At 70.9% G+C, this 114,539-nt stretch carries 107 protein-coding genes and 1 riboswitch; of the genes, 70 read left to right on the top strand and 37 right to left on the bottom strand.

Going from position 1 to position 114,539, the window contains the following annotated elements; genetic code table 11:
- Positions 1-212 precede the first annotated feature (212 nt).
- Complete coding sequence (locus ABZ893_RS28620; RefSeq protein ID WP_361409096.1) at positions 213-467, top strand: (2Fe-2S)-binding protein; 255 nt, start codon at positions 213-215, stop codon at positions 465-467.
- Between the two features lie 30 nt (positions 468-497).
- Here ABZ893_RS28620 and bfr read toward each other — a convergent pair whose 3' ends face one another.
- Positions 498-977 carry a bacterioferritin gene (gene bfr, locus ABZ893_RS28615; protein ID WP_361409093.1) on the bottom strand — a complete coding sequence of 160 codons (480 nt, stop codon included), beginning with the start codon at positions 975-977 and terminating at the stop codon, positions 498-500.
- Positions 978-1,142: 165 nt separating this feature from the next.
- Between bfr and ABZ893_RS28610 the strand changes: the two genes are divergently transcribed.
- Positions 1,143-1,775: a sulfite oxidase-like oxidoreductase gene (locus ABZ893_RS28610; protein WP_361409090.1), complete on the top strand. Its 633-nt coding sequence runs from the start codon at positions 1,143-1,145 to the stop codon at positions 1,773-1,775.
- A gap of 27 nt (positions 1,776-1,802) precedes the next feature.
- Here ABZ893_RS28610 and ABZ893_RS28605 read toward each other — a convergent pair whose 3' ends face one another.
- The 6 genes from ABZ893_RS28605 to thiO all read right to left on the bottom strand — a co-directional run bounded on the left by ABZ893_RS28605 (position 1,803) and on the right by thiO (position 7,550).
- Positions 1,803-2,321 (bottom strand): DUF4396 domain-containing protein, encoded by a 519-nt coding sequence (locus ABZ893_RS28605; RefSeq protein ID WP_361409087.1) that lies wholly within the window; start codon positions 2,319-2,321, stop codon positions 1,803-1,805.
- A gap of 90 nt (positions 2,322-2,411) precedes the next feature.
- The gene (locus ABZ893_RS28600) at positions 2,412-3,287 is read right to left on the bottom strand and encodes a deoxyribonuclease IV (RefSeq protein WP_361409084.1); all 876 of its coding nucleotides are present in this window, start codon (positions 3,285-3,287) and stop codon (positions 2,412-2,414) included.
- A 34-nt stretch (positions 3,288-3,321) separates the two neighbouring features.
- The gene (gene pknB / locus ABZ893_RS28595; RefSeq protein WP_361409082.1) at positions 3,322-5,268 is read right to left on the bottom strand and encodes a Stk1 family PASTA domain-containing Ser/Thr kinase; all 1,947 of its coding nucleotides are present in this window, start codon (positions 5,266-5,268) and stop codon (positions 3,322-3,324) included.
- A gap of 93 nt (positions 5,269-5,361) precedes the next feature.
- Positions 5,362-6,156, bottom strand: a complete 795-nt coding sequence (locus ABZ893_RS28590; RefSeq protein WP_361409079.1) for a thiazole synthase — start codon at positions 6,154-6,156, stop codon at positions 5,362-5,364.
- 3 nt (positions 6,157-6,159) lie between these two features.
- Positions 6,160-6,375 (bottom strand): sulfur carrier protein ThiS, encoded by a 216-nt coding sequence (gene thiS / locus ABZ893_RS28585; RefSeq protein WP_361409076.1) that lies wholly within the window; start codon positions 6,373-6,375, stop codon positions 6,160-6,162.
- Positions 6,372-7,550 (bottom strand): glycine oxidase ThiO, encoded by a 1,179-nt coding sequence (gene thiO, locus ABZ893_RS28580; protein WP_361409073.1) that lies wholly within the window; start codon positions 7,548-7,550, stop codon positions 6,372-6,374. Before thiO ends, thiS begins: the two co-directional genes overlap by 4 nt.
- A riboswitch (TPP riboswitch) is annotated at positions 7,548-7,660 on the bottom strand. It overlaps the preceding gene by 3 nt.
- A 51-nt stretch (positions 7,661-7,711) precedes the next feature.
- On the opposite strand from thiO, the gene ABZ893_RS28575 reads away from it, so the two are divergent.
- From ABZ893_RS28575 to ABZ893_RS28550, 6 genes are all read left to right on the top strand, one after another.
- A complete protein-coding gene (locus ABZ893_RS28575) occupies positions 7,712-8,056 on the top strand; it encodes a hypothetical protein (protein WP_361409070.1) in 345 nt (114 codons plus the stop codon).
- Between the two features lie 119 nt (positions 8,057-8,175).
- Complete coding sequence (locus ABZ893_RS28570; RefSeq protein ID WP_361409067.1) at positions 8,176-9,402, top strand: FAD-dependent oxidoreductase; 1,227 nt, start codon at positions 8,176-8,178, stop codon at positions 9,400-9,402.
- A gap of 54 nt (positions 9,403-9,456) precedes the next feature.
- Positions 9,457-9,822 carry an Rv2175c family DNA-binding protein gene (locus tag ABZ893_RS28565; RefSeq protein ID WP_361409064.1) on the top strand — a complete coding sequence of 122 codons (366 nt, stop codon included), beginning with the start codon at positions 9,457-9,459 and terminating at the stop codon, positions 9,820-9,822.
- A 77-nt stretch (positions 9,823-9,899) separates the two neighbouring features.
- Positions 9,900-10,547 (top strand): thiamine phosphate synthase, encoded by a 648-nt coding sequence (thiE, locus tag ABZ893_RS28560; RefSeq protein WP_361409123.1) that lies wholly within the window; start codon positions 9,900-9,902, stop codon positions 10,545-10,547.
- Between the two features lie 139 nt (positions 10,548-10,686).
- Positions 10,687-11,607, top strand: a complete 921-nt coding sequence (metF, locus tag ABZ893_RS28555; protein WP_361409060.1) for a methylenetetrahydrofolate reductase [NAD(P)H] — start codon at positions 10,687-10,689, stop codon at positions 11,605-11,607.
- Positions 11,608-11,654: 47 nt separating this feature from the next.
- Entirely contained in the window at positions 11,655-12,473 is an 819-nt protein-coding gene (locus ABZ893_RS28550) for a hypothetical protein (protein ID WP_361409057.1), read from the top strand.
- Positions 12,474-12,511: 38 nt separating this feature from the next.
- Here ABZ893_RS28550 and ABZ893_RS28545 read toward each other — a convergent pair whose 3' ends face one another.
- The 4 genes from ABZ893_RS28545 to ABZ893_RS28530 form a co-directional block, all read right to left on the bottom strand.
- Positions 12,512-14,011, bottom strand: coding sequence for an NAD(P)/FAD-dependent oxidoreductase (locus tag ABZ893_RS28545; protein ID WP_361409054.1), 1,500 nt, complete (start codon positions 14,009-14,011; stop codon positions 12,512-12,514).
- Between the two features lie 403 nt (positions 14,012-14,414).
- Positions 14,415-15,023 carry a TetR/AcrR family transcriptional regulator gene (locus ABZ893_RS28540; protein WP_361409051.1) on the bottom strand — a complete coding sequence of 203 codons (609 nt, stop codon included), beginning with the start codon at positions 15,021-15,023 and terminating at the stop codon, positions 14,415-14,417.
- A gap of 35 nt (positions 15,024-15,058) precedes the next feature.
- Positions 15,059-17,143: a YhgE/Pip domain-containing protein gene (locus ABZ893_RS28535; protein WP_361409048.1), complete on the bottom strand. Its 2,085-nt coding sequence runs from the start codon at positions 17,141-17,143 to the stop codon at positions 15,059-15,061.
- Positions 17,130-17,930, bottom strand: coding sequence for an ATP-binding cassette domain-containing protein (locus tag ABZ893_RS28530; protein ID WP_361409045.1), 801 nt, complete (start codon positions 17,928-17,930; stop codon positions 17,130-17,132). The genes ABZ893_RS28535 and ABZ893_RS28530 overlap by 14 nt, the downstream gene beginning before the upstream one ends.
- Positions 17,931-18,114: 184 nt before the next feature.
- Here ABZ893_RS28530 and ABZ893_RS28525 point away from each other — a divergent pair, with 184 nt between their 5' ends.
- The 3 genes from ABZ893_RS28525 to ABZ893_RS28515 all read left to right on the top strand — a co-directional run bounded on the left by ABZ893_RS28525 (position 18,115) and on the right by ABZ893_RS28515 (position 20,279).
- The gene (locus ABZ893_RS28525) at positions 18,115-18,678 is read left to right on the top strand and encodes an SAV_6107 family HEPN domain-containing protein (protein WP_361409042.1); all 564 of its coding nucleotides are present in this window, start codon (positions 18,115-18,117) and stop codon (positions 18,676-18,678) included.
- 127 nt (positions 18,679-18,805) lie between these two features.
- Complete coding sequence (locus ABZ893_RS28520) at positions 18,806-19,561, top strand: methyltransferase (protein ID WP_361409039.1); 756 nt, start codon at positions 18,806-18,808, stop codon at positions 19,559-19,561.
- Between the two features lie 298 nt (positions 19,562-19,859).
- Entirely contained in the window at positions 19,860-20,279 is a 420-nt protein-coding gene (locus ABZ893_RS28515) for a DUF3040 domain-containing protein (protein WP_361409036.1), read from the top strand.
- 230 nt (positions 20,280-20,509) lie between these two features.
- Here the strand turns inward: ABZ893_RS28515 and ABZ893_RS28510 are convergent, their stop codons facing one another.
- From ABZ893_RS28510 to ABZ893_RS28495, 4 genes are all read right to left on the bottom strand, one after another.
- Positions 20,510-22,900, bottom strand: coding sequence for a DUF3488 and transglutaminase-like domain-containing protein (locus tag ABZ893_RS28510; RefSeq protein ID WP_361409033.1), 2,391 nt, complete (start codon positions 22,898-22,900; stop codon positions 20,510-20,512).
- A gap of 190 nt (positions 22,901-23,090) precedes the next feature.
- Positions 23,091-24,521, bottom strand: a complete 1,431-nt coding sequence (locus ABZ893_RS28505; RefSeq protein ID WP_361409030.1) for a DUF58 domain-containing protein — start codon at positions 24,519-24,521, stop codon at positions 23,091-23,093.
- Entirely contained in the window at positions 24,521-25,576 is a 1,056-nt protein-coding gene (locus tag ABZ893_RS28500; RefSeq protein WP_361409027.1) for a MoxR family ATPase, read from the bottom strand. Before ABZ893_RS28500 ends, ABZ893_RS28505 begins: the two co-directional genes overlap by 1 nt.
- Before the next feature lie 246 nt (positions 25,577-25,822).
- Positions 25,823-26,392 (bottom strand): carbonic anhydrase, encoded by a 570-nt coding sequence (locus tag ABZ893_RS28495; RefSeq protein WP_361409025.1) that lies wholly within the window; start codon positions 26,390-26,392, stop codon positions 25,823-25,825.
- Between the two features lie 331 nt (positions 26,393-26,723).
- On the opposite strand from ABZ893_RS28495, the gene rsmH reads away from it, so the two are divergent.
- The 16 genes from rsmH (at position 26,724) to ABZ893_RS28415 (ending at position 44,619) form a co-directional block, all read left to right on the top strand.
- Complete coding sequence (gene rsmH, locus ABZ893_RS28490) at positions 26,724-27,683, top strand: 16S rRNA (cytosine(1402)-N(4))-methyltransferase RsmH (protein WP_361409022.1); 960 nt, start codon at positions 26,724-26,726, stop codon at positions 27,681-27,683.
- A gap of 25 nt (positions 27,684-27,708) precedes the next feature.
- Complete coding sequence (locus ABZ893_RS28485) at positions 27,709-28,299, top strand: septum formation initiator (protein WP_361409019.1); 591 nt, start codon at positions 27,709-27,711, stop codon at positions 28,297-28,299.
- A gap of 4 nt (positions 28,300-28,303) precedes the next feature.
- Positions 28,304-30,304, top strand: coding sequence for a penicillin-binding protein 2 (locus tag ABZ893_RS28480; RefSeq protein WP_361409016.1), 2,001 nt, complete (start codon positions 28,304-28,306; stop codon positions 30,302-30,304).
- 30 nt (positions 30,305-30,334) lie between these two features.
- Entirely contained in the window at positions 30,335-31,999 is a 1,665-nt protein-coding gene (locus ABZ893_RS28475; protein WP_361409013.1) for a UDP-N-acetylmuramoyl-L-alanyl-D-glutamate--2,6-diaminopimelate ligase, read from the top strand.
- 4 nt (positions 32,000-32,003) lie between these two features.
- A complete protein-coding gene (gene murF / locus ABZ893_RS28470) occupies positions 32,004-33,419 on the top strand; it encodes a UDP-N-acetylmuramoyl-tripeptide--D-alanyl-D-alanine ligase (protein ID WP_361409010.1) in 1,416 nt (471 codons plus the stop codon).
- Positions 33,416-34,489: a phospho-N-acetylmuramoyl-pentapeptide-transferase gene (gene mraY, locus ABZ893_RS28465; protein WP_361409007.1), complete on the top strand. Its 1,074-nt coding sequence runs from the start codon at positions 33,416-33,418 to the stop codon at positions 34,487-34,489. Before murF ends, mraY begins: the two co-directional genes overlap by 4 nt.
- Positions 34,471-35,910, top strand: a complete 1,440-nt coding sequence (murD, locus tag ABZ893_RS28460) for a UDP-N-acetylmuramoyl-L-alanine--D-glutamate ligase (RefSeq protein WP_361409004.1) — start codon at positions 34,471-34,473, stop codon at positions 35,908-35,910. Before mraY ends, murD begins: the two co-directional genes overlap by 19 nt.
- 86 nt (positions 35,911-35,996) lie before the next feature.
- On the top strand, positions 35,997-37,265 hold the full coding sequence (gene ftsW, locus ABZ893_RS28455; protein WP_361409001.1) for a putative lipid II flippase FtsW: 1,269 nt from the start codon (positions 35,997-35,999) through the stop codon (positions 37,263-37,265).
- A 6-nt stretch (positions 37,266-37,271) separates the two neighbouring features.
- A complete protein-coding gene (gene murG / locus ABZ893_RS28450; RefSeq protein ID WP_361408998.1) occupies positions 37,272-38,360 on the top strand; it encodes an undecaprenyldiphospho-muramoylpentapeptide beta-N-acetylglucosaminyltransferase in 1,089 nt (362 codons plus the stop codon).
- A gap of 43 nt (positions 38,361-38,403) precedes the next feature.
- A complete protein-coding gene (locus tag ABZ893_RS28445; protein ID WP_361408995.1) occupies positions 38,404-39,267 on the top strand; it encodes an FtsQ-type POTRA domain-containing protein in 864 nt (287 codons plus the stop codon).
- Positions 39,268-39,552: 285 nt separating this feature from the next.
- Positions 39,553-40,776: a cell division protein FtsZ gene (gene ftsZ, locus ABZ893_RS28440; protein ID WP_361408992.1), complete on the top strand. Its 1,224-nt coding sequence runs from the start codon at positions 39,553-39,555 to the stop codon at positions 40,774-40,776.
- 38 nt (positions 40,777-40,814) lie between these two features.
- Complete coding sequence (gene pgeF, locus ABZ893_RS28435; RefSeq protein WP_361408989.1) at positions 40,815-41,546, top strand: peptidoglycan editing factor PgeF; 732 nt, start codon at positions 40,815-40,817, stop codon at positions 41,544-41,546.
- Between the two features lie 6 nt (positions 41,547-41,552).
- Positions 41,553-42,272: a YggS family pyridoxal phosphate-dependent enzyme gene (locus tag ABZ893_RS28430; protein ID WP_361408986.1), complete on the top strand. Its 720-nt coding sequence runs from the start codon at positions 41,553-41,555 to the stop codon at positions 42,270-42,272.
- A gap of 127 nt (positions 42,273-42,399) precedes the next feature.
- Positions 42,400-43,038 carry a cell division protein SepF gene (gene sepF, locus ABZ893_RS28425; protein ID WP_361408983.1) on the top strand — a complete coding sequence of 213 codons (639 nt, stop codon included), beginning with the start codon at positions 42,400-42,402 and terminating at the stop codon, positions 43,036-43,038.
- Between the two features lie 74 nt (positions 43,039-43,112).
- On the top strand, positions 43,113-43,397 hold the full coding sequence (locus tag ABZ893_RS28420; RefSeq protein WP_361408979.1) for a YggT family protein: 285 nt from the start codon (positions 43,113-43,115) through the stop codon (positions 43,395-43,397).
- Between the two features lie 46 nt (positions 43,398-43,443).
- Entirely contained in the window at positions 43,444-44,619 is a 1,176-nt protein-coding gene (locus ABZ893_RS28415; protein ID WP_361408976.1) for a DivIVA domain-containing protein, read from the top strand.
- A gap of 241 nt (positions 44,620-44,860) precedes the next feature.
- Here ABZ893_RS28415 and ileS read toward each other — a convergent pair whose 3' ends face one another.
- Together ileS and ABZ893_RS28405 are read right to left on the bottom strand one after the other, a co-directional pair.
- Positions 44,861-47,995, bottom strand: coding sequence for an isoleucine--tRNA ligase (gene ileS, locus ABZ893_RS28410; RefSeq protein ID WP_361408973.1), 3,135 nt, complete (start codon positions 47,993-47,995; stop codon positions 44,861-44,863).
- A gap of 395 nt (positions 47,996-48,390) precedes the next feature.
- Complete coding sequence (locus tag ABZ893_RS28405) at positions 48,391-48,582, bottom strand: DUF1059 domain-containing protein (RefSeq protein WP_361408970.1); 192 nt, start codon at positions 48,580-48,582, stop codon at positions 48,391-48,393.
- A 321-nt stretch (positions 48,583-48,903) separates the two neighbouring features.
- Between ABZ893_RS28405 and ABZ893_RS28400 the strand changes: the two genes are divergently transcribed.
- From ABZ893_RS28400 to ABZ893_RS28370, 7 genes are all read left to right on the top strand, one after another.
- A complete protein-coding gene (locus ABZ893_RS28400) occupies positions 48,904-50,040 on the top strand; it encodes a TraR/DksA family transcriptional regulator (protein ID WP_361408967.1) in 1,137 nt (378 codons plus the stop codon).
- Positions 50,041-50,256: 216 nt separating this feature from the next.
- A complete protein-coding gene (gene lspA / locus ABZ893_RS28395) occupies positions 50,257-50,847 on the top strand; it encodes a signal peptidase II (RefSeq protein WP_361408964.1) in 591 nt (196 codons plus the stop codon).
- Positions 50,848-50,888: 41 nt separating this feature from the next.
- On the top strand, positions 50,889-51,830 hold the full coding sequence (locus ABZ893_RS28390; RefSeq protein WP_361408961.1) for an RluA family pseudouridine synthase: 942 nt from the start codon (positions 50,889-50,891) through the stop codon (positions 51,828-51,830).
- The gene (locus tag ABZ893_RS28385; protein WP_361408958.1) at positions 51,827-52,324 is read left to right on the top strand and encodes a GNAT family N-acetyltransferase; all 498 of its coding nucleotides are present in this window, start codon (positions 51,827-51,829) and stop codon (positions 52,322-52,324) included. Before ABZ893_RS28390 ends, ABZ893_RS28385 begins: the two co-directional genes overlap by 4 nt.
- A 186-nt stretch (positions 52,325-52,510) precedes the next feature.
- Positions 52,511-53,284 (top strand): heparin lyase I family protein, encoded by a 774-nt coding sequence (locus tag ABZ893_RS28380; RefSeq protein ID WP_361408955.1) that lies wholly within the window; start codon positions 52,511-52,513, stop codon positions 53,282-53,284.
- Between the two features lie 127 nt (positions 53,285-53,411).
- Entirely contained in the window at positions 53,412-55,001 is a 1,590-nt protein-coding gene (locus tag ABZ893_RS28375; RefSeq protein ID WP_361408952.1) for a Na+/H+ antiporter, read from the top strand.
- A 34-nt stretch (positions 55,002-55,035) separates the two neighbouring features.
- A complete protein-coding gene (locus ABZ893_RS28370) occupies positions 55,036-55,611 on the top strand; it encodes a dienelactone hydrolase family protein (protein ID WP_361408949.1) in 576 nt (191 codons plus the stop codon).
- On the opposite strand, the gene ABZ893_RS28365 is transcribed toward ABZ893_RS28370, so the two are convergent.
- The 4 genes from ABZ893_RS28365 to ABZ893_RS28350 form a co-directional block, all read right to left on the bottom strand.
- Positions 55,608-56,618 (bottom strand): zinc metalloprotease, encoded by a 1,011-nt coding sequence (locus tag ABZ893_RS28365; RefSeq protein ID WP_361408946.1) that lies wholly within the window; start codon positions 56,616-56,618, stop codon positions 55,608-55,610. The genes ABZ893_RS28370 and ABZ893_RS28365 overlap by 4 nt on opposite strands.
- Positions 56,619-56,999: 381 nt before the next feature.
- On the bottom strand, positions 57,000-57,818 hold the full coding sequence (locus ABZ893_RS28360) for a thioredoxin domain-containing protein (protein WP_361408942.1): 819 nt from the start codon (positions 57,816-57,818) through the stop codon (positions 57,000-57,002).
- A 60-nt stretch (positions 57,819-57,878) separates the two neighbouring features.
- Positions 57,879-58,586, bottom strand: a complete 708-nt coding sequence (locus ABZ893_RS28355) for a hypothetical protein (protein ID WP_361408939.1) — start codon at positions 58,584-58,586, stop codon at positions 57,879-57,881.
- Between the two features lie 75 nt (positions 58,587-58,661).
- The gene (locus ABZ893_RS28350) at positions 58,662-59,987 is read right to left on the bottom strand and encodes a DUF2252 domain-containing protein (protein WP_361408936.1); all 1,326 of its coding nucleotides are present in this window, start codon (positions 59,985-59,987) and stop codon (positions 58,662-58,664) included.
- A 243-nt stretch (positions 59,988-60,230) separates the two neighbouring features.
- On the opposite strand from ABZ893_RS28350, the gene dnaE reads away from it, so the two are divergent.
- Positions 60,231-63,770, top strand: a complete 3,540-nt coding sequence (gene dnaE, locus ABZ893_RS28345) for a DNA polymerase III subunit alpha (protein WP_361408933.1) — start codon at positions 60,231-60,233, stop codon at positions 63,768-63,770.
- A 152-nt stretch (positions 63,771-63,922) separates the two neighbouring features.
- Here the strand turns inward: dnaE and ABZ893_RS28340 are convergent, their stop codons facing one another.
- Entirely contained in the window at positions 63,923-64,102 is a 180-nt protein-coding gene (locus ABZ893_RS28340) for a hypothetical protein (RefSeq protein ID WP_361408930.1), read from the bottom strand.
- 319 nt (positions 64,103-64,421) lie between these two features.
- Here ABZ893_RS28340 and ABZ893_RS28335 point away from each other — a divergent pair, with 319 nt between their 5' ends.
- The 4 genes from ABZ893_RS28335 to ABZ893_RS28320 all read left to right on the top strand — a co-directional run bounded on the left by ABZ893_RS28335 (position 64,422) and on the right by ABZ893_RS28320 (position 68,675).
- Entirely contained in the window at positions 64,422-65,756 is a 1,335-nt protein-coding gene (locus tag ABZ893_RS28335; protein ID WP_361408927.1) for an NYN domain-containing protein, read from the top strand.
- 406 nt (positions 65,757-66,162) lie between these two features.
- The gene (locus ABZ893_RS28330) at positions 66,163-67,134 is read left to right on the top strand and encodes an ABC transporter ATP-binding protein (RefSeq protein ID WP_361409120.1); all 972 of its coding nucleotides are present in this window, start codon (positions 66,163-66,165) and stop codon (positions 67,132-67,134) included.
- Positions 67,135-67,174: 40 nt separating this feature from the next.
- Positions 67,175-68,008, top strand: coding sequence for an ABC transporter permease (locus ABZ893_RS28325; protein WP_361408924.1), 834 nt, complete (start codon positions 67,175-67,177; stop codon positions 68,006-68,008).
- A 34-nt stretch (positions 68,009-68,042) separates the two neighbouring features.
- Complete coding sequence (locus ABZ893_RS28320) at positions 68,043-68,675, top strand: DUF2567 domain-containing protein (protein WP_361408922.1); 633 nt, start codon at positions 68,043-68,045, stop codon at positions 68,673-68,675.
- 6 nt (positions 68,676-68,681) lie between these two features.
- Here the strand turns inward: ABZ893_RS28320 and ybaK are convergent, their stop codons facing one another.
- From ybaK to ABZ893_RS28300, 4 genes are all read right to left on the bottom strand, one after another.
- A complete protein-coding gene (ybaK, locus tag ABZ893_RS28315; RefSeq protein ID WP_361409117.1) occupies positions 68,682-69,182 on the bottom strand; it encodes a Cys-tRNA(Pro) deacylase in 501 nt (166 codons plus the stop codon).
- A 51-nt stretch (positions 69,183-69,233) separates the two neighbouring features.
- The gene (locus ABZ893_RS28310) at positions 69,234-70,016 is read right to left on the bottom strand and encodes an LON peptidase substrate-binding domain-containing protein (RefSeq protein WP_361408919.1); all 783 of its coding nucleotides are present in this window, start codon (positions 70,014-70,016) and stop codon (positions 69,234-69,236) included.
- An 11-nt stretch (positions 70,017-70,027) separates the two neighbouring features.
- Complete coding sequence (locus ABZ893_RS28305; protein WP_361408916.1) at positions 70,028-71,053, bottom strand: hypothetical protein; 1,026 nt, start codon at positions 71,051-71,053, stop codon at positions 70,028-70,030.
- Between the two features lie 140 nt (positions 71,054-71,193).
- Entirely contained in the window at positions 71,194-72,768 is a 1,575-nt protein-coding gene (locus tag ABZ893_RS28300; protein ID WP_361408913.1) for an oxidoreductase, read from the bottom strand.
- Positions 72,769-73,045: 277 nt separating this feature from the next.
- Here ABZ893_RS28300 and hisD point away from each other — a divergent pair, with 277 nt between their 5' ends.
- Genes hisD through hisF form a run of 8 tightly spaced genes read left to right on the top strand, consistent with a single transcriptional unit; the run spans position 73,046 to position 78,788 of the window.
- On the top strand, positions 73,046-74,368 hold the full coding sequence (gene hisD, locus ABZ893_RS28295; protein ID WP_361408910.1) for a histidinol dehydrogenase: 1,323 nt from the start codon (positions 73,046-73,048) through the stop codon (positions 74,366-74,368).
- Positions 74,365-75,462 (top strand): histidinol-phosphate transaminase, encoded by a 1,098-nt coding sequence (locus ABZ893_RS28290; RefSeq protein WP_361408907.1) that lies wholly within the window; start codon positions 74,365-74,367, stop codon positions 75,460-75,462. The genes hisD and ABZ893_RS28290 overlap by 4 nt, the downstream gene beginning before the upstream one ends.
- The gene (gene hisB / locus ABZ893_RS28285) at positions 75,462-76,055 is read left to right on the top strand and encodes an imidazoleglycerol-phosphate dehydratase HisB (RefSeq protein WP_361408904.1); all 594 of its coding nucleotides are present in this window, start codon (positions 75,462-75,464) and stop codon (positions 76,053-76,055) included. Before ABZ893_RS28290 ends, hisB begins: the two co-directional genes overlap by 1 nt.
- 4 nt (positions 76,056-76,059) lie before the next feature.
- The gene (locus ABZ893_RS28280; RefSeq protein ID WP_361408901.1) at positions 76,060-76,224 is read left to right on the top strand and encodes a hypothetical protein; all 165 of its coding nucleotides are present in this window, start codon (positions 76,060-76,062) and stop codon (positions 76,222-76,224) included.
- Between the two features lie 17 nt (positions 76,225-76,241).
- Positions 76,242-76,898, top strand: a complete 657-nt coding sequence (gene hisH / locus ABZ893_RS28275; RefSeq protein WP_361408898.1) for an imidazole glycerol phosphate synthase subunit HisH — start codon at positions 76,242-76,244, stop codon at positions 76,896-76,898.
- Positions 76,898-77,629 carry a bifunctional 1-(5-phosphoribosyl)-5-((5-phosphoribosylamino)methylideneamino)imidazole-4-carboxamide isomerase/phosphoribosylanthranilate isomerase PriA gene (priA, locus tag ABZ893_RS28270; RefSeq protein WP_361408895.1) on the top strand — a complete coding sequence of 244 codons (732 nt, stop codon included), beginning with the start codon at positions 76,898-76,900 and terminating at the stop codon, positions 77,627-77,629. Before hisH ends, priA begins: the two co-directional genes overlap by 1 nt.
- A complete protein-coding gene (locus tag ABZ893_RS28265) occupies positions 77,626-78,036 on the top strand; it encodes a RidA family protein (RefSeq protein WP_361408892.1) in 411 nt (136 codons plus the stop codon). Before priA ends, ABZ893_RS28265 begins: the two co-directional genes overlap by 4 nt.
- Positions 78,033-78,788 carry an imidazole glycerol phosphate synthase subunit HisF gene (gene hisF, locus ABZ893_RS28260; protein WP_361408889.1) on the top strand — a complete coding sequence of 252 codons (756 nt, stop codon included), beginning with the start codon at positions 78,033-78,035 and terminating at the stop codon, positions 78,786-78,788. Before ABZ893_RS28265 ends, hisF begins: the two co-directional genes overlap by 4 nt.
- Positions 78,789-78,887: 99 nt before the next feature.
- Here hisF and ABZ893_RS28255 read toward each other — a convergent pair whose 3' ends face one another.
- A complete protein-coding gene (locus ABZ893_RS28255; protein WP_361408886.1) occupies positions 78,888-79,523 on the bottom strand; it encodes a TIGR03085 family metal-binding protein in 636 nt (211 codons plus the stop codon).
- Between the two features lie 129 nt (positions 79,524-79,652).
- Here ABZ893_RS28255 and hisI point away from each other — a divergent pair, with 129 nt between their 5' ends.
- The 13 genes from hisI to ABZ893_RS28190 all read left to right on the top strand — a co-directional run bounded on the left by hisI (position 79,653) and on the right by ABZ893_RS28190 (position 96,223).
- The gene (gene hisI / locus ABZ893_RS28250; protein WP_361408883.1) at positions 79,653-80,027 is read left to right on the top strand and encodes a phosphoribosyl-AMP cyclohydrolase; all 375 of its coding nucleotides are present in this window, start codon (positions 79,653-79,655) and stop codon (positions 80,025-80,027) included.
- A gap of 75 nt (positions 80,028-80,102) precedes the next feature.
- Complete coding sequence (locus tag ABZ893_RS28245; protein ID WP_361408881.1) at positions 80,103-81,584, top strand: anthranilate synthase component I; 1,482 nt, start codon at positions 80,103-80,105, stop codon at positions 81,582-81,584.
- Between the two features lie 34 nt (positions 81,585-81,618).
- Positions 81,619-82,260 (top strand): TIGR02234 family membrane protein, encoded by a 642-nt coding sequence (locus tag ABZ893_RS28240; RefSeq protein ID WP_361408878.1) that lies wholly within the window; start codon positions 81,619-81,621, stop codon positions 82,258-82,260.
- A gap of 171 nt (positions 82,261-82,431) precedes the next feature.
- Positions 82,432-82,668 (top strand): HGxxPAAW family protein, encoded by a 237-nt coding sequence (locus tag ABZ893_RS28235; RefSeq protein ID WP_361408875.1) that lies wholly within the window; start codon positions 82,432-82,434, stop codon positions 82,666-82,668.
- 132 nt (positions 82,669-82,800) lie between these two features.
- Entirely contained in the window at positions 82,801-83,223 is a 423-nt protein-coding gene (locus ABZ893_RS28230) for a DUF2752 domain-containing protein (RefSeq protein ID WP_361409115.1), read from the top strand.
- A gap of 158 nt (positions 83,224-83,381) precedes the next feature.
- Entirely contained in the window at positions 83,382-84,191 is an 810-nt protein-coding gene (trpC, locus tag ABZ893_RS28225) for an indole-3-glycerol phosphate synthase TrpC (protein WP_361408873.1), read from the top strand.
- Positions 84,192-84,497: 306 nt separating this feature from the next.
- Positions 84,498-85,784, top strand: a complete 1,287-nt coding sequence (gene trpB, locus ABZ893_RS28220; RefSeq protein WP_361408870.1) for a tryptophan synthase subunit beta — start codon at positions 84,498-84,500, stop codon at positions 85,782-85,784.
- Positions 85,781-86,599, top strand: coding sequence for a tryptophan synthase subunit alpha (trpA, locus tag ABZ893_RS28215; RefSeq protein WP_361408867.1), 819 nt, complete (start codon positions 85,781-85,783; stop codon positions 86,597-86,599). The genes trpB and trpA overlap by 4 nt, the downstream gene beginning before the upstream one ends.
- 106 nt (positions 86,600-86,705) lie before the next feature.
- Complete coding sequence (locus ABZ893_RS28210; RefSeq protein ID WP_361408864.1) at positions 86,706-87,488, top strand: thioredoxin domain-containing protein; 783 nt, start codon at positions 86,706-86,708, stop codon at positions 87,486-87,488.
- 110 nt (positions 87,489-87,598) lie between these two features.
- Complete coding sequence (lgt, locus tag ABZ893_RS28205) at positions 87,599-88,696, top strand: prolipoprotein diacylglyceryl transferase (RefSeq protein ID WP_361408861.1); 1,098 nt, start codon at positions 87,599-87,601, stop codon at positions 88,694-88,696.
- A 336-nt stretch (positions 88,697-89,032) separates the two neighbouring features.
- Positions 89,033-89,764, top strand: coding sequence for a VIT1/CCC1 transporter family protein (locus ABZ893_RS28200; protein WP_361408858.1), 732 nt, complete (start codon positions 89,033-89,035; stop codon positions 89,762-89,764).
- 380 nt (positions 89,765-90,144) lie between these two features.
- On the top strand, positions 90,145-94,770 hold the full coding sequence (gene gltB, locus ABZ893_RS28195; protein ID WP_361408855.1) for a glutamate synthase large subunit: 4,626 nt from the start codon (positions 90,145-90,147) through the stop codon (positions 94,768-94,770).
- Positions 94,763-96,223: a glutamate synthase subunit beta gene (locus tag ABZ893_RS28190; RefSeq protein ID WP_361408852.1), complete on the top strand. Its 1,461-nt coding sequence runs from the start codon at positions 94,763-94,765 to the stop codon at positions 96,221-96,223. Before gltB ends, ABZ893_RS28190 begins: the two co-directional genes overlap by 8 nt.
- Before the next feature lie 105 nt (positions 96,224-96,328).
- On the opposite strand, the gene ABZ893_RS28185 is transcribed toward ABZ893_RS28190, so the two are convergent.
- The 6 genes from ABZ893_RS28185 to ABZ893_RS28160 all read right to left on the bottom strand — a co-directional run bounded on the left by ABZ893_RS28185 (position 96,329) and on the right by ABZ893_RS28160 (position 101,868).
- The gene (locus tag ABZ893_RS28185; protein ID WP_361408849.1) at positions 96,329-97,219 is read right to left on the bottom strand and encodes a hypothetical protein; all 891 of its coding nucleotides are present in this window, start codon (positions 97,217-97,219) and stop codon (positions 96,329-96,331) included.
- Between the two features lie 63 nt (positions 97,220-97,282).
- Entirely contained in the window at positions 97,283-97,792 is a 510-nt protein-coding gene (locus ABZ893_RS28180) for a lamin tail domain-containing protein (protein WP_361408847.1), read from the bottom strand.
- A gap of 86 nt (positions 97,793-97,878) precedes the next feature.
- Complete coding sequence (locus tag ABZ893_RS28175) at positions 97,879-98,781, bottom strand: chitosanase (protein ID WP_361408844.1); 903 nt, start codon at positions 98,779-98,781, stop codon at positions 97,879-97,881.
- An 85-nt stretch (positions 98,782-98,866) separates the two neighbouring features.
- Entirely contained in the window at positions 98,867-99,781 is a 915-nt protein-coding gene (locus ABZ893_RS28170) for a rhomboid family intramembrane serine protease (protein WP_361408843.1), read from the bottom strand.
- Between the two features lie 213 nt (positions 99,782-99,994).
- Positions 99,995-100,729 (bottom strand): glucose 1-dehydrogenase, encoded by a 735-nt coding sequence (locus tag ABZ893_RS28165; protein WP_361409112.1) that lies wholly within the window; start codon positions 100,727-100,729, stop codon positions 99,995-99,997.
- Between the two features lie 2 nt (positions 100,730-100,731).
- Positions 100,732-101,868 carry an LLM class flavin-dependent oxidoreductase gene (locus ABZ893_RS28160; RefSeq protein WP_361408840.1) on the bottom strand — a complete coding sequence of 379 codons (1,137 nt, stop codon included), beginning with the start codon at positions 101,866-101,868 and terminating at the stop codon, positions 100,732-100,734.
- 121 nt (positions 101,869-101,989) lie between these two features.
- On the opposite strand from ABZ893_RS28160, the gene ABZ893_RS28155 reads away from it, so the two are divergent.
- Positions 101,990-102,595, top strand: a complete 606-nt coding sequence (locus tag ABZ893_RS28155) for a helix-turn-helix transcriptional regulator (RefSeq protein WP_361408837.1) — start codon at positions 101,990-101,992, stop codon at positions 102,593-102,595.
- Here the strand turns inward: ABZ893_RS28155 and ABZ893_RS28150 are convergent.
- Positions 102,520-103,074, bottom strand: a complete 555-nt coding sequence (locus ABZ893_RS28150) for a flavin reductase family protein (RefSeq protein WP_361408833.1) — start codon at positions 103,072-103,074, stop codon at positions 102,520-102,522. The two genes, ABZ893_RS28155 and ABZ893_RS28150, sit on opposite strands and share 76 nt — an antisense overlap.
- Before the next feature lie 106 nt (positions 103,075-103,180).
- Between ABZ893_RS28150 and ABZ893_RS28145 the strand changes: the two genes are divergently transcribed.
- Genes ABZ893_RS28145 through ABZ893_RS28130 form a run of 4 tightly spaced genes read left to right on the top strand, consistent with a single transcriptional unit; the run spans position 103,181 to position 107,137 of the window.
- On the top strand, positions 103,181-104,788 hold the full coding sequence (locus ABZ893_RS28145; protein WP_361408830.1) for a FadD3 family acyl-CoA ligase: 1,608 nt from the start codon (positions 103,181-103,183) through the stop codon (positions 104,786-104,788).
- Entirely contained in the window at positions 104,785-105,819 is a 1,035-nt protein-coding gene (locus tag ABZ893_RS28140) for an acyl-CoA dehydrogenase family protein (RefSeq protein ID WP_361408827.1), read from the top strand. The genes ABZ893_RS28145 and ABZ893_RS28140 overlap by 4 nt, the downstream gene beginning before the upstream one ends.
- A gap of 47 nt (positions 105,820-105,866) precedes the next feature.
- Positions 105,867-106,595, top strand: coding sequence for a VWA domain-containing protein (locus tag ABZ893_RS28135; protein ID WP_361408824.1), 729 nt, complete (start codon positions 105,867-105,869; stop codon positions 106,593-106,595).
- Positions 106,592-107,137 (top strand): HutD family protein, encoded by a 546-nt coding sequence (locus ABZ893_RS28130; protein WP_361408821.1) that lies wholly within the window; start codon positions 106,592-106,594, stop codon positions 107,135-107,137. Before ABZ893_RS28135 ends, ABZ893_RS28130 begins: the two co-directional genes overlap by 4 nt.
- 95 nt (positions 107,138-107,232) lie before the next feature.
- On the opposite strand, the gene ABZ893_RS28125 is transcribed toward ABZ893_RS28130, so the two are convergent.
- The 3 genes from ABZ893_RS28125 to ABZ893_RS28115 are packed head-to-tail and all read right to left on the bottom strand — an operon-like array spanning position 107,233 to position 110,224.
- A complete protein-coding gene (locus ABZ893_RS28125) occupies positions 107,233-108,192 on the bottom strand; it encodes an acyl-CoA dehydrogenase family protein (RefSeq protein ID WP_361408818.1) in 960 nt (319 codons plus the stop codon).
- Complete coding sequence (locus ABZ893_RS28120) at positions 108,192-109,334, bottom strand: acyl-CoA dehydrogenase family protein (protein ID WP_361408815.1); 1,143 nt, start codon at positions 109,332-109,334, stop codon at positions 108,192-108,194. The genes ABZ893_RS28125 and ABZ893_RS28120 overlap by 1 nt, the downstream gene beginning before the upstream one ends.
- Complete coding sequence (locus tag ABZ893_RS28115; protein WP_361408812.1) at positions 109,334-110,224, bottom strand: enoyl-CoA hydratase; 891 nt, start codon at positions 110,222-110,224, stop codon at positions 109,334-109,336. Before ABZ893_RS28115 ends, ABZ893_RS28120 begins: the two co-directional genes overlap by 1 nt.
- A gap of 47 nt (positions 110,225-110,271) precedes the next feature.
- Between ABZ893_RS28115 and ABZ893_RS28110 the strand changes: the two genes are divergently transcribed.
- The 5 genes from ABZ893_RS28110 to ABZ893_RS28090 all read left to right on the top strand — a co-directional run bounded on the left by ABZ893_RS28110 (position 110,272) and on the right by ABZ893_RS28090 (position 114,454).
- Positions 110,272-111,420 carry an acyl-CoA dehydrogenase family protein gene (locus ABZ893_RS28110; RefSeq protein WP_361408809.1) on the top strand — a complete coding sequence of 383 codons (1,149 nt, stop codon included), beginning with the start codon at positions 110,272-110,274 and terminating at the stop codon, positions 111,418-111,420.
- A complete protein-coding gene (locus tag ABZ893_RS28105) occupies positions 111,417-112,202 on the top strand; it encodes an SDR family oxidoreductase (protein WP_361408806.1) in 786 nt (261 codons plus the stop codon). The genes ABZ893_RS28110 and ABZ893_RS28105 overlap by 4 nt, the downstream gene beginning before the upstream one ends.
- 42 nt (positions 112,203-112,244) lie before the next feature.
- Positions 112,245-112,865, top strand: coding sequence for a TetR/AcrR family transcriptional regulator (locus ABZ893_RS28100; protein ID WP_361408804.1), 621 nt, complete (start codon positions 112,245-112,247; stop codon positions 112,863-112,865).
- 14 nt (positions 112,866-112,879) lie between these two features.
- Positions 112,880-114,037 carry an acetyl-CoA C-acetyltransferase gene (locus ABZ893_RS28095; RefSeq protein ID WP_361408801.1) on the top strand — a complete coding sequence of 386 codons (1,158 nt, stop codon included), beginning with the start codon at positions 112,880-112,882 and terminating at the stop codon, positions 114,035-114,037.
- A 213-nt stretch (positions 114,038-114,250) separates the two neighbouring features.
- Complete coding sequence (locus tag ABZ893_RS28090) at positions 114,251-114,454, top strand: cold-shock protein (RefSeq protein ID WP_042152846.1); 204 nt, start codon at positions 114,251-114,253, stop codon at positions 114,452-114,454.
- Positions 114,455-114,539 lie beyond the last annotated feature (85 nt).

The following is a 114,539-nucleotide window of genomic DNA, read 5'->3' as shown; positions in this document are numbered from 1 at the left end:
CTCCCCCCGCCCGTCCCGCCACCGCTCCCCCCCTCCCCCCCCTCACGTTGGAGATCCCTCTCAACCCCACCCCCCCGCGCGCGCGCGCCACCACACCCCCCCCCCCCCCCCCCACGGCTCTTTTGTGCTACCGGCCATCCGGGTAAGGTTAGGTTAGCCTCACCGAGAAGTCGGGACGGGCGTTCGCTGTTGTCGGGTCCCGAAAGTGGGAGGTGAACCGCATGTACGTCTGCAACTGCTTCGGTGTGACCGAGGACCAGGTCAAGAAGCACGCGGACGGCGGTGCGTGCACCCCTCGCCAGATAGCGTCGGCCTGCAAGGCGGGCACGGACTGCGGTTCCTGCGTGCGCCGCATCCAGGCGCTCCTGGGCCGTGGGGCCTGCTCCCGCCGCGAGCTGGTCGAGCAGGGCAGCGCGGCGCTCACGGCCGACGCGAAGGCCCTCGTGAGGCTCCCGGAAGCGGCCTGAGCGCGCACAGCTTCTGACGCGAGCTGACTGCTAGCTGTCCGGCTGCTCGATCTGCTGCGCCAGGTACAGCGCCTCACCGAGACTCTCGATCAGCTCCAGCTGGGTGTCGAGGTAGTCGATGTGGTGCTCCTCGTCCTCCAGGATGTCCTCGAAGATCCGCGCCGACGTCACATCGCCCTTGGCCCGCATGACGTCGATGCCGCGCTTGAGGCGGTCGATCGCCTCGACCTCGACCTGCCGGTCGGCCTCGAACATCTCCGTGACGGTCTGCCCGACCCGTACGTGGAAGAGCCGCTGGTAGTTCGGCAGGGCGTCGAGGAAAAGAATCCGTTCCGTCAGCCGGTCCGCGTGCTTCATCTCGTCGATGGACTCGGCACGGGTGTATTTGGCGAGTTTGGTCCACCCGTTGTTGTCCTGGATCCGGTAGTGGAGCCAGTACTGGTTGATGGCCGTCAACTCGCCCGTGAGCTGCTCGTTGAGGAATTCGATGACCTCGGGGTCGCCCTGCATCGCAGAGGCTCCTTCCACGTGGTGGACCTGGCAGATGTGCGCGCATCCTCGCACCGGCGCCGAAAACCGTCCAGTAAGTGCACGCTTAGTAGGAGTTGCCCGATTCGCCGACGGTCGGGGTCCCGCTGGTCACGTCCACTGCCCGGGGTCTGTCAGGATGGAGGCATGGGTCATCCGGTGGGTCGCGAGTCTGGGGGAGCAGTGCAGCCGGAGCTTCCACCGGGCCAGCGTCTGCAGCGCGGCTGGCCGGTCACGCATTACGGGCCGGTGCCCAAGTTCCGTCCGGAGCGCTGGGAGTTCAGGGTCTTCGGCGCCACCGTCGACGGCGAGAAGCGCTGCTGGACGCACGAGGAGTTCTCCGCGCTGCCGTACGGCACGGTCGTGGGAGACCTGCACTGCGTCACGAAGTTCAGCATGGTGGGCGCGGAATGGGGCGGCGTGACCGCGCGTACGGTGCTCGAACTGGCGCCGCCCGCGCCCGCGGTCACGCATGTGATGGTCTGGGCCGAGTACGGCTTCAGCGCCAATCTGCGCCTTGAGGACTTCGCCTCCGAGCGCACGATCTTCGCCACGCACAAGGACGGTGAACTCCTCACCGCCGAACACGGGTTCCCGCTGCGGCTCGTCGTGCCGCACCTGTACGCGTGGAAGGGCCCGAAGTGGGTCCGTGGCGTCGAGTACATGACCGCCGACCGTCGCGGCTTCTGGGAGGAGCGCGGCTATCACAACGTCGGCGACCCCTGGCAGGAGCAGCGCTACTCGTACCAGGAGGAGCCCGGGGACGGCCCCGAGCTCTGAGTCCTGGCGCCCTGCTCCCGCAGGGTGTCAGTGGTGGTACTGGTGCACCGCCGCGTGGCCCTTGCCGCGGCCGATCATCCACTTGTTGACCGGGGTCGTCACCACGAAGGCGAGCGCGAGCGAGACGGCCAGCGCGATCCAGAACAGCGCGTCGGCGAGCTGGGCGTCCATCGCGGCCGGCCACAGCACGATCACGCCGTTGTCGATCAGCTCCATCACGGCGATGGACAGGGTGTCCGCGGCGAGCGCGACGCGGAACGCGGTCCTGAAGTCGACGCCGGCCTTCAGGACGCCGCGCAGCGTGAGCGAGTAGCCGAAGAAGAACGCGAGCACGATGGCAAGCACCATCGTCGGCAGGTTGCCCCAGCCGAGCGCCGTGCCGATCACCATGCCGAGGATCTCGCCGATGGCGCAGCCGGTGAGGCAGTGGAGCGTCGCCTGCGCGGCCATGGACCAGCTGACTTTGCCGTGGCCGGCGTGGGCGTGACCCTCGTGGCCCTCGTGCCCGGTGTGGCCCTCGTGCGCTGTGTGCGTCTCGTGCTGCATGGCTCCCCCAACGTCAGTAGCGGTCCCTGCTCACTGGCAAGAACCGTATACCCCCTGGGGGTATTCCTCAACTGGCTTCGCGAGGGACGCCTACGCCTTGCGCAGCTCCTTCAGGCGGGCCACGTCCATCGTGGCGCCCGCCTTGCCGCCGGGCGTCTCGATGACCAGCGGGACGCCCGCGGTCGCCGGGTGGGCCATGAGCGCCCGGAACGGCTCCGCCCCGATGTGGCCGGAGCCGATGTTCTCGTGGCGGTCCTTGTGCGCCCCGACGACGTCCTTGGAGTCGTTCGCGTGAATCAGCTTGAGGCGGCCCTCGCCCACGGTCTCCACGAGCAGGTCCAGGGTCTGCTCCACCCCGGCCGGACCCGCGAGGTCGTGCCCCGCCGCGTAGATGTGGCAGGTGTCCAGGCAGACGCCCAGCATCGGATGCGCGTCGAGCGCCTCGAAGTACGGCCCGAAGTCCCAGGTCCGCGAGCACAGCGAGGAACCTTGGCCGGCCGTCGACTCCAGGAGGAGGTACGGGTCGTCGTCATGGGTCAGCTCGTCGAGCAGCGGCAGCATGTGCTCCCGCACCTGCGCGAGCGCCACGGCCCGCTCCCGGCCGCCGGTGGCCGACCCCGTGTGCACGACGACGCCGAGCGCGCCGATCTCCCGGGCCCGGCGCAGCGAGTGCCGCAGCGAGTCCACGGACTTCTCGACGGTCGCCTCGGTGTGCGACCCGAAATTGATCAGATACGGCGCGTGGACGTACGCCGGGATCCCCTCGTCGGCGCAGGCCGCGCGGAACGCCTCGTCCTGCTTCGGGTTGCCGGGCGGCGTCGCCCAGCCGCGCGGATTGGCGACGAAGACCTGCACGGTCTCGGCGCCGATCTCACGCGCGTACGGAAGTCCTACGGAGGCGAGGCCGCCGGCGACCGGGACGTGGCTGCCGACGGGATTGCGGGAGGAGAAGTCGAGGGTGCTCACCCGTCAAGGGTGGCACGCGCGCGTAGGGCTCCTGTCAGCGGATCGTGATGGTGATCTTCGACCCCTTGGCGGCCTTCTCGCCGGCGGCGACCGACTGCTTCTTCACGGTGTCCCCGAAGAGGCCGAGGATGCCCCGGTCGTCCTCGACCTGGAAGCCGGCGCGCTCGAGCTTCTTGTGGGCGTCGGCGACGCTCATGCCCACGACGTCGGGGACCTCCAGCATGGGCGGGCCCTTGGAGATCGTCAGCGTGACCGTGTCGCCCTCGGCGAGCTTGCCCGCGGCGGGGGTCTGCCGCGCGACGCTGCCCTTGTCCACGTCCGAGTACGCCTGCCGGGTGTCGATCTCGGGCTTCAGGCCCGCGCTCTGGAGGTCGGCGATGGCCGCCTCCTCGGTCTCGCCCGTCACGTCCGGGACGTCGACCGCGCTGCCCTTGCTGACCGTGAGCGCGACCGCCGAGCCCGACGTGCGGGTGGTGCCGTTCCCCGGGTCCGTGCTGATCACCGAGCCCCTGGCGACCTCGTCGCTGAAGTCCTGGCTGATCATGCCGGGCTCCAGGCCCGCGGCCTTCAGGGCCCGCTCGGCCTTGGCACGCGGCATCCCCGTCACGTCCGGGACCTTCACGTTCTGCGGGCCGAGGGACACCGTCAGGTCCACGCTGCCGTTGTCCCGGATGCGGGTGCCCGCGCCGGGGTCGCTGTCGATGACGGTGCCGCGCTGCACGGTGTCGCTGTACGTGCGCTTGACGTGGCCGACGCCGAGACCGGCCTGGCCCAGGCGTTCCTCGGCCTGCGCCTGCGTCTTGGCGAGCAGCGGCGGGACCTTCGTGAACTGGCCCGAGTTGATGTACCAGACGCCGGTACCGATGCCGAGGGCGAGCAGGACGCCCACGACGGCCGCGAGCACGCCCCGGCGCGGGCGACGCCCCCGGGAGGGCGCGGAGGGTGCCGTCGGCGGCGTCTCGAAGCGGCTGGTGCGGTGCAGCTCCGCCTGCGGGTCCTGGTCGTCGGACGGCAGCGGGGACCGCACGCCCCGGGTCCGCAGCGCGCGCGGGATCACGCTCGTACGGTCGTCGGAGATGTCACGGTCGCCGGCGTCGTCCGGGCGCGCGGCCGGCGGCACCGCGTCGAGCTGTCCGTCGCTCAGGGCGGCCCTGGCCTCCCTGACCTGGCCGAGCAGCGCGACCGCGTCGTACGGCCTGACCTCGGGATTGCGGGCGGTCGCCGACGCGACGACCTCGTCCAGCTCCACCGGGAGCCCCGGCACGAGCGCGGACGGCGGCGGCACGTCCTCGTTCAGATGCCGGTAGAGGACCTGCGCGGGGGAGTCGCCCGCGTGCGGCTTGGCGCCCGTGAGCATCTCGTAGAGCACCACCCCGCACGCGTACACGTCGACGCGCGGGTCGGCGGTGCCCGACTCGATCTGCTCGGGGGCGAGGTAGGAGACGGTGCCGAGGACGGCGCCCGTCGTGTTCGTGACCGTGTCCACGGCCCGTACGAGACCGAAGTCGGCGACCTTCACGCGGCCGTCGTCCCCTATCAGGACGTTCTCCGGCTTCATGTCGCGGTGGACGAAGCCGGCGCGGTGCGCGGCGCCGAGCGCGGCGAGGACCGGCTCCAGTATGTCGAGCGCGGCACGCGGCCGCAGCGCCCCGCGGGCCCTCAGGACGTCCCGCAGGGTGCAGCCCGCGACGTACTCCATCGCCAGATAGACGTACGGGCCGTCGGTGCCCTGGTCGAAGACCCCCACCACGTTCGGATGGGAGAGGCGGGCGACGGACTTGGCCTCGCGGATGAAGCGCTCGACGAACGAGACGTCGGCGGCGAGCGCCGGATGCATCACCTTGAGCGCGAGAACGCGGTCGAGGCGGGTGTCCACGGCCCGGTAGACCGTGGCCATCCCGCCGACCGCGATACGTGCGTCGATCCGGTACCGGCCGTCGAGCAGCTGCCCGACGAGAGGGTCCTGAAGGGTCGTGTCCACGCAGGTGAGTGTACGAGGAGCGACCGACACACCGGCCCGCCAGCCGCCGCCCACCGCCCCACTGCAGCAGAGCTGTGACCGTGGGTACGGACCTCAGAACGCAGGGCGCTCGGGGTCGAGCCTGGCCATCCCGGAAACCGGCGACGACGCCTCCGCGAAGTGCCTGCGGGGAATCCGGCCCGCCCGGAACGCGAGCCGCCCCGCCTCCACCGCGTGCCGCATCCCCTCCGCCATCAGGACCGGCTCCTGCGCCCGCGTCACCGCCGAGGCGAGCATCACACCCGCGCACCCCAGCTCCATCGCGAGCGCCGCGTCGGACGCCGTGCCCGCGCCCGCGTCCAGGATCACCGGCACGCGCGCGTTCTCGGTGATGAGCTGGAAGTTGTGCGGGTTGCGGATGCCGAGCCCTGAGCCGATGGGGGAGCCGAGCGGCATGACCGCCGCGCAGCCCACGTCCTCCAGCTTCCGCGCGAGCACCGGGTCGTCGTTCGTGTACGGGAGCACGGTGAAGCCGTCGTCGACCAGGGTCTCCGCCGCGTCCAGGAGCTCGATCGGGTCGGGCAGCAGGGTGCGCTCGTCCGCGATGACCTCCAGCTTCACCAGGTCCGTGCCGAGCGCCTCGCGCGCGAGGCGGGCGGTCAGGACGGCCTCACCGGCGGTGTAACAGCCCGCCGTGTTCGGCAGCACCTGGATGCCCAGCTTCTCCAGGACCGACAGCACGGAGCCCTGCACGCTCGCGTCCACCCGCCGCATCGCGACGGTCGTCAGCTCCGTGCCGGACGCCACGAGCGAGCGCTCCAGGACGTCGAGGCTGGGCGCGCCGCCCGTGCCCATGATCAGGCGGGACGAGAAGGACGTGCCGCCGATGACCAAAGCGTCGTCAGCCATGGTTCAGCCTCCCTGGACAGCGGTGAGGACCTCGACACGGTCCCCGTCGGTGAGTGCGGTCGCGGCCCACTGCGTGCGCGGGACGACGGTTTCGTTGAGGGCGGCGGCGACCCCGGAATGCGCGGTGGTCAGCCCCGCGACGAGGGCGTCGAGCGTGGTGCCCGGGGCGACCTCGCGGCCCTCCCCGTTCACGGACACACGGGTGACGGACACGGTCATACGGGCTGCTCCACGGAGACGGTTGCGGGGGCGCTGTCGAAGCGCCGGGGGGTGAAGGGGCGGGCCTCTTCGGGGAGTTCGCCGGTGGTCAGGAGGTGGGCCATGCAGTCGCCGGTGACGGGGGTGAGCAGGACGCCGTTGCGGAAGTGTCCGGTGGCGAGCAGCAGGCCCGGCAGGGCGGTCGGCCCGAGCATCGGGGCGTTGTCCGGAGAGCCGGGGCGCAGGCCCGCGCGGGTCTCCGTCAGCGGCAGTTCCGTGATGCCGGGTACGAGTTCGTGGGCGTCGCGCAGCAGCTCGTAGACGCCGCCCGCGGTCACCGTGGTGTCCCAGCCGAGCTCCTCGCTGGTGGCGCCGACGACCAGTTCGCCGTCGACCCGCGGCACCAGGTAGAGGTGGCCGCCGCGCACGATGGCGCGCACGGTGCGGCTCAGGAACGGCGCGTACGCCTTCGGCACGGTCAGGCGCAGGACCTGGCCCTTCACCGGGCGCACCGGTGGCAGCACGGCGTCCGGGACCCCGGCGAGGCGGCCGCTGAGGCTGCCGCCGGCGAGGACGACCTGGTCCGCTTCGAGTTCGCTGCCCTCGGCGAGGACCAGACCGCGGGCGCGCTCACGTACGACTGTCAGCCGCTCGGCCCACTGCCGGTGGAAGGTCACCCCGGCGCGTTCGCAGGCCGCGACAAGGGCCTTCGCGAGACGCCGCGGGTCGATCTGGTGGTCACCGTCGACGCGCAGGCCGCCCCGCACGGAGGGGGCCAGCATCGGTTCGAGACGCCGACACTCGCGCCCGGTCAGCCACTCCGACTCCAGGCCCGACCGGAGCTGGAGGTCGTGCAGCTCGCGCAGGTGCGCGCGGTCGTCTGCGTCGAGCGCGACGGCCAGCGTGCCGCACGCGCGGTAGCCGAGGTCGAGCCCGGTGAACTCGGAGAGCTCGGCCGCGAACTCCGGATAGCGGCGCGCGGACTCCACGTTCAGGCCGAGCAACGTCTCCTCGCCGTAGTGGAGTTCGGTTACGGCGGCGAGCATCCCGGCCGCCACCTGCGCGGCCCCGCCGCCCGGAGCGGGGTCCACGACCGCGGTACGCAGACCGCGCTGAGCGGCCCGCCACGCGGTGACGAGACCGATGATCCCGCCGCCCACGATGAGGACGTCGGAGCCTTCTGAAGAACGCGGCATGGGCTTCCAGCCCCTCCCTTCGCCGGCATGACCCGGATCAGGTTCGTACGGTCGGAGGCCGCCCAGCCTCCCTCTCAGCCCGGTCCGTCCGGGCTCCCGCGAGTGCTTTACGGTGGCCACCCTAACCGTTGCCCCGATCCGCAGTAAGGGAGCCCGCCCGCATGGCCCGCTCGCTCGACGGTCTCGTCCTCTCCCCGGTCGCCGACCAGGCCCCCGGCCAGGTCGGTACGCGGACGCGTTTCACGTACCACGAGGAGGACGGCCGGATCTGGGCCGAGTACGCGGGCGGGGACGTCGTACGCGGACACCTCGTCGGCACGCGCGAGGGCGACCGGATCGACTTCCGGTACGTCCAGCTCAAGACGGACGGGACGACCGCCTCCGGGCACTGCGTCTCGGACGTCGTGGAGCTGCCCGACGGGCGCGTGCGGCTCGACGAGAAGTGGGAGTGGGAGTCGCAGCCCGGCAGCGGGACGAGCGTGGTCGAGGAGCTCCCGGCGGGCTGACCCTCGCCCCTGACGTGACGGACCCGCGGTCAAACCCGATGCTCCGTGTGGAAGACGTCACCGGACCGTTGTGATCCACCCGGCTGACTGACTGAACGTCAGATGCTTAAGGTGATCCGGTGAGCGAGCAGACCCAGAACCAGGCCCCGGCGGGGCGCCGCGTCGTGATCGTCGGCGCCGGGATGGCGGGGGTCCAGACCGCCGTGGCCCTGCGCGAACAGGGCTTCACCGGCGCGGTCACCCTGATCGGCGCGGAACCCCATCAGCCGTACGACCGGCCCCCGCTGTCCAAGGCGGTGCTGCTCGGCAAGGCCGAGGGATCCGCGTTCGACGTCGACTTCGAAGCACTCGACATCACGCTCGAACTCGGCCGCGAGGTCACCGGCGTACGCCCCGCCGAGCACGCGCTCGACACCGCGACAGGCCCCGCCCTCTACGACGTCCTCGTCCTCGCCACCGGCGCCGAACCCGTCACGCTGCCCGGCACCGAGGACATCCCCGGCGTCCATCTGCTGCGCACGCTCGACGACGCGGAGCGGCTGCGTCCGGTCCTCGCCGCCCAGCACGACATCGTCGTCGTGGGTGCGGGCTGGATCGGCGCCGAGTTCGCCACGGCCGCCCGCGAGGCCGGGTGCGCGGTCACCGTCGTCGAGGCCGCCGAGCGCCCGCTCGCCGGCGCGCTGCCCGCCGAGGTCGCCGCCCCCATGGCCGCCTGGTACGCGGACGCCGGCGCGGAACTGCGCACCAACGCGCGCGTGGAGCACATCGAACCCGGCGCCGTGGTCCTCGACGACGGCACCCGCGTGCCCGCCGGAGCCGTCGTCGTCGGCATCGGCGCGCGCCCCGCCACCGGCTGGCTCACCGGCTCCGGCATCGAACTCGGCGTCCACCGCGAGGTCGTCGCCGACCAGCACCTGCGCACGTCCGAACCCGACGTGTACGCCGTCGGCGACTGCTCGTCCTTCCCCTCCGGCAGGTACGGCGAGCGCCTGATGGTCCACCACTGGGACAACGCGCTCCAGGGCCCCCGCACCGTCGCCGCCAACATCATCGGCGAGACCCCGGCGACGTACGACCCCGTGCCGTACTTCTGGTCGGAGCAGTTCGGGCGCTTCGTGCAGTACGCCGGGCACCACGCCGGCGCCGACGCGACCGTGTGGCGCGGTGACCCCGAGGGCGCCTCCTGGTCGGTGTGCTGGCTGCGCGAGAACCGGCTCGTCGGCGTCCTCGCCGTGGGGCGTCCGCGTGACCTGGCCCAGGGACGCAAGCTCATCGAGTCGGGCGCCGTGCTCGACCCGGAGGTCATCGCCGACGCGGCCCGCCCCCTGAAGGCGGCCGTCGCGTAAGCCTTTCGTACGGCCGCGTTTCCCACTGTCAGTCCGGGATGGCAGGCTTGTCGTGTGACCGAGATTGACGCAAAGATCGATGCTCTCGTCCCCGAGTGGCTGACCCTCCCCGACATCGCCGAGCAGTTCGGCGTGGAGGTGACGAAGGTGCGGCAGCTGGTGAAGGACGGCCAGGTGATCGCCGTACGCCGCGGTGAGAACAGGGCGCTGCACGTGCCCGCCGCCTTCATCGACGGCGACAAGGTCGTCAAGGGCCTCACCGGGACCCTGACCCTCCTGAGGGACGACGGCTTCAACGACGAAGAGATGCTGGAGTGGCTCTTCACCCCCGACCCGACCCTGCCGGGCACCCCCGCGCAGGCGCTGAGCGAGAATCGCGGCACGGAGGTGAAGCGCCGCGCCCAGGCGCTCGCCGTCTGACCTGACAACCGTCCGGTGTGCGGGCCGCGTCCCTCGCGGCCCGCGCGCCACCGACCAGGGGGGATCCACCCATGGCCATGGCCGCCACGTACCGCGACCGGCTCGCCGACGCCCGGCTGTACCTGTGCACGGACGCCCGCAAGCGCCAGGGCGACCTCCCCGAGTTCCTCGACGCCGTCCTGGCGAACGGCGTGGACATCGTGCAGCTGCGCGACAAGGGCATGGAGGCCGGCGAGGAGCTGGAGCACCTGGCCGTCCTCGCCGACGCCGCCCGCCGCCACGGCAAGCTGTTCTCGGTGAACGACCGGGCGGACGTCGCCCACGCGGCCGGCGCGCAGGTCCTGCACCTGGGCCAGGGCGACCTGCCCGTCCCCGCGGCCCGCGCCGTCCTCGGCGACGACGTCCTGATCGGCCGCTCCACGCACGCCGACACGGAGGCCGCGGCCGCTGCCGTCCAGGACGGCGTGGACTACTTCTGCACCGGCCCCTGCTGGCCCACCCCCACCAAGCCCGGCCGGTACGCCCCCGGCCTCGACCTCGTGCGGTACACGGCCTCGCTCGGCACCGACCGCCCCTGGTTCGCGATCGGCGGCATCGACGCGGGGAACCTCGACGAGGTCCTCGAAGCGGGCGCCCGGCGTGTCGTCGTCGTCCGCGCCATCACGGAGGCCGACGACCCCGGCGCCGCCGCGGCGGACCTGGCCAAGCGGCTGCGCGCGCTCTGACCGGCGACGCGCGGCCTGACGGGCGATCCGCCCGGCCGGGCCTTCACCCGGTCGGACCTCGTCCGGTCGGGTGTCCGCGAACTGTCCGCTGGGTGGACGGTGATTAGGGAGACGGCCCTCCCGTGGCTAACCTGCCGGTATGGCCCTAGGGACCCCTTCCACCAGGACTGATCGCGCACGCACCGTGCGCGACATGCTCGCGACCGGCAAGACGACGTTCTCCTTCGAGTTCTCGGCGCCGAAGACCCCGAAGGGCGAGCGGAACCTCTGGAACGCGCTGCGCCGGGTCGAGGCCGTCGCGCCCGACTTCGTCTCCGTGACCTACGGCGCGGGCGGCTCCACCCGGGCCGGCACGGTGCGTGAGACGGAGCAGATCGTCTCCGACACCACCCTGACCCCGGTCGCCCACCTCACCGCCGTCGACCACTCGGTCGCCGAGCTGCGCAACATCATCGGCCAGTACGCGGACGCCGGGATCCGGAACATGCTCGCCGTGCGCGGCGACCCGCCCGGCGACCCGATGGCCGACTGGATCGCGCACCCCGAGGGCCTCACGTACGCGGCCGAACTGGTCCAGCTGATCAAGGAGTCGGGCGACTTCTGCGTGGGCGTCGCGGCCTTCCCCGCGATGCACCCGCGCTCCGCGGACTGGGACTCGGACGTACGCCACTTCGTGGACAAGTGCCGCGCGGGCGCGGACTACGCGATCACCCAGATGTTCTTCTACCCGGAGGAATATCTTCGGCTGCGTGACAAGGTGGAGGCGGCCGGCTGCGACACCCCCGTGATCCCGGAGATCATGCCGGTCACCAGCGTGCGGATGCTCGAACGGCTGCCCAAGCTGAGCAACGCCTCGTTCCCGCCCGCCCTGAAAGAGCGGATCCTCACAGCCAAAGACGATCCGGCGGCTGTACGCTCCATTGGCATCGAGTTCGCGACGGAGTTCTGCGCGAAGCTGTTGGACGAAGGTGTTCCGGGTCTGCACTTCATCACGCTCAACAACTCCACGGCGACACTGGAGATCTACGAGAATCTGGGCCTGCACGACCAGCGGGCCTGATCCCGGCCGTACTCCACGAGAGTTCCGGCCGTACGAGAGGGGCGTACATGGGCTGGACGGTCCTCTACATCGCGTTCGGAATCGTCGCGTTGTGGCTGCTCGGTGAGGTGCTGCTCCAGAACAAGGCACGGCTGCGGCACCGGCTGCTGGCCTTCGCCGGCTTCCTGGGCGTCGTCCTCGGGGTGCTGATCCCGTCGGTGATCGTCATCGGGGTCGGCGCGATCATGTTCGCCGTCGGCCAGACCTATGTGACGCTCTCGTTCCGCCGGGGCTTCTCCACGGGCTGGGCGCTCAAGGGGCAGTCCGGCGCGAGCAAGCGCCGCAGGAAGGAGCGGGTCCGCCAGGACCCGACCCTCGAAGTCTCCGACCTGGAGTACGAGGAGCCGGCGCCCGCCGCCCCGGAGCATGAGGCGCCCTCGGTGTACGCCACCGAGCCGATGCCCGACGACACCGGCCAGTACGGCGTCTACACCCCGTCCGCGCCCCAGCCCGACCCCGAGCCGAACTACGGCTACGACACGTACGCCGCCGGCTACGACCAGCACGGTTACGGCGGCTACGACGGCGGGCAGCAGCAGTACGCCGCCTACTCCGACCCGTACATCGGCACGCAGACGTACCCGGCCCAGCCGAGTTACGACGACGCGTACGGCACGGGCCAGCAGTACGGCGACCCGTACGCGGCCCAGGGCTACATGGAGACGCCGCCCGGCGGCGTCTGGGTGCCCCAGCAGCGCAACGGCGAGGCCCAGCACGACAGTTACGGCGGCGAACTGCCCGCCGAGCAGCCGTACCCGTACGACCAGAGCGGCCACCACGGGTACGACGGCGGGGCCGGGCACAGCGAGCAGCAGTACCGCTACTGAGCCTGGCTAGTGGTACTGAGCCCGGTGGGCGCGGGTCGTCACTGCGAGCCGCGGAAGTCCGGGCCCTCCACGATCAGGCCGGCCACCAGCGCGCCCGACATCCCCGCGTGCGGAAGCCCGCCGCCCGGGTGCGCCCAGCCGCCGACGGCGAACAGGCCCGGCACGAGCGTGCTGTTCGACGGGTGCAGGAAAGCGCCGGACGCGGCGGCCAGCGCGGGCGCCGGCACCGAACCGCCCTCCGCCCCCGTCGCCTCCGCGACATCGGACGGCGTACGGACCTCGTGCCACAGCAGGCGCTCGCGCAGCCCAGGCACCGCGCGGGCAGCCACCTCGATCACCCGGTCCACGTCCGCGTCCGTCACGCGCGCGCCCCGTGGCACCGTCACCGTCAGGGTGACCGCCTCGTGCTCCGCGTCGGGCACCACGGACGCGTCGTCGGGACGCAGCACCGTCACCGTCGGGCGCTCCGCCACCGCCGTGCCGCCGCCGAACAGTGCGGTCAACTCGGCGTCCCGGTCGGCTGCGTGGACCACCGTGCGGTGCGGGGTGCCCTCAGGGCGGGCCCCGCTCAGCGCGAGGAACACCGTGAGGCGGCTCGGCAGTCCTGACTGCGGCGGCACCTCGTCCTTGCCTCTCAGCGGGCGCTCCGGCAGCAGCTCTTCCAGGACGGCGGGCGCCACTCCGGCGATCACGAAATCGGCCTCGACGACGCTGCCGTCGGCCAGCTCCAGGCCCGCCGCCCGGCCGTCCTTCTCCACGATCCGCGTGACCGGCGCGTCGAAGGTGAACTCGACCTTCCGCGCCAGACACCGCTCGTACACCGCGCGCGCCAGCTCCCGCATCCCGCCGCGCACCGCCCATGTGCCGAAGGCGTCGTCCATGTAAGGCAGCACGGCCGCGCTCGCGGGCGCCGTCCGCGGATCGAGGCCGGACGCCAGCGCGAACTGCTCCAGGAGCGCCACGAGCCGTGGGTCCCCGCCCAGTTCGAGTTCGGCGATCCCGGTGAGTGTCGTCGCCGTCAGGTCCTTGCGCAGCATCCGGCGGCGGACCGGTGCGGGGTAGGGCTCGCGGTCCGCGAGGATCTGCCAGTTCGGCCACAGGGGCTCTTCGAGGAGGGGGCGGCGGGAGCGGTCCCACGCCTCACGCGCGCGGTTCATGAACGCCGACCAGAGCGCGCCCGAGCCCTTGCCGAGCGCCGCGTCCAGGGCCTCGGCGGTGCCGCCGCGCCGGGCGTTCGGCAGGTCCACCTGCTGCCCGTCGGCGAAGACGTGCCGCACAGCGGGCTCCACCTGGGTCAGGCCGATCGCGTCCTCCAGCGGCTCCTTGCCCGTCTTGACGAACAAGTCCCGGTAGACCGCGGGCAGTTGGAGCAGCCCCGGGCCCGTGTCGAAGGAGAACCCGTCCCGGGCGAAGCCGCCGACCGCACCGCCGTACGTCGACGCCCGCTCGTACACCGCCACCCGGTGGCCCGCCACGGCCAGCCGGGCAGCCGTCGCCATGGCGCCCATCCCAGCGCCGATCACCGCAATCCGTGCCATGCCGGTGACTTTATCGGCCGGGTCGGACGGGTCGGCGGGGGCGGGCGTAGCCAGAGCATGACTCCCCGTCGTGGGCCCGCGCACCCACGCCTGAGTATCCGTACCTAGTGCGCGAGATGAGTAGAAGCGCGGATGGGTCCTGACCTGCGTGGAAGAGAGAGTGGAGGCACGGAAGGGGGCGCGGCGCCGGCACCGCCGACACGGGGCGGCGGAACAGCGTGGCGCCCCCTTGGCCGCTCTCCTCGTCCCGGCGGGGGCGAGGGACGGGGGTCTGTACGACCGACGGGCCCACGGGGGAAACGGGGGAACGACGGGGTACGGGGGAACAACGGGGGACGCGCCGGTCGGGTGGGCCTGAGAGATCAGGTCCACCCGACCGGCGCTTCGTTGTGTGCGGGACGCGTCAGCGGCTGCCGCTCACACGCCCCTGGAGCAGTCGCGACAGCGCCGCGTGGACGTCGTCCAGCGAGCGCTCCGGCTGGAAGGCCTGCCAGTCGAGCGCGGCCACCAGGACCATGCCGACCAGCGCGGCCGCCGTCAGCGGGATGTCGATCTCCTCGCTCAGCTCACCGCTCTCGACCGCGCCGCGCAGTACGTCCTCCACGACGGCGACGGCCTCCTGCCGGACCACCGCGAGAGTGGACTGCCAGGCGCGGTTCGTGCGCCACAGCTCGGCCACGTAGAGCTGGGTGAAGGCCGGGTACCGGTCGATGAAGACGAGACCGGCCCGGATCATCGCGTCGAGCGCGTCGACCTTGCTGCCGCCGCTCGCGGCCGTCTTCTCCGACGCCTCCCGCAGCGACGCGGTGAGCAGGCCGACGCCGTGCCGGAGCAGCTCTTCGAAGAGGACCGATTTGCTGGCGAAGTTGTAGTAGACCGTGCCTTTCGCGACCCCGGCGCGCTCGGCGATCTCGTCGACCGTCGTGGCGGAGAACCCCTGCTCCGCGATGAGCGTGACCGCGGCCTCGTACAGCTTCTGCCGGGTGGCCTGGCGGCGTGTGCTGCTTTCCATGCCCCTGATTCTCACAGGCGTCCGGGCGGCCGCGTTCACAGGCTGAGCTCCGGGTGCAGCCGGTCGAGTGTCCACACCTGCTTACGGCGGGCACTCAGCGCGGTCAGGGCGAGGGCTCCGGCCGTGAACGCCACCAGGACGGCGCAGCCCTGCCACACGGGCCCGAGTCCACCGCCGGAGATCAGCCTCCGGAGCGCCTCGACGACGTAGGTCATCGGCAGGTAGGGGTGGATCGCGTTGAAGAACCCGGGGCTCGTCTGCACGGGGTACGTGCCGCCCGCCGACGTCAACTGGAGCATCAGGACGGCGAGTACGAGGATCCGCCCGGCCGCTCCGAAGCGGGCGTTCAGCCACTGCACGATCGCGGCGAAGCACGCGGTCACGAGGAACAGGAACCCGACCGTCCCGGCCGCCCGCACCATCTGGAGCCCGAGCGCCCAGTGCAGTACGGACATCAGCGCGCCCACCTGGAGCACCCCGAGCGTGGCCACCGGGAGCCAGCCGGCCAGCGCGATCCGCCAGGCGGAGGCACCCGCGGCGAGCGCGCGCCGGTTGAGCGGCTGGATCAGCATGTAGGCCACCATCGCGCCGACCCACAGGGACAGCGGGATGAAGTAAGGGGCGAACCCGGTGCCGTAGTTGGGCGCCTTGTGCAGGGACTGCGAGGCGAGCTGGACCGGGTCGGCCATGACGCCGGTGCGCTGGTCGCGGTCCTTCTTGTCGTAGTCGGGGATCTGCTTCACGCCGTCGTGGAGACCGCCGGCGAGCTTGCCGGAGCCGTCGGCCAGCTTGTACATGCCGCCGCTGAGCTCGCCCGCGCCCGTCTTCAGCTTGCCGACGCCCGTGTCGAGCGCCGCCGAGCCGGTCTTCGCCGTGCCGAGCCCGGTGTGCAGCTGCTTGGCGCCCTTGGCGACCTGGCCCGCGCCCTTGTTGAGCGCGTTGATCTTCGAGACGGCGGTGGCCACGTCCTGGTCGAGGGTCGGGGCGCGCTTCGCCAGCGCCTCCGACTGGTGCTGGAGCGTGGCGAGATGACCGTCGAGGGTGTCCAGGTCGCCGTGGTCGTTGTCGATCAGCACGTTCACGTCGTCGGCGACCTTCGCCACGTCGTCGGCCGCGATCTTGGCCTTCTTCAGGTCGGGGCAGGCCGGGTCGGGCAGCGGCAGGTTCTCGCAGCGCGCCTTGTAGACGCCGTCCAGGACGTCGGCGGCGGTGTGCGCTCCCTTGGCGGCGGGCGGCGCGGTCTTCACGAGGACGTCGAGGTTGTCGCGTATGCCTTTCGCGGAGTCGGCGACGAGCTGGGCGGTGTCGCCGATCGCCTTCTTGTTGTTCTTCAGGAAGGGGCGCACCTGGGCGTCGACGCCGTTGACCTTGTCGGCGAGCAGTTGCGTGCCCTCGGACACCTGCTTCGAGCCGTCCTCCAGCGCGCCCGCGCCCTTGTTCAGCTTCTTGAGCCCGCCGGCCAGGTCGGAGCTGCCCTTCTTGGCGTCCTTCAGGCCGTCGGCCAGCTCCTTGGACCCCTTCTTCGCCTTGCCGATCCCGCCTTCGAGCTGGTCGGCGCCCTTGGCCGCCTTCTGCGTGGCGTCGTGCAGGTCGGAGAACGAGATGAAGATCCGGTCGAGGAACGAGCGCGACGCCTTGGTGGACGCCGCCGAACGCACCTCGGAGAACACCGTCCGAGAGATCTGCCCGACGATGTAGTTGTTCGCGTCGTTCGTCCGCACCTGGAGAGCGCCGGTCTCCGGCGAGTCACCCGCACTGGACACGACACGCTTGCTGAAGTCCGAAGGCATGGTCAGGGACAGGTAGTACGTCCCGTCCTCGACGCCCTTGCGCGCCTTGGCCGCGCTGACCTCATGCCAGTCGAAGACCTTGCTGGCCCGCAGCCCTTCGGTGATGTCGTCGCCGGCGGTGACCTTCTTGCCCGCGGCCGTCGCCCCCTTGTCGTCGTTGACGAGCGCCACGGGAACCTTGTCGAGCCGCCCGTACGGGTCCCAGAACGACCACAGGTAGAGGGCGCCGTAGAGCAGGGGGAGCAGCAGGAGGGCGGCGAGCGCGGCACGCGGCAGCTTGCCCCTGCCGAAGCGCCTCAGTTCGAGCGCGGCGAGCCTAGGCGAGCGCATTCGCCGTCTCCTTGTCGTCGTCGTTGCCGTTCTCGGTGCCGTCCGCTGCGTCGTCTGCTGCGTCGTGTGCTGCGGCTTCTGCGGCGGCTTTCTTGGGGGCGGTCGATACGACAACGGCGCCCTCCGGGGCCTCGCTGCACACCGCCAGGACCGTCGTGCCGGACTCGGCGACGGACCTCAACAGGTCCCAGACTTCGGCCCGTTCGGCGTCCGAGAGCTTCAGGTCGGTGTCGTCCACGCCGAGCAGCCGCGGCTTGCCGATCATCGCGAGGGCCACGGAGAGGCGGAGTGCCTCGGTCCGCTCCAGGTCGCGCACGGCGGTGCGGGGGCCCTTCGGGAGGGCGTCCAGGTCGAGCCCGGCGGCGGCCAGGGCGGTGTCGATCCGCAGCCGGGACGCTGCCCGCCGCTCGGCCCGGGGGCGAAGGAGCGCCCGCAGGGAGCTGCCGAACCGCTGCTCCAGCAGTGCCCGTTCGCGCAGGTGCTCCCCGACGGTCAGGGCGGGATCGAGGTCGGTCACCCCCGGCACATGCGCCAGCGCGCTGATCCGTCGTACGGCGGACAGCTGCTTCGGGAGCCGGAGGCGGCCGACGGACGCGGTGCCCTCGGTGGGCTTCATGCGTCCGGTGAGGGCGAGCAGCAGACAGGTACGGCCCGACCCGGACGGTCCCTCGATCGCGACGAGCGCCCCGGGTTCGGCCTTGACGTCCACCCCTCGGAACGCCCAGCCACGCGGGCCCTTGAGCCCCAACCCCTCGGCGCCGACGGCGACCGCTCCCGGACCGTCCATGGCCAGGCCCCCCTGATCTCTCACTCTTGACCGCTCACCCTTTTTGAACTGACTGGTCAGTACAAAAAGTAGCCCGAACTGGCGCCCGAAGCAAAGGCGCAGGTCAGAGCCGATTGTCAGTGGCGTACTCCACGATGGACACATACGGCCACTGCGCCGTCACACAGACGACAGGAGGTTCGTCATGGCTGGACACCCGGCGTCATCGGCTGCTGCCGCCCGCCGCTCCCGCGCCACTGGCCCTGCCCCCTCACTCAACGGCCCCGCGAGCGACGTCCACCCCGTACTCCGTCGCACGGGCGCCCCGCCCGCCGCACTCGACCTGCTCGCCCAGGCGCGCACGGGACTCGACGAGGCGGCCCACCTCGACACCCCCAACGAGCGGTACGCCACGGCCCACCTCGCCGCCCTGCGCACCGCCGCCGCCGTACTCGCCGCCCGCGGCCGGCCCGAAGCCACCCCACGGCGCCGCGCGAAGATACGGAGCGCCTGGGAAGTGCTCCCCGAGATAGCGCCCGAACTGACCGAGTGGAGCGCCCTGTTCGCCTCCGGCGCCACCCGCAGGGCCCGCGCCGAAGCCGGCATCCGGGGCGCGGCCACCGTCCGCGACGCGGACGACCTGCTCCGCGACGTCGCCATGTTCCTGCGCCTCGTCGAGCGGATGCTCGTGCTCCAGCCCGTACTGCCCCAGCCGAGAACGGAGGACGAGGACGCGGCCACCGGCCGGAACGTCCCGGACGCCGGGTGACCTGGCAGCTCCCACGAGGCAATAGGGTGGAGGCGCCCGAACCCTCCACCCGGCTCAGCGCCGGCGCCGGAGGGGTCACCATCGCTCCGCCGCCAAGAGCCGGAGCCGCGCCGAGGAGTCACCTGCCGTGTCGGACCCGATGCGCCCCCGCGCTTCTCTCCGTACCGCCGTGGTCTGGGACGTCCTGAAGGACGCCCTCGACCGTCGCGTCAAGGCCACGGGGCGCGAGTCGCTCGACGTCCTCGACACCGGAGGCGGCAGCGGGAACTTCGCGGTGCCCGTGGCCGGCCTCGGTCACCGCGTCACCGTCGTCGACCCCAGCCCGAACGCGCTCTTCGCGCTCGAGCGCCGCGCGGCCGAGGCCGGCGTCGCCGACCGCGTGCGCGGCGTCCAGGGCGACGTGTCCGGCCTCTTCGACGTCGTCGAGCACGACGGCTACGACGCGGTCCTGTGCCACGGCGTCCTGGAGTACGTAGACGACCCGGCCGAGGGCGTGGCGAACGCGGTGGGCGCCCTGCGCTCCTCCGGCGTCCTCAGCCTGCTCGGCGCGGGCCTCGGCGGCGCCGTCCTCGCGCGGGCCCTCGCCGGCCACTTCAAGGAGGCCCGCCAGGCCCTCGGCGACCCGGCGGGCCGCTACGGCGACAGCGACCCCGTGCCGCGCCGCTTCAGCGCCGAGCAGCTCACCGAGCTGGTCGAGGCGGCGGGCGTCGAGGTCGGCGCCGTGCACGGTGTCCGGGTCTTCGCCGACCTGGTGCCGGGCGTCCTCGTGGACACCGAGCCGGGCGCCCTCCAGGAGCTCCTCAAGCTGGAGGCCGCCGCCGCAGAGCTGCCCGCCTTCCACTCCGTCGCCACCCAGCTGCACATCCTCGGCGAGAAGCGGTAGCCGACCGCCGGCCCCGCTGCCCCCAGCGCCCCGACGCTGCCCCGCTGATCAGCGGCGCAGCGGCGGATGGAGTACACCACACGCCCCCCGCTTCGGGGCCGGGCGCCGTATGATCGAGGGAGATGGTCCGGCATGACGGGACGGCGGCTTGGGCATGAACGCCTCAGCGAGCCGGTCCGGAGTGGCGGGCCTGGCTGGCGAAGTTGGCGCAGAGGGGCGGGTTTCACGGGGGCGATTCCCTGCCTATCCTGAAGGGGACCCCCGGTCGCCCCGGCGACTGCACGATGAGGAGGACTCCGTGCCGCTCTCGGAGCACGAGCAGCGAATGCTCGAGCAGATGGAGCGAGCGCTGTACGCCGAAGATCCCAAGTTCGCGACAGCGCTTGAGGGAAGCGGGCTGCGTACGTACACCCGACGTCGGGTCTACCAGGCAGTCACGGGCTTCCTGGTGGGAATCGCGCTCCTCATGACTGGAATGGTCCTCACGCAGATCTGGCTCAGCGTCGTGGGGTTCCTCGTCATGCTGGCCTGTGCGGCCCTCGCGGTGACCGGATGGCGCAAAGCACCCAAGCCTGGTGAACAGCCGGCGGCGGGAGCGGCGCCCGGAGGCCACCAACACACCCGACGGCACCAGAGCAGGCAGCGCCGGTCGATGATGGACCGGATCGAACAGCGCTGGCAACGACGCCGGGACGAACAGGGCGGCGGCGGCCGCTGAGGGCTGCCGCCCGGAACTTGACGACGTAGCTGAGGGGCGACCACCTGCGGGGGGTCGCCCTTTTGGCGTGTCTGGGGGCGGTGGGGAGCGGGGGCGGGGCCGGGGGCGCGGGTCGTGTTTGTGGGGTGGTTATGTGCGTCTGCGGCTGGGTGCCGGTCGGGGGTGTTTGCGGGGCTGGTTGCCGGTCGGCCATGTTGCGTTTCCGTCAGCCCCGCACACACCCTCGCGGATCAGTTCTGCTGGCCCGAAGGGCGGCGTAGGAGTGTTTGCCAGCGGGTGGTGAGTGAGGCCCGGCGCTGTCTGAGGGTCCAGGCCACTCGGACGGTCGAGCGGGGGGCGAGTGTTGCGCGGAGGCGGGACCGGCGGCTTGCCTGGGCGTGCAGGGCACGTTCGACGCGGCGTACGTCGTCGCCCAGGCCTGTTGCCGGTTGCGGGTTCGGGGCGTAGAGGACCTGTTCCACCGCCGTCGCCAATCGATGGACGGAGTCCGCCGCGGACGCTTCGAGCCGGCCGACGGTGATGATCCGTGCCGCCGCCTTGCGTGGCGTCTGCGAGTCGTCCGGCGCGATGCCGTGGTCCCACGCCGTGTCGGTCAGCTCCCGCCATGCGGCCAACGTGCGGGTCGCTACGTCCTCGTCCGTGCGGCCGGGCGCGCCGAGCCGCAGGGACCGTACCCTCCGTCGCCACAGCATCGGGAGCAGCGGCAGCAGCACCACCAGCCCGGCGCCCAGGGCGACGAGGGCGATCGTGCCGAAGGGCGGGCCGTCGTTGCCGGACGTGCCGATGACCGTCGGCGCCTTGCTCGCGCAGCCGCCCAGCTTCCGGTCCGCCGCCGGGCAGTCGTCCGACGCCGAGGGCGCCCCCGCCGACGGCTCCGACGAGGCGGCCTCGTGCGGCGCCGCCGGATCGCTCGGGTTGCCGACAGGAGTGTCGGAACGGGTGTAATCCGGCACCGTGCCACGGCTCGGCGTCGGCTCGAAACGGGTCCAGCCGACCCCCTCGAAGTACAGCTCGGGCCATGCGTGCGCGTCCCGCAGGCCGACCGACATCCGGCCGTCCCCCTGCGGGGAGCCCGGTGTGAAGCCGACCGCCACCCGGGCCGGTATCCCCAGCGTCCGCGCCATTGCCGCCATCGAGAAGGAGAAGTGGACGCAGAAGCCCTCCTTGTCCTTCAGGAACCGCGCTATGGCGGCGGAACCACTGCCCGCCGAGACCTGGGTGTTGTACGTGAAGCCGCCGGTCACGGCGAAGTAGTCCTGCAGCTTCACGGCCCGCTCGTAGTCGTTGGCCGCGCCCTGGGTGACCTTCAGCGCGGTTTTCTCCACGATCGCCGGCAGGGAGGCCGGAACCCTCGTGAACTCCCGCCGCAGATCGGCCGGCGGCTCGGGTGCGTTGGCCAGCTGCGCCGCGGTCGGCTTCACGATCAGGCTCTCCACGCTGTACTGCTTGCCGCGCGTGGTCTCGTTGTGGTCCCCGACGAGGGCCCGGCCCACCGGCTCGTACCGCCAGCGTCCTGAGATGTCGACCTTCGTCGCCGGGTACGGGAGCGGCAGCCACTCCTGGGCGTACCAGTCCGCCGCCGCGATGTTCGTCCGTATCGCCGTCCTGCGGACGTCCGCGCCGAGGCCGCGCGGGTTCGGGAACGGGGAGGGGACGTCGATGATGCTGCGCTTCGCGGGCCGCCACGTCGTCCCGTCGAACTCGTCGAGGGAGACGATCCGCAGATACAGGTCCTGGGTGTCCTTCGAGTTCGTGCGGTACGACATCACCTCACGGTCCTCGGGCTGGTTCAGGCTGTCCTTGAGGGAGACGAGGGGATTTACGGCGGAGATGGTGCCGCCGCCACCCGAGCCCACGCCCGCCCCCACCCCGTTCGCGCCGAGCAGGCCGCCGTCGAGCGTGGGCAGGGCGAGCGGCACGACCAGGGCGATGCCCAGGGCGAGCGCGCCGATGCGGCGGCCCGTGCGGACGGGGGCGACGGCGCCGGTCGTGCCCTGTGCCGCGCCGCCCGGCGAGCGGGCGGCCGTACCGCCGAAGACGCGCCCCCACTGCGAGAGCCGGTCCCGGCCCTCGGCGAGAAGGAGCAGCAGATAGCCGCCGGCGGCGAGCAGGAACCACAGCCAGTCGGTGCCGCCCTGCGAGAGGCCGGCGGCGACCGAGTACAGGGCGAGCAGGGGCAGCCCCGCGGGCGCCGCGCTGCGGAACGTCACCGCGAGCGCGTCCACGGCGAGGCCGATCACCACGACGCCGGCGACCAGCATCAGGCGGATCCCGTCGGTCAGCGGCGCCGGGATCGAGAAGCGGTTCACGTCGTCGGCGCCCGCCTGGAGCAGGTCCCCGAAGTGACGGAAGGTGTCCGGGCCGGGGATCACCCCGCCGACCGCCTCGCGGTTCGCGAAGAACAGGGTGAGCAGCAGCAACGTCACGACGGCCTGCGCGGCGACGGTCAGCGGCCGCGCGAGCGGGACCCGCCGGGCCAGCGCCCCCACCCCGGCCTGGACGACGAGCAGGAACGCGGCCTGAATGATCCAGGACGCCATGTCCACCAACGGCAACAGGGCGCAGGCCGCCAGGAACGTGGCGGTCGTCGCGCACAACGCGAGCCGAGCGCCTCCACTCATGACTGGGCCCTTCCGTGGGTGCGACGGGCGGTGCCCCTGTGTGGGGGACGCGTCGCATCCTGCCTGCTCAGGGGCGCGCGGGCGCCCTGGTTCGCCGGGTCCACGTGTGGAGCGATCACATCCGTACCGTGCACACTCCGCGCCGCACTCAACTCCACTGCCACGGCCACACGTCCCGCCCCCACTCCGTTCACGACCACCCCGACGCCCCCGGCCCCTTCAGGCCGCCGCCGGCAGCCCTGTGGTGGTCCGTCTCGCGCCAGAGGTCCGGCAGGGAAGCGCCGGGGCCGACCGGCAGGGCCGCCCAGCCTGCCTCGCGGAGCATCCGCAGGCTCTCCTCGCAGCGCGCCGAGCCGAGCGCCGAGCCACCCGCCGAGCCGCCACCCGCCGAGCTGAGCGCCGAGCCGAGCGCCGAGCCACCCGCGGGCCCGCCCCCCGGCGGAGCCCCGCGCGTCCACCCCTCCCTGTCCAGCATGAACGCGACCGCACCCCCACTCCGCTGCCGCATCTTCGCCGCGACCGCCGCCTGTTCCTCGTCCAGGTCGCCGAAGAAGGCGATCAGAAGCCCCTCGCCGCCCCCGCGGATCGCGTCGTACGCGGGGGTGAGCCCCGGGCCGTCCGAGTGGTCCACGACCGCGAGGGTGTCCATCATCAGTCCGGCCGCCTCCGCCGACTCCTGGCCCGCGCCCGTGAACCCGTCGGCCCCCTCGCCCGGCACCGAGTTCCCCGCGTCGGTCAACAGCCGTACGGAGAAGCCCCGTTCGATCATGTGGAAGAGGACCGAAGCCGTGCCGGACACGGCCCACTCGAAGGCGGAGTCGGGCCCCGCGCCGGGGAAGGCGACGCTCCGGGTGTCGAGGAGCACCGTGCAGCGGGCCCGCTGCGGCTGCTCCTCGCGGCGCACCATCAGCTCGCCGTATCGCGCGGTCGAGCGCCAGTGCACGCGGCGCAGGTCGTCCCCGTAGCGGTACCCGCGCGGGATCACGTCGTCCTCGCCGGCCAGCGCGAGCGAACGGTTCCGCCCGTCGCCGTACCCCTTGGCCTCGCCGGACAGCCGTACCGCCGGCAGCGGCTGGACGCGCGGGGTGACCGTGAGGGTGTCGTACGCGGCGAAGGAGCGGGTCAGCTCGCACATGCCGAACGGGTCGCTCAGGCGCAGCTGGAGCGGGCCGAGCGGATAGCGCCCGCGCAGGTCCGAGCGCACGCGGTACGACACCTCCCGGCGCCCGCCCGCCTCGACCCGGTCGAGGATGAAGCGGGGCCGGGGCCCGAGCACGTACGGCACGCGGTCCTGGAGCATCAGCAGACCGGTGGGGAGCCGCGAGACGTTGTCCATGCGCAGCTGGACGCGGGCCTCGCTGCCCGCCGGCACGCGCGCGGGGGAGAGGCGGCGGCTGCCGGTGACTTGGTAACGGGTGCGGTAGAGGGCGAACGCGCAGACCAGCGGCAGCACGGCGAGCAGCAGTCCGACCCGGAGCAGATCGCTCTGCCCGAGGACGTACGCGCAGATCGCGGCCGCCACCCCGGCGGCGAGGAACGAGCGCCCTCGCGTGGTCAGCCCCGAGAGGGCGACCATCGGCCCGCCCTTGCCGCCGCCCTCGAAGGCACCCCCCGAGGCCATCACGGCCTCCGGGCGCCGGGCGGCTGATGTCCGTACGTCGGGGAACCGTGGCCCGGGGTGGCGGGCACCGGTGTGTGCTGGAGGATCTCCAGGACGACCTGCTCGGACGTGCGGCGGTTCAACTGGGCCTGTGCCGTGGGCAGCAGGCGGTGCGCGAGGACCTGCACGGCGAGCGCCTGCACGTCGTCGGGCAGCGCGAACCCGCGGCCGCTGAGCGCCGCCGACGCCTTCGCGGCACGCAGCAGATGCAGCGTGGCGCGCGGCGAGGCGCCGAGCCGCAGGTCGGGGTGGCTGCGTGTGGCGGAGACCAGGTCGACGGCGTACCGCCGCACCGGCTCGGCGACGTGGACCGCGCGGACGGCGTCGACGAGCTTCACGATGTCGTCAGCGTGCGCCACCGCCTCGAGGTCGTCGAGCGGGGAGACCCCGCCGTGGATGTCGAGCATCTGAAGCTCGGCCTCCGGGCTCGGGTAGCCGATCGACACCCGGGCCATGAAGCGGTCGCGCTGCGCCTCGGGCAGTGGGTACGTGCCCTCCATCTCGACCGGGTTCTGCGTGGCCACCACCATGAAGGGGCTGGGCAGTTCGTACGTCTGCCCGTCGATGGTGACCTGGCGCTCCTCCATGGACTCCAGGAGCGCGGACTGGGTCTTGGGGGACGCGCGGTTGATCTCGTCGCCGATCACGATCTGCGCGAAGATCGCGCCCGGCTTGAACTCGAAGTCACGGCGCTGCTGGTCCCAGATGGAGACACCGGTGATGTCCGAGGGCAGCAGGTCGGGCGTGAACTGGATGCGGCGCACCGAGCAGTCGATGGACCGCGCGAGCGCCTTGGCGAGCATCGTCTTGCCGACGCCCGGCACGTCCTCGATGAGCAGGTGTCCCTCGGCCAGGAGCACCGTCAGGGCGAGCCGTACGACCTCGGGCTTGCCCTCGATCACGCTCTCCACCGACCTGCGGACCCGATCCACGGTGGTGGTCAGTTCGTCCCCGACGCCCGACTGCGTTCGAGCGGGGGCACCCCCATGGCTCGCCCGATCCTCATAGGTCGTCACCCGGCCCTCCTCGGCCCGTACCTGCCGGCCGACGCTGACGCTGCGGACCGGCCCACCCCGAAACACGAACACCACGCGCGACGGGTTCCGTCCCGTCGCACGAGGTGGCACTCCGCATTCTTGTTGCGTTACCGGTTCGTGTCACTCGCCTGTGGATAACTGCCTGCGATATGCCGGGCTTACGGTCTTTTGTCCGGCGAATCAGGCGAGTTGGGGAGGTCCGGCGGGGTGGGCGGGCCGACCGGCTCAGGCCGGGTCGATCTCCCGCAGCAGACCGGTCGTGACGTCGAAGACGAACCCGCGCACGTCCTCGGTGTGCAGCATGAACGGCGAGGTCCGCACGCGCTGCATGGACTGGCGCACGTCCTGGTCGACGTCGCGGAACGCCTCGACGGCCCAGGCCGGGCGCTGCCCGACCTCCATCTCCAGCTCGTGCCGGAACTCCTCGGTGATGCTCTCCAGACCGCAGCCGGTGTGGTGGATGAGGACCACGCTGCGGGTGCCGAGCGCCCGCTGGCTGATGGTGAGCGAGCGGATGACGTCGTCGGTGACAACACCGCCCGCGTTACGGATCGTGTGGCAGTCGCCCAGTTCGAGGCCCAGGGCCTTGTGCAGGTCGAGCCGGGCGTCCATGCAGGCCACCACGGCCACGCGCAGGACGGGACGCGCGTCCATGCCGGGATCGGCGAACGCGGCGGCGTAGCGCTCGTTCGCCTCGACGAGACGGTCGGTCACAGTGCCGTCGACGGATATGGCGCCTTCGGACTCGGCGGGGAGGTGTGCGGAAGTCGTCATGGCTACGACGTTAATGGTCATGGCTTTGACAGGCCCTCTGCCAGAGGGGACAAAGAACGTCATAGGACTTGGTGTGAGGTAACCCACAGGCGTGGTCGTCCCTCACCCAGGCGGGTGATTTCTCCCGGAACGTGGCTTCGGGCAGAGGCGGCGCGCGACGCGCAGGCCGGTTGATTGACCGGGCGACACCGTGGACTAAAGTGACGCGGAAACCCCAGGAAACACCGAAGATCCCGGCACTTCGCCGGACTTCCCACACTCTTCCCACGTGCGCGACGTGCACGTACGGCCCGGCCGCCGTCCGCTTGGGGCCGGCCGCCGCCCCGCACCGCGCCGGAACTGAGAGGGCCCCTTGAGCCAGACCCGACATGTCCCGGTGATGCTCCAGCGCTGCCTGGACCTGTTGGCCCCGGCCCTCGCCGAACCGGGCGCCGTCGTCGTCGACTGCACACTCGGTCTCGGCGGACACAGCGAGGCCCTCCTGTCCACGTTCCCCGCGTGCCGGCTCGTCGCCCTCGACCGCGACAAGGAGGCCCTGCGCCTCTCCGGCGAGCGGCTGGCCCCGTTCGGCGACCGCGCCACCCTCGTGCACGCGGTCTACGACGAACTGCCCGAGGTCCTCGACCGCCTCGGCATCGCGCGCGTGCAGGGCGTCCTCTTCGACCTGGGCGTCTCCTCCATGCAGCTCGACGAGGCCGACCGCGGCTTCGCCTACGCGCAGGACGCGCCGCTCGACATGCGCATGGACCAGACGACCGGCATGAGCGCCGCCGAGGTCCTCAACACGTACCCCCCGGGCGAACTGGTGCGGATCCTGCGCGCGTACGGCGAGGAGAAGCAGGCCAAGCGGATCGTGTCGGCCATCGTGCGCGAGCGCGAGAAGGAGCCGTTCAGCAACAGCGCCCGGCTCGTCGAGCTGATCCGGGACGCCCTCCCGCAGGCCGCCAAACGCACCGGGGGCAACCCCGCCAAGCGCACCTTCCAGGCCCTGCGCATCGAAGTCAATGGCGAACTCAGCGTCCTGGAGCGGGCGATCCCGTCCGCCGTGCAGGCGCTCGCCGTCGGCGGACGTATCGCCGTCCTCTCGTACCACTCGCTCGAGGACCGGCTGGTCAAGCAGGTGTTCGCGGCCGGCGCCGCCACCACCGCGCCGCCCGGCCTGCCCGTCGTCCCCGAGCGCTACCAGCCGCGGCTCAAGCTGCTCACGCGCGGCGCCGAACTCCCCACGGAGGAAGAGGTCGCCGAGAACCGCCGGGCCGCCCCGGCACGGCTGCGGGGTGCGCAGCGCATCCGCGAGGAGGTCTCCGAGTGAGTCCCACGCGCGCGAGGAGGGGTCGATGAAGCCCAGGGGCGAACTACGGGGGAGGGCCGCGCGACTCGCGCGGCTGCTGCCCTCGGGACCCACCGGCAAGAGCCAGGCCGCCCGCACACCGTTCGTGCTCCTCGTCGTCCTGCTGCTCGGCGGCGGCCTGATCACGCTCCTGATGCTCAACTCGGCGCTCAACGAAGGGTCGTTCAGGCTGAACGACCTCAAGAAGCGGACGACCGACCTCACCGAGGACGAGCAGGCCCTCCAGCGCGACGTCGACGCCTACGCGGCCCCCGACGCCCTCCAGCGCCGCGCCCGCAAGCTCGGCATGGTCCCCGGCGGCGACCCGGCCTTCCTCAAGCCCGACGGCACCGTCGGCGGCGTCCCCAGCCAGGCCGCCGCCGCGCCCGTCGCGCCCCGGCCCACACCCACGCCGACGCCGACCCCGACCGCGACGCCGACCCGCGCGGCCGGTACGTCCCCGGCCCCGAGCGGCTCGCCGACGGCCACCCCGGCCACTCCGGCCACCATCCCGGCCGCGTCCGGCCAGCCGAAGGCCCCCACGCCGACCCCCACGTCCTCGCAGGTGAAACCCGCGCCCTCGACCACCGGCAGGTGACGGAATGACCGACAGGGAGCCCCCGCGACGCCGGGTCCCCGGCCCCTCCAGGCCCGCGAGGAACGGCCGCCCGGCCACCCCCCGGCGCCCGGCCCCCGCCCCCCGCCGCCCCGCCCCAGGCGCGCGGCGCCCACGCCCCGCTCCCGCGAAGGCGCCCGCGGCCCTGCGCCTCGGCAGCCCGCGCCCCCGGCTGCGCATGATCAGCCTCGGCCTCACCCTCATCCTCGTAGCCTTCGTCGTCCGCCTGCTCCAGGTGCAGGCCGTCGACGCCAGCACGTACGCGGCAGCGGCCGAGCAGCACCGCTACGTCGAGCACGTCCTCGCGGCGGAGCGCGGCGGGATCACCGACCGCAGCGGCGTCGCGCTCGCCACCAGCGTGGACGCGTACGACATCACCGCCGACCCCACGATGTTCCGCCCGGCGGACCCCGCGACGACCAAGGGCACCCCCGCCCCGGTCGTGCCCGCGGACGCGCCCGAGCAGGCCGCGGCGCTGCTCGCCCCGATCCTCGGCACGGACGCCGACGTCCTCGCGAAGAAGCTGCGGACGCCGAACACGCGTTACGTCCTGCTGGCCCGCCGGCAGACCCCCCAGGTCTGGAAGCAGATCAAGGACCTCAGGACCACGCTCTCGGAGCGGGCGGGCAAGGAGAAGAAGGCGAGCGTCATCGCCGGCGTCTTCGCCGACCCCAGCAGCAAGCGCGTGTACCCGAACGGCGATCTCGCCGCCGGGATACTGGGCTGGGTCAACTCCGAGGGCCAGGGCGGCGGCGGCGTCGAGCAGCAGCTCAACAAGGACCTGGCCGGCAAGCCCGGCAAGATCAGGTACGCCCAGTCCGGCGGCCGTCAGGTGCCCACGGCCGGCAGCAACGAAGAGCCCGCGGTGCCCGGTTCGGACGTCGAGCTCACCATCGACCGCGACATCCAGTGGGCCGCCCAGCAGGCCATCACCGAGCAGGTGAAGAAGTCCGGCGCGGACCGCGGCTACGTGATGGTGCAGGACACCGCGACCGGCGAGGTCCTGGCGATGGCCAACGCGCCCGGCTTCGACCCCAACGACCTGTCGCAGGCCAACTCCACGGCCATGGGCAACGCCGCGCTCCAGGACGCGTACGAGCCCGGATCCACCGCGAAGGTCATGTCGATGGCCGCCGTGCTCCAGGAGAACGCGGCCACCCCCGACACCCATGTCACGGTGCCCAACCGGCTGCACCGCGGTGACCGTCTCTTCCAGGACGACGTCGACCACCCGACCTGGCACCTCACGCTCAACGGCGTGCTCGCCAAGTCCAGCAACATCGGCACCATCCTGGCGGCGGGCCAGCTCGGCAAGACCCAGCCCCAGGCCAACCAGGTGCTCTACTCGTATCTGCGCAGGTTCGGCATCGGCCGGCCGACCGGGCTCGACTTCCCCGGCGAGACCGCGGGCATCCTGGCCCCCGCCGGCAAGTGGTCGACCTCGCAGCAGTACACGATCCCTTTCGGCCAGGGCTTCTCCATCAACGCGATGCAGGCCGCCTCCGTCTACTCGACCATCGCCAACGGCGGCGTCCGCATCGAGCCCACGCTCGTCCGCGGCACCAAGGGACCGGACGGCAGGTTCACCCCGGCCCCGAGGCCCAAGGAAACCCGGGTCGTCAGCGCCAAGACGGCACGGACCATCGCGCAGATGCTGGAGTCCGTCGTCGACGACGAGGAGGGCACCGGCGCCAAGGCCCGTATCCCCGGCTACCGCGTCGCCGGCAAGACCGGCACGGCCAACCGTGTCGATCCGGCCACCGGCAGGTACAAGGGCTACACCTCGTCGTTCGCCGGGTTCGCCCCCGCCGACAAGCCGCGCATCACCGTCTACTGCGCGATCCAGAACGCCACCAAGGGCAGCTACTTCGGCGGCCAGATCTGTGGCCCCATCTACAAGCAGGTCATGGAGTTCGCCCTCAAGACGCTCCAGGTCCCGCCCACCGGGGCGGCGCCCGCCCGGCTGCCCGTCAGCTTCACGCCCTGATCCGAGCCCGAGAGTGACCAGGTACCGCCCGTGACAACGATCACCCCCGACCCCGGGAACCAGCCCACGCCACGCCCCTCGCTTCGCTCCATGGGGGGTGAGCCCGGTACGCTCACCGCCGTGCCACACGCTGATCAGTCCCAAACCACCCAGAAGGGCGTTCCCGTGACCTACCCGGGACCGCCGCGACCGGTGCAGGTCACCACGACGCGACTTGCCGACCTCGCGGATCAGCTGGGTGTCCCCGCCCCCGAAGGGGCCGCGGCCGAGACCGGGAGCACGGGCATCACGCACGACTCCCGCGCCGTCCGCCCCGGTGACATCTACGCCGCCCTGCCCGGCGCCCGCTTCCACGGCGCCGACTTCGCCGCCCAGGCCGCGAGCCTCGGTGCCGTCGCCGCCCTCACCGACCCGTCGGGCGCCGAGCGCGTCGCGGCGGCGGGCCTGCCCGCGCTCGTGGTGGAGAACCCGCGCGCCGAGATGGGCGAGCTGGCGGCCACGATCTACGGCCACCCCGGCCGCGATCTGCTCCAGATCGGCATCACCGGCACCTCCGGCAAGACCACCACCGCCTACCTCATCGAGGGCGGCCTGCGCACGATCCGCAACACGGGCCTCATCGGCACCGTCGAGATGCGGATCGGCGACGAGCGCATCAAGTCGGAGCGCACCACCCCCGAAGCCACCGATCTCCAGGCGCTGTTCGCGGTCATGCGCGAACGCGGCGTGGACGCGGTCGCCATGGAAGTCTCCAGCCACGCCCTCGTGCTCGGCCGGGTCGACGGCTGCGTCTTCGACATCGCCGTCTTCAACAACCTCAGCCCGGAACACATGGAGTTCCACTCCGACATGGAGGACTACTTCCGGGCCAAGGCGCAGCTGTTCACCCCGGCCCGCAGCAAACGGGGCGTCGTGAACTACGACGACGAGTACGGGCGTCGCCTCGTGCAGGAATCCGAGGTGCCCGTCGTCACCTTCTCCGCCGAGGGCCACCCGGACGCCGACTGGCGCGCCGAGGACGTCGAGGTCGGCCCGTTCGACTCCACGTTCGTGGCCGTCGGCCCCAAGGGCGAGCGGATCACCGCCAAGTCCCCGCTGGCCGGCCCGTTCAACGTGGCCAACGCGCTCGCCGCGATCGTCTCCCTCGCCGTCGCGGGCATCGACCCGCAGCAGGCCGCCGACGGCGTCGCCGCCGTACCGGGCGTCCCCGGCCGCCTGGAGCGCGTCGACGTGGGCCAGCCCTACCTCGCGGTCGTGGACTACGCCCACAAGACCGACGCCGTCGAGTCCGTGCTGCGCGCGCTGCGCAAGGTCACCGAGAACAAGCTGCACATCGTGCTCGGCTGCGGCGGCGACCGCGACAAGACCAAGCGGATGCCGATGGGCGCGGCCGCGGCCCGCCTCGCCGACACCGCCGTACTGACCTCGGACAACCCCCGTTCCGAGGACCCCCTCGCGATCCTCGCCACGATGCTCGCCGGTGCCGCCGAGGTGCCGGCCCACGAGCGCGGCGAGGTCCAGGTTTTCGAGGACCGCGCGGCCGCCATCGCCGCCGTCGTCGCCCGCGCACAGCCGGGTGACACCGTCCTCGTCGCCGGCAAGGGACACGAGCAGGGCCAGGACATCGCCGGGGTGGTGCGTCCCTTCGACGACCGCCTGGTGCTTCGCGAAGCTATCCAGCAAACCCAGGGATGAAGTTGTGATCGCCCTCTCCCTCGCCGAGATCGCCACAGTCGTCGGCGGGCAGACGTACGACATACCGGATCCGTCGGTCCAGGTGACCGGACCCGTCGTCATCGACTCCCGGAAGGTCGAGGACGGCAGCCTGTTCGCCGCCTTCGTCGGCGAGCGCGTCGACGGCCACGACTACGCGGCCGACGTGATCGACAAGGGCGCGGTGGCCGTACTCGGCTCCCGCCCGGTCGGCGTGCCCGCCATCGTCGTCGAGGACGTGCAGACGGCGCTCGGCGCCCTCGCGCGCCACGTCGTCCAGCGGCTCGGCGCCACCCTCGTCGCCCTCACCGGCTCCGCGGGCAAGACCAGCACCAAGGACCTGATCGCCCAGGTCCTGCGCCGCGACGCCCCCACGGTCTTCACCCCCGGCTCGCTCAACAACGAGATCGGGCTGCCCCTCACCGCGCTGACCGCCACCGACGAGACCCGCTACCTCGTCCTGGAGATGGGCGCCCGCGGCATCGGCCACATCCAGTACCTGACGGGCCTAACACCCCCGAAGGTCGGCGTCGTCCTCAACGTCGGCACCGCCCACATCGGCGAGTTCGGCGGACGCGAGCAGATCGCACAAGCGAAGGGTGAACTCGTCGAGGCGCTGCCGAGCGCCGAGGACGGCGGCACCGCGATCCTCAACGCGGACGACCCACTCGTCCGCGCGATGGCCTCCCGCACGAAGGCGAAGGTGCTGCTCTTCGGAGAGGGCGCCGACGCCGACGTACGCGCCGAGAATGTCCGTCTCACGGAGAACGGACAGCCCTCCTTCAGCCTTCGCACACCCTCCGGGTGCAGCGACGTGACCTTGCGCCTGTACGGTGAGCACCACGTGTCGAACGCGCTCGCCGCGGCCGCCGTCGCCCATGAACTCGGCATGTCCGCCCCGGAGATCGCGCTCGCGCTCTCCGAAGCGGGCACGCTGTCCCGCTGGCGTATGGAGGTCACCGAGCGCCCGGACGGCGTGACGATCGTCAACGACGCCTACAACGCGAACCCCGAGTCCATGCGAGCCGCCCTGCGCGCGCTCGCGGCCATGGGCAAGGGGCGCCGTACGTGGGCGGTGCTCGGACAGATGGCCGAGCTCGGCGACGAGTCGCTGACCGAGCACGACGCCGTCGGACGGCTCGCCGTCCGGCTCAACGTCAGCAAGCTCGTGGCAGTCGGGGGCAGGGAAGCGTCCTGGCTGCAACTGGGCGCTTACAACGAGGGTTCGTGGGGTGAGGAGTCGGTGCACGTGTCCGACGCACAGGCGGCGGTCGACCTGTTGCGCAGCGAGCTGCGCCCGGGTGACGTCGTGCTCGTGAAGGCCTCCAGGTCGGTGGGCCTGGAGAGCGTGGCACAGGCGCTGCTCGACAGCGGCATCGACGCCGGGGCTGATGCCCGATGATGAAGCAGATCCTCTTCGCGGGTGTGATCGGCCTCTTCCTGACCCTGGTCGGGACGCCGCTGCTGATCAAGCTCCTTGCCCGCAAGGGTTACGGCCAGTACATCCGTGACGACGGCCCGCGCGAGCACCACAGCAAGCGCGGTACGCCGACGATGGGTGGTATCGCCTTCATCCTGGCGACGTTCATCGCGTACTTCCTGAGCAAGGTCATCACCGGCGCCTCGCCGACCCTGTCGGGCCTGCTCGTGCTCGGCCTGATGGGCGGCATGGGCCTGGTCGGCTTCCTCGACGACTACATCAAGATCGTCAAGCGGCGTTCGCTCGGCCTGCGGGCCAAGGCGAAGATGGCCGGCCAGCTGACCGTCGGTATCGCCTTCGCGGTGCTCTCGCTCCAGTTCGCCGACAACCGCGGCAACACCCCGGCCTCCACGAAGCTCTCCTTCGTGCAGGACTTCGGCTGGACGATCGGCCCGGTCCTGTTCGTGGTCTGGGCGCTGTTCATGATCCTCGCGATGTCGAACGGCGTGAACCTCACGGACGGTCTCGACGGCCTCGCCACCGGCGCCTCCGTGATGGTCTTCGGCGCGTACACCTTCATCGGTGTCTGGCAGTTCCAGGAGTCCTGCGCCAACGCGCAGACCCTCACCAACCCGGCGGCCTGTTTCGAGGTCAGAGACCCACTCGACCTGGCGGTCGTCGCCTCCGCCCTGATGGGCGCCTGCTTCGGCTTCCTGTGGTGGAACACCTCGCCCGCCAAGATCTTCATGGGTGACACCGGCTCCCTCGCGCTCGGCGGCGCCCTCGCGGGCCTCGCCATCTGCTCCCGTACGGAGTTCCTGCTCGCCCTGCTCGGCGGCCTGTTCGTCCTGATCACCATGTCCGTGGTCATCCAGGTCGGCTCCTTCCGCCTCACCGGCAAGCGCGTCTTCCGCATGGCGCCACTGCAGCACCACTTCGAACTCAAGGGCTGGTCCGAAGTCCTTGTCGTGGTCCGCTTCTGGATCATCCAGGGCATGTGCGTGATCGTCGGACTCGGCCTCTTCTACGCGGGATGGGCAGCGGACAAGTGACGACTTCGTCCCCCTGGCAGGGCAAGAACATCACCGTCGCCGGTCTCGGCGTGAGCGGCATCAGTGCCGCCCGCGCCCTGGCCGGCCTCGGCGCTTCGGTCACCGTCGTGGACGGCGGCGACAGCGATGCCCACCGCGAGAGAGCGGCTCTCCTCGAAGCAGAGCGGATCTCCGTACGCCTCGGGGACGCCGAGACGCTCCCCGCGGGCACCGACCTCGTCGTCACCTCGCCGGGCTGGAAGCCCACGTCACCGCTCTTCGCGGCGGCGGCCGAGGCGGGCGTCGACGTCGTCGGCGACGTCGAGATCGCCTGGCGTCTGCGCGGCCCCGGCGCCGCCCCCTGGCTCGCCATCACCGGCACCAACGGCAAGACCACCACGACGCAGATGCTCGCCTCGATCCTGCGCGCGGCCGGCCTGCGCACCGCGGCCGTCGGCAACATCGGCACCCCGATCGTGGACGTGATCCTGGAGGGCGACGACGCGTACGACGTGCTCGCCGTCGAACTCTCCTCGTACCAGCTGCACTGGGCGCCCTCGCTGCGCGCCCACTCCGCGGCCGTCCTCAACCTCGCGCCCGACCACCTCGACTGGCACGGCTCCATGGAGGCGTACGCCCACGACAAGGGCCGTATCTACGAGGGCAATCAGGTCGCCTGCGTCTACAACGTCGCGGACAAGGCCACCGAGGACCTGGTCCGCGAGGCCGACGTCGAGGAAGGTGCCCGCGCCATCGGCTTCACCCTCGGCACCCCCGGCCCCTCCCAACTCGGCGTCGTGGACGGCATCCTGGTCGACCGCGCCTTCGTCGACAACCGGCAGAAGAACGCCCAGGAGCTGGCCGAGGTCGGGGACGTCAACCCGCCAGCCCCGCACAACATCGCCAACGCCCTCGCGGCCGCCGCCCTCGCGCGCGCCTTCGGCGTCAACCCCTCCGCCGTACGCGACGGACTGCGCGCGTTCACACCCGACGCGCACCGCATCGCGCACGTCGCGGACGTCGACGGGGTCGCCTACGTCGACGACTCCAAGGCGACCAACACCCATGCCGCGCAAGCCTCCTTGGCCGCCTACGAGTCGATCGTGTGGATGGCCGGCGGGCTCGCCAAGGGCGCCACGTTCGACGAGCTCGTGGCCGGTTCCGCGAAGCGCCTTCGGGGCGTCGTCCTGTTCGGCCAGGACCGCGCGCTGATCGCCGAAGCCCTGGCGCGACACGCCCCGCAGGTCCCGGTGGTCGACCTCGACCGGACCGACACTGGGGCGATGTCCGCGGCGGTCCAGGAAGCCGCGCGGCTCGCACGACCGGGGGACACGGTGCTGATGGCCCCGGCCTGCGCGTCGATGGACATGTTCACCAACTACAACAAGCGTGGCGAAGCGTTCGCGGATGCGGTCCGCGCGCTCGGCTCCGCCAGCGTCTGACGGGGCCTTCGGGTGCCCGGTGACGCCGGGCACCCTCGGGAGGGGATCGTGGCAGCGTCGTCGTCGTACAGCGGTGGGGTGCGCTGATGGCAGGAACCGGCACGGCCCGGCAGACCCGGGTCAGCCCCGCGCAGCGCCTCTACCTCCAGGCCCGCCGCGCCTGGGACCGCCCTCTCACCGCCTACTACCTGATCCTCGGCTCCAGCCTCCTGATCACGGTCCTCGGCCTCGTGATGGTCTACTCCGCGTCCATGATCACGGCGTTGCAGAACGGGCTGCCCAGCTCGTACTACTTCCGCAAGCAGTTCCTCGCGGCGACCATCGGCGGGATCATGATGTTCGCGGCGATGCGGATGCCGGTGAAGCTGCACCGGGCGCTCGCCTACCCGCTGCTCGCCGTCAGCGTCTTCCTGATGGCCCTCGTGCAGGTGCCGGGGATCGGAGTCACCATCGGGGGCAACCGGAACTGGATCTCCCTCGGCGGCCCCTTCATGCTCCAGCCCAGCGAGTTCGGCAAGCTGGCCCTCGTCCTGTGGGGCGCCGACCTCATGGCGCGCAAGCACGACAAGCGACTGCTGACCCAGTGGAAGCACATGCTGGTGCCGCTCGTCCCGGTCACCTTCCTGCTGCTCGGACTGATCATGCTGGGCGGCGACATGGGGACGACGATCCTCCTCACCGCCATCCTCTTCGGCCTGCTGTGGCTCGCCGGGGCGCCCACGCGCCTGTTCGCCGGCGTGCTCTCCGTCGCGGCCACGATCGCCTTCTTCCTGATCAGGACGAGCCCGAACCGTATGCAGCGGCTGTCCTGCCTCGGCGCCACGGACGCGGGCCCCGACGACATCTGCTGGCAGGGACTGCACGGCATCTACGCCCTCGCCTCCGGCGGATTCTTCGGTTCCGGCCTGGGGGCGAGTGTGGAAAAATGGGGCCAACTCCCCGAAGCGCACACCGACTTCATCTTCGCCGTCACCGGTGAGGAACTGGGCCTCGCGGGGACGCTGTCGGTGCTCGCCCTGTACGCGGCTCTAGGCTATGCGGGTATCCGCGTGGCCGGACGCACGGAGGACCCCTTCGTGAGGTACGCCGCGGGTGGCGTGACCACCTGGATCACGGCCCAGGCCGTGGTCAACCTCGGTGCGGTGCTCGGTCTCCTGCCGATCGCCGGTGTCCCGCTCCCGCTGTTCTCGTACGGGGGGTCGGCCTTGCTTCCGACCATGTTCGCCGTAGGACTTCTGATCGCCTTCGCGCGGGACGAACCCGCGGCGAAGGCGGCCCTGGCCATGCGGCAGCCTCGGATGAGATGGAACACGATGCGACGGCGCGCCTCGGCGCGTACGTCCGGAGAGCGGTGAATTTCGGTGCATGTCGTACTCGCCGGCGGGGGGACCGCCGGCCACATCGAGCCCGCGCTCGCCCTCGCGGACGCCCTGCGCAGGCAGGACCCGACCGTGGGCATCACGGCCCTCGGTACGGAGAAGGGGCTCGAGACGCGGCTCGTACCCGAGCGCGGATACGAACTCGCGCTGATCCCCGCCGTACCGCTGCCGCGCAAGCCGACGCCTGAACTGATCACCGTCCCGGGCCGGCTGCGCGGCACCATCAAGGCGGCCGAGCAGATCCTGGAGCGCACCAAGGCGGACTGCGTCGTCGGCTTCGGCGGCTACGTCGCCCTGCCCGGCTACCTCGCCGCCAAGCGCCTCGGTGTGCCGATCGTCGTGCACGAGGCCAACGCCCGCCCCGGCCTCGCCAACAAGATCGGCTCGCGTTACGCGGCAGGCGTCGCGGTCTCCACGCCCGACAGCAAGCTGCGCGACGCCCGGTACGTGGGCATCCCGCTGCGCCGCACCATCGCCACGCTCGACCGGGCCCGGGTGCGGCCCGAGGCGCGCGCCGCCTTCGGCCTCGACCCGAACCTGCCGACGCTGCTGGTCTCCGGCGGCTCCCAGGGCGCCCGCCGCCTCAACGAGGTCGTCCAGCGCGTCGCCCCGCTGCTCCAGCAGTCCGGCATCCAGATCCTGCACGTGGTCGGCCCGAAGAACGAACTGCCGCAGGTCCAGCAGATGCCGGGGATGCCCCCGTACATCCCGGTACCGTACGTGGACCGGATGGACCTCGCGTACGCCGCGGCCGACATGATGCTCTGCCGCGCGGGCGCGATGACCGTCGCCGAACTCTCCGCCGTCGGGCTCCCCGCCGCCTACGTCCCGCTGCCCATCGGCAACGGCGAACAGCGGCTCAACGCCCAGCCGGTGGTCAAGGCCGGCGGCGGCCTGCTGGTCGACGACGCGGAACTGACGCCCGAGTGGATCATGGGCAACGTCCTCCCCGTCCTCGGCGACCCGCACCGGCTGTACGAGATGTCCCGCGCCGCCTCCGAGTTCGGCCGCCGGGACGCCGACGAACTGCTCGTCGGCATGGTCTACGAGGCGATCAGGTCCCGCCGTTAGCCCCAGTGGCCCGACGGCGTGGCAGTGATGGAAGGCAGGGAGTGTGGCCGGCGCTACGACTGCAGATCGCGGTGAGCGGCAGAAGCCGAAGTCCGGCCCGCCCCGGCCCCCTCGGGGGCCCCGCCTGAAACTCCCGCGCCCGCGCGTCCTGATCCTCGCCGGGGTCGGCCTCGTGCTGCTCTCCGCGGGAGTCGTCTGGCTGCTCTACGGCTCGCAGTGGCTCAGGGCGGAGCGGGTGACGACCTCGGGGACCGAGGTGCTGACGCCGGCGGAGGTGCGCGCGGCCGCGGCCGTTCCGGTCGGCGCGCCGATGATTTCAGTCGACACCGATGCCATTGCGGACCGACTTCGCCGGAAATTGCCCCGTATCGACTCGGTCGATGTCGAGCGTTCCTGGCCGCACGGAATCACATTGAAAGTGATCGAGCGCAAGCCGGTGCTCATTGTCGAAAAAGGGGCAAAGGGCGACATTGGCCAGAGTGGTCAGAGTGGCGTAAATGGTGAAAGTGACGCCAAGGCGGGCAAGTTCGTCGAAGTGGACGCCAAGGGTGTCCGATTCGCCACCGTCCAGAAGGCGCCCGCGGGCGTTCCGCTTCTGGAATTGACGCCGGATCAGGCAGGCGCCTTCGCGAGCCTGCGCCGCTTCGGCGCCGACGCCCTCGTGCGCGAAGCAGTCCGGATCGCACGCGACCTGCCCAGGGCCGTCGCCCACGACACCCGCGCCGTCAAGGTCCGTTCGTACGACTCCGTCTCCCTCGATCTGGCCGGCGGCCGGACCGTCGCGTGGGGGAGCGGCGAGAAGGGCCGCTTGAAGGCGTCCTCGCTCGTCGCACTCATGAAAGCCGCCCCGAAGGCGCGGCACTTCGATGTGAGTGTTCCCACCGCCCCTGCGTCATCAGGGAGTTGACGCATATCGGCGCAGGCCAGCACCCTGGTTGGGCACTGCTACGGCTGATCACATAGGGTGAAAAGAAAAACGGGAGGTTCGGCGTGTTCGTTGAACGCGCGCCACTTGTCGACTTAGTGTCCTGTTCGGAAGAGTCCAGGGAACAGACACACTGGTAACCCTAAACTTCAGCGTTAGGGTTCGGGTCGGCAGACAAGTAGTCCGGGCCGCCCCAATTCGGCATCAGTCGTCGCAACGTACATATGCGAGGCGGCGACACGTAACTCGAGGCGAGAGGCCTTCGACGTGGCAGCACCGCAGAACTACCTCGCAGTCATCAAAGTCATCGGTGTCGGCGGCGGTGGTGTCAATGCCATCAACCGGATGATCGAGGTCGGTCTCAAGGGCGTCGAGTTCATCGCCATCAACACCGACGCGCAAGCCCTGTTGATGAGCGACGCGGACGTCAAGCTCGACGTCGGCCGTGAACTCACCCGCGGACTCGGCGCCGGAGCCAATCCGGCCGTCGGCCGCAAGGCGGCCGAGGATCACCGCGAGGAGATCGAGGAGGTCCTCAAGGGGGCCGACATGGTCTTCGTCACCGCCGGCGAAGGCGGTGGCACCGGCACCGGCGGCGCACCTGTCGTCGCCAACATCGCCCGCTCGCTGGGCGCCCTGACGATCGGTGTGGTCACCCGGCCGTTCACCTTCGAGGGCCGCCGCAGGGCGAACCAGGCGGAGGACGGCATCGCGGAGCTCCGCGAAGAGGTCGACACCCTCATCGTCATCCCCAACGACCGGCTCCTGTCCATCTCGGACCGGCAGGTCTCCGTCCTCGACGCCTTCAAGTCGGCGGACCAGGTCCTGCTCTCCGGTGTCCAGGGCATCACCGACCTGATCACCACCCCCGGCCTGATCAACCTCGACTTCGCCGACGTCAAGTCGGTCATGTCCGAGGCCGGTTCGGCCCTCATGGGCATCGGCTCGGCCCGTGGCGACGACCGTGCGGTGGCCGCCGCGGAGATGGCGATCTCCTCGCCGCTCCTCGAGGCCTCCATCGACGGCGCCCGCGGCGTGCTGCTCTCCATCTCCGGCGGCTCCGACCTCGGTCTCTTCGAGATCAACGAGGCCGCGCAGCTGGTCAGTGAGGCCGCGCACCCCGAGGCCAACATCATCTTCGGTGCCGTCATCGACGACGCCCTGGGTGACGAGGTGCGGGTCACGGTCATCGCGGCAGGCTTCGACGGCGGACAGCCGCCGAACAAGCGGGAGAACGTGATCGGCAGCACGACCGCCAAGCGCGAGGAGCCCGCGTCGCGCCCCGCCGAGTCCCGCCCGTCCTTCGGCGGCCTCGGCAGCGTCACCCCGCGCGATGAGCCGCAGATCCCGGAGCCCGTCGAGCCGGCGCCCGCGCCCGCCCCGACGAACGACATCCCGTCCGCCCCGGTCACCCCGCCGCAGGTCCCGGCGGCCCGTCCCTACCAGGACAGCCAGGCCGAGGAGCTCGACGTCCCGGACTTCCTCAAGTGATGTCCGGTTCACGCGAGATGCAGAAGTGAAGTCCTGAAGTGATAGGACAGCGCGACCACGCGAGCGGCGCCCACTTCGCCTTCACCGACCGGTGGGGCGGGGTGAGCGCCGCTCCGTACGAGGAGCTCAATCTCGGCGGCGCGGTCGGGGACGACTCGGCCGCCGTACTCGCCAACCGCAAGACCGCGGCGGAGTCACTCGGCCTCGACCCGGCCCACGTGGTCTGGATGAACCAGGTGCACGGCCCCGACGTAGCCGTCGTGGACGGACCCTGGGGATCGCCGGAAGACATCCCCTCCGTCGACGCGATCGTCACCGCCCGGCGCGGACTCGCCCTCGCGGTGCTCACCGCGGACTGCACCCCCGTTCTGCTCGCCGACCCCGTCGCGGGGATCGCCGCCGCCGCTCACGCGGGACGGCCCGGCATGATCGCCGGAGTCGTCCCCGCCGCCGTCGCGGCGATGGTGGAACTGGGCGCCGACCCCGCCCGCATCGTCGCCAGGACCGGGCCCGCCGTGTGCGGGAAGTGCTACGAAGTCCCCGGCGCGATGCGCGCCGAGGTGGCCGCCGTGGAACCCGCGGCGTACGCCGAAACCAGCTGGGGCACCCCCGCCGTCGACGTGACCGGCGCAGTGCACGCCCAGTTGGAGCGCCTCGGGGTGCGCGACCGGCACAAGTCGCCGGTGTGCACCCTCGAGTCGCACGACCACTTTTCGTACCGCCGCGACCGCACCACCGGTCGGCTCGCCGGCTATGTCTGGCTGGACTGATGGGACATGACGGACCGTAAGGCTCAACTCGCAGCGAACCTCGCACAGGTGGAGGACCGTATCGCTTCGGCGTGCGCCGCCGCCGGTCGCAAGCGCGAGGACGTGACCCTGATCGTGGTCACCAAGACGTACCCCGCCAGTGATGTGCGGATCTTGTCGGAACTCGGTGTACGAGATGTGGCGGAGAACCGCGACCAGGATGCGGCGCCCAAGGCCGCGGAATGCGCGGACCTGCCGCTGAGGTGGCACTTCGTCGGTCAGTTGCAGACCAACAAGGTGCGCTCCGTGGCCGGTTATGCCTCTCTCGTGCAGTCCGTCGACCGGTCGAGGCTCGTCACCGCGCTGTCGACCGCCGCCGTGCGGGCCGAGCGCGAACTGGGCTGCCTGATCCAGGTCGCACTCGACGCCGAGGAGAACGGGCGGGGCGAGCGCGGTGGCGTAGGACCGGGCGGAATCGGGGAGTTGGCCGCACTTGTGGCGGACGCTCCGGGTCTGCGTCTCGACGGTCTGATGACGGTCGCGCCGCTGACCGGTGAGTACGCCGGTCGCCAACAGGCGGCGTTCGAGCGGCTGATGGATTTGTCGACTGACCTGCGCCGCGCTCATCCGGCTGCGAACATGGTGTCAGCAGGGATGAGTGCGGACCTCGAACAGGCCGTTGCGGCCGGAGCGACACATGTGCGCGTCGGTACTGCGGTACTCGGAGTCCGACCCAGGCTCGGGTAACGTCGCCAAGAAGTCGGACCACAGCAGAAAATATGGTCATTCTCGCTGATGGGCGGGGAGATCAGGTGGATCGCGGGCACTTCGGTTGACGTCAGCCGATCCACCACAGAGCGGAGGACTCAGAGCAATGGCCGGCGCGATGCGCAAGATGGCGGTCTACCTCGGCCTCGTGGAGGACGACGGTTACGACGGCCGGGGGTTCGACCCCGACGACGACTTCGAACCCGAGCTGGACCCGGAGCCCGAGCGGGACCGCAGGCGGCACGAACCGTCACATCAGTCGCACAACACTCATCAGCCACACCAGTCCCAACGGGACGAATCGGTACGAGTGGTTCAGCCCCCCGCCCAGCGCGAACCGGCCCCGCTGCCAGCGGAATCCGGACGTCCGGCGCGAATCGCCCCCGTGGCATCCATCACACCTGAACGCCAGAGCCTGGAGAAGAACGCACCGGTGATCATGCCCAAGGTTGTGTCCGAGCGGGAGCCCTACCGCATCACGACGCTGCACCCGCGGACGTACAACGAGGCCCGTACCATCGGGGAACACTTCCGTGAGGGCACTCCGGTGATCATGAATCTGACGGAGATGGACGACATCGACGCGAAGCGACTTGTCGACTTTGCCGCCGGACTCGTCTTCGGGCTTCACGGGAGCATTGAGCGGGTGACGCAGAAGGTGTTCCTGTTGTCGCCTGCTAACGTCGATGTCACGGCGGAGGACAAGGCCCGCATCGCAGAGGGCGGGTTCTTCAACCAGAGCTGAGACGCAGCACCGGTGAAGTGCCGGAGCAGTACCAGTCACAGAGCACGAGACACAGGGGAGAGGGAACCGCGGACATGCGCGTGTTTTTGGATGTTGTCCACATCGCGCTGATGTGCTTCCTCATCGTGCTGATCTTCCGGCTGGTCATGGACTACGTCTTCCAGTTCGCCCGCTCGTGGCAGCCCGGCAAGGCGATGGTGGTCGTACTTGAGGCCACCTACACTGTCACTGATCCACCGCTCAAGCTTCTGCGGCGGTTCATTCCGCCGCTGCGTCTCGGGGGCGTGGCGCTCGACCTGTCCTTCTTCGTACTGATGATCATCGTCTACATCCTGATCTCCGTCGTGAGCCGGCTGTGAACGATACGGTCTTGCCGAATGCCGACGACTACGTTGAGGTGAAGAGATGCCGTTGACCCCCGAGGACGTGCGGAACAAGCAGTTCACGACCGTCCGCCTCCGAGAAGGCTATGACGAGGACGAGGTCGATGCCTTCCTCGACGAGGTCGAAGGCGAACTGACCCGCCTTCTCCGAGAGAACGAGGACCTGCGCGCGAAGCTCGCCGCAGCCACCCGCGCCGCCGCGCAGAACCAGCAGCAGGGCGGAATGCGCAAGCCTCCGGAACCGCAGGACCAGCGCGGTCCCGGGGCTCCGGTGCCCGCCGCAATATCGGGCCCGCAGCCGGTGCAGCCGCAGCAGCAGATGGGTGGCCCCATGGGCGGCCCGCCTCAGCTGCCGAGCGGTGCGCCTCAGCTGCCGGCAGGCCCCGGCGGACACGGTCCGCAGGGCGGCCCGCAGGGTCCCGGTCCGATGGGCCAGGGTCCGATGGGTGGTCAGGGCCACCCCGGGCAGAACCAGCTCGGCCAGGGCCAGCTGGGCCAGGGTCAGCTCCAGCCGCAGATGGGCGGCCCGATGGGCGGTCCCATGGGTGGCCCCATGGGCGGTCACGGTCCGCAGATGCCCCAGCCCGGTCAGGGCCCCGGTGGCGACAGCGCCGCCCGTGTCCTCTCCCTCGCGCAGCAGACCGCCGACCAGGCGATCGCGGAGGCCCGTTCCGAGGCCAACAAGATCGTCGGCGAGGCCCGCAGCCGCGCCGAGGGCCTGGAGCGGGACGCCCGTGCCAAGGCCGACGCCCTGGAGCGGGACGCGCAGGAGAAGCACCGCGTCGCGATGGGCTCGCTCGAGTCCGCTCGCGCCACGCTGGAGCGCAAGGTCGAGGACCTGCGCGGCTTCGAGCGCGAGTACCGCACGCGTCTGAAGTCCTACCTTGAGTCGCAGCTGCGTCAGCTGGAGACCCAGGCCGACGACTCGCTGGCTCCCCCGCGGACCCCGGCGACCGCGTCGCTGCCGCCGTCCCCCGCGCCTTCCATGGCGTCGGCCGGTGCGGGTGCCCCGTCCTACGGCGGCAACCAGACCATGGGCGGCAACCAGCCGGCGGCCGGCCCGTCCTACGGCGGCCAGCAGCAGATGTCCCCGGCCATGACCCAGCCGATGGCTCCGGTCCGGCCGCAGGGTCCGGCGCCGATGCAGCAGGCCCCGTCGCCGATGCGCGGGTTCCTCATCGACGAGGACGACAACTGACGGGCGTGACCACGCCTTAGGCGTCGGCAGCGTTCAGAGCGGGGCCCCCGGAAATCTCCGGGGGCCCCGCTCTTTTGCCTGCGTCGGGCGGGGGCGTCGCAAGGGCGTCGCGGGGTGTCGCGGGGCGTCGTACACGGGTTCATGGACGGGGTGCAGAAACGTTCAGCTGTACGTAGGGACGAAACGCCGAAGGCCCGGTCCCGCCAAGATTCTTTGGCGGGACCGGGCCTTCGGTCGTCGGCTACGCCTTGCGCAGACGGAACGTCAGGGCGAGGGGCTCGTCCGTGAACGTCTCGCCGTAACTGTCGTCCGCGTCGCCCTGGGCGAAGTCCGTCGCGAGGACCTCGTCCGCGATCAGGGCCGCGTGCTCGGACAGGGCCGAGACGACCGCCGGCTCCGTGGACGCCCAGCGCAGCGCGATCCGGTCCGCGACATCCAGACCGCTGTTCTTACGGGCCTCCTGGATCAGGCGGATCGCGTCACGGGCCAGACCCGCCTGACGCAGCTCCTCCGTGATCTCCAGGTCGAGCGCGACCGTGGCGCCGGAGTCCGAGGCGACGGACCAGCCCTCGCGCGGGGTCTCCGTGATGATCACCTCGTCCGGCGCGAGCGAGATGGTCTCGCCGTCGACCTCGACCGACGCCGTACCCTCGCGCAGCGCCAAGGAGAGCGCGGCCGCGTCGGCATTGGCGACGGCCTTGGCGACCGCCTGGACGCCCTTGCCGAACCGCTTGCCGAGAGCGCGGAAGTTCGCCTTCGCCGTCGTGTCGACCAGCGAACCGCCCACCTCGGAGAGCGACGCCAGCGATGTGACGTTCAGCTCGTCCGTGATCTGTGTGTGCAGCTCGGGGTGGAGGGTCTCGAAGCCCGCCGCCGCGACCAGCGCGCGGGACAGCGGCTGACGCGTCTTGACGCCCGACTCCGCGCGCGTGGCACGGCCCAGCTCGACGAGGCGCCGCACGAGCACCATCTGCCGCGACAGCTCCGGGTCGATGGCGTCGAGGTCGGCCTCGGGCCACGTGGACAGGTGGACCGACTCGGGGGCGTCCGGCGTGACCGGGACGATCAGGTCCTGCCAGACCCGCTCCGTGATGAACGGCGTCAGCGGCGCCATGAGCCGCGTGACCGTCTCCACGACCTCGTGCAGCGTGCGCAGCGCGGCCTTGTCGCCCTGCCAGAAGCGGCGGCGGGAGCGGCGCACGTACCAGTTCGACAGGTCGTCGACGAACGAGGAGAGCAGCTTGCCGGCGCGCTGGGTGTCGTAGGCCTCCAGGGCCTTCGTCACCTGGTCGGTGAGCGCGTGGAGTTCGGAGAGCAGCCAGCGGTCGAGCAGGGTGCGGTCGGCCGGGGCCGGGTCCGCCTCGCTCGGCGACCAGTCGGACGTCCGGGCGTAGAGGGCCTGGAAGGCGACCGTGTTCCAGTACGTCAGGAGCGTCTTGCGGACGACTTCCTGGATCGTGCCGTGGCCGACGCGGCGCGCGGCCCACGGGGAGCCGCCGGCCGCCATGAACCAGCGCACCGCGTCCGCGCCGTGCTGGTCCATGAGCGGGATCGGCTGCAGGATGTTGCCCAGGTGCTTGGACATCTTGCGGCCGTCCTCGGCCAGGATGTGGCCGAGGCACACGACGTTCTCGTAACTCGACTTGTCGAAGACGAGCGTGCCGACCGCCATGAGTGTGTAGAACCACCCACGGGTCTGGTCGATGGCCTCCGAGATGAACTGCGCCGGGTACCGGCTCTCGAAGATCTCCTTGTTCTTGTACGGGTAGCCCCACTGCGCGAACGGCATCGAACCCGAGTCGTACCAGGCGTCGATGACCTCGGGCACGCGCGTGGCCGTCGCCGCGCAGCCCTCGTGGGTGCAGGAGAAGGTGACGTCGTCGATGAACGGGCGGTGCGGGTCGAGCTCCGCCTGGTCCGTGCCCGTCAGCTCGGAGAGCTCCGCGCGCGAGCCGACGCAGGTGAGGTGGCCCTCCTCGCAGCGCCAGATCGGCAGCGGGGTGCCCCAGTAGCGGCTGCGGGACAGCGCCCAGTCGATGTTGTTGTTCAGCCAGTCGCCGAAGCGGCCGTGCTTCACGTTCTCAGGGAACCAGTTGGTGCCCTCGTTCTCCTGGAGGAGACGGTCCTTGATCTCCGTCGTGCGGATGTACCAGGACGGCTGCGCGTAGTAGAGCAGCGCCGTGTGGCAGCGCCAGCAGTGCGGGTAGCTGTGCTCGTACGGGACGTGGCGGAAGAGCAGGCCGCGGTCCTTGAGGTCCTCGGTGAGCCGCTCGTCGGCCTTCTTGAAGAAGACGCCGCCGACGAGCGGGACCTCCTCCTCGAAGGTGCCGTCGGGACGGACCGGGTTCACGACCGGCAGGCCGTACGCCTTGCAGACCTTGAGGTCGTCCTCACCGAAGGCGGGGGACTGGTGGACGAGGCCGGTGCCGTCCTCGGTCGTGACGTACTCGGCGTTCACCACGAAGTGCGCCGGAGCCGGGAACTCCACGAGCTCGAACGGGCGTTGGTAGTTCCAGCGCTCCATCTCGGCGCCGGTGAAGGACTGGCCGGTCGTCTCCCAGGCCTCACCGAGAGCCTTCTCGACGAGGGGCTCGGCGACGACGACCTTCTCCTCACCGTTCGTCGCGACGACGTAGCGGACGTCCGGGTGCGCGGCGACCGCGGTGTTCGAGACGAGCGTCCACGGGGTCGTCGTCCACACGAGGAGCGCGGCCTCGCCGGCCAGCGGGCCCGAGGTGAGCGGGAAGCGGACGTAGACCGAGGGGTCGACGACCGTCTCGTAGCCCTGGGCCAGCTCGTGGTCCGAGAGGCCGGTGCCGCAGCGCGGGCACCAGGGGGCGACGCGGTGGTCCTGGGTCAGCAGGCCCTTGTTGAAGATCTCCTTGAGCGACCACCAGACCGACTCGATGTACTCGGGGTCCATCGTGCGGTACGCGTCGTCGAGGTCGACCCAGTAACCCATGCGGGTCGTGAGCTCGGTGAAGGCGTCGGTGTGGCGGGTCACGGACTCGCGGCACCGGGCGTTGAACTCGGCGATGCCGAACGCCTCGATGTCCTTCTTGCCGTTGAACCCGAGCTCCTTCTCGACGGCCAGCTCCACGGGCAGGCCGTGGCAGTCCCAGCCGGCCTTGCGGGCCACGTGGTAGCCGCGCATGGTGCGGAAGCGCGGGAAGACGTCCTTGAAGACGCGGGCCTCGATGTGGTGGGCGCCCGGCATACCGTTGGCCGTGGGCGGGCCCTCGTAGAACACCCACTCGGGGCGTCCTTCGGACTGCTCCAAGCTCTTGGCAAAGATCTTCTGCTCGCGCCAGAAGTCGAGCACGGCGTGCTCGAGGGCGGGCAGGTCGACCTGGGCGGGCACCTGGCGGTACGTCATCGATCTTCCTCCGGCGGACACTGTTCTTCCGTCTCCGTCGGAGGGACGAGAGCTTCGTCTGTGACGGACGCCGTGTGCGGCGCGCTCCCGCGGTACCACCCTCCTTGGCTCGCCGGGGCGCTGTCTGCTCCGGTGAGCCCCCTCATTGGGGTCGCGATGCCGGGTCTACTCGCCCCGCGTGCGGGGTTTTCTTCCGGCGGCTCCGGGGTGATCTTCGCGTCGCGCTCGCCCCCGGGCTTCCACCGTCCCCGGGTCGCTCAAGGCTGCGTACGGCGCTACTCGGCCCCATCCACGCTTCTCGCTCCGCCCAGTGTACGGGCCTCGCGGGGACGGGGCCGACCGGATATTCGGGGCGGCGGCGGGACGGGGCCGGGGCGGCCGGGGTCAGGCTGGGGTCAGGCGTGCTGGGGGATCTCGTCCTTGAGTCCGCTGCGGATCATGTCGCGGAGTTCGGGGGTGTCGGCGTGACCGTGGACGGACACCGCGTGTTCGGAGGCCGCGCGGACGACCTCGTCCTCCTCGCCCGCTATGGCGAGGGTGCAGTTCGTCTCGCTGGGCATGTCGCGGCAGTCGGCTACTTTGCGCATGATGAAGCACCTTCTTAGCTTTGGCCCCATTTTATTCCGGTGAGGCGGTGCGGGAGAGGTCGGCCAGAGGGTTCCGGGCGGGGTGTGCGGACGGTGTGTGCGCTGACCCGAATGGCGACATGGGGGCAGGCCGATCCTTGCGCCGGGGCCGCCGGCGGATTACCGGGCGGGGAGCTGGGCACAACGCTTGCAAGTCCGCCGCGTGGGACGTGCGGGGCGGGTGCATCGGGCGGTGTGCCCCGTTGCCGCGGGTCAGAAGTCGATTTATCGTCCCAGCACGACTCGCGAGCAAGATCACAGATATGTGAAGGGGCCGCGGCCATGGTGGCGAAAAAGACTGCTTCGGGGGTGCGTGAGGCATCCGCCGGCGCGAAGGCCGCGGCCGAGGAGGCGAAGCCGGCGAGAGCGACGAGTACGGCGACGAAAGCGACTAGTACGGCGACGAAGACGGCGGCTAAAGCCGCGGCCAAGAAGAGCGGTGCCGCCGCCGCGAAGGCGACCGGTACCGCGAAGACCACTACCGCGAAGACCACGAAGAAGGCGAACGCTACGAAGAGTGCTGCCAAGGGGGCGGCGACGAAGAAGGCGGCGAAGGCCGTGAAGGCGACGGCCGAGGCGGCGTCGGAACCCGCGAAGCCGGCGAAGGTGACGGCCAAGGCCGCGGCGGAGCCTGTGAAGGTGACGGCCAAGGCCGCGGCGGAGCCTGTGAAGGTGACGGCCAAGGTCGCAGCGGAACCCGCGGAGCCTGCGAAGACGACAGCCAAGGCCGCGGCGGAACCCACTGAGCCTGCGAAGACCACGCACGCCGCCGAGAAGGGCACTGCCGCGAAAGGCGCCGCCGACAAGGGCGCCGCCAAGAAGAGCGCCACGAAGAAGACCGCCGGTCACAAGGCGGGCCACAAGGGCGCGGAGAAGAAAACGGTCGCGTCCGCGGCCGATGGCGCGGCTGCGGCCGCGAAGACGACGGGAGCCACGACTGTGGTTGCGAAGAAGACCCCCGGCACGGCCACCGCGAAGAAGCCCCGTTCGGTGCCGAAGGCGCGGGTCGCGGCAGTGGAGCCGGGCGAGCTCGCCGTACGGCCGGGCGAGGACCCCTGGACCCCGGCCGAGGTCGAGGAGGCGCGGGCCGAGCTCCAGAGCGAGGCGCTGCGTCTGAACAGCGAGATCGAGGCTTCCGAGAAGTCGCTCGCCGGACTGATGCGGGACTCCGGTGACGGCGCGGGCGACGACGAGGCGGACACCGGCACGAAGAACATCACGCGCGAGCACGAGCTGTCCCTCGCCGCCAACGCCCGCGAGATGCTCCAGCAGACCGAGCGCGCCCTGGAACGGCTGGACGCGGGGACGTACGGGATCTGCGAGAACTGCGGGAACCCGATCGGCAAGGCGCGGATGCAGGCCTTCCCGAGAGCCACCCTGTGTGTCGAGTGCAAGCAGAAGCAGGAGCGCCGCTACTGACCGTCGCTACTGATGGGTCACCGGTCGGAGGTGCGGGTCGGTCACCGATCGCCGGCACGGGCGGTCGGTGATCCTCGGCACGGGCGGCGGCTGATCGTCGGGACCGGCTGCGGCCGATCGTCGGCACGCGCGCCAGATGGCGCTCCTTGGCTGCTGAGGGCGGGGGTGTGTGCCGTACTCTCGTCCTCAGTCAGGCACCTAGGTTGAGGGACTCACGTGGCAGAGGCGGAGCGCGTCATCGGTACTCCGGACACCCCGGACGCGGGGGCAGACGGGCCCGAGCAGGGCGAGGAGACCCAGCAGGCCCAGGAGCGGCCCAAGGGCAAGCGGAAGATCGCCGTGCTGTTCGCGGTGGCCGCGTTCGCGTTCGTCCTCGACCTGGTCAGCAAGATGATCGTGGTCGCGAAGCTGGAGCACCACGAGCCGATCAAGGTCATCGGTGACTGGCTGCAACTGGAGGCGATCAGGAACGCGGGCGCCGCGTTCGGGATCGGCGAGGCCTTCACGATCATCTTCACCGTGATCGCCACGGCCGTGATCGTCGTGATCGCCCGGCTCGCGCGCAAGCTCTACAGCCTGCCCTGGGCGATCGCCCTGGGGCTGCTCCTCGGCGGGGCGCTCGGCAATCTCACGGACCGGATCTTCCGTTCGCCCGGCATCTTCGAAGGGGCCGTGGTCGACTTCATCGCACCCAAGGGCTTCGCCGTCTTCAACCTCGCGGACTCGGCGATCGTGTGCGGCGGCATCCTCATCGTGATCCTGTCGTTCCGGGGCCTTGACCCGGACGGAACGGTGCACAAGGACTGACGCGGTCCCGGAGTGCCGGCGGGCTCCTGCATACTCAATGGGTGAGCACGATTCCCGAGATCCGTACCCTGCCCGTGCCCGACGGCCTGGAGGGCGAGCGTGTCGACGCCGCCATCTCCCGCATGTTCGGCTTCTCCCGCACCAAGGCGGCCGAGCTCGCCGCGTCGGGGAAGGTGGCGGTCGACGGCTCGGTCGTCGGGAAGTCCGAGCGCGTGCACGGCGGGGCCTGGCTCGAGGTGGAGATGCCGCAGGCGCCCGCCCCGGTGCAGATCGTCGCCGAGCCCGTCGAGGGCATGGAGATCATCCATGACGACGACGACATCGTCGTGATCATGAAGCCGGTCGGCGTCGCCGCGCACCCCAGCCCCGGCTGGACCGGCACGACCGTGATCGGCGGCCTCGCCGCCGCCGGGTACCGGATCTCCACGTCGGGCGCCGCCGAGCGCCAGGGCATCGTGCACCGGCTCGACGTCGGCACCTCCGGCCTCATGGTCGTCGCCAAGTCGGAGCGCGCGTACACGTCCCTGAAGCGCCAGTTCAAGGAGCGCGTCGTGGACAAGCGCTACAACGCGCTGGTCCAGGGCCACCCGGACCCGATGAGCGGCACGATCGACGCCCCCATCGGGCGCCACCCGAACCACGACTACAAGTGGGCCGTGACCGCCGACGGCAAGCCCTCCGTCACGCACTACGACCTCATCGAGGCGTTCCGCGCCGCCAGCCTCCTCGACATCAAGCTGGAGACCGGCCGTACGCACCAGATCCGCGTGCACATGGCCGCCCACCGGCACCCCTGCGCCGGCGACCTGACGTACGGCGCCGACCCGACGCTCGCGAAGCGGCTCGGCCTCACGCGGCAGTGGCTGCACGCGGTGCGGCTCGGCTTCGAGCACCCGGCCGACGGCTCCTGGGTGGAGTTCTCCAGCGAGTACCCCGAGGACCTGCAGAAGGCCCTCGACCGCGTGCGGGCCGAGAGCGCGTGAGCTCGCCTGCCGCCGCGTACGGGGTGCGCGTCGCCGACAGCGAGGCCGACCTGGAGGCGTGCTTCGGTGTGCGCCGGGAGGTCTTCGTCGTCGAGCAGCGCGTCCCGGAGGAGCTGGAGTACGACGTCTACGACCGCGGGTACGGCACGGTGCACGTCCTCGCACGGCGCTCGGACGGGGAGCCGCTCGGGACGGGGCGGCTGCTGACGGGTGAGGCCGCCGTCGCGAAGAACGGCGGGGACGCGAGCGTCGGAGCGCTCGGGCGCCTCGCGGTGACGAAGGCCGCGCGCGGGCTCGGCGTGGGCGTCGCCCTCGTGCGGGCCATCGAGGACGCCGCCGCGGAGCGGGGTCTCGCCGCCGTGGACCTGCACGCTCAGACACACGCGCTGGGGTTCTACGAGCGTCTCGGTTACGTGGTCTACGGGCCGGAGTTCCCTGACGCGGGCATTCCGCACCGCGCCATGCGGAAGGCGCTGGGGCAGCCGGAGGCGTAGGGCGCGCGGTGGCCGCCGGCGGTAGCCCGGGATAGGCCGAGGGCGTTGTTAGGAAAGTTTCCAGTTCTCCTTGACGCTGGACTCGCCACGCCCCTACGTTCGCGTAACCACCCCCCCCCACGTACGGAGCTAGGGATGCGCACAGCACCACCTGGGAAGCACCGTAAGGACCGTAATGTCATGGGCATGGTCGCCGCTGTGGCCGCGGCCGGGCTGCTGGGTCTCGCCGGGACCTGGAGCGCCGCCGGCGAGGAAGTGACCGGCGAGCAGGCGGCCGGTGCCCCGCTCTGGCAGGCCGACCCCGCGAAGGGCACCGCCGTCTTCGAGGGCGTCGAGAAGAAACCGGGGACCGTCTCCGTCGTGGACGACCCCAGCGGCCGCTACGGCCGGACGTACAAGCTCGCCACCTCGGGCGACAAGATCTCCGACGTGGACCGGGTGCGGGTGGAGACACGCGGGCACCGGACGCCGGACGGAGCGCGGCTGCGCTTCGAGGAGGGCGACACCGTCTACGTCGGCTGGCGCTCCATGTGGAAGCCGCTGCCCACCCGCGCCGGGGACTGGGTCGTCCTGTGGCAGCTCAAGGACTACGGCGCCGGCGCCTCGACGCCGCCGCTGTCCCTCAGGGCGCGCGGCGACGGCACGGTCGACCTCGAACACGCTGACCCGGATCTCAAGACGACGCGGCTGTGGAACGCGCCCCTCAAGACCGGCGAATGGCATTCGTTCGTGGTCGGGATCAAGGTGTCCGACGACCCGGCGAAGGGCTCCGTCCGGTTCTGGTACGACGGCCGGCCGCAGGAACTGAAGGGGAGCCCGTCCTTCACCGGCGCGACGCTGCGGGGCGACTGGGTCACCGACAAGTGGGGCGTGTACCGCTCCGACGGGGTCAAGGGAGCGGCCACGGCCTATCTCAACGGGGCCAAGGTGGCGACCAGTTACGCGGACGCGGCCCCGTAGAACGCACCCCGGCAGGAGTCGGCGACAGGGACTTTCGCGCCACAAATCACCACATCGTGTCGCGCATGGCAGGCTTTGGCTTGATCGTCCTATGTCCTGACTGCCGACACCTGCCGGAGCGCCCGCCGTGGATCAGTTGGCCCTGCTGTTCGTGCTGTTGCTCGGCGCGCTGCTGAGCGTCCCCCTCGGCGACAGGCTCGGCCTGCCCGCACCGGTCCTGATGACGCTGCTCGGCATCGTCCTGGCCCTGCCCTCGTTCGTACCGAACGTGCAGGTCGACCCCGACCTGATCCTGCCGGTGCTGCTGCCACCGCTCCTCTACGCGGCCGTGAAACGCACGTCATGGCGGCAGTTCGCCGCGAACAGACGGCCGATCTTCCTGCTCGCCGTCGCCCTCGTCTTCGTCACCACAGCCGCCGTCGGCTTCGTCGCCAACGCCATCGTGCCGGGCCTGGGCATCGCCGCCGCCATCGCGCTCGGTGCCCTCGTGGCACCCCCCGACCCGGTGGCCGCGACCGCCGTCGCCGGTCAACTCGGCCTGCCCCGGCGCCTGGTGTCGACCCTGGAGGGCGAGGGCCTGTTCAACGACGTGACCGCGATCGTGCTGTACCACGTGGCGATCGCCGCAGTCGTCGGCGGCAGCTTCTCGTGGTCGTCGGCCGCGCTCTCGCTCCTCCTGTCCGCCGTCGTCGCGCTCGCCGTAGGACTCGCGATCGGCTGGACCGCCAACAAACTCATGTCCCTGCTCGGCGACTCCACCCTCCAGATCGGCCTCACCCTCCTCCTGCCGTACGCCTCCTACGTCCTGGCCGAGTCGCTGCACGGCTCCGGTGTGCTCGCCGTGCTCGTCACGGCGCTCTTCCTCACCGAGTACGCCTTCGACGCCGACGACGTCCTCACCCGGCTCACCGGACGCGCCTTCTGGGACATCGTCGACACCCTCGTCACCGGCGTCGCCTTCGGCCTCATCGGCCTCGAACTGCACAACGCCCTGCGGACGGCCGCCGGTCACTGGAGCCAGATGCTCGGCTGGGCCGGGGCGATCGTGCTCGTCGTCATCCTCGTACGCCTGCTGTGGCTGCTCCCCGCGACCTGGCTGACGCGGCGGCTGCACGCGCGGCGCCACGACCTCGACGAGGACATCCCGGTCTCCTGGCAGGAGGCCGTGATCATGTGGTGGTCCGGAATGCGCGGTGTCGCCTCGGTCGCGCTGGCCCTCGCCATCCCGTTCAGCAAGGACGACGGAACCCCGTTCCCCGACCGCGACGAGATCATCTTCATCGCGTTCGGCGTCATCATGGCCACCCTGGTCCTCCAGGGCCTGAGCCTGCCCTGGCTGGTGCGCAAGCTGAACGTCAAGGCGGACACCGAGGCCGAGCAGGAGTACGAGAAACAGCTCGCGATCCGCGCGGCCAAGGCCGCCAAGCACCGCCTCAAGGAGATCGAGGAGGTCGAGGATCTGCCCGACGACCTCACCGACCTGATGATCCGCCGCGCCTACGAGATCGGCCTGCGCATCAACCCCGAGATGGGCAGCGAGGAACGCAAGGAGGCCCACGCCCAGCGCGTCCAGCGGATCAAGCGCGTCCGCCGCATCCAGAACGAGCTGCTGTCCGCCGCCCGCCACGAAGTCCTCTCGGCGCGCAGCGAACCGGGCGCCGACCCGGAGATCGTCGACCGCGTCCTGCGCCACCTCGACGTGCGCAGCCTGCGCTGAGGCCGTGGGCAGGCCGGATGGCACCATGGGGGCCATGAACATCATGCTTTTCCACTCGACGTACGGCCTGCGCCCCGCCGTCCTCGAAGCGGCCGACCGGCTGCGCGGCGCCGGGCACGAGGTGTGGACCCCGGATCTCTTCGAGGGCCGTACCTTCGACACCGTCGAGGAGGGCATGGCCTTCAACGAGGGCATCGGCAAGGACGAGCTGCTCAAGCGCGCGATCCTGGCCGCCGCCCCCTACTCCGAGCGCGGGCTCGTCTACGCCGGGTTCTCCCTCGGCGCCTCGGTCGCGCAGACCCTGGCCCTCGGCGACGAGAAGGCGCGCGGCCTGCTGCTCCTGCACGGCACGTCGGACATCGCCGAGAACGCGTCCGTGGACGAGCTGCCCGTACAGCTGCATGTCGCCGAGCCGGACCAGTTCGAGACCGACGACTGGCTGAGCGCCTGGTACCTCCAGATGGGCAAGGCCGGCGCCGACGTCGAGATCTACCGCTACGCGGGCGCCGGTCACGTCTACACCGACCCCCAACTGCCGGACTACGACGCCGAGGCGGCCGAGGCCACCTGGCGGGTGGCACTCGGCTTCCTCGAAACGCTCCAGGGCTAGCCCCGGTAGGCGGTCCAGCTGTCCTTCATGCGCTGCACCTGGCCCGCGGTGAACTGCGTCATGCAGGAGTCGTACGTGTAATCCATGAAGTTGTGGATCGGGTCGGCGCCCGGCTTGTTGGTGCAGGAGTCGCGGCCGGTCGGGCACTGGTACGCGGGGGTCTTCTCGGCCGGGGTGTCGGAGACGTAGTCGCCGTTGCCGTTACAGCCGCCCTGGAACGTGTGGTAGAGCCCCAGCCAGTGGCCGATCTCGTGGGTGCCGGTGTCGCCCTCGTTGTAGTTGGTCGCGGCGCCGCCCGGCAGCGAGGTGTCGAGGATGACCACGCCGTCGTCGGACGGGGCCGACTTGTACGAGGACGGGAAGGTCGCCCAGCCGAGCAGGCTCTGGCCGAGGTTCGCCGTGTAGAAGTTGAGGGCGTTCGCGCCGCCCTTGCGGAGCGTGGACTTCATGGCCTTCTCGGCGGCGGAGCCCGGCGCGATGCCGTTGTACCAAGCCGCGTTGTCCGTGTAGTCGGTGCCGGCCAGCGTGAACTGGAAGCCCGAGTCGGTGTTGCCGGTGCCCTGGCCGCTGTAGGCCGCGTTCAGGACGTCGATCTGCTTGGTGATCGACGTCGCCGAGAGGTTGCCGGTCGTGCCGTCGTGGATGACGTGGACGTAGACCGGGATCGTGGTCGACGCGGCCGCGAGGCCTCTGGAGAGCGTGCCGTTCGCGCGCATCTTGTCGAGTCTGCCGCGCAGGTCCGTGTCCATGGCCTTGGCCCTGGCGGCGCTGACCGCGTTCGGCTCGTGCGCGTTGTCCGTTCCCGTGGGCTTCTTCATGCGGGCCAGGGCATTGCCGCTGTCGGCGCACTTCTCGGCGCCGGCCGAGGACTTGGCGGCCGAGGCCTTGGCGGTCGCGGCGCTCCCCGTCGGGGCGGACAGCGGGGCGACGGCCAGGGTTCCGGCCATCAGCGCGGTGCCGAGCAGACGCCGGCGCAGCAGCGGAGATATTCGGGCGAGAGCGGTCATGCGGACTCCTCGCGGACGGGTGGGGGAGGAACTTCCTCACCGCCGCGGGGAGATTACGTGCCCATGTCACACCGAAGAGAGCGTTGTTCTGGCCCAATCGAATGCCGTTCTTCATCCGGCGAATCGGGCCAACGGGGAGAAATTTTCGCGCGGTGTCCGGAGTTTGAGACGCGGACGTGACGGGAGCGGTGACCGCGGCGGGCAATGTGTCCGCATTCGGTCTGCGGGCGGCACCACCCGCCGTAGCGGTGCGATGGCTTGTCAACGCGCGTACGACTGGCCGGAATTGACCTGTGGGCCTGCGTCGGTGCGTTCACGAGGAGAGCGGGCGAACCCCGGAGGGTTCGCCCGCTCGTCGCCTGTGCGTCCCGTGACGGGAGGTCAGCCCTTGAGCGCCTTGTCCACGGCCGTGTTCCAGTCGGCGACCGTGCTCGGCGCGTTCTGGCCGTCGGCGCCGGTGATCTTCTTGCCGTCCATGACGAAGGACGGGGTGCCCTGGACGCCGTACTTGTTGTCGTCGAACTTCTTCGACATCACGAGCGCCCACTTGTCATAGGTGCCGTCCTTGACGTTCTTCTGGAACGCGGCGTTGTCCTTGAGCGCCGGGACGGTGTTCGCGATCTTGATGAGGTACGCGTCGTCCTTGAACTTGTCGGTGGTCTCCTCCGGGTGCCACTGCTTGGAGTACAGGGCCTCCTTGAAGTTCCAGAAGGCGTCCTTCGACACGTTCAGGGCGGCGCCGAGCGCGCTGAGCGCGTTCTTGGAGCCCTCGCCCGTGAGGTTCTTGTCGAGGAAGGTCGCGCCGACGTACTGGATCTTGTACTTGCCGGAGTCGAGGTCCTTCTTCACCGTCGGGCCGACGGTCTGCTCGAAGGCGGCGCACACGGGGCAGCGCGAGTCCTCGTACGCGATGATCGTCTTCTTGGCGGAGTCCTTGCCGAGGGTCACGGTCGTGCCGTCGGCGCCCGTCGTGTTCGCCGGCTTGACGAGCTTGGCGTCCGCCGCGGCCTCCCAGCCGGTGGGCTTGCTCGACTGCATCACGGCGTAGCCGACGCCGCCGGCGACGGCGAGGACCGCGACGATCGAACCGGCGACGATCAGCTGCCGCTTCGCCTTGTCCTTCTTGGCCTGCTTCTCGCGCTCGACGCGAAGCCGCTCGCGGGCCGCCGTCTTCGCGGCCTGGCTGTTCCTCTGGCTCATGATCGTTCTCCGTGGGTTCTGCGAAAGTCTGGAAGGGGGACTGCTGTGCGGGCTCGGGCCTCAGGCGGCCAGGGCGAGGCACGGCGGTCCGCGCCGTCCCACGGAGTGCGCCCACAGGTTCGTGACGGCGGCCGGCACCCGGTGCGCGGGGCGCCGCGGCAGCGGGCGTACGGGCTCCGCTCCGGCGGTCACCGCGGCGAACGCGATCATCAGCGGGCGGAACGTGACGGCGGCGACCGCGCGCAGCAGCTGGGCGAGCGCCTGCTCGCCCCGGCGCAGCCAGGCGGCGGCCAGCAGCCCGACGGTCACATGCGCGCCGAGCAATAGCCAGGAGGCGGCCGGGTCGGTGTGCGCGAGGAGCGCTGCGGCGCCGTCGGTGTCGCCGCCGGCCATGCGTGCAAGGGGCGTACCGACGCTGCCGCCGCACAGGACGTCCAGGCCGACCGCGTGCAGCGGGCCTGCGACGGGGCCGCCCGCGGGGCCGTAACAGACGCGCTGGCCCACCGTGAAGACCGTGTCGGCGGCAAGCTCCAGCGGGACGAGCAGGGCCGCTATCCGGCCGAAGCCCCGCTCACGCCCCGCCAGCGCGTACGCGAGGACGAAGACGGCGCAGGCCGTGGCCGCCACCGTCGTCACCGGCAGGGGAGCCCGGGACAGCAGGACGTGCGACGCGGTGGAGAGCGTCACGACGAGTGCCGTGAAGATCGCCGCGCGCACGGCTCTGAGCTGGGTCCCGGATATGTCGTCCATCGCGGAGGAGTGTGCCATGCGTTTCTGTAGGGGACCCCTAAGGGTCGCGGTGCGTTACTGGAGTGTTGTCAGGTTCATGGGCGGACCGCAGGGCTAGAGGCCCGGGATCCGGCCGTTGCGGAAGAGGTCGACGAAGATCTGGTGGTCCGCACGCGCGCGTGCGCCGTACTCGTGGGCGAAGTCGGTCAGGAGACCCGCGAAGCCGTCCTCGTCCGCCGCGATCGCCGCGTCGATGGCCCGCTCCGTGGAGAACGGCACCAGGGACTGCCCGGACAGGTCGTCGGCCGCCGCGTGCATCGCGGCCGTGGCCCGGCCCAGGTCGGCGACGACCGCGGCGATCTCCTCCAGGTCGTCGATGTCCGACCAGTCCAGGTCCACCGCGTACGGCGACACCTCGGCGACCAGCTGCCCGGAGCCGTCCAGCTCGGTCCAGCCCAGCCAGGGGTCCGCGTGCGCCTGGAGCGCCCGCTGCGAGATGACCGTGCGGTGGCCCTCGTGCTCGAAGTAGTCCCGGATCGCCGCGTCCGTGATGTGCCGCGACACAGCCGGCGTCTGCGCCTGCTTCATGTAGATCACGACGTCGTTCTCCAGGGCGTCGCTGTTGCCCTCCAGGAGGATGTTGTACGACGGCAGGCCCGCGGAGCCGATGCCGATGCCGCGGCGCCCCACGACGTCCTTCACGCGGTACGAGTCGGGGCGCATCAGGGACGACTCGGGGAGCGTCTCCAGATACCCGTCGAAGGCCGCGAGGACCTTGTAGCGCGTGGCCGCGTCGAGCTCGATGGAGCCGCCGCCGGGCGCGAAGCGGCGCTCGAAGTCACGGATCTCCGTCATCGAGTCGAGCAGCTCGAACCGCGTCAGGGAGCGGGCGGCGCGCAGCGCGCCCAGGAGCGGGCCCTCGGCCGTGTCCAGCGTGAAGGGCGGCACCTCGTCGCTCTTGGCGCCCGTCGCGAGCGCGTGGATGCGCTCGCGGTACGCGCCCGCGTAGGTGCGCACCAGGTCCGAGATCTGCTCGTCGCTCAGCGCCTTGGAGTAGCCGATCAGCGCCACGGAGGCGGCGAAGCGCTTGAGGTCCCAGGTGAAGGGGCCGACGTACGCCTCGTCGAAGTCGTTCACGTTGAAGATCAGGCGGCCCGTGGAGTCCAGGTACGTGCCGAAGTTCTCCGCGTGCAGGTCGCCGTGGATCCACACCCGGCCCGTGCGGTCGTCCAGGTACGGGCCGCCGAGCCGCTCGCGCTCCAGGTCCGCGTAGAACAGGCAGGCCGTGCCGCGGTAGAACGCGAACGCGGAGGAGGCCATCTTGCGGAACTTCACCCGGAAGGCCGCGGGGTCGGCGGCCAGGAGCTCGCCGAAAGCGGTGTCGAAGACGCTGAGGATCTGCTCGCCGCGCTCCTCGGCGCTGGGCTGCGGGACCGACATCGCGGGGTGCCTCCTGGTGCGGCTCTGCCGTGGGTTGTGAGCTGCTCTGCCGTGGGTTGTGAGCTGGAGAACAGCGGGTTGTGAGCTGGGGAACAGGGGTTCTGTTCCGTCCAACGCACGACCGTACATGTGAGTGCCCGCGGGTTGTCAGTGGCCACCCGTAGACTCACAAGCTGACCCCCGAGACCGACCGCTGCCCGTCACCGGTCCCTCTCCGTCCGTTCTCGTTGGAGGCCTGAAACCGTGTCAAAGCCGCCGTTCACGCACCTGCACGTCCACACCCAGTACTCGCTGCTGGACGGTGCCGCGCGGCTCAAGGACATGTTCAACGCGTGCAACGAAATGGGCATGACGCACATCGCCATGTCCGACCACGGCAACCTCCACGGGGCCTACGACTTCTTCCACTCGGCGAAGAAGGCCGGCGTCGTCCCGATCATCGGCATCGAGGCGTACGTCGCCCCCGAGTCCCGGCGGAACAAGCGCAAGGTCCAGTGGGGCCAGCCGCACCAGAAGCGGGACGACGTGTCCGGTTCGGGTGGTTACACCCACAAGACGATCTGGGCGGCGAACAGCACGGGCCTGCACAACCTCTTCAAGCTCTCCTCGGACGCGTACGCGGAGGGCTGGCTGCAGAAGTGGCCGCGCATGGACAAGGAGACGATCTCCCAGTGGTCGGAGGGGCTCATCGCCTCGACCGGCTGCCCGTCCGGCGAGCTCCAGACGCGCCTGCGCCTCGGCCAGTTCGACGAGGCCCTGAAGTCGGCCGCCGAGTACCAGGACATCTTCGGCAAGGACCGGTACTTCCTGGAGCTGATGGACCACGGCATCGAGATCGAGCGCCGCGTCCGTGACGGGCTCCTGGAGATCGGCAAGAAGCTCGGCATCCCGCCCCTGGTGACGAACGACTCGCACTACACGTACGCCCACGAGGCGACCGCGCACGACGCCCTGCTGTGCATCCAGACCGGCAAGAACCTCTCGGACCCGGACCGCTTCCGCTTCGACGGCACCGGCTACTACCTGAAGACGACCGACGAGATGTACGCCATCGACTCGTCGGACGCCTGGCAGGAGGGCTGCGCCAACACGCTCCTGGTGGCCGAGCAGATCGACACCACGGGCATGTTCGAGAAGCGCGACCTCATGCCGAAGTTCGAGATCCCGGACGGCTTCACCGAGGTCACCTGGTTCCAGGAGGAGGTCCGGGTCGGCATGGGCCGCCGCTACCCGGAGGGCGTCCCCGAGGACCGGCAGAAGCAGGCCGAGTACGAGATGGACATCATCATCCAGATGGGGTTCCCGGGGTACTTCCTGGTCGTCGCCGACTTCATCATGTGGGCCAAGAACAACGGCATCGCGGTGGGCCCGGGGCGTGGTTCCGCGGCCGGTTCGATCGTCGCGTACGCCATGGGCATCACCGACCTCGACCCGATCACGCACGGCCTGATCTTCGAGCGGTTCCTCAACCCCGAGCGCGTCTCCATGCCCGACGTCGACATCGACTTCGACGAGCGTAGGCGCGTCGAGGTGATCAGGTACGTGACCGAGAAGTACGGCGCCGACAAGGTCGCCATGATCGGCACCTACGGCAAGATCAAGGCCAAGAACGCGATCAAGGACTCCGCGCGCGTCCTCGGCTACCCGTACGCGATGGGCGACCGCCTCACCAAGGCCATGCCCGCCGACGTCCTCGGCAAGGGCATCGACCTCTCCGGCATCACCGACCCCAGCCACCCGCGCTACAGCGAGGCCGGCGAGATCCGCGGGATGTACGAGAACGAGCCGGACGTCAAGAAGGTCATCGACACCGCCAAGGGCGTCGAGGGCCTGGTCCGGCAGATGGGCGTGCACGCCGCCGGCGTCATCATGTCCAGCGAGCCCATCGTCGACCACGCCCCGATCTGGGTCCGGCACACGGACGGCGTGACGATCACGCAGTGGGACTACCCGCAGTGCGAGTCGCTCGGCCTCCTGAAGATGGACTTCCTGGGCCTGCGCAACCTCACGATCATGGACGACGCCGTCAAGATGGTGAAGGCCAACAAGGGCATCGACCTGGAGATGCTCTCGCTGCCCCTGGACGACCCCAAGACGTACGAGATGCTCTGCCGCGGTGACACGCTCGGCGTCTTCCAGTTCGACGGCGGGCCCATGCGCTCCCTGCTCCGCCAGATGCAGCCCGACAACTTCGAGGACATTTCCGCCGTCTCGGCCCTGTACCGGCCGGGCCCGATGGGAATGAACTCGCACACGAACTACGCGGAGCGAAAGAACGGGCGCCAGGAGATCACACCGATCCACCCGGAGCTCGAAGAGCCGCTGAAGGAGACCCTGGGTCTCACCTACGGCCTCATCGTGTACCAGGAGCAGGTGCAGAAGGCCGCCCAGATCATCGCCGGCTACTCGCTCGGCGAGGCCGACATCCTGCGCCGCGTGATGGGCAAGAAGAAGCCCGAGGAGCTGGAGAAGAACTTCGTCCTCTTCCAGGGCGGAGCCAAGAAGAAGGGCTACTCCGACGCGGCGATCCAGGCCCTGTGGGACGTCCTGGTGCCCTTCGCCGGATACGCGTTCAACAAGGCGCACTCGTCCGCGTACGGCCTCGTCACCTACTGGACCGCCTACCTCAAGGCGAACTACCCGGCCGAGTACATGGCCGCGCTGCTCACCTCGGTGAAGGACGACAAGGACAAGTCGGCCGTCTACCTCAACGAGTGCCGCCGCATGGGCATCAAGGTCCTCCCGCCGAACGTGAACGAGTCCGAGCACAACTTCGCCGCCCAGGGCGACGACGTGATCCTCTTCGGCCTCTCCGCCGTGCGCAACGTCGGTACAAACGTGGTCGAGTCGATCATCCGCAGCCGCAAGGCCAAGGGGAAGTACGCCTCGTTCCCCGACTACCTCGACAAGGTCGAGGCCGCCGCCTGCAACAAGCGGACCACGGAGTCCCTGATCAAGGCCGGCGCGTTCGACACGATGGGCCACACCCGTAAGGGCCTCACCGCGCAGTACGAGCCGATGATCGACAACGTCGTGCAGGTCAAGCGCAAGGAGGCCGAGGGCCAGTTCGACCTCTTCGGCGGCATGGGGGAGGAGGACAGCAGCGAGCCGGGCTTCGGGCTCGACGTCGAGTTCTCCACCGACGAGTGGGAGAAGACGTATCTCCTCGCCCAGGAGCGCGAGATGCTCGGCCTGTACGTGTCCGACCACCCGCTGTTCGGGCTCGAACACGTGCTGTCCGACAAGGCCGACGCCGGCATCGGGCAGCTCACCGGCGGGGACTACTCGGACGGCTCGATCGTCACCATCGGCGGCATCATCTCCGGCCTCCAGCGCAAGATGACCAAGCAGGGCAACGCCTGGGCCATCGCGACCGTCGAGGACCTCGCCGGTTCCATCGAGTGCATGTTCTTCCCGGCGACGTACCAACTCGTGTCGACCCAACTCGTCGAGGACGCCGTCGTCTTCGTCAAGGGACGCCTCGACAAGCGTGAGGACGTGCCGCGTCTCGTCGCGATGGAGCTCATGGTCCCGGACCTGTCCAACGCGGGCACCAACGCCCCGGTGATCATCACCATCCCGACGGTGAAGGTCACCCCGCCCATGGTCAGCCGGCTCGGCGAGATCCTCGGCCACCACAAGGGCAACAGCGAGGTACGGATCAAGCTCCAGGGCGCCCGCAAGACGACCGTCCTGCGGCTCGACCGGCACCGCGTGCAGCCCGATCCCGCGCTCTTCGGCGACCTGAAGGTGCTGCTCGGCCCGTCGTGCCTGGCCGGCTGATCCGCGCCGTCTCCGCCAGGACGTGACGTACTTCCGTCAGGACCTGACGCCTTCCGTCAGGACCTGACGCACGAATGAGGGGCGCTCCCGGAAATCTCCGGGAGCGCCCCTCCATTCATGGCTGGACAAGGCCACGCGCCGTGCGGAAGGCGTCAGTTGTGGCCGAAGCGGCGCTGGTGTTTACGGGCAACATCCGAGGGCGAGCCCTGAGCCTGCGACTGCATCCCCGACCGGGCTTCCATCCCCGCCGACTTGGCGTGCTCGGAAGCCTGCTCGGAGGCGGAGGCGCGGGTGCGCTCGTCGCCCTGCTTGCGGTTCTTGTTCTTGGCCATGGTGATCTGCCTCCTGCGGGGGACTAGGGGCCAGGGCCGGTTTCAGATTCACATATGCTGACGAAGCACGCATGTCAGAGCATTACCGTGCGTGATAAGCGCTGTCGGAGCGGTGGTTGGGGAGTTGCCGGGGCTTTGTCCCGGCTTCGCCGGATCCCGCCTCCGGGAAATCGGCCGATCCGCCACGCCGAAGATCGAGTTCCGGCCGTTAAGCCCCGTGCGGTCGGGCAGACTCGAAGGAAACCCGAAGCGAAAACCCGCGACCGTCGAAGCCGTGGGGCTCCGGACGCCGGTAAGTCAGCGAAAGAGGGTGGATCGCGTGGACCGTTGCATCGTCCTGGTGGATGCCGGTTACCTGTTGGGGGCCGCCGCGAGTCTCCTCGCGGGCGAGCCGTCGCGGTCCCGGATCACCGTCGATCATGTTTCCCTCATCCAGGGGCTCCGCGAGCGCGCCGAATCCGACACGGAGCGGCCGCTGCTGCGTATCTACTGGTTCGACGGGGCGCCGGACCGGGTGCCCCAGCCGGAGCACCGGCGGTTGCGTGTGATGCCCCGTGTGACCGTGCGGCTCGGTGCTCTGACCCGTAGTGACGGGCGGTGGGCGCAGAAGGGTGTCGACGCGGCCATGCACGCCGAGTTGACCGAGCTCGCCCGTAACCGTGCTTGTTCCGACATCGTCCTTGTGACCGGTGACGGTGATCTGTTGCCCGGCATGATGGCCGCCAAGGAGCACGGGGTCGCCGTGCATCTGTGGGCCGTGCAGGCCGCCGACGGCGACTACAACCAGTCCGAGGACCTTGTCGCCGAGGCCGATGAGCGGCGCGTGCTCGACCGTGCGTGGATCACGAAGGCCGTGCGGGCCAAGGATCTGGGCGGGATCTGTGCGCCGCAGCCCGCTCCTCGGCCCGAGATCGCCGCGATTCTTTCGGCGCCGTTGCCGGATTCCGCGCTGCCTTCTCCTGTGGCTCGGCCTGCCGATCTGTCCGAGGTGCCTGGTGGTGCCGGGCGGGGTGAGGGGGCTGACTCCGGTGCCGGGGTCGGGCAGCGGCATGGGGAACGTGGTGGTGAGGGCGTCGATCATGGGGCGGCCGGGGCCGAGGGGCATGAGGGGGAGCGGGGCGGTGCCGGTAAGGGGGTGCCTACGCCCAAGGATCTTGCCGCTCTGAAGGGGCCGGGTGGGGCGGCTGGTCCGGGGGGTCATCCTCCCGTTCAGCCTGGGCAGCAGCATCCCGCCAACGCGACGCTTCGGTGGTCTTCCGACAAGGGGTGGGTCGAGCGGCCCGGTGTCGCGGGGGAGTCGACCGATGCGGCGTCTCTGCCTACGCTCGCGCAGCTGACCACCGCTGAGCAGCGGTGGGCCGACCGTGAGGAGGACATCACCACCGTCGCCGGTGATCCCTTCGAGGTGGGGCAGGTGTTCGCCCGGCGGTGGATGGAGCGGCTGGGGGACCAGGCTCAGTTGCAGAAGCTGTCTCACATGTATCCGCGGGTGCCGCATCGGATCGACGGGGAGCTGCTCAGGTACGCCGCTCGGTTCGGGCTGCTCGCCCACAAGGACGATCAGATCGACGAGCACGATCGGTATGCGATTCGGGCCGGGTTCTGGCGTGAGGTCGATGTGCGGAGTGGGGCGGAGCGGGTCAGCGCGGAGTAGTGCGGCGGGCTCTTTTGTTCGGGGTTCGCCGTGGGGGTCGCGTCCGGGGCCGGTTCTGCGCCGGGGTGCGTGGGCGGGCGCGGGGCGCTTGACGGTTTGCGCCGAGGTTTTACGTGGGTGCGGGGACGCGCCGGTATGTCCGTCCTCGCCACCACTGTCGCGTCGTCGGATTTGTGTGGGCGTTACTGGTGGGTGCCGGCTCCGGGCGGACATACCGGCACGTCCCCTTCCGTACGTCGGCGGCTTTCCCGTCGTGGGGGCTTCTGGTTCTCGGGCGCGGTGTTCTCGTCCGGTTTCGGTGGCATGTCCTACCCGGGCTACGGGGGTGGGGGGTGACCCCGTACTCTCGTCCTTCGTGAGTACGCGCACGGCAGAGACGGACCCCGCAGGGCGACAGGGGGATGTGGTGTGCGTCGTGCGGGACCTCGTGCGGACGTATCCCGCCACCCGTGGGCGCCGTGGAGCGCCCGGCAGCGCTGAGATTCGCGCCACCGACGGGGTGTCCCTCGATATTCGGCGCGGGGAGATTTTTGGGCTTCTGGGGCCCAACGGGGCTGGTAAGTCGACTCTTGTGCGGCAGCTGACCGGTCTTATGCGGCCCGACAGGGGGTCTGTCGCGATTCTCGGGCACGACATCGTGCGGTATCCGGAGCGGGCCTCGCGGATTCTTGCCTATCTGGGGCAGGAGTCGACCGCTCTGGATGAGTTGAGTGTGTCGCTTGCCGCTGAGACCACCGGGCGGTTGCGGGGGCTTGATCTGCGGGCTGCGCGCGGTGAGCGGGATGCTGTCATTGAGGAGTTGGGGCTGGGGAGTATTGCCTCTCGGCCTTTGAAGAAGCTTTCCGGGGGGCAGCGGCGGCTTGCTTGTTTTGCGGCTGCGTTGGTCGGGGAGCGGCCTCTTCTCGTGCTTGATGAGCCCACTACGGGGATGGATCCCGTGGCCCGGCGTGCTGTGTGGGCCGCTGTCGACCGGCGGCGGGCCGAGCGTGGGGCCACCGTCGTGCTCGTCACCCACAACGTCATCGAGGCGGAGACCGTGCTCGACCGGGTCGCCGTGCTCGACCGTGGGCGCGTCATCGCCTGCGATACGCCTGCTGGGCTGAAGGAGAAGGTCGCCGGCGAGGTGCGGGTCGAGCTCGTGTGGCGTGAGCGGGCGCCCTTGGACGTGCCTGCCGTGGCCGCGCTGCGGGACTCCGCTGTCGAGTCGGGGCGCCGGTGGTCGCTGCGGCTCGGGCCCGATGAGGCCCGTGCGGCGGTCGCGGCTGTCACCGGCGGTCCCGCCTTTGCCGCTCTTGACGATTTCTCCCTCACCACTCCGAGCCTCGAAGATGTGTACCTGGCGCTCGGCGGCAGCGCCAAGGGGCTGGTGAAGTCGTGAACGAGGCGGCCGCCATGCACGTAGACAGGAGCCACGCACCGTGAGTGTCGTACCCGCTGATGTTCTGCAGGGCGGTGTCCGAGTGGGCGGGGCCGGGCGGGACGCCGAGGCCGACGCTGTCGGTGAGCTGGCCCCTCGGGCCCGTTTCCTTCCGTCACTCGCCGCCGTGTACCGCGCGCAGCTCTCGCGGGCGCGCGTGGCCAGGATCCCGCTCCTCTTTGTCGCCACCTTCCAGTCCGTCGGGATCATGATCCTCATGCGGGGCGTCGTGGACGGGGGCAGCGAGGCGCAGGCCGTCGTCGCCGGGTCGAGTGTTCTCGTTGTGGCGTTCGTGGCTCTCAATCTGCTCGCGCAGTACTTCGGGCAGCTTCGGGCCGCCGGTGGGCTCGATCACTATGCGACGCTGCCCGTGCCGCCTGCTGCTGTTGTGCTGGGCGCTGCCGGTGCTTACGCCTCGTTCACCGTGCCCGGGACCGTGGTGACCGCTGTCGTCGGCTGTGTGATGTTCCAGCTGCCGGTCGCGCATCTGTGGGTGCTCGCCGCCGTCATTCCGCTTGCGGGCGCTGCCTTGTCCGGGCTCGGTGCCGCGCTCGGGCTGCTTGCTCCGCGGCCCGAACTGGCCACGCTGCTCGGGCAGTTGGGTATGTCCGCTGCCTTGCTGTTGGGTGTTCTGCCGGCCGACCGGATGCCGGGGATCATCCAGTTCGCGCGTGATCTGCTGCCGTCGACGTACGGCGTCGAGGCCTTCGCCCGTACCTTCGGGGCGCATCCGGACTGGAGTGTCGTGCTGCTCGATCTGGGCGTCTGTGCGGCCGTCGGCGTCGCCTCGCTGGCCCTCGCGACGTGGGCGTACCGCCGGGCGGCCGTCCGGTGACGCGCGCTCAGCGGTGGCCTGGCACGATGGCAGGGTGACCGCACCGCTGACGCCACGACCCCAGCAGCCCTCGAACGACCCTTGGCAGGTTCCGGACCCCTCCGGGTCCTTGCCCCCTCACACGTACCAGGAGGACGGCCCAGGGATGAGGACCGAACTGCGCGAGGCCGCTGTCGTCACGGTCGGGCTGGCCCTGACCGGGCTGCTCCTCGGCGCGCTGTGGCTGTGGCTCGCGCCGCGCGTGCCGCTCATCTCCGACGCCCAGGCCGTCTACCTCAAGGACACCGAGGGCGAGCAGGCCATCGGCGTCGACGGCACGTTCATGCTGCTGGGCCTCGCGTTCGGCGTCGTCACCGGGGCCGCCGTGTTCCTGTGGCGCCGGCGCGGCGGCGTACCGCTCGTCGTGGCCCTGGCCGTGGGCGCACTGCTCGGCGGGCTCATCGCCTGGCGGTTCGGCATCTGGCTCGGCCCCACGCAGGACGTCGCCGCCCACGCCAAGGCGGTCGGCAAGGGCGTCACCTTCGCCGCGCCGCTCGAACTCAAGGCGAAGGGCGCGCTTCTCGCCTGGCCGCTGGCCGCGCTGGTGGTCCACCTCGGCCTGACCGGCCTCTTCGGACCCCGCGACCCCGACCCGTACTTCGACACCCCGTTCCCGCCGGCCCCTTGAGCGGGGTCAGGCGCGGCCGATGGGCGCCAGGACCGCTGACGTGAGCGCGGCCAGGTCGGCCGGGGCCAGCTCGACCTCCAGGCCGCGGCGGCCCGCCGAGACGCAGATCGTGTCGTGCGCCCGCGCCGAGTCGTCCAGGACCGTACGCAGCTTCTTGCGCTGGCCGAGCGGGGAGATGCCGCCCCGCACATAGCCCGTGGTGCGCTCCGCCGCCGCCGGGTCGGCCATCGCGGCGCGCTTGCCGCCGACCGCCGTGGCCAGGGCCTTCAGGTCGAGCTGGCCCGCCACCGGCACGACGCCGACGATCAGCTCGCCGTCCACGTCCGCGACCAGCGTCTTGAACACCCGGTCGGGGGACACGCCCATCGCCTCGGCCGCTTCGTCCCCGTACGAGGGATGGGCCGGGTCGTGCTCGTACGCGTGGGTCGTGAAGGGGGTGCCCGCAGCGGTGAGCGCCACTGTCGCGGGCGTGCCCCCGGACTGCTGCTTCTTGGACTTCTTCGCCAACGTCCTCATGCCTTACGTCAGTTGAGACCCGAGTCGGTGTGCGACCCGTCGTCAGTTGAGGCTGGTCGCCTGGCGGGTCAGGTCGCCGGCCGGCAGTGACGGGAGGTTGCGGATGATCGCCGTCTCGGAGCGCAGGACCTTCAGCTCGTCGCGCAGGCGTGACGCCGTGTCCGGGGCCTGGAGCAGCCGCTGCTTGGTGGGGATGTCGAGCACGGCGGCCGCCGCCACCAGGTACGACACCACGGACGGGTCGTCCGGCAGGTCGGCGCCCGTCGCCAGGGTGCGCTCGCGGGCGCCCGCGAGCCGCTTCTGGTAGGAGCGGAAGGCGCGCAGCACCCCGTCGGCCAGGGCGCCCGCCTCGTCGCCGGGCTCCTCGGGCAACTCCTCGACCTCGGCGGTCAGATAGGCGCCCGACGCGTCGACCGAGTGGATCTTCACGCGGGTCGTGCCGGTGGCGAGTACCTCGAAGCTGCCGTCGGCCCGCTCCCGGATCGTCGCGGCGTCAGCGATGCAGCCCACCGCGTGCAGGGCCTTGGCCGGGTCGTCTCCGAAACCGGCCGCGGGACCCGCCTCGGCTGCGGTCTTCGTCGCCTGGTCCGGCATCCCGGGGGCGCTGGGCGCGACCTCGTGGCCGTCGCGGATCGCCACGACGGCGAACCGGCGCGGCTCGTCGGAACCGGCACTGTCGCCGGACGCCTCGGAACCCCCGGAGGAGGTCTTCAGCAGGTCGCGCATCATGGCGCGATAGCGCTCCTCGAACACGTTCAACGGGAGCACGAGCCCCGGGAACAGCACCGAGTTGAGCGGAAAGAGCGGAAGCCGGACGGTGGTCACGACGGTCAAGCCTAATGGGATCCGGAGCCGGCCTGTCCGCGGCGGGTCCAGCCGCCGAGGAGCGGCCGGTTCGCGGCGACCTCGATCCGTACGCCGTCACGCAGTTCCAGGAACTGGCCGAGCGGGTCGTCCGAGATCCGGTCCCACGGGAACGAGGTCGCGTACGGGCCCGTCAGGCGGACCTGTTCCAGGGCGTCGGACCAGCGCTCCAGGCGGACCAGGACGTACGTGAGCAGGTTGCGGACCTCGGCCGGCCAGGGGTCGGCGGCGGCGTACTCGCCGGACAGGGCGATCGCCAGGTCGGCCGCCGCGTCCAGGCGCGCTCGGGGCACCGTCGTGCCCGTCCCCGCCTCGCTCGTCAGATACGCGAACGCCGCCCGCACCGGGAGCGCCTGCACCAGGGAACCCGGCAGCGTGTCCTGCGCCGCGCACTCGGCGAAGTCGAAGCACTCGCGGTGCGAGCCGTACCAGGCCGCCGACAGGTACTGGAGCGCCGACACATGGCAGCCGTAGTGGTGCGGGGAGCGCCGTATCGCCTCGGCCCACAGCTTCTCGAAGACGGTGTGCGAGGCGTTCGTGCCGCGCGCGTGGTCGAGGGCGACCCGCCAGGGCACCGGGTCGCCGGGGTCGCCCTCGGCGGCGGAGGTGATCAGCGGGGCCACGTCGCGGAGCAGTTCGGCGCGGGCCGGTGACTCCCAGCCCCGGGTGACCGCCAGCTCGGCCTGGACGAGGAGGGCGTCCGGGTCGTTGGGCGCCGCGAAGCGCCAGTCGGCGAACCATTCGCCGCGGGTGCGCGCGAAGGCGGCGAGCCGGGTGACGTAGCGGTCCCGGTCCTCCCACTCGCCGGCCTCGCGCGTGGTGGCGAGCAGTTTGGCGGCGGCCTCGTACTCGCCCCGGCCCGCGGTGACGAGGGCGGGTCCGAGGCGGTCGTCGGGCGCGTCCAGAAGGATGTCGTCGTCGGCGGGCAGCCCGGCCGCGAGACCCGAGGTGTGGCGGACCATCCGCGCGGTGCGGACGAGGGCGCGCAGCAGTGGCAAGGTGTGGACCCCGCTCCGAGTGGCTCAGTTGATGGTTGTGCTGGGATGACGGCCGAAAGGGACCCTTGGTTGCCCGGGGTCCGGCAAAAAAGCCTCAGGGGTACGGCAAAGAACAGTTCGCCGGGTACGCACTCCTCCCGTCAGCCTCTCCGCAGCAGCCGCGTCGCCCCCGCCGCCACCGTCGTCGCGAGGATCCAGCCGAGGAGGATCAGGGCCGTCGCGGCCCACTGCCAGCCGCCCCGCAGCTGCCACGAGGCGTCCTGGCCCAGGTCGATGACGGGCAGGATCAGGTCGAGGGTGAACAGGGCGGGGCTCCAGTTCGGCGCCTCGCCCGGCTTGATCGGCGGATGCGACGCGTGCGAGAAGGCGAGCGTGCCGGCCGCCCACAGGACCGCCATCCACACGGCGGCCCGGCCCGGCCGGTACCCGTACGCGACCATCCAGTCCTGGATGTACCCCCAGACCTTCGCGGCCGGCGGCAGCGTTTCGCGGCGGCGGCGCTGCTTGGCGAGCAGCACCTCGCGGGCGTCGGCGTCCTCGCCGCTGTTGCGCAGCACGGTCGCGAGCCGCTCGTAGGGCTCCGGGCTGTACTCCGGTGTCGCGGCCGACAGCCATTCCAGGCGGCCGGCCAGCGGGAACGGGCCGCGCGGGATCAGGTTCTCGTAGACGAAACCGCCTACGCGCAGGCCGCCCGGGCCGGGCCAGCTCGCCGCCCGGTCGATCAGGTTCACGACCTTCGCGCCGGACAGGACGATGCGCCCGCGCTTCGGCCGCTCGCACAGGAAGCGCAGCTCGGGCGTCTGGATACGGCGCATCGACACCTCCTGCTCGTGCTCCAGGTGGAAGCGCGCCTGGTCCAGGTCGACCGCGTCACCGAACCGGCCGTCGTCGAGCCGCACGCCGCCGACGCACTCGAAGCGCTGCACACGGGTGCCGCGGGCCGGGGTGACGCCGCTGGTCTGGAGCGGATTGCCGACGCCGGCCGGGGTCAGGTAGAGGGTGCGCTCGACGGTCAGCTGCGGGGCGTTGAGCGCGTGGCGCCCGTACGCGTTGGAGAGGCGGCTGCCGCGCAGGCTGAGGGAGACGCCGATCTGGGCGCCGCGCAGGCTCAGCTCGCCGTGCGTCTCCAGCATCTCGGCCTGGAGGTCCTGGCCGACCGACATACCGTCCGCCGTGATCGACTTGTCGCGCCGGTCGCGGTACACGACGGCCTGGTTGAGCAGCAGGTCCGTGCCGATGTGGGCGTCGGTGAGGCGTACGCCGCTGTGGAAACGGCAGCGCGGCAGGTGCAGATCGCCCTCGGTGTGGACGCGGGCGGCCTCCAGGCGGGGGATCGAGCAGTCGACCAGGCGCAGCGTCGTGAACCGCGCCTCGGGCAGCAGGATCTCCTTCTCGAAGCGGCACTGCTTCATCTCGACGTACGGCTTGATCCCGCCGCCCGCCAGGTCGAGGGCGTCGGTGATCTGTACGCCCTGGAGCTTGAGCGACGAGACGCGGCCCGGGAGCGCGGGCGGGCCGTCGAGCAGCAGCCAGGCCACGATCCGCGCCCGCACGCTCCGTCCCGGCCCCCAGGCGAGGCCGCCGTGCGGGTCGTCCACGCCCGGGTCGCCCGAGCGCAGGTCGTAGACGCTGCCGTTGCGGAACGCCTGCCACATGCCGATCTCGGCGGCCGTGAGACCGTCCGGCGGGTCACCGATACCGCTGTCGTCGACCACGTGTGAATTCCTCCCCCGAACCCCGTGGAACCCTTGGCACTCCGTGCCCGCAGAACCCCGTGAACCGCGTAGCGCCCCGTGGAACCCCCGAAATCTCGCGGAGCCCGTACGCCCCGGGACCGCTCCGCTACTCGCGGGTTCGTACAGCTGTTCATGCCCGCTGAGTGACGGCCTGAACGCTCCTGGTGAAGGTCTTCCGCGGGCCCCGCAAGATGATCCGTATCAGCCATTGATACGGGCGGCGGGCGGTGATGCGGGGTCTGCGAGAATTGGCCATGTGATCTCCCGAATCGATCTGCGCGGCGACGCCCTCCCTGAGGGTCCCGCCCTGCGCGACCTGCTGCCCCGAGCCGACTTCGACGTTCAGGCCGCCCTGGAGAAGGTGCGTCCGATCTGCGAGGCCGTGCATCATCGTGGCGACGCGGCACTGATCGACTACGCGGAGAAATTCGACGGCGTGAAGCTGGAGTCCGTGAGGGTTCCGGCCAAGGCGATCCAGGACGCCCTGGAGCAGCTCGACCCAGCCGTCCGCGCGGCCCTGGAGGAGTCGATCCGCCGCGCCCGCATCGTCCACCGCGAGCAGCGCCGCACCACCCACACCACGCAGGTCGTCCCCGGCGGCTCGGTCACCGAGAAGTGGGTCCCCGTCGAGCGCGTCGGCCTGTACGCGCCGGGCGGCCGCTCCGTCTACCCGTCCTCCGTGGTCATGAACGTGGTGCCCGCGCAGGAGGCCGGCGTCCCCTCGGTCGCCCTCGCCTCCCCGGCCCAGGCGGAGTTCGGCGGCCTGCCGCACCCGACGATCCTGGCCGCGTGCGCCCTCCTCGGCGTCGACGAGGTGTACGCCGCGGGCGGCGCCACCGCCGTCGCGATGTTCGCGTACGGCACCGAGTCCTGCGCCCCGGCCAACATGGTGACCGGCCCCGGCAACATCTGGGTCGCCGCCGCCAAGCGCTACTTCACCGGCCTCATCGGCATCGACGCCGAGGCCGGGCCCACCGAGATCGCGGTCCTCGCGGACGCCACCGCCGACCCGGCGCACGTCGCCTCCGACCTGATCAGCCAGGCCGAGCACGACCCGCTCGCCGCCGCCGTCCTCGTCACCGACTCCCCGGAGCTGGCCGACGCGGTGGAGAAGGAGCTGGCCCCGCAGATCGAGGCCACCAAGCACGTCGACGACCGCATCGTGCCCGCTCTCAGCGGCAAGCAGTCCGCGATCGTCCTGGTCGACGGCGTCGACGAGGGCCTGCGGGTCGTCGACGCGTACGGCGCCGAGCACCTGGAGATCCAGACCGCCGACGCCGCCGCGGTCGCCGAGCGCGTGAAGAACGCCGGCGCGATCTTCGTCGGCCCCTGGGCACCGGTCTCCCTCGGCGACTACGCCGCGGGCTCCAACCACGTACTGCCCACCGGCGGCTGCGCCTGCCACTCCTCCGGCCTGTCCGTCCAGTCCTTCCTGCGCGGCATCCACATCGTGGACTACACGCGGGACGCCCTCGCCGACGTCGCCCACCACGTGGTCACACTCGCCGAGGCGGAGGACCTGCCCGCGCACGGCGCGGCGATCAAGGCGAGGTTCGGGTGGAAGGTTCCAAGTCAGTGACCGGCATCGACGATCTGCCCGTACGGGACGAGCTGCGCGGCAAGTCCCCTTACGGCGCGCCCCAGTTGGACGTACCCGTCCGGCTGAACACCAACGAGAACCCCTACCCGCTGCCCGAGCCCCTCGTGCAGCGGATCGCGGAGCGGGTCGCCGACGCGGCCCGCAGCCTCAACCGCTACCCGGACCGGGACGCGGTCGAGCTCCGCACCGAGCTGGCCCGCTACCTCACCCGCACCACCGGCCACCCGGTCCGCTACGAGCAGGTCTGGGCGGCCAACGGGTCGAACGAGGTGCTCCAGCAGCTCCTCCAGGCCTTCGGCGGCCCCGGGCGCACCGCGCTGGGCTTCGAGCCCTCGTACTCCATGCACCCGCTGCTCGCCCGCGGCACCAACACCGACTGGGTCAGCGCCCCGCGCAAGGACGACTTCTCGCTGGACGTGGACGCGGCCGTCGAGGCGATCCGCACCCACAAGCCGCACGTCGTCTTCATCACCAGCCCCAACAACCCGACGGGCAACGCGGTGGCCCGCGAGGACGTGCTCGCCCTGTACGAGGCCGCCGGGCGCGGCGCGCTCGTCGTCGTCGACGAGGCGTACACCGAGTTCAGCCACGGCAGCTCGCTCCTGGAGCTGATCGAGGGCCGCCCGAACCTCGTCATCTCCCGCACCATGTCGAAGGCGTTCGGCGCGGCCGGCCTGCGCCTCGGCTACCTCGCCGCCGACCCGGCCGTGGTCGACGCCGTGCAGCTCGTACGCCTGCCCTACCACCTGTCGGCCGTGAACCAGGCGACGGCGCTCGCCGCCCTGGAGTACACCGACACGCTCCTGAGCTACGTGGAGCAGCTGAAGGCCGAGCGCGACCGGGTGGTCGCGGAGCTGGAGACGCTCGGCTTCGACGTGACCGTCGCCGACGCCAACTTCATCCAGTTCGGCGTCTTCGACGACCCGCACGCCGTCTGGCGGTTCGTCCTCGACCGCGGAGTCCTCATCCGGGACAACGGCGTACCGGGCAGGCTGCGCGTCACCGTCGGCACCCCCGAAGAGAACGACGCGTTCCTGGACGCGGCCCGTGAAGTGAAGAAGGAGTTCGGCTGATGAGCCGCGTAGGACGAGTAGAACGCACGACGAAGGAAACGTCCGTCCTCGTCGAGATCGACCTCGACGGCACCGGCCAGGTCGACGTGTCGACCGGCGTCGGCTTCTACGACCACATGCTCGACCAGCTCGGCCGCCACGGCCTCTTCGACCTCACGGTCAAGACCCAGGGCGACCTGCACATCGACTCGCACCACACCATCGAGGACACCGCCCTCGCGCTCGGCGCCGCCTTCAAGCAGGCACTCGGCGACAAGGTCGGCATCTACCGCTTCGGCAACTGCACGGTCCCGCTGGACGAGTCGCTCGCCCAGGTCACCGTCGACCTCTCCGGCCGCCCCTACCTCGTGCACACCGAGCCCGAGAACATGGCGCCGATGATCGGCGAGTACGACACGACGATGACCCGGCACATCCTGGAGTCCTTCGTCGCGCAGGCCCAGATCGCGCTGCACGTCCACGTCCCGTACGGGCGGAACGCGCATCACATCGTCGAGTGCCAGTTCAAGGCGCTCGCCCGCGCCCTGCGGTACGCCTCCGAGCGAGACCGGCGCGCCGCCGGAATCCTGCCGTCCACGAAGGGCGCCCTGTAATTCCATGAACGGCCTCAACACCATCCTCATCCTCGTCGGTCTCTTCCTGATCGGCGGCGTCATCTCCTTCGTCAAGCAGGGAATGCCCAAGGGCCTGATCGTCCTGGTCTCCATCGCGGCGGGCATGTGCCTGGTCGCGGGGGTCCTGCGGCTCGACTTCTGGAACTGAGAGGCGGGAGCACAGCCATGACTTCAGCCGGCTCTCAGGGCCGCAAGAAGGTCGTCGTCTTCGACTACGGGTTCGGCAACGTCCGCTCCGCCGAGCGGGCGCTGGCCCGCGCCGGCGCGGACGTCGAGATCACCCGGGACTTCGACGCCGCGATGAACGCCGACGGGCTCCTGGTCCCCGGCGTCGGCGCGTTCGCCGCCTGCATGAAGGGCCTCAAGGAGGCGCGCGGCGACTGGATCGTCGACCGCCGCCTGTCCGGCGGACGCCCCGTGATGGGCATCTGCGTCGGAATGCAGATCCTCTTCGCGCGCGGCATCGAGCACGGCGTCGAGGCGGACGGCCTCGACGAGTGGCCCGGCACCGTCGAGCCCCTCAAGGCCGACGTCGTCCCGCACATGGGCTGGAACACGGTCCGCCCGCCCGAGGACACCGAACTCTTCGCAGGCCTCGACAGCGACGCGCGGTTCTACTTCGTGCACTCCTACGCGGTGCAGCACTGGGACTTCGAGGTCGGCAACGTCCACATGCGCCCGCCCAAGGTCACCTGGGCCACGCACGGCGAGCCGTTCGTCGCCGCCGTCGAGAACGGCGCACTGTGGGCGACACAGTTCCACCCCGAGAAGTCCGGCGACGCCGGCGCGCAGCTCCTCACCAACTGGATCGGAACCCTCTGATGCCTCGCACGCTCGAACTTCTCCCGGCCGTCGACGTCCGCGACGGTCAGGCCGTCCGTCTGGTGCACGGCGAGTCCGGCACCGAGACCTCCTACGGTTCCCCGCTCGAGGCCGCCCTCGCCTGGCAGTCCTCCGGCGCCGAGTGGCTGCACCTCGTCGACCTGGACGCCGCGTTCGGCACCGGCGACAACCGCGCCCTGATCGCCGAGGTCGCCGGCGCGATGGACATCAAGGTGGAGCTGTCCGGCGGCATCCGCGACGACGACACGCTCGCCGCCGCCCTCGCCACCGGCTGCACCCGCGTCAACCTCGGCACCGCCGCCCTGGAGACCCCCGAGTGGGTCGCCAAGGTCATCGCCGAGCACGGCGACAAGATCGCGGTCGGCCTCGACGTACGCGGCACCACGCTGCGCGGCCGAGGCTGGACCCGCGACGGCGGCGACCTCTACGAGACGCTGGAGCGCCTCAACTCCGAGGGCTGCGCGCGTTACGTCGTCACCGACATCGCCAAGGACGGCACGCTCCAGGGCCCGAACCTGGAGCTCCTGAAGAACGTCTGCGCGGCCACGGACCGCCCGGTCGTGGCGTCCGGCGGCGTGTCCTCCCTGGACGACCTGCGCGCCATCTCCGCGCTCGTCCCGCAGGGCGTCGAGGGCTCGATCGTCGGCAAGGCCCTGTACGCGAAGGCCTTCACGCTGGAGGAGGCCCTCGCCGCGGTGGCCGCGTCATGAGCGATGTCGTCCGCCGGGTGAACTCGGGCGGGCCGTGGGAAGAGGCCATCGGCTACTCCCGCGCGGTCGAGCTGCCGAACGGCCTGGTCCTGGTGTCCGGCTGCACGTCGATCGTGAACGGCGTCATCGACGCCGGCACGCCCTACGAGCAGGCGATCAACGCGTTCCAGGTCGCCTTCGACACGCTGAAGACCCTCGGTCTCGACCGCGAGCATGTGGTGCGCACCCGTATGTACGTCACCCACGCACGCGACACGGACGATGTGGGCCGCGCCCACAAGGAACTCTTCGACGACATCCGCCCGGCCGCCTCCATGATCATCGTCTCCGGCTTCATCGACCCGAGCCTGGTCGTCGAGGTCGAGGTGGAGGCGTACCGGTCCGATTCAGGAGCACCCTCAGCATGAGCCTCGCCGTCCGAGTCATCCCCTGCCTGGACGTGGACAACGGCCGGGTCGTCAAGGGCGTCAACTTCCAGAACCTGCGCGACGCGGGCGACCCCGTCGAGATGGCCAAGGTGTACGACGCCGAGGGCGCCGACGAGCTGACGTTCCTCGACATCACGGCCTCCTCCGGCAACCGCGAGACGACCTACGACGTGGTGCGCCGCACCGCCGAACAGGTCTTCATCCCGCTCACCGTCGGCGGCGGCGTCCGCACGGCACAGGACGTGGACAAGCTGCTGCGGGCCGGCGCGGACAAGGTCGGGGTCAACACGGCCGCGATCGCCCGCCCCGACCTGATCCGCGAGATCGCGGAGCGCTTCGGCCGCCAGGTCCTCGTCCTGTCGGTCGACGCGCGCCGCACGCCGTCCGGCTCCTTCGAGGTCACCACGCACGGCGGCCGCAAGTCCGCGGGCATCGACGCCGTCGAGTGGGCGCACCAGGCGGCCGAGCTGGGCGCCGGCGAGATCCTCCTCAACTCGATGGACGCCGACGGCACGAAGGACGGCTACGACATCGAGATGATCGAGGCCGTCCGTAAGCACGTCACGGTCCCCGTGATCGCCTCCGGCGGCGCGGGCCGCCTGGCCCACTTCCCGCCTGCGGTAGCCGCGGGCGCCGACGCGGTCCTGGCCGCCTCGGTCTTCCACTTCGGCGACCTGCGCATCGGCGAGGTCAAGGGAACGCTGCGCGAGGCGGGGTATCCGGTGCGCTGACACCGGTGTTGCCACTTTGGCCCCGGTCACCCTTCAGGGGGTGGCCGGGGCCTTTTGCCGAAGCCCGATCGCTAGAGCCCGACCGCTAAAGCCCGATCGCTAAAGCCCGAGCTGCTTGGTCTCGTGCAGCCGGTCGATCGCGTCCTTGTCGCCCTCCGTCTGCACGCGGGCCGCGTCCTGACGGCCGAAGGCGAAGAGGAGGAGTTCGCCGGGCTCGCCGGTCACCGTCACCACCGGGGTGCCCCGGTGCGCCACCGCCGTACGGCCGTCCGGGCGGCGCAGCACCAGGCCGACCGGCGACTTGCGGCCCATGACACGGGCCATCCGCTCCAGGCGCGACCACAGCGCGTCCGAGAAGACCGGGTCGAGCTCGCGCGGCGTCCAGTCGGGCTGCGCCCGGCGCACGTCCTCCGTGTGGACGTAGAACTCGACCGCGTTCGACGCCTCGTCGATCTGCTTGAGGGCGAACGGCGAGAACCGCGGCGGACCCGTTCTGATCAGCTGGATCAGCTCTTCGTAGGGCTTCTCGGCGAATTCGGCCTGCACCCGTTCCAGGCGCTGCGCCAGCGGCTTGATCAGGATCCCGCCCGCGGCGTCCGCGCGGCGCTCGCGCACCACCACGTGCGCGGCGAGATCACGGGTGTTCCAGCCCTCGCACAGGGTCGGCGCGTCGGGGCCGGACGCCTCCAACAGGTCGGCGAGGAGAAGTCGTTCACGCTTCGCATGGGTCGACATACGGTCAGCGTACGGCCGGGCGGCCGCTCCGCCCACCCGCCGGACAGGTCCCGTGACCGCGCTTCCCGGCCGCTCTCAGCCCGTGGACGCGGACCGGAGCGATCTCCCCGGCGCGGCACAATGGAGCCCATGACCAGCACGCCTGAGCCCAGCAGCCTGGACCCCGCCGTCGCCGCCCGCCTCAAGCGCAGCGCCGACGGACTCGTGCCCGCGATCGCCCAGCAGTACGACACCGGAGAGGTGCTCATGCTCGGCTGGATGGACGACGAGGCGCTGCACCGCACGCTGACGACGGGCCGCTGCACGTACTGGTCCCGCAGCCGCCAGGAGTACTGGGTCAAGGGCGACACCTCCGGCCACTTCCAGCACGTCAAGTCGGTCGCCCTCGACTGCGATGCCGACACGCTCCTCGTGAAGGTCGACCAGGTCGGCGCGGCCTGCCACACCGGCGACCGCACGTGCTTCGACGCGGGCGAGCTGACGGTGACGAACACGGGCGCCTGACCGCCGCCACGCCCACGTGTTCCACGGAGCGGGCAGGCGCACCGGACCTGCCCGTTCACGCCCTAAGCTCCTCCCATGGATCTCGAGACCTTCCGCAAGCTCGCGACCGACCGCCGAGTGATCCCCGTCAGCCGCAAGCTCCTCGCGGACGGTGACACCCCCGTCGGTCTGTACCGCAAGCTCGCCGGTGAACGCCCCGGCACGTTCCTCCTGGAATCCGCGGAGAACGGCCGCTCGTGGTCCCGCTACTCCTTCGTCGGCGTCCGCTCCGCCGGCACCCTCACCGCCCGCGACGGCCAGGCGCACTGGCTCGGCACCCCGCCCGTCGGCGTCCCCACGGACGGCGACCCGCTCGCCGCCCTGCGCGCCACCGTCGAGACCCTCCACACCCCGCACCACGAGGGCCTGCCCCCGTTCACCGGCGGCATGGTCGGCTACCTCGGCTACGACATCGTGCGCCGCCTGGAGAAGATCGGCCCCGGCGAGCGCGACGACCTCAAGCTCCCCGAGCTGACGATGCTCCTCACCAGCGACCTCGCCGTCCTCGACCACTGGGACGGCTCCGTCCTGCTGATCGCCAACGCGATCAACCACAACGACCTCGACACCGGGGTCGACGAGGCCTACGCCGACGCCGTGGCCCGCCTCGACGCCATGGAGGCCGACCTCTCCAAGCCCGTCGTCCAGCCCCCGGCCGCGCTGCCGCCCTCGGAACTCCCCGAGTTCACCGCCCTGTGGGGCGGCAAGGACTACCAGGACGCCGTCGACGACATCAAGGAGCGCATCCGCGCCGGCGAGGCCTTCCAGGTCGTGCCCTCGCAGCGCTTCGAGACGCCGTGCACGGCCAGCGCCCTCGACGTGTACCGGGTCCTGCGCGCCACCAACCCGTCCCCGTACATGTACCTCTTCCGCTTCGACGGGTTCGACGTCGTCGGCTCGTCGCCGGAGGCGCTCGTCAAGGTCGAGGACGGGCGCGCCATGGTGCACCCCATCGCCGGCACCCGGCCGCGCGGCGCGACGCCCCGCGAGGACCAGGCGCTCGCCGACGAACTCCTCGCCGACCCCAAGGAGCGCGCCGAGCACCTGATGCTCGTCGACCTCGGCCGCAACGACCTCGGCCGCGTCTGCGAACCGGGCTCCGTCGAGGTCGTCGACTTCATGTCCGTCGAGCGGTACTCGCACGTCATGCACATCGTGTCGACCGTGACCGGCCGCGTCGCCGCCGGCACCACCGCCTTCGACGTCCTCACCGCCTGTTTCCCGGCGGGCACCCTCTCCGGCGCCCCCAAGCCCCGCGCGATGCAGATCATCGACGAGCTGGAGCCGTCCCGGCGCGGCCTGTACGGCGGCTGTGTCGGATATCTCGACTTCGCCGGCGACTCCGACACGGCCATCGCGATCCGCACCGCGCTCCTGCGCGACGGCACCGCGTACGTGCAGGCCGGAGCCGGTGTCGTCGCCGACTCCGACCCGGTCGCGGAGGACACCGAGTGCCGCAACAAGGCGGCCGCTGTGCTGCGTGCCGTGCACACGGCGAACCGGATGCACGGCGTCTGAAGGCGTGGGGGATAGTGGTGAGGTGACTTCCGCAGTGCCATCCCCCCGTACCGGAACCGGGACCGTATCCCCGGAGGCGGCCGCCGCGCGCAACGGCCGCCGCAGCCTCGCCGCCGCGCTCCTGCTCGGCGCCCTGGGCGCGGCGGTGGCCCTGCTCTCCTCCCGCCAGGAGTGGGCCTCCGGGGCCGCGACCGTGCCCGGTGGCAGCTTCCCGCTCACCGCCACGGGCAGCGACGTCACCGGGGTTCCGGCGGCCCTCGCCATAGTGGGTCTCGCGGCCCTCGTCGCCGTGTTCGCGGTCCGCCGCGCCGGGCGCACGCTCGTCGCCGGGCTCCTCACGCTCAGCGGCGCGGGCGCCGTCGTCGCCGCCGTCCTCGGCGCCACCGACAGCGCCGCCCTCGACGAGAAGGCCGCCCAGGTCTCCGGCAACACCGCCGCCACCATCGGCGGACTCGGCCACACCATCTGGCCGTACGTCGGTGCGGCGGGCGGCGCGTTCATCCTGCTGGCCGGGCTGCTCGCCCTGCGCTTCGGCAGCGCCTGGCCCTCGATGGGCGGACGCTACGAACGCAACGGCACCCCGCGTCCCCGCAAGGCCCGGCCCGTGGACCCCGAGCGTCCCGAGGAACTGTGGAAGGCCCTCGACCGCGGCGAGGACCCGACCCGCGGGGACTGACCGACCCGCAGGCGAGGGCCGTCGGCCACGGACCGCACCGACCCCGAGTTCTGCCCTTTCCCGCTGGTGCGGGACAATGACCGTGAGCGTCCGGCTCAGACCCGGCGCGGGGCCGCGCAGGGTACGGGGCCGAGCAACAGGCACGTATTGAGCAACGAGGAGCAACCCACAGTGGACAGCAGCCACGGACACACCCCGGCCGCCTGGACCGGTGTCATCATCGCTTTCGTCGGGTTCTGTGTCGCCGGCGCCTTCACCGTGATGGGGAACGCGATCGGCTTCTGGGTGGGCATCGCCCTGCTGGCCGTGGCCGCCGCCGCGGGTGGCGCCATGCGCATGGCCGGCCTCGGCAAGCCGAAGGCCGAGACGCTGCCGTCCGTCGCCTCGGAGGCCGTCACGGAGGCCTGAGCCCTCACACATGTCGCGAAGGCGGCCCGGCACCTGATGCCGGGCCGCCTTCGCGCGTCGCGCCGCCGGGCGGAGCCCCCGCCGCCGGGCCACAATGCACGGGTGAACGCCGAACCGGACACGGCCACCCCGATCAGCGGCACCGACGGCACGACCGGCGGCACGCTCCGGCGCCTGGCCGTCCCGCTCGGCGTCCTCGCGGCGGTCGCCGCCGCCTTCGCCTACGTCGGCTCCGTCGACCCGAACGAGCCCGGCCACTACCCCGCTTGCCCCCTCCTCCAGTACACCGGGATCTACTGCCCCGGCTGCGGCGGCCTGCGCAGCGCCCACGCCGTCGTGCACGGCGACCTCACCGCCGCCCTCGGCGACAACGCCCTCGCCGTCGCGGGGTACGCGCTCTTCGCCGTCCTGTGGGTGGTGTGGGCCGTACGGGCGGCACGGGGACGGGAGTTCAGGATCGCGCTCGGACGGCCTCACCTGTGGGCCCTCGGCGCGCTGCTCCTCGTCTTCACCGTTGTCCGGAACCTGCCCTTCGGTGGCTGGCTCCATCCTTGACTCCATCCTTGATCGGCAGTATTTGTCCAGGTAGTGGGACCGCCGTCCCTTGGATGCGGAGCCGGAGGCATCCTGCGGATATCATCGCTGTGACCAGTGGATTGCCCGCTGTGGCAATCAGCTTCCACCGCTCCACCGTCAGGAAGGGGGCCGCTCGCGTGAGTGTGCTCGACGAGATCATCGACGGAGTCCGTGCCGACCTCGCGGAGCGGCAGGCGAACGTCAGCCTCGACGAGCTCAAGGAGCGCGCGGCCAAGGCGCCGGCGGCGAAGGACGGCGTTGCCGCCCTGCGCGGCGACGGCGTCAAGGTCATCTGCGAGGTCAAGCGCTCGAGCCCGTCCAAGGGTGCGCTCGCCGCGATCGCCGACCCGGCGGGACTCGCCGCCGACTACGAGGCGGGCGGCGCGGCCGTCATCTCCGTACTGACCGAGCAGCGCCGCTTCGGCGGTTCGCTCGCCGACCTCGAGGCCGTGCGCGCCAAGGTCGACATCCCGGTCCTGCGCAAGGACTTCATCGTCACGTCGTACCAGCTGTGGGAGGCACGGGCCTACGGCGCCGACCTCGCCCTGCTGATCGTGGCCGCCCTGGAGCAGCCCGCCCTGGAGTCGCTCATCGAGCGCGCCGAGTCCATCGGGCTCACGCCGCTCGTCGAGGTCCACGACGAGGAAGAGGTCGAGCGCGCCGTCGACGCGGGCGCCCGCATCATCGGCGTGAACGCGCGCAACCTCAAGACGCTCAAGGTCGACCGGGACACGTTCCAGCAGGTCGCCCCCGAGATCCCCGACCATATCGTCAAGGTGGCCGAGTCGGGCATCCGCGGCCCGCACGACCTGATCGCGTACGCCAACGCGGGCGCGGACGCCGTGCTCGTCGGCGAGTCCCTGGTGACCGGCCGCGACCCGCGTACCGCGGTCTCCGACCTGGTCGCCGCGGGCGCCCACCCGGCCCTGCGCCACGGCCGGAGCTGACCTCCTGATGCCCATCGCCGCCCGCCTCGCCCCCGGCTGCCGCCCCCGCGGCTGCCGGGCGCCCGCGCGACGCGTGCGAGGGCGGCGCGTGCGCTACCACATCGGCGCGGAGCCGGGTCAGATCCCTGGGATGCGATGGCGAGGCGGCGCCCTGAACGCCGCCGCGAGCTGAAGCGCCCCTGAAAGGGGCGCGGGGAACTGCGCGATCGGCCCAGGAGGGCCGCAGTCGCGACAGAACCGTGACCAGCTACGGCGTGAGGGCGTACTCACGTCAAAGCCAACGCCAGCCTTAGCGAGGTTTCCGCAATGCCCAGCGAGTACTTCATCCCCGACCCCGAGGGTCAGATCCCCAGCCCCGAAGGCTACTTCGGGGCGTTCGGCGGCAAGTTCATCCCGGAGGCCCTCGTCGCCGCCGTCGACGAGGTCGCCGTCGAGTACGACAAGGCCAAGAGCGACCCGGCCTTCGCCGCCGAGCTCGACGACCTGCTCGTCAACTACACGGGACGCCCCAGCTCCCTCACCGAGGTGCCCCGGTTCGCCGAGCACGCCGGCGGCGCCCGCATCTTCCTCAAGCGCGAGGACCTGAACCACACCGGCTCGCACAAGATCAACAACGTGCTCGGCCAGGCGCTGCTCACCAAGCGCATGGGCAAGACGCGCGTGATCGCCGAGACCGGCGCGGGCCAGCACGGCGTCGCGACCGCCACCGCCTGCGCGCTCTTCGGCCTCGACTGCACCATCTACATGGGCGAGATCGACACCGAGCGCCAGGCGCTCAACGTCGCCCGGATGCGGATGCTCGGCGCCGAGGTCGTCGCCGTGAAGTCCGGCAGCCGCACCCTCAAGGACGCCATCAACGAGGCGTTCCGCGACTGGGTCGCCAACGTCGACCGCACGCACTACCTCTTCGGTACCGTCGCCGGACCGCACCCCTTCCCGGCCATGGTCCGCGACTTCCACCGCGTCATCGGCGTCGAGGCCCGCCGCCAGATCCTGGAGCGCGCCGGACGCCTGCCCGACGCGGCCGTCGCGTGCGTGGGCGGTGGCTCGAACGCCATCGGCCTCTTCCACGCCTTCATCCCGGACAGCGGCGTACGCCTCATCGGCTGCGAGCCGGCCGGGCACGGCATCGAGACCGGCGAGCACGCCGCGACCCTCACCGCCGGCGAGCCCGGCATCCTGCACGGCTCGCGTTCCTACGTCCTCCAGGACGACGAGGGCCAGATCACCGAGCCGTACTCGATCTCGGCGGGTCTCGACTACCCGGGCATCGGCCCGGAGCACGCCTTCCTCAAGGACAGCGGTCGTGGCGAGTACCGCGCGGTCACCGACGACGCCGCCATGCAGGCCCTGCGCCTGCTGTCGCGTACCGAGGGCATCATCCCGGCCATCGAGAGCGCCCACGCGCTCGCCGGGGCCATCGAGGTCGGCAAGGAACTGGGCAAGGACGGGCTGATGATCGTCAACCTGTCCGGCCGCGGCGACAAGGACATGGACACGGCCGCCCGTTACTTCGGCCTGTACGACACCGACGCCGCCGTCGCGGCGGACGAGGCCGGGACCGGCGCGGAGATCGAGGGGGACGTCAAGTGAGCGGCAACGTCGAGCTGTTGAACGAGACCCTTGCCGCGGCAAAGGCCGAGGGCCGCGCCGCCCTCGTTGCCTACCTGCCGGCCGGGTTCCCGACCGTGGACGGCGGCATCGAGGCGATCAAGGCCGTCTTCGACGGCGGCGCCGACGTCGTCGAGGTCGGCCTCCCGCACTCCGACCCCGTCCTCGACGGACCCGTCATCCAGACCGCCGACGACATCGCCCTGCGCGGCGGCGTCCGGATCGCGGACGTCATGCGCACGGTCCGCGAGGCCCACGCGGCGACCGGCAAGCCGGTCCTCGTCATGACGTACTGGAACCCCATCGACCGCTACGGCATCGAGCGGTTCACCGCCGAGCTCGCCGAGGCGGGCGGCGCCGGCTGCATCCTGCCGGACCTGCCGGTCCAGGAGTCGGCCGTATGGCGTGAGCACGCCGACAAGCACGGTCTCGCGACCGTCTTCGTCGTCGCCCCCAGCAGCCAGGACGCGCGCCTCGCGACGATCACCGCGGCCGGCTCGGGCTTCGTCTACGCCGCCTCCCTCATGGGCGTCACCGGCACCCGCGAGTCGGTCGGCGAGCAGGCCCAGGAGCTGGTGCGCCGCACCCGCGCCACCACGGACCTGCCGGTCTGCGTCGGCCTCGGCGTCTCGAACGCGAAGCAGGCCGCCGAGGTCGCGGGCTTCGCCGACGGAGTCATCGTCGGCTCGGCCTTCGTGAAGCTGATGCTCGACGCCGAGGACGAGACCGCAGGTCTCGCGGCCGTACGGGCGCTGGCGGCGGATCTCGCCGACGGGGTGCGCGTCAAGGCGTCGTAACCCACGCTCGAAACCGGTGGCGGCGCGTCCGAACACGTCGTCACCCTTCTGGGTGGACCTGGGACCGGGGAGGCACGCTGGTGCCTCCCCGGTTCGTTTGGCGGGTGTGAGCGAGAAGAACCGTGACGGAAAGCGCAGCGCCCGCGAACGGCTGGCCCAGGAGCGCGAGAAGCAGAAGACGAAGGACCGGCGCCGCCGGGGCATGATCGTCGGGGGTGCCGTCGTCGGCGTCCTCGCGCTGGCCGCCGTGATCGGGGTGATCGCGGCGAATTCCGGCAGCGACAACAGCGGCAGCAGCGCCGGCCCGGTCACCGCACCCCAGGGCGCGGTCGGCAAGGACAGCCTCGCCATCCCGGTCGGCCAGGACAGCGCGAAGTCGACGCTCACGGTGTGGGAGGACTTCCGCTGCCCCGCCTGCAAGGCCTTCGAGGACAACTTCCGCACGACGATCCACGAGCTGACCGGCTCGGGCCAGCTCAAGGTCGAATACCACCTGGCCACCCTCATCGACAAGAACATGGGCGGCACCGGCTCCCTGCGCGCGGCGAACGCGGCGGCGTGCGCCCAGGACGCCGGGAAGTACCCCCCGTTCCACGACGTCCTCTACGAGAACCAGCCCCCCGAGACGTCCGACGCCTACGAGGACAACGCCAAGCTGATCGACCTGGCCGGCAAGGTGAACGGCCTGGTCACCCCGGACTTCCGCAAGTGCGTCGACGGCGGCACGCACGACGGCTGGGTCAAGAAGTCGAACGACGCCTTCCAGGCCGGCGGCTTCCAGGGCACCCCGACGGTGCTCCTGAACGGGAAGAACGTGTACGCCGACCAGACCAATCCGCTGACCCCCGCGAAGCTCAAGCAGATGGTTCAGGCGGCGAACAAGCAATAGTGGCAAGGGGGTTGTCCGGCGCCCTGTGAGGGAGGCGGGCGCCTCGTTATGGACCCGTAGCCGGGCTGATTGCCGCCGCCACGGCCCGGCACGGTAGCGTCGGAGGTGCCATGACTCTTGCCTACATCCCCAGCCCGTCACACGGAGTGGTCTATCTCGGACCCATTCCGCTCCGCGGCTACGCGTTCTGCATCATCATCGGCGTCTTCATTGCCGTCTGGCTCGGCAACAAGCGCTGGATCGCCCGCGGCGGGCGCTCCGGCACGGTCGCCGACATCGCGGTCTGGGCCGTGCCGTTCGGCCTGGTCGGCGGCCGGCTCTACCACGTGATCACGGACTACGAGCTGTACTTCAGCCCGGGCCGTGACTGGGTGGACGCCTTCAAGATCTGGGAGGGCGGCCTCGGCATCTGGGGCGCCATCGCGCTCGGCGCGGTGGGCGCGTGGATCGGCTGCCGCAGACGCGGCATCCCACTGCCCGCGTACGCCGACGCCATCGCGCCCGGCATCGCCCTCGCCCAGGCCATGGGCCGCTGGGGCAACTGGTTCAACCAGGAGCTGTACGGCAAGCCCACCCACCTGCCCTGGGCCCTGAAGATCACGTCCACGGCGGACGGCCGCGTACCCGGGCTCTACCACCCGACGTTCCTGTACGAGTCCCTGTGGTGCATCGGCGTCGCGCTGCTCGTCATCTGGGCCGACCGGAAGTTCAAGCTGGGCCACGGGCGCGCGTTCGCGCTGTACGTCGCCGCGTACTGCGTGGGCCGCTTCTGGATCGAGTACATGCGTGTCGACGACGCGCACCACATCCTCGGTCTGCGGCTCAATGACTGGACCGCGATGATCGTCTTCCTGCTCGCCGTGCTCTACATCGTGGTCTCGGCGAAGAAGCGGCCCGGGCGCGAAGAGGTCGTGGAGCCGGGTGCGGGCGATGATGGCGAGGCCGGAGCCGGTGCGGAGGGTGAGGGCGCTGAGGCCGACGCTAGCGCTGAGGCCGGTACGGTCGTCGCCGGTGCTGAGGTCGGCAAGGGCTCGGGTGAGAGTGACGGTGAGGCTTCGGTCGGGGGTGAGGCCGTGACCGTCGTCGAGGCTGCGACCGAGGCCAAGGCCAAGGCTGAGCCTGAGGCCGAGGGAGCCGACCAGGGCCCCGAGGGCTCGCCGGCCAAGGATGAGGCTGCGGGCGAGGCCAAGAAGGCCGCGAAGAGCTAGCCACGCCGCTCCCCGATGAGCACGCCGATGGGGCGCCGGATCACCACGATCCGGCGCCCCATCGCCGTATCGAGGTCACGTCTCCCAGCGCCTGGCCCCCGGCGCGCCGCCGCGTTCCCCGGTCCGTCAACGCGCCCACCCTGTGATCCATCTCTCGGGCGGCGGCGAGAGCGGTTCGAGGCGGGGTGCAAAACGGCTGAAAGCCCTGGTAAGTACGGCCTTCCTTGCTGGCGGGCCCCCGATTCCGTGCGTACTTTCGACGGTGTTGAGGGGGGAGCCGGCGCCCGCGGAACGCGTGTGCGGCATCGGCTCCGCATGAGAGGAGCACTGGGCGGGATGGCCATCATCGAGACCGAGGCGGCGCTGCACGACGCGCACCGCGACAACCACACGCACCGCGACGTCAACGGCGGCTGGCTGCGCCCCGCCGTGTTCGGCGCGATGGACGGGCTCGTCTCGAACCTGGCCCTCATGACGGGTGTCGCCGGCGGCGACGTGTCGCAGCAGACGATCGTCATCGCCGGGCTCTCCGGACTCGCGGCCGGCGCCTTCTCCATGGCGGCCGGCGAGTACACCTCAGTAGCCTCCCAGCGTGAGCTGGTCGAGGCCGAACTCGACGTCGAGCGGCGGGAGTTGAGGAAGCACCCCGCCGACGAGGAGCGGGAGCTGGCCGAGCTCTACATGTCGCGCGGGGTCGAGCCCGAGCTCGCCCGTGAGGTGGCGCGCCAGCTCTCCCAGGACCCCGAGCAGGCCCTCGAAATCCATGCGCGCGAGGAGCTGGGTATCGACCCCAGCGACCTGCCGTCACCGACGGTCGCCGCCGTCTCGTCCTTCGGGTCGTTCGCGCTCGGCGCCCTGCTCCCGCTGCTGCCCTACCTGCTCGGCGCGAGCGCCCTGTGGCCCGCGGTCCTGCTCGCGCTCGTCGGCCTGTTCGCCTGCGGTGCGATCGTGGCCAAGGTGACGGCGCGGTCCTGGTGGTTCAGCGGTCTGCGCCAGCTGGCTCTCGGTGGTGCCGCTGCGGGTGTGACGTATCTCCTGGGCACGCTGTTCGGAACGGCCGTAGGATAACCATCGCGTGATGGCTATACGCCGTTCTGTATAAATAGCCGTATCCCCGCGGTTTCGAGTGTGTGACCGCGGGGCATGAGCCGAGAACGCCACGGGCAACGTCGCCCGTCTCGCCCAGATACATATCCGCGGACACGATCTGCCCTTGCAGTTCCCTTGACCGTGAAGTTCTCTTGAAGAAGTCCCCCTCGGTCTGACGCCGCTCCGCATCCGGAACGGCACCCGCACCGCCACCCGCGGTGTCCGCATGATGGAAAGTACTTTCCACTTCCCGAGATATTGCCCATCATGTAATCTGCTCCAAATTTTGCACCCCCAGCAGAGGGCCAACGTCGTCCCTCGGCAGATGTCATATGCCACGACGACGACGGGAGCTGCCGATGCGCACGCCGCGCCAGCCGTCCCAGCACTCCATGATCAAGCCGTACATGGATGCTCGCCCTGCAGCCCAGGGCATGTACGACCCCCGCAACGAGCACGACGCCTGTGGCGTCGGCTTCGTGGCCACCCTCACCGGAGAGGCGAGCCACGCGCTGGTCGAACAGGCGCTCACGGTTCTGCGCAACCTGGAGCACCGCGGTGCCACCGGTTCCGAGCCCGACTCGGGTGACGGAGCGGGCATCCTCTCCCAGGTCCCGGACGCCTTCCTGCGCGAGTCCGTCTCCTTCGACCTGCCCGCCGCCGGCGCGTACGCCGTGGGTATCGCCTTCCTGCCGACCGACGAGGCCGAGAACGCGGCCGCCGTCTCGCAGATCGAGACGATCGCGTCCGAAGAGGGCCTCACCGTCCTCGGCTGGCGCGAGGTTCCCGTCGCGCCGCAGCTGCTCGGCGCCACCGCCCGCGGCACGATGCCCGCCTTCCGCCAGATCTTCGTGGCGGACGCCGACGGCTCCGCGACGGACATCGCGCTCGACCGCAAGGCCTTCGTCCTGCGCAAGCGCTCCGAGCGCGAGGCCGGCGTGTACTTCCCGTCGCTCTCCGCGCGGACCATCGTCTACAAGGGAATGCTGACCACCGGCCAGCTGGAGCCCTTCTTCCCCGACCTGTCGGACCGCCGATTCGCTTCCGCGATCGCTCTGGTCCACTCGCGGTTCTCCACGAACACCTTCCCGAGCTGGCCGCTCGCCCACCCGTACCGCTTCGTCGCGCACAACGGTGAGATCAACACCGTCAAGGGCAACCGGAACTGGATGAAGGCCCGCGAGTCGCAGCTCGCCTCCGACTTGTTCGGCTCTGCCGACCATGGGCACAGCGACTCCCAGGACCTGTCGCGGATCTTCCCCGTCTGCACGCCCGACGCCTCGGACTCGGCCTCCTTCGACGAGGTCCTGGAGCTGCTCCACCTCGGCGGCCGCTCCCTGCCGCACAGCGTCCTGATGATGATCCCGGAGGCCTGGGAGAACCACGCCTCCATGGAGGCCGACCGGCGCGCCTTCTACCAGTTCCACTCCACGATGATGGAGCCCTGGGACGGCCCGGCCTGCGTCACCTTCACCGACGGTACGCAGGTGGGTGCCGTTCTCGACCGCAACGGTTTGCGCCCCGGCCGCTACTGGGTCACCGACGAGGGCCTCGTCGTCCTCGGCTCCGAGGTCGGCGTCCTCGACATCGACCCCGCGAAGGTCGTCCGCAAGGGCCGCCTCCAGCCCGGCAAGATGTTCCTCGTCGACACGGTCGAACACCGCATCATCGAGGACGACGAGATCAAGGCGTCCCTCGCCGCCGAGCAGCCCTACGAGGAGTGGCTGGAGGCCGGCGAGATCGAGCTCGAGGACCTCCCCGAGCGCGAGCACATCGTGCACACCCACGCCTCCGTCACCCGTCGCCAGCAGACCTTCGGCTACACCGAGGAAGAGCTGCGCGTCATCCTCACGCCGATGGCCAAGACCGGCGGCGAGCCGCTCGGCTCCATGGGCACGGACTCGCCGATCGCGGCGCTCTCCGCCCGCCCGCGGCTGATCTTCGACTACTTCACGCAGTTGTTCGCGCAGGTCACCAACCCGCCGCTGGACGCCATCCGCGAGGAGCTCGTCACCTCGCTGCGCTCCAGCCTGGGCCCGCAGGGCAACCTGCTCGACCCGAACGCCGCGTCCTGCCGCTCGGTCACGCTGCCCTTCCCGGTGATCGACAACGACGAGCTGGCCAAGCTCATCCACATCAACGCCGACGGCGACATGCCCGGCATGAAGGCCGTGACCCTGTCCGGCCTCTACCGGGTCAGCGGCGGCGGCGACGCGCTCGCCGCCCGGATCGACGAGATCTGCGCCGAGGCCGACGCCGCCATCGAGGCCGGCGCCCGCCTGATCGTCCTCTCGGACCGGCACTCCGACGCCGAGCACGCGCCGATCCCGTCGCTGCTGCTCACCGCGGCCGTCCACCACCACCTCATCCGTACGAAGCAGCGCACCGAGGTGGGGCTGCTCGTCGAGGCGGGCGATGTGCGCGAGGTCCACCACGTGGCCCTCCTCATCGGCTTCGGCGCCGCGGCCGTCAACCCGTACCTGGCCATGGAGTCCGTCGAGGACCTGGTCCGCGCCGGCACGTTCCTGCACGCCGATGAGAACGGGGCCGAGCAGGCCATCCGCAACCTGATCTACGCCCTCGGCAAGGGCGTCCTCAAGGTCATGTCCAAGATGGGCATCTCGACCGTCGCCTCCTACCGCGGCGCCCAGGTCTTCGAGGCCGTCGGCCTCGACGAGGCCTTCGTCGAGAAGTACTTCAACGGCACGGCGACGAAGATCGGCGGCGCCGGTCTCGACGTCATCGCCCAGGAGGTCGCCGCCCGCCACGCCAAGGCGTACCCGGCCTCCGGCATCGCCCCGGCGCACCGCGCGCTCGAGATCGGCGGCGAGTACCAGTGGCGCCGCGAGGGCGAGCCGCACCTGTTCGACCCGGAGACGGTCTTCCGCCTCCAGCACGCCACGCGCAACCGCCGGTACGACATCTTCAAGAAGTACACGGACCGGGTGAACGAGCAGTCGGAGCGTCTGATGACGCTGCGCGGCCTCTTCGGCTTCAAGGGCGAGCGTCCGTCGATCTCCATCGACGAGGTCGAGCCGGTCTCCGAGATCGTCAAGCGCTTCTCCACCGGCGCCATGTCGTACGGCTCCATCTCGCGCGAGGCCCACGAGACCCTCGCCATCGCCATGAACCAGCTGGGCGCCAAGTCCAACACGGGTGAGGGCGGCGAGGACCCGGAGCGCCTGTACGACCCGGCCCGCCGTTCGTCGATCAAGCAGGTCGCCTCCGGCCGCTTCGGCGTGACGAGCGAGTACCTGGTCAACGCGGACGACATCCAGATCAAGATGGCCCAGGGCGCCAAGCCCGGCGAGGGCGGCCAGCTGCCCGGCCACAAGGTCTACCCGTGGGTCGCCAAGACGCGTCACTCGACGCCGGGCGTGGGCCTCATCTCCCCGCCGCCGCACCACGACATCTACTCCATCGAGGACCTCGCCCAGCTGATCCACGACCTGAAGAACGCGAACCCGCAGGCGCGGATTCACGTGAAGCTGGTCTCCGAGGTCGGCGTCGGCACGGTCGCCGCGGGTGTCTCCAAGGCGCACGCGGACGTCGTCCTGATCTCCGGCCACGACGGCGGAACGGGCGCCTCCCCGCTCACCTCGCTGAAGCACGCGGGCGGTCCCTGGGAGCTCGGCCTCGCCGAGACCCAGCAGACCCTGCTGCTCAACGGCCTGCGCGACCGCATCGTCGTCCAGACCGACGGCCAGCTCAAGACCGGCCGCGACGTCGTCATCGCCGCGCTGCTCGGCGCCGAGGAGTTCGGTTTCGCGACCGCGCCGCTCGTCGTCTCCGGCTGCGTCATGATGCGCGTCTGCCACCTGGACACCTGCCCGGTCGGCATCGCCACGCAGAACCCGGTCCTGCGCGAGCGGTTCTCCGGCAAGGCCGAATTCGTCGTGAACTTCTTCGAGTTCATCGCCGAGGAGGTCCGCGAGCTCCTCGCCGAGCTGGGCTTCCGCACGATCGAGGAGGCCGTCGGCCACGCCGAACTCCTCGACACCGAGCGGGCCGTGGACCACTGGAAGGCCCAGGGCCTCGACCTCGAGCCCCTCTTCTACGTGCCCGAGCTGGCCGAGGGCGCCGTGCGCCACCAGGTGATCTCTCAGGACCACGGCCTGGAGAAGGCCCTGGACAACGAGCTGATCAAGCTGGCCGCCGACGCGCTCGCCGCGAACGCCCAGGCCGACGCCCAGCCCGTGCGCGCCCAGGTCGCCATCCGCAACATCAACCGCACGGTCGGCACCATGCTCGGCCACGAGGTGACGAAGAAGTTCGGTGGCGCGGGCCTGCCCGACGACACCATCGACATCACCTTCACCGGCTCCGCGGGCCAGTCGTTCGGCGCGTTCGTGCCGCGCGGTGTGACCCTGCGCCTGGAGGGCGACGCCAACGACTACGTCGGCAAGGGCCTGTCCGGCGGCCGCATCGTGGTCCGCCCGGACCGCGGCGCCGACCACCTCGCCGAGTACTCGACGATCGCCGGCAACACCATCGCGTACGGCGCGACGGGCGGCGAGCTGTTCCTGCGCGGCCGCACCGGCGAGCGCTTCTGCGTCCGCAACTCGGGTGCGACCGTCGTCTCGGAGGGTGTGGGCGACCACGGCTGCGAGTACATGACGGGTGGCCGCGCGGTCGTCCTCGGCGAGACCGGACGCAACTTCGCGGCCGGCATGTCCGGCGGCATCGCGTACGTCATCGATCTGGACCGTGACCACGTCAACGCCGGTAACCACGGCGCGATCGAGGCCCTGGACGACACCGACAGGCAGTGGCTGCACGACGCCGTGCGCCGCCACCAGGAGGAGACGGGCTCGACCGTCGCCGAGAAGCTGCTCGCCGAGTGGGACACCGCTCTGGAGCGCTTCAGCAAGATCATCCCCAGCACGTACAAGGCAGTGCTCGCCGCCAAGGACGCCGCCGAGCGAGCCGGACTCTCCGAGTCCGAGACCACCGAGAAGATGATGGAGGCGGCGACCAATGGCTGATCCCAAGGGCTTTCTCAACCATGGCCGCGAGGTGGCGCAGACCCGCCCGGTCGGCGAGCGCGTACGGGACTGGAACGAGGTCTACGTTCCCGGCTCCCTGCTGCCCATCATCAGCAAGCAGGCCTCGCGCTGCATGGACTGCGGCATCCCGTTCTGCCACAACGGCTGCCCGCTCGGGAACCTGATCCCCGAGTGGAACGACTACGCGTACCGCGAGGACTGGTCGGCGGCGCAGGAGCGGCTGCACGCCACCAACAACTTCCCGGAGTTCACCGGCCGCCTCTGCCCGGCGCCCTGTGAGTCGGCGTGCGTGCTCGGCATCAACCAGCCGGCCGTCACCATCAAGAACGTCGAGGTCTCGATCATCGACCAGGCGTGGGACCGCGGCGACGTCGCGCCCCAGGCCCCTGAGCGCCTGTCCGGCAAGACCGTCGCCGTCATCGGTTCCGGTCCGGCCGGCCTCGCTGCCGCTCAGCAGCTGACCCGGGCCGGCCACACGGTCGCCGTCTACGAGCGCGCCGACCGCATCGGCGGCCTGCTCCGGTACGGCATCCCCGAGTTCAAGATGGAGAAGCGGCACATCAACCGCCGCATCGAGCAGATGCGCGCGGAGGGCACCAAGTTCCGTACGGGCGTGGAGATCGGCCGCGACATCGACGCCGCGAAGCTGCGCAAGCGCTACGACGCCGTGGTCATCGCCGCCGGTGCCACGACCGCCCGCGACCTGCCGGTCCCCGGCCGTGACCTCAAGGGCGTCTACCAGGCGATGGAGTACCTGCCCCTGGCCAACAAGGTCCAGGAGGGCGACTACGTCACCACGCCGGTCTCCGCCGAGGGCAAGCACGTCGTCGTCATCGGCGGCGGCGACACCGGCGCGGACTGCGTGGGCACCGCCCACCGCCAGGGCGCGGCCTCGGTCACGCAGCTGGAGATCATGCCGCGTCCGGGCGAGGACCGCAGCGCCGGCCAGCCCTGGCCGACGTTCCCCATGCTCTACAAGGTGACGTCCGCGCACGAGGAGGGCGGCGAGCGGGTCTACTCCGTCTCGACCACCCACTTCGAGGGCGACGAGGACGGCAACGTCCAGTCCCTGCACCTCATCGAGGTGGAGTTCGTCGAGGGCAAGCTGACGCAGAAGCCGGGCACGGAGCGCAAGATCCCCGCCCAGCTCGTCACGCTCGCGATGGGCTTCACCGGCACGGACCGCGACAACGGTCTGGTCGACCAGTTCGCCCTGGACCTCGACGAGCGCGGCAACGTCGCCCGCGACGACGAGTTCCAGACCAACGTCCCCGGCGTCTTCGTCGCCGGCGACGCGGGCCGAGGCCAGTCCCTCATCGTGTGGGCCATCGCGGAGGGCCGCTCGGCCGCCCGCGGCGTCGACCGCTTCCTGACCGGCGCCTCGGAACTCCCGGCCCCCATCCGCCCGACGGACCGCTCCCTGACCGTCTGACGGCCCCCATGAATGTCCCGTACAACGGCGTACGGAACTGAACACGACGCCCGCCCGAACAGTCCCCGACCGGACGACTGGGCGGGCGTCGTGGTGTGTTCGTGGCTACTGCGAGATCAGCCGGTGCGGGTGGTCCGGGTCGCGCGGGCAGACCGCGACGATCAGCCGTCCGCGGCCGGGGGAGACGCCGGTGGGGGTGTTCGCACCCCTCACCACTCTGTCCGGCCGGTCCTCGTCGGGGATCCAGCTGGTCGTGCCGGGGTCCCACTCGGTGGCGGCCGCGGTCAGGAGCGGGACGAGGCCCGCGCCGCAGTCGGCGCACCGCGGGTCGGCCGGCCCGGTGAGGTTCCAGGCGATGTAGCCGCCGACCTTCCAGCCCGGGGCCGTGGACAGGTCCGTCACATAGATCTCTCCGTCCCCGTCCTCTTCCTCCTCCTCGATCCCCTCCTCCCAGCACTCGATGCGCTCCTGCAGACCGGGGTCTAGCTCCTCGAACCACGGGTGCTCGGTGACCACTTCGGGGTGCAGAACGCAGGCGCTGGGAACGAGTTCCTCGCGGCCGACGACCTCGGGCACCGGTTGCTGCCCGGGTGCCGCTTTCGTGACGTCGGCCGCCCAGCGCCAGCGGAGCTCCACATACGGCTCGTGCCTGGACTCGCCGTGCCGCTCGAAGCCGCACCAGAACACCTGCAGCACATCGCCCTGTTCGGGGAACGGCAGACCGGGCACGTCACGCCGGTACAGCTGGGCGACGGCGAGCAGCGGGACCGGGTCGGTGTCCGGCAGGTGGCGGTACCCGCCGGCCCGCTTGTGCGCAGTCGTGCAGACCGGCCACGGCTCTCCCGCGGGCCACAGCATCGGACCACCCACCGAGCTGTCCCGCACTGTGGGCGTCCCGCGCCGTGGATGAAGCCGGGTCGCGGAGCGACGCAGCGGACCCAGCTCGGCGAAGAGCGCTTCGACGTCGACGGGGCGGGGCGGGGTGGTGCGGGGCATCGGCCTGAACTTCCGGAGGTCGGGGGAGGGTTCGGCGGGGGTGAGGCTCGGCGGTCGGGTCGGTCAGCCGTGGAAGCCGATGTACCCGTTGCCGTCCCTGTCGTTGGCGGACTTCGTGTACTTGTGGGTGTCCGAGTGGGCCCCGGACGGCTTGTAGACGTAGATCGTGTCGCCGGTGTTGTTCCAGAGGAAGTTGCAGTTGTTGCGGTAGACCACGTTCTTCGCATCCGAGTCCGTGCCGTGGCCGCCGCGCAGGCGGACGTAGTCGCCGGGCTCCAGGGTGTGGCTCTTGGTGAACGTGAACTTGTTGCCGGTGGCGTCCTTGATCACGTAACCCTTGAGGTTGATCGTCGCGGTCTTGGAGTAGTTCTTCAGCGTCACGTACTCCTGCGCGGTGTTGCCGCCCGAGCAGCGGTTGTCGTCGCGGCCCGGGGCGTCGTACTGGACCCCGCGGATCTTCAGCGCCGAGCTGTACTCGGTGGCGTACGCGGGGGCCGCTCCCAGCAGGGTCACGGCGGTCAGCGCGGAGACGGACAGCGCGGAGGCGGTGGCCAAGGCGGGGCGTATGTTCATGTGTTGTCCTCGGGTGAGTTCAAAGGTGCGTGCGTCACCTCATCATCACGGACGGGATCGTGCCCCCAGGGCCAACTCCGCGTGAACTACGGCACTTTGTACGTCTCCCCGTACACCTTCCACACCAGCGGAGTCTTCAGGTCCATGTTGCCGTCGTAGAGGAACTGGCGCTGGGCCGTGTCGATGCGGGACGTGTCGCGGTTCGGGTTCTTGGACTTCATCGCCTTGCGGCGGACGTCGAGGAAGATGTCGAGGTACGTCTTCTCCTTGCCGCCCTGCGCCGGGGTGTTCGCCTCCTTCATCGCCGCCTCGCGCAGGCCGTAGAAGCCCCTGGGTTCCGTGCCGGGGCCGTGCAGGACCATCGCGTCGTAGTAGATGAACTGGCCGAGCGTGTTCAGGCCGTCGAGCTTGGCGAGGCGTACCGCCGGGTCGAAGTAGACGCGGTCGCGCTCGGAGTTCTGGGCGGTGCGGAACGCCGGGTCCGCCGCCTCCTTCTTCCAGGCCGCCGTGAAACCGGGGTCGAGGCCCTTGTGGGAGTCCGTGCCGTCGACGGCACGCAGCGCGGGGAGGTAGGAGGCGAGGCCGTTGTCGGGGTGGGCCTTCGTGTAGCGCTCGACGAGCGTGAGCAGGTCGTGCGTGCCCGTGCAGAAGCCGACGATGCCGGCCGTGTAGCCCTGGCCGTCGCCGATGTCCTCGATGTAGCCGTACTGGCCGCGCCAGTCGAGCGTCGAGTTCTCCGCGCTGGCGATGAGCTGCTGGGCCAGCTCCTTCTTCGCCGGGGCGGCGAGGCCCGGGGGCAGGTCGGCGATGGCGTCGTCGTCGGCCTTCTTCTCCGCCGCTGCCTTGGCCGCCTTCGCGTCGGACTCCGAGTGCTGCGACGCGGTCGCTTTCTGCGAGTCCTTGCCGCCGTCGTGGTTGGGCGTGAAGAGGAACACCGCGACCGTGGCGACCGGAGCCACGGCCAGGAGGAGGCAGCCTGCGCGTTTCATGCGGCACAGATTACGTCGGTGACGAGGCCGGATCCGTGGCTCCATGGTCACCGTCGGATCACGGATCGGGCCCGGCCAGGAGCCTCTACGGCTGTTTCAGGAACGTCAGCGTCACCAGCAGCGCAAGCAGCGCGACGCACGCCGCGCCCTGGACGAGACCACGGCGTTCGCGCGGCGCGTACGCCAGCGCGAGCGTCACCGCGCCGCCCGTCAGCAGCCCGCCCAAGTGACCCTGCCAGGACGCGAATCGGGCCGAGATCAGCATCCACACCAGGAAGCCCGCCATGAACCGGTTGACCCCGCTCATGTCCGCCCCCACCCGCCGCGCGATCACGTAGTACGCGGCGGCCAGCCCGAAGATCGCGCCGGACGCGCCGACCGTGGGGGTGTCCGGGGCGAGCAGGTAGACGAGCACAGAGCTGCCGAGCGCGGAGAGGAGGTAGAGCGCGAGGTAGCGGGCCCGGCCCAGCTGCGCCTCCACGACCCGGCCGAGATTCCACAGCGAGTACATGTTGAACGTGATGTGCAGGATGCCGAACACGCCCTGCGTCGGCGGCAGATGGAGGAACGCGCCGGTCAGCATCCGGTACCACTCGCCGGCCACCACACCCTCCGCGTGGAAGGCGGCGGGGAACGTGTCCTGGTAGACGTAATGCCCGCCGTCAGGGCCGACGAGCCCCGCGCCCAGCATCCCGAACCGGTCCAGGACCCACGGGCGCAGCACCTCGGCCACGTAGGCCGCGACGTTCAGGCCGATCAGGACGTAGGTGACGAGCGGGACCAGGGACACCCGGCCGCCGACGACCGTCCGCGCCTGGCGGACCGACCTGACGCCCTCCTTCACACAGTCCGGGCAGTGGAAACCGACGGCCGCCTGCCGCATACAGGCGGGGCAGATGTACCGCTCGCACCGGGTGCAGCTGACGTACGTCTCGACCTTCGGGTGGCGGTAGCAGGTCGTGACCTCGGGGGTCGTGACGGGCTGGGACTCGGCTTCCACGCCGGCTCCTCAGGGTTCGGGGAGGGGGAGAGGGAGGGGGACAGAGCCGGTGGGGCGGCGGCGAACAAAAGAGCGAACGCCGTCAGGGGGCGGCGCCCGGGGTACCGCTCAGCCGCACGGCCACCTCCGCGGTCCGCACAACCACCCCCGCGGCCCGCGCGAGCGGACCGTCATCCCGCCACCGCCACCCCCCTTACATGTCCCGAGCCCCCGTCACTTCCCCCCGAGCCCCGTCGTGGACCCGCCGTCCACCGTGAACTCCGTGCCCGTGACGTACGACGACGCGTCCGACGCCAGGAACAGGACCAGCTCACCGACCTCCTCGGGGCGGCCGATCCGGCCGAGCGGCAGATGCGACCAGTCCCGGCCGGAGACCTCCGAGATCATCGGGGTGTCGATCGAGCCCGGGTGCACCGAGTTCACGCGGATCCCGTACCCGGCCAGGTCCAGCGCCGAGGACCGGGTCAGGCCGCGCAGCCCGAACTTCGTCGAGCCGTACGCCGCGTGACCGGGTATGCCCCGCAGGCCCGCCGTCGACGAGACGTTGACGATCGAGCCGCCGCCCGCCTCCTTCATCGTGGGCACCACGGCCTGGATGCCGAGGAAGGGGCCCAGGAGGTTGACCTTGATCAGCTGCTCGAAGTTCTCCAGGGTCTCCTGCTCGACCGGCGCGGTGCGCCACAGCGCCGCGTTGTTCACCAGCGCGTCGATCTGCCCGAACGCGTCGAGCGTCGCCGTGACCACCTCGGCCCAGCTGCCCGCGTCCGACACGTCGTGCCGCACGAACAGCCCCTGCTTGCCCAGGGATTCGGCGACCTCGCGGCCCTCGTCCTCGCGCACGTCCGTGACCACGACGCGCGCGCCGGCCGCGGCGGCGAGCCGGGCCTCCGCGGCGCCCTGACCGCGCCCCGCACCTGTGATGACGACGACCTTGTTGTCCAACGACAGCGTCACTGCTTCTCCTCCAGAGCGTTCAGAGCCTTGAAGTGCGGGATGACCTTCTCGCCCCACTGGCGAATGGTCTCCATGCACGCCTCCTGCGGAACCGTGCCCATCTGGATCAGGCACATCACCTCGTCCACCCCGATCTCCCGGAGCTGCTCGACGTAGGCGATCGCCGTCTCGGCCGAGCCGTACGCGTGCTCGGCGTTGAACGTGCCGGTGTCGACCGGGCGGGCCGGGATGTTCGCCTCGTGCAGCTTGGCGACCAGCTCGTCCCGGTCCCTGACCATCGCCGCCACGTGGTCCTCGTCCTCGGCGTACGCGGTCGGCGCGGGGGAGTTCCCGTACCAGTGCGCGATCGACTCGGCGAAGAAGCGCTGGCCGCGCGTGCCGAGGCGCAGCGCGAGGTCCGCGTCGTCCAGGACGATCGTCGGGCACAGGGCCGACAGATGGTCGTTGACCTCCGTCGACACGAAGCGCTCGCCGGTGCGGGTCGCGATGGCCTCGTCGTACACCTTGCGCATCTCGCGGACGTCGTCGGCGCCGGCGAAGCCCATCACCAGGGCACCGATGCCGAGTTCGGCCGCGAGCTTGAGCGTGTCGTGCTTGGAGCAGGCCATGAACAGCGGCGGGTGGGGGCCCTGGACCGGACGCGGCAGGATCGCGCCGGGCCCGATGTCGAGCGAGCCGTGCCACTCGAACTGCTCCTCGCGCCACGCCGACGAGACGATCCGCAGCGCCTCCTCCATCTGCGGATACGTGTCGTCGGGAGCGACCCCGTACATCCGCATCTCCTGCTTCGTCGCGCCGCGGCCCGCGCCGAGGTCGACGCGTCCGTCGCTCAGCACGTCGAGCATCGCGGCCCGCTCGGCGACCCGCACCGGGTGCTGGTAGCCGAAGGGCATCGTGACGACGCCGTGCCCGATACGGATGCGGGACGTCCGGGCCGCGACCCAGGTCAGGAAGATCTCGGAGGCGCTCATGTGCGCGTACTGGGTGAGCGAGTGGTGCTCGACGGCCCAGATCCGGTCGAAGCCCATCTCCTCGGCGTAGACGGCCTGTTCGACGCAGTCCTTGATGACCTGGCGCTCGTTCTCGGGCGTCGGGTCGGCGAGCTGCGCCTCGAAGATCATGGAGAACTTCACGTGGGGCTCCTCCCGACTGCTGCGTGGCTGAGTGTTCTAGACAGTGTTCTTAGTGTTTCGAATAGGAATACTTCTAGCAGGCATAGGGGGGGTGGGGGAAGGGGCTACGTAGACTGCGGGCGTGGTGAAGAAGAAGGCGGTAGACGACGCGGCAGGCGCGGAGCGCCCCGCACTCCCGGCGACCAGCTGGGCGGTGCTCGGACTGCTCTCCTTCGGTGAGGAGCTGTCCGGCTACGACCTGAAGAAGTGGTCGGACTGGTCCCTGCGGTTCTTCTACTGGAGCCCGTCGTTCAGCCAGATCTACAGCGAGCTGAAGCGACTGGAGAAGGCCGGTTACGCGACCTCGCGGATGGTCGCCCAGGAGACCGGCACCCGCGACAAGCGGGTCTACCGGATCACGGACGAGGGCATGGATGCCGTGCGGACCTGGGCCCGCGAGGCGCCCGTGGACCCGCCCGTCCTGAAGCACGGGCCCATGATGCGGCTCTGGCTCGGGCATCTGCTCGAGGTCCAGCAGATGCGTGAAGTGCTGGGCCGCCACAAGGAGTTCGCCGAGCAGATGCGCAGGCGCGCGGAGGCGGACATGGAGGGCGCGCAGGCCAACGAGGCGTGGAGTTATCCGACGCTCACGCTCAAGTGGGCCGAGCGGTACTACGCCTCGGAGCGCGACCTTGCCGAGGCCATGCTCTCGGACATCGAGGAGCTGGAGCGCGGCAAGCGGCCGTAGGAACGCCGGAAGAAGAGGAGCGGCCCGGCGTCGCTGCGGTGCGCGGTCATCGAGGTGACCGCGCCGAGGGCGATCGCGTGGTCGCCGCCGTCGAGCGCGTCGGTGAGCTCGCACTCGATCGTGGCGAGCGCCCCTTCGAGCAGGGGTGCGCCGTTGCCGCCGGGCCGCCAGGGCGTGCCGGCGAACTTGTCCGCGCCGGGCACCGCGAAGCGGCGGCACAGATCCTGCTGGTCCTCGGCGAGGACGTTGACCGCGAAGCGGCCGGCCGCCTTGATGCGCGGCCAGGACGTCGAGGTGTGCGCGGGGCAGAAGCAGATCAGCGGCGGGTCGAGCGAGACCGACGAGAAGGACTGCACGGCCATGCCCACAGGGTTGCCGTCCGCTTCGAGAGCTGTGATGACGGCCACTCCCGTGCAGAACCCGGCAAGTGCCGACTTAAGCTCGTCGGACGAGGTGGAGGGGTGGGTGGGGATCGGCATCGAGGCCTCCTGGAATGTGCCTACTAGGTATATGCCTAACCGAAACACCTGTGATTGGATACCCGGCACGCTCGCACGTCAAGACCCCTGAGGACAGGGAGGGTTCGTGACCAGCACCACGCCACCGCGCACACTTGCCCAGCTGCCCGATTTCGCCGCGGATGCCTACGGTGAGCGGGAAGCCCTCGCCGACGGTGAGGTCCGCTGGAGCTTCGGGCGGCTGCGTGACGAGATCGCGGTGGCCGCGCGTGGTGCGATCGCGCACGGTGTCCGTCCCGGTACGCGGGTCGCGATCTGGGCTCCCAACAGCCGCCAGTGGATCCTCGCGGCGCTCGGCGCGGTCGGCGTGGGAGCGGTCCTGGTCCCCGTGAACACCCGCTACAAGGCGGCCGAGGCCTCCGACATCATCCGCCGCAGCGGCGCGGAGGTCCTCTTCACCGAGCGCGGCTTCCTCGGCACCGACTACGTCCAGGCCCTGCGCGCGAGCGGCGAGGACCTGGGCGCCCTGCGCTCGACCGTGATCCTGCGGGGCGAGCCGGGCACCTCGGAGGACGACCACGACGACCACACCGTCCTGTCCTGGGACGCGTATCTGAAGGCGGGCGACGGGGTCAGCGAGGCCGAGCGGCGTGACCGTGCCGCAGCCGTCGGCCCCGACGACATCAGCGACATCCTCTACACCTCCGGCACCACCGGCCGCCCCAAGGGCGTCATGAGTGCCCACGAGCAGACGGTCCGCCTCTACCGGGAGTGGTCGCACCAGGTCACCCTGCGCACCGGCGACCGCTATCTGCTGGTCAACCCCTTCTTCCACACCTTCGGCTACAAGGCCGGCCTCATCGCCTGCCTCCTGAGCGGCGTCACCATGCTGCCCATGGAGGTCTACGACGCCGACCGCGTCCTGGAGCGCATCGTCACCGAACGTGTCACCTGCCTGATGGGCCCGCCCACTCTCTTCCACGGCCTCATCCGGCACCCCCGCCGCCACGAGGTCGACCTCGGCGCCCTGCGCCTGGCCGGAACGGGCGCCGCGACCGTGCCCACCGAACTCGTCGAGCAGATCCGCGGCGAACTCGGCTGCCCCGACGTCTTCACCGCGTACGGGCTCACGGAGTCCGGCGGCGTCGTCTCCGTCTGCCCCACGGACGCCGACGCGTGGACCGTCGCGCACACCGTGGGCCGCCCGCTGCCCGGCACCGAGGTCCGGATCACCTCACCGCTCGGCGACGCGGTCCCCACCGGCGAGCCCGGCGAGGTGCAGGTCCGTGGCCATCACGTGATGCGCGGATACCTCGACGATCCCGCCTCGACCAGGGAGACTGTCACCGACGACGGCTGGCTGCGCACGGGGGACATCGGCATCCTCGACGAGCGCGGCTTCCTCAGCATCACCGACCGCCTCAAGGACATGTACGTCGTCGGCGGCTTCAACGCCTATCCGGCGGAAGTCGAGAACACCCTGCTCGGTCACGACCTGATCGTCGACGTCGCCGTCGTCGGCGCGCCCGACGCCCGGCTCGGAGAAGTCGGCGTCGCCTTCGTCGTCGTGTCCGGGCCGGTCACTGAAGAGGAGCTCACCGCGTGGACGCGGGAGCGCCTCGCCAATTTCAAGGTGCCGCGCCGTTTCGTCATCGTCGAGGAGCTGCCCCGCAACGCGGGCGGCAAGCTCCTCAAGGGACCGCTGCGGCGCGCGGCGAGAGAGGGATCACTGTGAAGTTCACCGAGGAACAGGACGAGCTGCGCTCCGCCGTACGGGCGGTGCTCGCCCGGCACGAGGGCGCCGACGCGTGGGAACCCCTCGCCGAAGGGGTCGGCGCGGCCGGGCTCGGCGTGCCCGAGGAGCTCGGCGGCTTCGGCGGCGGCACCGTCGAGACGTACGTCGTGATGGAGGAGCTGGGCCGGGCGCTCAGCCCCGTGCCGTACCTCGCCTCCGCCGTCCTCGCCACGCAGGCGCTCGTCGCGGCCGGTGACGGGCCCGCCGCCGAGCTGCTGCCCGCTCTCACCGAAGGGACCGCCGTCGGCGCCCTCGCGTGGGCCGAGAACGGCAGCTGGGAGCCGGACGCGATCCGCGCCACGGTCCGCGACGGGCGGCTCACCGGCGTCAAGGAGCACGTCCTGACCGGGGCCGGACTCCCGGACACCCTGCTCGTGTTCGCCCGGGGCGACGACGGCCTCGGCCTCTACGAAGTCGCGCCCGCCGACACCGAGTTCACGCCCCTGCCCACGATGGACCAGAGCCGCCCGCAGGCCCGCGTCGTGTTCGACGGCGCCCCGGCCCGGCTGCTCTCCGCCGAGGGCGACCGGATCCTGGCCCGCGTCCGGGACCTCGCCTGCACCGCGCTCGCCGCCGAGCAGACCGGCGCCGCCGCCCAGGCCCTCGCCGACACCGTCCAGTACGCCAAGGACCGCGTGCAGTTCGGCCGCCCCATCGGCTCCTTCCAGGCCGTCAAGCACCGCATCGCCGACCTGCACGTCCAGGTCGAGTACGCGCGCTCCCTCGCCCTCGCCGCCGCCCACGCCGACGCGGAGCCCGCCCTCGCGGCGGCCGCCAAGTCGGCCTGCTCGGAGGCGTACGCCACGGTCGCGGGCGAGATGATCCAGCTGCACGGCGGCATCGGCATCACCTGGGAACACCAGGCCCACCTGCACTTCAAGCGGGCCCACGCCGACCGCCAGCTCTTCGGGGCCCCGTCCGCCCACCGGGCCCACCTCGCGGAACGGCTCGGGCTGATGCCGGTCGCGTAATCTCGGCACACCGCCACACCGCTGACCACGCGCGATCGGAGCCGCCCATGCCAGGGATCAGCCTCGCCAAGCTGGAGGCGGACGCTCCCGCGCTGGTCAGCCTCTACAAGAGCGCTGGCGTGTCCCTGCACAAGCACGGGCTCGGCGGTGTGCGCGCGGCCGTGTACCTGGTCGTCGACTACTCGGGCTCCATGCGGCGGTACTTCAAGAACGGCAGCGTCCAGGCGCTCGCCGATCGCGTGCTCGGCCTGTCCGCGCACCTCGACGACGACGGGCGGGTGCCCGTCGTCTTCTTCTCCACGGACATCGACGCGGAGACCGAGATCGAGATCGGTCGGCACGAGGGCCGTATCGACAAGATCGCCGGCTCGCTCGGCCGCATGGGCCTGACCAACTACCACCTGGCGATGGACGCGGTCATCGACCACTACCTCGCCAGTGAGTCCTACGAGGCGGGGACGCCCGCGCTCGTCGTCTTCCAGACCGACGGCGGGCCCACCAGCAGGCCCGCCGCGGAGCAGTACGTGTGCAAGGCCGCGAACCTGCCCATGTTCTGGCAGTTCATCGGGTTCGGGGACCCGAAGAGCAAGCTGTTCGATTTCCTGCGTAAGCTCGACGAACTGCCCGTACCCGCGCGACGTCCCGTCGACAACGCGGGTTTCTTCCACGCCGGATCGAACCCGCGGAAGGTTCAGGACAGTGACCTGTACGACCGACTTGTGAGCGAGTTCCCGCTGTGGCTGGCGGCGGCACGCGCGAAGGGGATCCTGGCATGACCGTACGACCGCTGCCCGCCGCCGACCGGCTCGCCGTCGCGTGGAAGAACGGGGGCGGGACCACGCGGGAGATCGTCGCCGAGCCGCCCGGCGCGGACATGGCCGACTTTCTGTGGCGGGTGAGCCTCGCGGACGTCGGGGGCGACGGCCCGTTCTCCGCGTTCCCCGGCGTCGACCGGACGCTGACCATGGTCGAGGGCGCCGGGATGGACCTCGTGGTGGGCGGCGAGGACCGCAAGGTCGATGAGCGGTACGTGCCGCAGGACTTCCGCGGTGACGTCCCCACCGACTGCCGCCTCATCGACGGCCCGGTCGTGAACTTCAACGTGATGTGGCGCAGGGACGCCCCCGGCACGCCCCCGCGGGTCGCCGTGGTCCGCGGCCGCCTCACGCTCACGGGCGAGGCCCTGGTCGTCGCCCTGGAGGACGAGGGCGCGGACGTCGACGGCTTCACGTTGGGCCGCTACGACGCGGTGCGTGTGAGCGGCGAAGCGGCCGTGCTGCACGCGAGGGGTCGCACGGCGGTCGTGACGTTCGGGTAGGACCCTCGACTGGAACGAACGGACGGCGCTCGTCACCTACTTCGCGTACTTCGCGTAGGGACGAGCGCCGTGTCCGTTGGGGCTGCCGCGCCGTCTCAGACGCCGAGCACCCTCGCCCGGCAGGCCGCCGGAGTGCCCCAGGCGTCCCGCAGCGGGCGTGCCTTGCGCAGCCACAGGGACAGGTCCAGCTCCTCCGTGTAGCCGATCGCTCCGTGCAGCTGGAGGGCCGCCCGCGACGCCGCGTACGCCGCCTCGCCCGCCGCCACCTTCGCCGCCGCGATGTCCTCGGGGGCCAGCGAAAGAGCCGCCCCGAACAGCAGCGGCCGCGCGAACTCCAGGCCGATCAGCGCGTCCGCGAGACGGTGCTTCACCGCCTGGAACGAGCCGATGACCGTGCCGAACTGGGAGCGCTGCTTCGTGTACTCCACGGTCCGGTGCAGCAGCGCCAGGCCCACGCCGAGCGACTGCGCGGCCGTCAGGAACGTGGCCAGGTCAGCGGCCCGCGCCGCCGCCTCCCGTACCTCCGGGCCCTGAGCGAGGAGCGTGCTCTCCTGCGCGGGGGAGTGCAGGCGGCGGGCCGGGTCGGCGGAGGGCAGAAGCTCGCCGTGCCCGGAGGCGAGGCGCAGTTCGTCGCCCGTGACGACGAACACCGCGTCGGCCGAGTCCGCGTCAAGGACGTACGAACCGTCGATGCCGAGCGACACCGCGACCTCACCGGCGGCGATCTTCGGCAGCCACTCCTTGGCCACGTCGGGCAGCTCGCTCAGCAGCCGGGCGACCGCCGCCGTCTCCACGACCGGCCCTGGCACCCCGTGCCGGCCCAGCTCGATGAACGCCACCGCCAGTTCGACCGGCAGCAGGTCCGCCCCGTCGTACGCCTCCGGCACGGCCAGCGCGAACACGCCGGTCTCACCGAGACGGGACCACAGTGCCCGCCCGGGGCCGTGGTCGCCGGACGACCAGGCGCGCACCACGTCGGGGGTGCCCGCGGCTGTCAGCATCCGGTCGAGGGTGCGGCCGAACTCGGCCTGCTCCGCATCGAGGAGGAACCTCATCAGCGCCGTCCCTTCGGCAGGCCGAGCAGCCGCTCGGCGATGATGTCGCGCTGGATCTCGTTCGTCCCCGCGTAGATGGGCCCCGCGAGCGAGAAGACGTACCCCTCGCCCCAGCCGCCCTCGTCGGCCAGCTCGCCGTCCGCGCCGAGCAGGTCGAGCGCCGTCTCGTGCAGCGCGATGTCGTACTCCGACCAGAACACCTTGTTCAGGCTGGACTCGGCGCCGATCGTCTCGCCCGACGCGAACCGCGACGCGTTGCCCCACGTGAACAGCTGGTACGCGCGCGCCCCGATCAGCGCGTCGGCGACGCGGTCACGCGTGCCCGCGTCCTCGCCGCGCTCCCGCCACAGCCGCTCCAGTCGGTCGGCGGCGGCGAGGAAGCGCCCGGGGGAGCGCAGCGTGAGCCCGCGCTCGTTCCCCGTCGTCGACATCGCGATGCGCCAGCCGTTCCCCGGCTCGCCGATGACGTCCTCGTCGGGGACGAAGACGTTGTCCAGGAACAGCTCGGCGAACGCCGGCTTCCCGTCGAGGCGGCCGATCGGACGCACGGTCACACCGGGCGCCTTCAGGTCGAACATCAGATACGTCAGGCCGTGGTGCGGCTTCGCGGCGTCCGGGTCCGTACGGAACGGGCCGAAGGCGCGGTCGGCGAACGCGGCCCGCGAGGACCAGGTCTTCTGGCCCGAAAGGAGCCAGCCGCCCTCGGTGCGCACCGCCTTCGACTTCAGCGAGGCCAGGTCGGAACCCGCCTCCGGCTCCGACCAGGCCTGCGCCCAGATCGTCTCGCCGCTCGCCATGGACGGCAGCACACGGGCGCGCTGCTCGGGGGTGCCGTGGTCGAGGAGCGTCGGCGCGAGGAGGTTGATGCCGTTCTGCGAGACGCGGCCCGGGGCGCCCGCCGCGTAGTACTCCTCCTCGAACACGAGCCACTTGAAGATGTCGACGCCCCGGCCGCCGTACTCCTCGGGCCAGGACACCGCCGACCAGCGGCCTTCGTACAGCTCGGCCTCCCAGACGCGGTGGGCGGCGAAGCCCTCCTCCGTCTCCAGGGACGGCAGCTGCTCCGCGGGGACGTGCGCGGCGAGCCACTCGCGGGCCTCGGCGCGGAACGCCTCCTCGTCGGGTGTGAAGTCGAGGTCCATCAGGCGCTCGCCTCCTTCTCCTTCATCGCGCGGATGTTCATGCCGCCGAGGGAGTCCGTCGCCGTCTCCGCGTTGTGCGCGTGGGCGAGGTGGTGCAGGCCGAACACGGAGTCCATGCCGGTGTGCAGACCCTGGAGGTCCTCCGCCTGGTTCACCGCGCGCTTGGTGAGGGCGAGGCCGAGCCGGGGCATCTCGGCGATGCGCAGCGCCAGCTCGTCCGTGGTCTTCGTCAGCTCGTCGCGCGGGACGACGCGGTTCACCATGCCGACCTGGTGGGCGCGGTCCGCGCTCATGCGGTCGCCGGTGTACAGGAACTCCTTGGCGATGCGCGGCGGCATGACCCACGGGTGCGCGAAGTACTCGACGCCGGGGATGCCCATGCGGACGACGGGGTCCATGAAGAACGCGTCGTCCGAGGCCACGATCAGGTCGCAGACCCACGCGAGCATGAGCCCGCCCGCGACGCACGCGCCCTGGACCGAGGCGATGACCGGCTTGGGCAGCTCGCGCCAGCGCCGGCACATGCCGAGGTACACCTCGGACTCGCGGGCGAACCGGGACTCGGCGCCCTGCTTGTCCGAGTGGTCCCACCACAGGCCCGCGCGTCGCTCGAAGGGCAGGTGCGCGTCCCGCTCGGGGGTGCCGATGTCGTGCCCCGCCGAGAAGTGGTCACCGGCGCCGGCCAGGACCACGACCTTGACCTCGGGGTCGTCGGACGCGCGGTAGAAGGCGGCGTCCAGGGCGTAGGTCATCGCCGAGTTCTGCGCGTTGCGGTAGCGCGGCCGGTTCAACGTCACGTACGCGACGGGGCCGCGGCGCTCGTACAGGACGGGCTCGGGCGCCTCGGCGCCGGTCGGGGCCGCTTCGGGGCTGTCGTGGGCTGCGGGCATCGGAATCATCCTTCCCTAACAAGTGTTTGGTAGGTTAACGTACGTCCATGAGCAGCGTCGAGGAATTTCGCGCCGAGATCCGGGCCTGGCTCGCGGACCATCTCGTAGGGGAGTTCGCCGAGTTGAAGGGCCGCGGCGGACCGGGCCGCGAGCACGAGGAGTTCGAGGGACGGCTCGCCTGGGAGCGCCACATGGCGGCCCACGGCTGGACCTGCGTCGGCTGGCCCGTCGAGTACGGCGGCCGCGGCGCGACCCTGGAGGAGCAGATCGCCTTCCACGAGGAGTACGCCCTCGCGGACGCTCCCGCCCGGGTCAACCACATCGGTGAGCAGCTTCTCGGCCCCACCCTCATCGCCTTCGGCACCGAGGAGCAGAAGAAGCGCTTCCTGCCGCCGATCGTCGCGGTCGAGGAGCTGTGGTGCCAGGGCTACTCGGAGCCCAACGCGGGCTCCGACCTGGCGAACGTCCGCACGCGGGCGGTCCTGTCGGAGGACGGCAGCGAGTGGATCGTCGACGGCCAGAAGATCTGGACGTCGCTCGCCCATGAGTCGCAGTGGTGCTTCGTCGTCGCCCGCACGGAGCCCGGCTCCATGCGGCACGCGGGCCTGTCGTACCTGCTCGTGCCCCTGGACCAGGAGCCCGGCCGCGTCGACGTACGCCCCATCGTGCAGCTCACCGGCACCAGCGAGTTCAACGAGGTGTTCTTCGACGGCGCCCGCACCGACGCCTCCCACATCGTCGACCAGCCGGGCAACGGCTGGCGCATCGCGATGGCCACCCTCGGCTTCGAGCGCGGCGTGTCCACGCTCGGCCAGCAGGTCGGCTTCCGCCGCGAATGGGAGGGCCTCGCCGACCTGGCCAGGAAGAACGGCGCGATCGCCGACCCCCTGATCCGCGACCGGCTCGTCCAGGCCTACATCGAGCTCGAAGCCATGGCGGCCTCCGCCCGGCGCGGCGTCGACCCCTCGGTCGGCAAGCTCTACTGGGCGAACTGGCACCGCGACCTCGGCGAGCTCGCCATGGACGTGTGCGGCGCCGCCTCCACGCTCGCCGCAGGTGAGCCCTACGAACTCGACGACTGGCAGCGGCTGTTCCTCTTCTCCCGCGCCGACACCATCTACGCCGGATCCGACGAGATCCAGAAGAACATCGTCGCCGAGCGCCTGCTCGGCCTGCCCAAGGAGGCACGGGTATGAGCGCGAAGCCCACCTACGAGCCGGGCCACGGCCTGCTCAAGGGACGTACGGCCGTCATCACCGCCGCCGCCGGAGCGGGCATCGGCGGGGCGACCGCACGCAAGTTCCTCGAGGAGGGCGCCCGCATCGTCATCAGCGACGCGCACGCCCGCCGCCTCAAGGAGAGCGAGGACGCCCTCGCCGAGGAGTTCGGCGCGGAGAACGTCACCTCGCTGCCCTGCGACGTGACCGACGAGGAGCAGGTCGCCGCCCTCTTCGCCCTCGTCCACGAGACCCACGGCGGCCTCGACATCGTGGTCAACAACGCCGGCCTCGGCGGCACCGCCGACCTCGTCGACATGACCGACGACCAGTGGTCCCGCGTCCTCGACGTCACCCTGAACGGCACCTTCCGCTGCACGCGGGCCGCCCTGCGCGCCTTCCGCGACACCGGCCGCCAGGGCGTCGTCGTGAACAACGCGTCCGTCATCGGCTGGCGCGCCCAGGCCGGACAGTCCCACTACGCCGCCGCCAAGGCCGGCGTCATGGCCCTCACCCGCTGCGCCGCGATCGAGGCCGCCGAGTACGGGGTCCGGGTCAACGCGGTCTCGCCCAGCCTCGCCATGCACCCCCACCTCGTGAAGGTCACCTCCGAGGAACTCCTCGCCGAACTCACCGAACGCGAGGCCTTCGGCCGCTACGCCGAGCCCTGGGAGATCGCCAACGTGATCGTGTTCCTGGCCTCCGGCTACAGCTCGTACATGACCGGCGAGGTCGTCTCCGTCAGCAGCCAACATGCGTAGGGACCGCCCGGGCGCCACATCGGCGAGGACCACAATGGACATGTGCCTACCAAGAAGAAGCCCCAGGTGACCGCCTCCCCCGAGCGCCGCCGCGAACTCCTCGACACGGCGGCCGAAGTGTTCGCCGCGCAGGGGTACAACGCCACCACCGTCCGCAAGATCGCCGACCACGCGGGGATGCTCGCCGGCAGCCTCTACTACCACTTCGACTCTAAGGAGTCGATGCTCGAGGAGATCCTGCGGACCTTCCTCGACGAGCTCTGGCGCGGATACGACTCCGTGCTCGACTCCCGTCTCGGCCCCAGGGAGACCCTGGAGGCCCTCGTCACCGAATCCTTCCGGGAGATCGACCGGCACAGCGCCGCCGTCGCCATCTACCAGAAGGAGTCCAAGCACCTCGCGGTGCAGGAGCGCTTCGAGTTCCTCGCCGAATCCCAGAGCAAGTTCGAGAAGGCGTGGCTCGCCACCCTCGAGCGCGGCGTTGCCGCCGAGGTGTTCCGCGCCGACCTCGACATCCGTCTCACCTACCGGTTCGTCCGCGACACCGTCTGGGTCGCCGCGTCCTGGTACCGCCCCGGCGGACAGCACAGCCCCGAGGAGATCGCCCGCCAGTACCTGTCGATGGTCCTGGACGGCATCGCCGTACGCGTCACCCACCCCTGAAGGGAAAACCCGTCATGGCCGAGGCCTACATCGTCGAAGCAGTACGCACCCCCGTCGGACGGCGCAAGGGAGGCCTCGCGGCCGCCCACCCCGCCGACCTCGGCGCGCACGTCCTCAAGGAGCTCGTCTCCCGCTCCGCGATCGACCCCGCCCTCGTCGAGGACGTCGTCTTCGGCTGCCTCGACACCGTCGGGCCGCAGGCCGGCGACATCGCGCGCACGGCGTGGCTGGCCGCCGGCCTGCCCGAGGAAGTCCCCGGCGTGACCATCGACCGCCAGTGCGGCTCCTCGCAGCAGGCCGTGCACTTCGCGGCTCAGGGTGTCCTGTCCGGCACCCAGGACCTCGTCGTCGCCGGCGGCACGCAGAACATGACGCAGATCCCGATCGCCTTCGCCTCCCGCCAGGCCGCCGAGCCCCTCGGCCTGACCGACGGCCCCTACATCGGCAGCGAGGGCTGGCGCGCCCGTTACGGCGACCAGCCGGTCAACCAGTTCCACGGCGCCGAGCTCATCGCCAAGAAGTGGGGCATCACCCGCCGCGACCAGGAGGAGTGGGCCCTGCGCTCGCACCAGCGCGCGCTGCGGGCCATCGACGAGGGCCGCTTCGACCGCGAGACCGTCGCCTACGGTGACGTCACCGTCGACGAGGGCCCGCGCCGCGACACCACCCTGGAGAAGATGGCCGGCCTCAAGACCGTCGTCGAGGGCGGCACGATCACCGCGGCCTGCTCCTCGCAGGTCTCCGACGGCGCCGCCGCGATGCTCATCGCCTCCGAGCGCGCCGTCCGCGAGTACGGCCTCACCCCGCGCGCCCGCATCCACCACCTCTCGGTGCGCGGCGAGGACCCCATCCGGATGCTCTCCGCGCCGATCCCGGCCACGGCGTACGCGCTGAAGAAGACCGGCATGTCCATGGAGGACATCGACCTCGTCGAGATCAACGAGGCCTTCGCCCCCGTCGTCCTCGCCTGGCTCAAGGAGACCGGCACCGACCCGGACAAGGTCAACGTGAACGGCGGCGCGATCGCCCTCGGCCACCCCCTCGGCGCCACCGGCGTGAAGCTCATGACGACCCTGCTGCACGAGCTGGAGCGCACGGGCGGCCGCTACGGCCTGCAGACCATGTGCGAGGGCGGCGGCCAGGCGAACGTGACGATCATCGAGCGTCTGTAGTCCCAGACGAGAGGCCCTGGTCCCTTGACCGGCGTGCTATGGTCCATGACGTTGCAGTTTTGGTACCCATAGACTTTATGTGCGCCTGACGGGAATCCTCAGGCGCATTAGTTTTTTCCGGCCGGTCCTCGGGCCACTCCGGATGGGGCTCATTGTGCGACTGGAGATCCGGATCACTCGGGTCTCCGTACCGCCCCAGTGAAGGAGATTGTTATGGCCACCGGAACCGTGAAGTGGTTCAACTCGGAAAAGGGCTTCGGCTTCATCGAGCAGGACGGCGGCGGCGCCGACGTCTTCGCCCACTACTCGAACATCGCCACCCAGGGCTTCCGTGAGCTCCAGGAGGGCCAGAAGGTGACGTTCGACGTCACGCAGGGCCAGAAGGGCCCCCAGGCGGAGAACATCCTCCCCGCCTGAAACACCGCTTGATCCCAAGGATCACGCACCCCACGGCCGGGGTCCGCACCGCGAAGGTGCGGGCCCCGGCCCGTGCTGTCCCCAG

The organism is Streptomyces sp. NPDC046821 (assembly GCF_040645335.1).
Lineage (GTDB): Bacteria > Actinomycetota > Actinomycetes > Streptomycetales > Streptomycetaceae > Streptomyces.
Note: the sequence above shows the minus strand (reverse complement) of the source record. Positions and strands in the feature narration are given on the sequence as shown.

What these genes read in the sequence shown, in the direction of transcription:
- ABZ893_RS28380 (WP_361408955.1), top strand. Translation starts at nt 52,511, where the DNA reads ATGGTCGCCGCTGTGGCCGCGGCCGGGCTGCTGGGTCTCGCCGGGACC.
- ABZ893_RS28130 (WP_361408821.1), top strand. Translation starts at nt 106,592, where the DNA reads ATGACCGTACGACCGCTGCCCGCCGCCGACCGGCTCGCCGTCGCGTGG.
- metF (WP_361409060.1), top strand. Translation starts at nt 10,687, where the DNA reads ATGGCCCTAGGGACCCCTTCCACCAGGACTGATCGCGCACGCACCGTG.
- ABZ893_RS28115 (WP_361408812.1), bottom strand. Translation starts at nt 110,224, where the DNA reads ATGCCCGCAGCCCACGACAGCCCCGAAGCGGCCCCGACCGGCGCCGAG.
- gltB (WP_361408855.1), top strand. Translation starts at nt 90,145, where the DNA reads ATGCGCACGCCGCGCCAGCCGTCCCAGCACTCCATGATCAAGCCGTAC.
- ABZ893_RS28120 (WP_361408815.1), bottom strand. Translation starts at nt 109,334, where the DNA reads ATGGACCTCGACTTCACACCCGACGAGGAGGCGTTCCGCGCCGAGGCC.
- ABZ893_RS28185 (WP_361408849.1), bottom strand. Translation starts at nt 97,219, where the DNA reads ATGCCCCGCACCACCCCGCCCCGCCCCGTCGACGTCGAAGCGCTCTTC.
- ABZ893_RS28400 (WP_361408967.1), top strand. Translation starts at nt 48,904, where the DNA reads ATGGTGGCGAAAAAGACTGCTTCGGGGGTGCGTGAGGCATCCGCCGGC.
- hisH (WP_361408898.1), top strand. Translation starts at nt 76,242, where the DNA reads ATGACTTCAGCCGGCTCTCAGGGCCGCAAGAAGGTCGTCGTCTTCGAC.
- ABZ893_RS28525 (WP_361409042.1), top strand. Translation starts at nt 18,115, where the DNA reads ATGGCTGGACACCCGGCGTCATCGGCTGCTGCCGCCCGCCGCTCCCGC.
- hisF (WP_361408889.1), top strand. Translation starts at nt 78,033, where the DNA reads ATGAGCCTCGCCGTCCGAGTCATCCCCTGCCTGGACGTGGACAACGGC.
- hisI (WP_361408883.1), top strand. Translation starts at nt 79,653, where the DNA reads ATGACCAGCACGCCTGAGCCCAGCAGCCTGGACCCCGCCGTCGCCGCC.
- ABZ893_RS28095 (WP_361408801.1), top strand. Translation starts at nt 112,880, where the DNA reads ATGGCCGAGGCCTACATCGTCGAAGCAGTACGCACCCCCGTCGGACGG.
- ABZ893_RS28605 (WP_361409087.1), bottom strand. Translation starts at nt 2,321, where the DNA reads ATGCAGCACGAGACGCACACAGCGCACGAGGGCCACACCGGGCACGAG.
- ABZ893_RS28575 (WP_361409070.1), top strand. Translation starts at nt 7,712, where the DNA reads ATGGCCCGCTCGCTCGACGGTCTCGTCCTCTCCCCGGTCGCCGACCAG.
- ileS (WP_361408973.1), bottom strand. Translation starts at nt 47,995, where the DNA reads ATGACGTACCGCCAGGTGCCCGCCCAGGTCGACCTGCCCGCCCTCGAG.
- ftsW (WP_361409001.1), top strand. Translation starts at nt 35,997, where the DNA reads ATGGCAGGAACCGGCACGGCCCGGCAGACCCGGGTCAGCCCCGCGCAG.
- thiO (WP_361409073.1), bottom strand. Translation starts at nt 7,550, where the DNA reads ATGCCGCGTTCTTCAGAAGGCTCCGACGTCCTCATCGTGGGCGGCGGG.
- ABZ893_RS28550 (WP_361409057.1), top strand. Translation starts at nt 11,655, where the DNA reads ATGGGCTGGACGGTCCTCTACATCGCGTTCGGAATCGTCGCGTTGTGG.
- ABZ893_RS28175 (WP_361408844.1), bottom strand. Translation starts at nt 98,781, where the DNA reads ATGAAACGCGCAGGCTGCCTCCTCCTGGCCGTGGCTCCGGTCGCCACG.
- ABZ893_RS28535 (WP_361409048.1), bottom strand. Translation starts at nt 17,143, where the DNA reads ATGCGCTCGCCTAGGCTCGCCGCGCTCGAACTGAGGCGCTTCGGCAGG.
- trpB (WP_361408870.1), top strand. Translation starts at nt 84,498, where the DNA reads ATGCCCAGCGAGTACTTCATCCCCGACCCCGAGGGTCAGATCCCCAGC.
- lgt (WP_361408861.1), top strand. Translation starts at nt 87,599, where the DNA reads ATGACTCTTGCCTACATCCCCAGCCCGTCACACGGAGTGGTCTATCTC.
- priA (WP_361408895.1), top strand. Translation starts at nt 76,898, where the DNA reads ATGCCTCGCACGCTCGAACTTCTCCCGGCCGTCGACGTCCGCGACGGT.
- ABZ893_RS28420 (WP_361408979.1), top strand. Translation starts at nt 43,113, where the DNA reads ATGCGCGTGTTTTTGGATGTTGTCCACATCGCGCTGATGTGCTTCCTC.
- ABZ893_RS28105 (WP_361408806.1), top strand. Translation starts at nt 111,417, where the DNA reads ATGAGCGCGAAGCCCACCTACGAGCCGGGCCACGGCCTGCTCAAGGGA.
- ABZ893_RS28245 (WP_361408881.1), top strand. Translation starts at nt 80,103, where the DNA reads ATGGATCTCGAGACCTTCCGCAAGCTCGCGACCGACCGCCGAGTGATC.
- ABZ893_RS28530 (WP_361409045.1), bottom strand. Translation starts at nt 17,930, where the DNA reads ATGGACGGTCCGGGAGCGGTCGCCGTCGGCGCCGAGGGGTTGGGGCTC.
- ABZ893_RS28280 (WP_361408901.1), top strand. Translation starts at nt 76,060, where the DNA reads ATGAACGGCCTCAACACCATCCTCATCCTCGTCGGTCTCTTCCTGATC.
- ABZ893_RS28090 (WP_042152846.1), top strand. Translation starts at nt 114,251, where the DNA reads ATGGCCACCGGAACCGTGAAGTGGTTCAACTCGGAAAAGGGCTTCGGC.
- ABZ893_RS28405 (WP_361408970.1), bottom strand. Translation starts at nt 48,582, where the DNA reads ATGCGCAAAGTAGCCGACTGCCGCGACATGCCCAGCGAGACGAACTGC.
- ABZ893_RS28355 (WP_361408939.1), bottom strand. Translation starts at nt 58,586, where the DNA reads ATGGCACACTCCTCCGCGATGGACGACATATCCGGGACCCAGCTCAGA.
- ABZ893_RS28150 (WP_361408833.1), bottom strand. Translation starts at nt 103,074, where the DNA reads ATGCCGATCCCCACCCACCCCTCCACCTCGTCCGACGAGCTTAAGTCG.
- thiS (WP_361409076.1), bottom strand. Translation starts at nt 6,375, where the DNA reads ATGACCGTGTCCGTCACCCGTGTGTCCGTGAACGGGGAGGGCCGCGAG.
- ABZ893_RS28370 (WP_361408949.1), top strand. Translation starts at nt 55,036, where the DNA reads ATGAACATCATGCTTTTCCACTCGACGTACGGCCTGCGCCCCGCCGTC.
- ABZ893_RS28505 (WP_361409030.1), bottom strand. Translation starts at nt 24,521, where the DNA reads ATGGCCTCGGGGGGTGCCTTCGAGGGCGGCGGCAAGGGCGGGCCGATG.
- ABZ893_RS28365 (WP_361408946.1), bottom strand. Translation starts at nt 56,618, where the DNA reads ATGACCGCTCTCGCCCGAATATCTCCGCTGCTGCGCCGGCGTCTGCTC.
- ABZ893_RS28200 (WP_361408858.1), top strand. Translation starts at nt 89,033, where the DNA reads ATGGCCATCATCGAGACCGAGGCGGCGCTGCACGACGCGCACCGCGAC.
- ABZ893_RS28540 (WP_361409051.1), bottom strand. Translation starts at nt 15,023, where the DNA reads ATGGAAAGCAGCACACGCCGCCAGGCCACCCGGCAGAAGCTGTACGAG.
- ABZ893_RS28340 (WP_361408930.1), bottom strand. Translation starts at nt 64,102, where the DNA reads ATGGCCAAGAACAAGAACCGCAAGCAGGGCGACGAGCGCACCCGCGCC.
- ABZ893_RS28545 (WP_361409054.1), bottom strand. Translation starts at nt 14,011, where the DNA reads ATGGCACGGATTGCGGTGATCGGCGCTGGGATGGGCGCCATGGCGACG.
- ABZ893_RS28590 (WP_361409079.1), bottom strand. Translation starts at nt 6,156, where the DNA reads ATGGCTGACGACGCTTTGGTCATCGGCGGCACGTCCTTCTCGTCCCGC.
- ABZ893_RS28430 (WP_361408986.1), top strand. Translation starts at nt 41,553, where the DNA reads ATGACGGACCGTAAGGCTCAACTCGCAGCGAACCTCGCACAGGTGGAG.
- ABZ893_RS28415 (WP_361408976.1), top strand. Translation starts at nt 43,444, where the DNA reads ATGCCGTTGACCCCCGAGGACGTGCGGAACAAGCAGTTCACGACCGTC.
- ABZ893_RS28135 (WP_361408824.1), top strand. Translation starts at nt 105,867, where the DNA reads ATGCCAGGGATCAGCCTCGCCAAGCTGGAGGCGGACGCTCCCGCGCTG.
- bfr (WP_361409093.1), bottom strand. Translation starts at nt 977, where the DNA reads ATGCAGGGCGACCCCGAGGTCATCGAATTCCTCAACGAGCAGCTCACG.
- ABZ893_RS28180 (WP_361408847.1), bottom strand. Translation starts at nt 97,792, where the DNA reads ATGAACATACGCCCCGCCTTGGCCACCGCCTCCGCGCTGTCCGTCTCC.
- ABZ893_RS28350 (WP_361408936.1), bottom strand. Translation starts at nt 59,987, where the DNA reads ATGTCGGTCCCGCAGCCCAGCGCCGAGGAGCGCGGCGAGCAGATCCTC.
- ABZ893_RS28480 (WP_361409016.1), top strand. Translation starts at nt 28,304, where the DNA reads ATGACCGACAGGGAGCCCCCGCGACGCCGGGTCCCCGGCCCCTCCAGG.
- murD (WP_361409004.1), top strand. Translation starts at nt 34,471, where the DNA reads ATGGGCAGCGGACAAGTGACGACTTCGTCCCCCTGGCAGGGCAAGAAC.
- ABZ893_RS28510 (WP_361409033.1), bottom strand. Translation starts at nt 22,900, where the DNA reads ATGAGTGGAGGCGCTCGGCTCGCGTTGTGCGCGACGACCGCCACGTTC.
- sepF (WP_361408983.1), top strand. Translation starts at nt 42,400, where the DNA reads ATGGCCGGCGCGATGCGCAAGATGGCGGTCTACCTCGGCCTCGTGGAG.
- thiE (WP_361409123.1), top strand. Translation starts at nt 9,900, where the DNA reads ATGGCCGCCACGTACCGCGACCGGCTCGCCGACGCCCGGCTGTACCTG.
- ABZ893_RS28110 (WP_361408809.1), top strand. Translation starts at nt 110,272, where the DNA reads ATGAGCAGCGTCGAGGAATTTCGCGCCGAGATCCGGGCCTGGCTCGCG.
- ABZ893_RS28125 (WP_361408818.1), bottom strand. Translation starts at nt 108,192, where the DNA reads ATGAGGTTCCTCCTCGATGCGGAGCAGGCCGAGTTCGGCCGCACCCTC.
- ABZ893_RS28265 (WP_361408892.1), top strand. Translation starts at nt 77,626, where the DNA reads ATGAGCGATGTCGTCCGCCGGGTGAACTCGGGCGGGCCGTGGGAAGAG.
- ABZ893_RS28255 (WP_361408886.1), bottom strand. Translation starts at nt 79,523, where the DNA reads ATGTCGACCCATGCGAAGCGTGAACGACTTCTCCTCGCCGACCTGTTG.
- ABZ893_RS28190 (WP_361408852.1), top strand. Translation starts at nt 94,763, where the DNA reads ATGGCTGATCCCAAGGGCTTTCTCAACCATGGCCGCGAGGTGGCGCAG.
- ABZ893_RS28485 (WP_361409019.1), top strand. Translation starts at nt 27,709, where the DNA reads ATGAAGCCCAGGGGCGAACTACGGGGGAGGGCCGCGCGACTCGCGCGG.
- ABZ893_RS28610 (WP_361409090.1), top strand. Translation starts at nt 1,143, where the DNA reads ATGGGTCATCCGGTGGGTCGCGAGTCTGGGGGAGCAGTGCAGCCGGAG.
- ABZ893_RS28360 (WP_361408942.1), bottom strand. Translation starts at nt 57,818, where the DNA reads ATGAGCCAGAGGAACAGCCAGGCCGCGAAGACGGCGGCCCGCGAGCGG.
- hisB (WP_361408904.1), top strand. Translation starts at nt 75,462, where the DNA reads ATGAGCCGCGTAGGACGAGTAGAACGCACGACGAAGGAAACGTCCGTC.
- ABZ893_RS28495 (WP_361409025.1), bottom strand. Translation starts at nt 26,392, where the DNA reads ATGACCATTAACGTCGTAGCCATGACGACTTCCGCACACCTCCCCGCC.
- mraY (WP_361409007.1), top strand. Translation starts at nt 33,416, where the DNA reads ATGATGAAGCAGATCCTCTTCGCGGGTGTGATCGGCCTCTTCCTGACC.